Raw genomic sequence first — 115,343 nt, 5'->3', positions numbered from 1 at the left:
CCTTCCTGATTGGTTAATCGAATGACCACCTTTATTTAACCATTGAATCAATTTCCGTTTTGAACGTTTCTCTTAATATCTACTGAAGATTTCTTAAGAAAATAGAATTTTTCCGTTCTTTTTTTATTAATATGAAGAATTCTTAAGAAGAATTAGCTATTCGCTCCTACTCCTCTTTGCTATAATCAAGAAAGAATCAAGAACGAGTTAGAAAGGACTGTTTCATGCGTAGTAAATATTCTTCATTTGTCTTTTTTCTGGTTGGCTTCTTCTTATTGGTAGGAGCCTTATGGCTATTAAAGGAAACGAGACTCATTCAAATGGTGCTGGATAATTTTTTTTCAAACCTCGTTTTACAGGAGGTTGTGGAATCAAGTGATGGCGAAGGCGGGATGATCCTTGGTACATTTGTCGACTGGCGCCCTGTTAAACAATTGTTCTTGGCATTCTCCCTCTTTCTCGTTTTTGCCGTTACCTTGATTTGCTATTTTAGTTATCGTTATGTTTCAAGGAAAAAAATTGCAAGGATCGCCGAAGGAATTCAGCTCTTTTTTTCTCAATCGGAAGCAAGTTCGACGGGCAGCCTAGCGATCGATCATGAATTATTAAAAATAAAAGATACGATGAACCGCAATGAGGCTCTTTTAAAGGAAGAAACACAGCGCACCAAGGACTTGATCACCTATTTGGCGCATGACTTAAAGACTCCCTTAGCTTCAGTGATCGGCTATCTCAACCTATTGTTGGATACGAAAAACTTGACCAATGAACAAATGACGCAATCCTTGACGATTGCTTTAGAAAAGTCTGAGCGTTTGGAAACGCTGATGAATGAATTTTTCGACATCACCCGTTTTAATCTGCAAGACATCCAATTGTATCAAGGGGAACTTGATTTCGTCTTCTTACTGAAGCAAATCCAAGAAGAATTCTATCCGCTGCTGAAAGAAAAAGAACAAACCATCTGCTACTCTGGACCAGAGAGCTTGAAATTAAAAGCCGATAGTGAACAGTTGGCGCGAGTGTTAAACAATCTGTTAAAAAATGCCATTGCCTATGCGCCTGATCAAACCACGATCACAATGCAGCTAACCGTAGACGAACAAGCAGCAACTTTTATCCTAGCGAATCAAAGTGAACCGATCGAACAAGAACAATTGGAGGCATTATTTGAAAAATTTTATCGTCTGGATCAAGCTCGTTCAACCAAGACAGGTGGAGCAGGTCTCGGATTGGCGATCGCCAAAGAAATTATTTTGGCGCATCAGGGAACGATCCGAGCTGCTAGCAAGAACAATGAGATTCAAATGATCGTCACATTGCCTTTAGCGACAAATCAACATGAAAAAACGAGAAAGTCAGTTAACTGAAAAGGAAGGTCAATACGAGTGGAAAAGATACTTTTAGTTGAAGATGAAAAAGAAATTTCAGATTTGATTGCCTTTTATTTACGAAACGAAAATTTTTCTGTCATCACTTGTGCAGATGGGAATGAAGCTCAGGTACAGATCGAGCAAAACAGCTTTTCTTTGGCGATTCTTGATGTCATGCTGCCAGATATCACAGGCTTTGACCTGTGTAAAATCATCCGCAAAAAGCATCATTACCCAATTATTATGTTGACAGCTAAATCTGAGGAAATCGATAAGATCACTGGTTTGACAATTGGTGCCGATGATTACATCACCAAGCCCTTTCGTCCGTTGGAAGTGATCGCTCGGGTGAAAGCTCAGATACGCCGCTCGACTCAATACAACGGCTCAGATCAAAACAAATTGATCGTGAGGGAGTTGGAATTAGATGTCAATAAGCGAAAATGTTTCTTGCAAGAAGAAGAACTTTCCCTGACGCCCATCGAATTTTCCATTTTAAAATTATTGATGGAGCGAAAAGGCCAAGTGGTAAGCTCTGAGGAAATGTTTCAAGAGGTTTGGGGCGAAAAATATTACACGTCTTCCAATAATACCATCATGGTCCACGTTCGAAACCTTCGGGAAAAAATGCACGATACCCACAAGAAGTCCTCTTATATCAAAACCGTTTGGGGGATCGGCTATAAAATTTAACACCAAAAACCGTCCTTTCATTGTACGAAAAGGACGGTTTTCTTGGGACTGAACACAAGTAAATCGAGAAACATAGAAAAAAGGGGGCGTGACATAAGTTAACTAGTTACGCTCTCCAAAATATAAGGAGCACTCGAAAATCATGTGATTTTTCGAGTGCTCCTTGTTTTTTTATTCATTTTGGGTAGTTCAAGTACCTATTTTTGTCAATTTCATCATATTGATTGCCGTAATGAGTAAACCCGTCTGTTTTCTGACTTTTTCTAAGCCCCGAACCGTGTATCGAGTGAAACCCAAACAAGCCTTCATAAATCCGAAGACTGTTTCCACGTCGATCTTTCTCCGACCATATATTTTTTGAATTTCAGGCGTTGATAAACGCTCTTTTTGTTTTTCTTTATAGTACTCCCAAGATGGATTTACAGTGATTTTTCTTAGATTCCCCTTTGGGGTCAAGGCTTCAGGAATGAGCACTTGATTCACATCCGTTTTTTCTGCTTGGTATTCTTTAAAATCTCGGACAAAGCCATCCGCATCTGTTCGTTGACGGTAGGCATGAAAATTAAATCGTACCCCTTTGGGGTCGATGTAAAAGTCCTCCTTAGGCTCATAATCCCAATTCATTACTTTCCGGTCATCTGTCTGCCATTTCTTGCTTTGTTCTTTAAACATCGTTCCATAAGGAATCAGTGCAGTATGCTGGGGAAGTTCATCTTCTATATAGCGGTAATTGCTTTCTGAACCATAGCCTGCATCGGCGACCAAATAATGAGGGGACTTTTGTGCGATCTTCATTTTTTCCAGTAATGATTTCAGTGTCTTAGTGTCTGTTGGGTTTTGAAATACCTCATAACCGAGCACAAATTGATTACAAGTAGCGATCTGCAGGTTATACGCAGGCTTAAGTTGCCCATTTTTCATAGGGTCTTCTTTTACGCGCATGAATGTCGCATCATGATCAGTTTTTGAATAACTGTTTCTTGTCCCATAAGTAGAAAACTGCGTTTGATGTTCCAGAAGTTTTTCTCGTTTTGTATTTAATTTGCGTACTTGGCTTTTCAACGTTCGCCGTTGTTGTTTCGCTGGATTTGGCGAAAGACGTTTCGTTGCCTCAACTTCTTTTTCTAGTTCTTCCAGACGTAGTTCCATCCGTGTTAACAGTTCATCTATCATGTCTACTGTCAAGGACGTCCCTTCGGGAATCTGTTTCAGGGCATACGCTTCTCTTAGTTCCGTCATCATAGTAAGCAGTTTTTCGCGATTCATTTGATCGAATCGGATCGTGTTTTTCTTCCAGACAAAGCTGTACTTATTCGCATCTGCCAAGATTTTTGTACCGTCGATAAACAACGCATCATCAATCAGATTCCGTGCACGCAGATACTCTGTCAACTGATCTAAGCCTTTATTGGTCAACTCCTGCACATCGTTAGATACACAAAAACGGGCGATCGTTCGATAAGTTGGAACCCGTTCTTGCTTCAACCAGCGAGCATAGAGGTTTTCTTCAGCTAAGCGTTCAATCTTGCGACTTGTAAAGGTTTCTCGCGTATACGCAAAAAGAACCAACTTCAACATGGCACCTAAATCATATTCTCTTGGTCGACCAAAAAGATAGGGTTCATTAATCTGAAGCGCTTCGACCAGTTCATGGATAAAAACGGCGACATGATTTTCTTTTGGAGAAAATGAAGTAGATAGATCCAAAGTGAGTTGATTCATGTTATAATTAGTATACATTTTGTTTAGTCCTTTCAGGATTAAATGATGGGGCATTGGCGGCAACCGGTGCTCCTTTTTATTTTACCCAAAAAACCGCAAGAAATGAACGCTTTCTCGTCATTTTTTGCGGTTTTCTTCTATGGACTTATGTCACAGTCCCTTTTTTTATTTAGAAACGTGCAACTGCAAGCTTCTTTTATTTCGTAATCAAAGCATCTAAACTAGCCACTGCCAGACTCATCTTCGCGATTTTATCCAACAAGGCAAAACGGTTGCGGCGAATCTGTTCATCTTCCACCATGACCATTGTTTGATCAAAATAAGCTTCGATCAATGGGCGCAGTGCCACTAAGCTTTGGTAGTTTTCTTCCATCGTTTGATGTGGGAACTTGTCCTCTACTGTTAAGACCGCTTCATACAAGGCAGTTTCAGAGTCGTTTTCAAACAAGGCAGGATCAATTGCTGCTTGATCCAATTCGGCTTTTTTCGCTAAATTGATCACCCGTGTCAAAGCTTCCATCGAAGGTTTGAAGTCGGTGTCTTGCAGATGTTCTCTTAACATTTGAGCCGTTTCAAACAACGTACTGATGTCTGCTTGACGTGCGCCTAAGACAGCTTCGATGACATCATGACGCGTATTTTTGCTGAGTAAGAATTGACGCAGACGACCTTTCACAAAATCGGTCACTTGTTCTTGACCAGCGGCAAGTTGAATCCCAAAAACTTCTGGTTGAGCATTAATGGCTTCACGAATTTCTTCTTGCAACTGAGCAAATGGGAAGTACCAGCGCTTTTCAGCTAAGATGCGGATAATCCCGTAGGTTTGACGGCGTAAAGCATAAGGATCGTTTGAACCGCTTGGAACCATATCAACAGCGAAGAAAGCAAGTAAGCTGTCTAATTTATCCGCAATCGCTAAAACAGCCCCGATTTTTGATTGTGGCAGCTCGCCTTCTGCTGAGATCGGCATGTAGTGTTCACGAATCGCTTGGGCAACTGCTGGTTTCTCTCCTTGGATCAGGGCATATTTTTCCCCCATGATCCCTTGCAACTCAGGGAATTCGCCTACCATATTGGTCACTAAATCAAATTTATAGATTTGAGCTGCCCGTTGAAGGTCGGTCAGTTCTTCTTGTGTTAAACCAACGGTCTTCCCGATGATTTGCGCTGCTAGTCCGACACGTTGCATTTTTTCATATAAGCTGCCGATTTTTTCGTGGAAGGTGACTTGTTTAAGTTTTTCCACGCAATGGTCAATGGTCAGCTTTTTGTCTTCATTGTAGAAAAACTCAGCATCTTCTAGACGAGCGGTCAGGACTTTTTGGTTTCCTTTGATGACATTATCGATTTTCACAGCATCTCCGTTGCGGGCAGAGATGAAGTGCGGCAGCAATTCTCCGTCAAGGGTGCGGACATCAAAGTAACGTTGATGTTCTTTCATAGAAGTAACTAATACTTCTTCAGGGACAGAAAGATATTTTTCTTCAAAGTCCCCTACAAAGGCTGTTGGGTATTCAACTAGATTTGTCACTTCTTCTAGTAAGTCTTCATCTAAATCGATCCGCCAGTTGTTTTCCTGAGCGATCGCATTGATTTGTGCGGTGATCATTTGTTGACGTTCGCTTGGATCAGCGATGACAAATTGATGCTTCATTTTTTCCAAATAGTCGTCCGCATGATCAAACGTGACCGCCTCACCTAAGAAACGATGACCTTTTGACTCGCGACCGGTAACAATATCAAGGATTTGGAAAGGAATGACTTGCTCACCAAAGAGTGCTACGATCCAATGAATTGGTCGGATATATTCAAAATCGTAGTCTGCCCAGTGCATCGTTACTGGGAACGTCAAACTCGTGATTACTTCCTGCAATCCTTTCAATACCTCAACGGTTGGTTGACCTTGGGTATGTTTCGTTACATAGACATACTCAACACCTTTTAATTCACGGAAGGTGATGTCATCGGTTGTCAATCCTTGTCCACGAACAAATCCTTGAGCTGCTTTCGACCAATTGCCTGCATCATCTAATGCGATTTTTTTCGCTGGTCCTTTGACCTCTTCTTGCGTATCCGCTTGTTTTTCAGGAATACCGGTGACATAGACAGCCAAGCGGCGAGGTGTGGAATAGGCTTCGATCGTTGTATAAGGCAACGCATGAGCATCTAAGAAAGCTGCCGTTTTTTCTTGTAATTGTTTCATACTTGGGGTTACGACATGCGCAGGTAATTCCTCTAAGCCGATTTCTAATAATAGGTTTTGTGCCATCTTATTTTCCCTCCTCAATCAGTTTTTGCGCCACTTCTGGATCAAGCAATGGATAACCGAGGTTTTCCCGTTCTGCTACAAATAGTTTTGCTACTTGACGTGCCATGTTACGGATACGTGCGAGGTACCCAGCACGTTCAGTGACGGAGACTGCACCACGTGCATCCAACAAATTGAAGGTATGGCTGCATTTTAAGATATAGTCGTAAGCTGGATGAACTAAGCGTTCATCGATACAGCGTTTTGCTTCTTTTTCAAAACGATCGAAGTTCCCTAAAAGCAAGTCTTGGTCACTGACTTCAAAGGAATATTTTGAATGTTCATACTCAGGTTGGCGGAAAATCTCACCATATTTGACACCTGCAGACCATTCAAGATCGTAGACACTTTCAACTTCTTGAATATAAGATGCTAGACGTTCTAAGCCGTAAGTGATCTCTGATGTCACTGGCTTACATGCTAAGCCGCCGACTTGTTGGAAGTAAGTAAACTGAGTGATCTCCATTCCGTCTAACCAAACTTCCCAACCAAGACCTGCACAACCCATTGAGGGATTTTCCCAGTTATCTTCGACAAAACGAATATCATGTTCTAATGGATCGATCCCTAAAAGACGCAGGCTTTCTAAATAAAGCTCTTGGATATTTTCAGGAGAAGGCTTCATCACGACTTGGAACTGGTGGTGCTGATACAAACGATTTGGGTTTTCCCCGTAGCGGCCATCAGCTGGACGGCGAGAAGGTTCTACGTAAGCGGCATTCCATGGTTCTGGACCGATTGCACGTAAAAATGTATATGGGCTCATGGTTCCAGCCCCTTTTTCTGTATCATAGGCCTGCATCAGCATACAGCCGTTTTCAGACCAGAATTTTTGCAGGGTCAAAATCATCTCTTGCACAGTTAGTTTACTCATCTTTTTCTTCCTTTCTTATAACGCATTGACGACAGGATAAAATTCGACAACTGATCCAGGGATCAATTTCACTTCGACCACGACATCTGCTTCTAAAACATCCGATAAGTCGTAAAGCATTTGGTCTGGACTCGTTGTAAATTCATGTAAAAGCTGTTCATCCTTTAAAAGGCGAACTTGCAATGGAATACTTGCTAATACTTTGAGCTTTTTTTCGGTAAACGCACTTGCTGGAATCGTCATATCAAATAACATAAAAACCCTCCTTTGTTTTTGGCTATTCTTGGTGTGAAACATAAAAAAGTCCCTATATCTATACAAAGTGTATAGATATAGGGACGATAAATTCGCGGTTCCACCCTACTTCCGACAAGTCGGCAGCTTCATTGATCATGCTCACGGACGCCTGCGAAATAAGGTTCCAACTTGGCTTTCACTCTCCCAAGTTCGCTTCATGGAATGGTCTTCTTTCTTTCTTCCGATCATAGCACGGATTCGATTACCCTTATGATAGTAGTTGAAGCTAGGGTTTGTCAATGATTAATTTGAACTTTTATGCTTCTGGGCCTAAATCCGCCTGATCATGAAAGACGATCTCATCAGCGATTTTCCCATCACTTTCAAAAACGATGATCTCATTTATTCCGATTTTTAAAAACGGTGCTGGGACGTACAAGCGCTGCTGCGGTCCTTTTTCCCAGAAACGGCCGATCGTATGACCATTGACTTGGACAAACCCTTTACCCCAGCCTGGCAATTCGATAAAGGTATCTGCACATTCATCAAAAACACATTCAAAGCGTGAGAAACTTGGTTGTCCTTTTTGCCATTTTCCTTGGAAATCAATGGCATGCAAATTATCCATCGGTAAGGGATAGATTTCCCAGTTGCTTTGGAAGGCGCCATTGATGATCACACCGTCTTTGATGCCTTTGTGCTGATGGTTCATTTTTACAGAATAATTGACCCGCCCCATATTCTCCACCAAGATCCCCAACTCGTTTTCTGATTCTGATAAATCGAAACTGTAGGTTTGACCGATTTCTTGATCGTAATCGATGCGCAAAAGTTCCTGGTTGATAAACGTATGGGCACGATCCATCGTATTGATCAGACGGTAGTCGGCAATCTTCCGAGCAGGCCCAATCAGTGAGCGATAATAGATATAACCTGTCGCTTGATTGCAGGCTTCCATCGATAACGGGTAATTACTTATAATCGGTTGACTGATCGTGTCGATCGTCGAAAACAAGGAGACTCGTTCTTTCACTGAGAATGTTCCATAAGCTTTTCGCTCAATTTTCATACTCAAGGGAAACTCAGGAATTTCCGCATAGTCAGCGATCACTTTTTTGAAGGCTTGGTATTTGGCAGTAGGTTCTCCCCATTCTGTCAACAAGGCATCGTAATCATAGCTAGTGACATCCGGCGCTAAGCGTTCGTAATAGTTTGACCCGTTCATAAAGCCAAAGTTAGTCCCGCCATGAAACATATAGATATTGACAGAACCTAATGTTAAACAATCCTGCAATTCCTTTACTGCATCTTGTGTTGTGGTCGTATGGTGCTGGTCGTCACCCCAGGCATCAAACCAGCCGATCCAAAATTCCATGACCATCAGTGGCCGTTTTTCTCCGTAAAATTTTCGAAGTTTTTCAAAATTTTCCTTGATGTTGGAGCCGCAGTTGATCGTAGGCAATGCCAAGTCTTTGATACTGCCGTTTTCTAGCATATCGTGCCAAGGTCCGTCAGAGGTCACTAACGGCGTTTCTACACCATGCTGCCGCATCGCAGCCACCATTTTCCGCAAATACTCTTTATCATTGGCGTAGCTGCCGTATTCATTTTCTACTTGCATCATTATAATCGGACCGCCTTGGGTGATCTGCAGATCCCGCACTTGTGGAAACAAATGGGCGAAATAACGAGTGATTTTTTCCATAAATGGGGGATAATCAAACCGAAGCTTCATCATAGGGTCTTGCAATAGCCAATAAGGCAGTCCCCCAAATTCCCACTCCGCACAAATATAAGGTGCTGGTCGCAAAATGACATAAAGCCCTACTTCTTGTGCCGTTTGGATAAATCGCCGCAAATCAAGGATCCCATCAAATTGATAGACACCTTCCTGTGCTTCATGAAGATTCCAAGGAACATAGGTTTCGACGGTATTACAGCCCATCAAGCGTAGTTTCTCTAAGCGATCTTGCCAATATTCAGGAACGACACGAAAATAATGGATCGCTCCAGAGATCACTTTAAAAGGCTTGTTGTCTAAATAAAAGTCATCTTCAATAGCAAAAGTTCGCATCAGTTACGCCCCTCTTTGACGATATAGGTGGTGTATTGCGTCAGCATCATTTCTGAAGAAAGAACCTCGCCCGTCAGAAGATCCGTTTTTCCAACAAACATTTCTGGCAGCGGTTGTGCTTCTTCGTGGAAATTGATGATGACGAAAAATTTCGCCTCTGCATTTTCACGACAGGCAATTTCTAGTTTTGTTGCCTCCTCGATCACTGGGGTAATATCGGACTCTTCGACGATTGTTTTGAAAAGCTGATCTTGCAGCTGATCTTCCAACTGTCCACCAAAGTAATAGACGGTTCCATAGCCAAATGTATTTTTGGTCACTGCCGGCATTCCTGCATAGAAATTGCTCGTGTAATGCGCTAGCGCTTCGGCGTTTTCTAAATGGATCAAATCGCTGACTAAGTTACTTGTTCCTGAAAGATCTTCATTGACTAACGAAACCCCGTTTGATTGTTCTGGGGCTAATGCATCGATTTCTTCCACCCAGATGCCAGCTAACTCCCGCAAGGGGCCAGGATAACCGCCTAAGTGAACATTGTCTGATTGATCAACGATGCCGCTCATATAAGTCGTAAGTAAAGCACCACCTTGCTTAACGAAATCAGTTAGCCGCTCTTGCATCCCTTCTTTGATCATGTACAGAACCGGAGCTGCGACTAGCTTGTATTTTGATAAGTCAGCATCCACGGGAACCAAATCGACCGCAATATTTTGTTCGTAAAAATAGCGATAGTAGCGATGGATCTGTTCCACATATTTCAGGTCAACGGTTGGACCACTCGTATATTCTAAAGCCCAATAATTGTCCCAATCGAAAATCACAGCAACCTGTGCTTGGGTTTGCGTGCCAATGATGTCTGAAAGCTGCGCTAATTCAGCCCCAAGAGCTGCTGTTTCTCGGAAAACCCGCGTGTCTTCATGACCGACATGTTCGATGACGGCACCATGGAATTTCTCACAAGCACCAATGGAACGTCGCAATTGGAAGTATTGGATCGTATCTGCCCCATGAGCAATCGTTTGGTAGCTTTGCGCCCGCATCTGTCCTGGTTTTTTTAATGAATTATAAGGCTGCCAGTTTTGTTGGGAAGGTGTTTGTTCCATCAGCATAAAGGGTTGCTGTTTTAACCCGCGCATCAAATCATGGGTCATGGCTACTAAGCTCCATGGCGTATTGTACGATGGATAATTATCCCACGAAACAAGGTCCATTTCCTTTGCCCACTTAAAATAATCCAGTCCTTTAAAGGTTCCCATCAAATTCGTTGTAATCGGTGTTGTTGGATCGATTTTCCGAATAGCGTCCCGCTCCATCATGTAGTTTTTTAAAAGACTATCCGAGTTGAACCGTCGGTAGTCAATAGAAATTCCTGCAAATGCCGTCTTGTCATAGCCGATTCCTTCTGACAGCGCATTTGGCAGCACGATTTCATTCCATTCATACACGGTATGACCCCAAAATTCCATATTCCAGGCTTTATTCAGTGCTTCGATCGTATGATATTTATCCTTTAACCAGACACGAAACGCTTTTTCACAGTTGTCGCAATAACATTCGCCGCCGTATTCATTATTGATGTGCCAACAAGTCACTTGTGGATTTTCGCCGTAACGTTCGGCTAATTTCGTTGCCAAGCGTTCTGCGTATTTTTGATAAACCAAACTGTTGGGACAGGCATTGTGCCGTTGCCCAAACTTATGATGGCGTCCATCATAATCGGTGCGAGCGACTTCTGGATACTTCTTAAACATCCAAGCTGGCAAAGCAGCTGTGGAAGTGGCTAAGACGATGTCGAAACCTTCCGTACTTAATTTTTCGATGATTTGATCCAATTCCTCAAAATCATAACAATTTTCAGAGGGTTGGATCTTTGCCCATGAAAAAACATTGACGGTCGCGCTATTGATACTTGCTTTTTTAAAGATCCGAATGTCTTCTTCCCAAATCTCTTTCGGCCACTGATTTGGATTATAATCGCCGCCAAATAGAATTCTATCAAAAAATTTTGTCATGTAAGTGAACGCTCCTTTAAAATAAAATGATTTCTACTCTCTTATTGTAAGGCTTTTCATTCTGTTGTAGTATAATACATGAAACACTATTTTATAACATTTCGAAACACGGAGGTACACTATGCCTATCTACTTTTATCAAACCAATCAGCAGCTGCCTTTATCTCTGGAAAGCATCGGCAACGATTGGGCGCAAGATGACGTCGCTCGTCCTGATGGCTATCCCTACTTCCATTGGCTGCAAACCGAGCAAGGGGAAGGCCGAATCACATTTGGTCAGGAATCGTTTATCTTACGTCCGAATGAAGGCATTTTGATTTTTCCTTTTACGCCCCATCGCTATTATCCATTGACTAACTGGAAAACATCCTTCGCCACATTCCAAGGCCCTTTGGCAGCTGAGGTGTTAAAGCAGTACACGAATCAGCCCTATATACTAGCTGAAGAGTCAGAAACCTTTTCTTATGTCACCTGGATCAATCAACGGATCAAAGAAGACCAACAAATCAGTTGGGACCCGCTACGGGCTTCTAGCGAATGTTACCGCTTTTTATTGGCGATCATGCAAGAACGCTCAGGGAATCCGACAGAAAAACACCCGCTGTTCCAACAATATCTGGTTCCCGTTATACAAGAAATCGAAACGAATTACGATCAGGCGATCACGATCAAAGAACTAGCAGGGCTCGTCTATGTGTCACCACAGTATCTCTCACGTTTGTTCCAACGTTTTTTGGGGCAATCTACTGCACAATATTTATTGAACTACCGCATGACCCGAGCCAAAGAGCTTTTGGTGGCACAGCCAGATCTGCCCATTCAACAAGCTGCCTTCGCAGTGGGGTTTCAAGATGCAAGTCACTTTACAGCATTATTCAAAAAAAGAGTCGGCTTAACTCCATTAAAGTTTCGCCAACTCTATCATTGATTTTTCGGTTTTAAGACGTCTTGCCATTGCCCCATCTGATCGATAAACTTCTTACTTTTTAAATGAATGCCCACATATTCATCATATAATAAATCAATCACTCGCCGGATCGCGGCTTTCGTTTCTGGCTTTAATTTGATTGAAGCAATCTGCTCGTAGGATATTTGCGAAAATAAGCGAATAAAATGGATCGCCCGAGAATCAGCATGATAACGACGTTCGTCCATCCCCCAGTGCTGTTCACATAAAATACCGCTATATTTTGAGGAATAGTCAAACCGACCGTCGGTTTTTCCGCAGATCGCACAATGGGTCCAATTCGGGGTGATCCCGAAACGGTGCAAAATCTGGATCTCAAAAATATTAGTGATGATCTCTGCGTCGTTTTCTTGATCCATTAATTGCAAAGCCTCATGTAAAAATTGGTATAGATGTGGGTCATAGACTCGATCATCAATAGCAGAATCAGCCAAATTCAATAAGTAGGTTGCATAACCAGCAATAAAAATATCACTTTGGATCGTACGAAAAGGATGGATGTCTTTGGCATTGTTTAAAAAGGACAAGCCTTCCGTTTTGATGGTTCCCATGTAGGTGGCTTCAGTATAGGAGAGCAGCGCTGGTGCCAAGGGGTTGTTTTTCCGATGGGCACCCTTGACATAAAACATTTGCTTCCCAGCAGATTCCGTAAAGATTTTGACTAGCTTGTCTTTTTCTTTATGGTCTTTTGAAAAAAGTAAGATTCCTTTTGTTTCAACAAGATTCATCGTCGCACCCCATTTCTTTAAAAAAACTGATCCAGTTCGCTAACTGCATCAGTTTTTCTTCATTAAAACAGATCATGTTTGATCTGCATGTCATCAATACTCATCTTTGCGATAGCCATAATCTGTTAAGAATGTTTGCTTGTCGCGCCAATCTTTTTGAACTTTTACCCATAATTCCAAGAAGACTTTGTCATCTAACAAGTGTTCAATGTCTAAACGAGCTTTCGTACCGATCTGTTTCAGCATTTTTCCGCCTTTGCCGATGATAATGCCTTTTTGACTGTCACGTTCGACAATGATCGTCGCTTGAATATGCACCTTGTCATTGTGGTCTCGTTTCATGGAGTCAACCACGACCGCTACTGAGTGAGGTACTTCATCTCTGGTCAGTAGCAAGACTTTTTCCCGCACCAATTCGGAAACAATAAAGTATTCTGGATGATCCGTGATTTGATCCTCTGGGAAGTACTGAGGCCCTTCAGGCATTTCATCGATCAGTAGCTTCATTAACGTTTCGAAATTATTGCCTTCTGTTGCGGAAATCGGTACGATCTCAGCAAAGTCCATTTGTGAGGAGTAGTCTTCAATAATTGCCAATAAGGCATCTGGATGGACTTTATCAATTTTATTGATCACGAGGAAAACCGGTGTCTGACTTTGGCGCAATCGTTCGATAATAAAATCATCGCCCTTGCCACGCTTTTGGTCCGCACTGATCATAAATAGCGTCACGTCAACTTCTCGCAGAGCACTATAGGCGGTTTCAACCATAAAATCGCCTAAACGGTGTTTGGGTTTGTGGATCCCTGGTGTATCGATAAAGATCAGCTGTGCGTCATCCGTCGTGTAGACCCCTTGGATTTTGTTACGGGTCGTTTGCGCTTTGTCACTCATGATCGCGATTTTTTGTCCTACGACTCGATTTAGTAGTGTTGATTTCCCAACATTTGGCCGCCCGACGATCGCAACGAAGCCTGATTTGTGTGTTGTCATTGTTGTTCCCCTTTATCTTGTGGTTTTGGTGAGCATCAGAAGAGCTGCAGCAATTTTGGCAAGAAGATGATCGCTGCGACGACTAATGCAAAAACTGCAGTCATCAGCACGGCACCAGCAGCCATATCTTTGATTTTTTTTCCAATAGGATGGAAATGGAAATCTGTAAACATATCTACGACGTTTTCAAAGACGGTGTTGATGATCTCAACGATCCAGACTAAGAAAACAGCTAGCAGCAACCAGAGCCATTCCATTTGACTCAAACGGAAAATAAAGCCCGCAATGATCGCAACGATTCCTAGTGCAACATGTTTACGCATATTGCGTTCCTCTTTAAAGACGGTTTTTATACCAGTGAAAGCAAATTCGATCGACGAAATAAATTGTTTGTTTTTCCCAATATTCTTATCTTTTGAGTCCATAGGCATCCAGTATTTCCTTTTGCAATCCAAACATTTCCTTTTCATCTTCAGGTGTCATATGATCATAGCCATTGATATGCAAGAAACCATGTAACGCCAAGAAACCCAGCTCCCGATCATAGGTGTGCCCGTATTCAGCAGCTTGTTCTTTCGCTCGTCCAATGGAGATCATAATATCTCCAAGATCACGCGGCAGCTCTTCAAGGGCTTCGTCAAAAATGATCGACAGCTCTTCGTCTGTTTCTTCTTCAAAGGCAAAACTAATGACATCTGTTGGCATATCTTTACCGCGGTACTCCCGATTGATTTCTTGGATCGCCGCATTGTCCATAAATGTGACGGACATTTCTGTATCCTCTGGAAGTTCTAAATGTCCTGCAGCAAATTGCAGCAGTCCTTCGATCTCTTTGATCTTGGTTTCCCCCACTGAATTTGTCTCATCTAAAAAAGTAATCTCCATTAGCGCTCTCTTCTTTCTTGTTCTTCTTTCATTTTCTCTGCTTCCGACTTCATTTTTGGATATTTGATCCGTGAATGGAAGGTACTGCAAAGTCCGTTGACCAGTGATTTTTCAATCATTCGGATTTCTTTCAAAGTCAGGCCTGTTTCATCCAGTTGACCGTCTAAGATCCGATCATTGATGAGATTTGCAACAAATTCTTGAATCTTTTGATTTGTTGGATTTTCCATCGCTCGAACAGCTGCTTCACAACTATCCGCGATACTCACAACGCCAGCTTCTCGTGTTTGCGGTTTTGGACCAGGATAACGGAAATCTTCTTCCGTTACCTCGGGATTACGCTCTTTGGCTTTCACGTAGAAATACCGCATCAAGGTCGTGCCATGGTGTTGACGACAAATGTCGATCACCATGCGCGGCATTTTGGCTTCTTCGAGAATTTCCGCCCCATCGATCACGTGACCGAAGATGATTTGTTTGCTGTCTTCAGGCAACAAGAAATTATGCGGGTTTTCGGCACCAGCAGGTAAATTTTCTACGAAGAAATTGGCATGTTTGACCTTGCCGATATCATGGTAATAACAAGCCACACGAGTCAGTAAGCTTTGCCCGCCGATTTCGGCAACAGCATTGGCACTAAGATTGGCAACCATCATACTGTGATGATACGTTCCTGGCGCTTCTTCCAGCAACTGTTTTAACAATGGATGATTCGGGTTACTCAATTCATTTAACACGATCATACTCTCATCCGTCACCAACAATTCGATGTAAGGATGTAGTCCCATCGTTAGCAAATAGCTTAAGAGAGAGCCTGCTAAACCACAAATGATCGTGGTCCAAGTGTTCCCGCGAGCAAAATCCATTCCTTGGAAAATCACCAGCACAAAACTCAGTAAGAGCGGAAAGACGATCACCCACGCTACTGCCGTTTTCCCTTGACTAGCGATGCGGGCGCGCTTGATCATCGTTCCCATCAAGCCAGAGAACAAATAGGTGACTAAGACGGTCGTCAACAAGTTGGTTCCGCTAGAATCAAAGTAAATAAAGAGTGCACTGATTACTTGGAAAATCGCAGACAAAATCCCCAAACGACGGCTGGAGAAAATACTCAGGATCAACGGTGTAAACGCAGCTGGGAAAAACAGCGGGATAAAGGTCACTAATTCAGATTGGAAAAGTTGGAAAAACTTCATGATCAAAATACTGAATGCCATTGCCAAAATATAAAACGTGACCGCATTCATCCGTTTTTCCACGTCTTTCGTCTGTTTCGTGTAATAAAACACCATCAGCATCTGTAAGACTGTTGCTAACACTAAAGCGATCAATGGAAAAACAGAAAAGGTCTGATTAGTCATTCCTAAAAGCTGCAGCTTCTCTAGGGCATTGGCATCGATCTGCGAGCCCTCACGGACAATGATCTCTCCTTGATAAATCATCACTGGAGGAACAGCATCCATGGCGGTTTGCCGTGCTTCTTCTGTCCGTTTTTCATTTGGGATATCGTTCACGACGATTCCTTGATTGACTAAGAAACGTAAGACAGAAGCCATATCTGAGCTAACATCTAAGAACTGGATCTTATCTTCCGCCTCAGAACGGAACGTACTTAATTCCGTTTGGCGGATCTGTTTCGCCATTTGTTCATCTATTAATTGTAGCGCATAGGTACGAACTGTATTTAATTCATCATCCCTTAATGAGAACATCGTCGTCAAAAAATTATTGGTAAATGACTGATAAAAATCTAGTTCATCATCACTCATTTTTTCAAATTCTTGTTTTAAGGCTGCGATATATTCATCTGTACTAGGTTTAGGGATATTTTCATCCTCATCGGCTTCAGCCACTTTTTTTTCATGAGCTTCATCCACTGATTTTTTGACTGAAGCAACTAAGTCAAATAAATGATCGATACGATCATGCTGCGTTTGCGCCAGTGTATCCTGATACGTGTACTCTGGTGGTACAGCTTCGGCAGCCAGTTTACGTTTTTGTTCCGTCGCAGCGGTATTTTCGATCGTTTTATTGGCACGGATATTTTCTTCCGCCACTTGACCTTCGCTATAATCGACATTGTTTTGTTTGACGCTGGTGTACATGATACCAATCGAAAAAAGAAAGAAAAGGAACATCAAAACTGGTAGATAGAATTTCCCAAGTCTTTCTCTAAATTTCCGTAGTGGTTGAATGATCATAGTTCTCCTCCTAAAAGACGATCAGCGCTTGTCTTTAAGATCTGCTTCTTCATATGCGCGAATGATCTCGGCAACAACTGGATGCCGCACGACATCTCCTGCTTCAAAATTAGCAAAAGCAATTTTAGGGATCTCTTGTAACGTTCGTTCGGCGTGGATCAGGCCGCTTAAAGTCCCTTTTGGCAAATCGATCTGGCTGGTATCGCCATTGACGATCATTTTAGAGTTGAATCCTAAACGGGTCAAAAACATTTTCATTTGAGCGATCGTCGTATTTTGCGCTTCATCTAAAATGACAAAGGCATCTTCTAGCGTACGTCCACGCATATATGCCAATGGTGCGATCTCAATGACGCCTCGTTCCATGAGACGGTTCGTATGATCCATCCCAAAAATTTGATACAACGCATCATAAACGGGGCGTAAGTAAGGATCAACTTTTTCTTTCAAGTCTCCTGGTAGGAAACCAAGATTTTCTCCTGCTTCAACGGCGGGACGTGTCAAAATGATTTTTTGCACTTGGCCTTTCTTTAGAGCTGCAATTGCCATTACGACTGCTAAGAAGGTCTTTCCGGTTCCAGCGGGGCCGACACCAAACACTACATCATGTTTACGGACGGCTTCGATATATTTTTTTTGCCCAGCATTTTTCGCTCGGATCGGTTTGCCGTTACGGTCTTTGATGATCTCTTCTTCATACATATCTTTGAAATAATCAAGACTGCCCTTATTCACCATATTCAACGCAGTGATCACATCAGGGGTACTGATATTGATGCCTCGTTTGATCAACTCTTGCAAAGCCCGAATCACGGATTGTGCCTTTTCAGCGGCTTCAGTTTCTCCTACGATTTGGATCAGCTCACCACGAGTGTGAATGACCGTTCCTGTGGAGTCTTCAATAATTTTGATGTTCTTATCGTGGGCACCTAATAATAAACGAACGTCATCGTTTTCACTAAGTGTTATCTCGATCGTTATTGTTTTGTCTGTCAAATATGTTACAGCTCCTTTTTTGGCGTTCTTATTAATAATAACATAAGATGGAAAAAAGAAAAATTACTTATCAAGCACAACAGTCGTTTCCCCTTGTCCTTATGCTTTTTTTAAGTTTTCGAAATCAGAAAAAAAAGCCACAAGCATGTCATCCATACTTGCGGCGTGAGCTTACATTTGATCCAATAATTCTTTAACGATCGCATTGACTTGATTACCGTCTGCTTTGCCTTTAACTTGTGGCATTACAGCACCCATCACTTTTCCAAATTCTTTGGAAGAAGAAGCACCAGTCTTTTCAATCGCTCCAGCGACGATTTGGCGGATTTCCGCTTCATCGAGTTGTGCTGGCAAATATTTTTCAACAACTGCAATTTCAACTTTGACTTTCTCTGCTAGATCATTTCGGTCAGCTTTCTCAAACTCATTTAAAGAATCACGACGCTGTTTCATCTCACGAGACAAAACGGTCAACTCTTCTTCTTCATTCAAGTCAGAACCTTTTTTGATCTGCTCATTTTGAATTGATGCTTTCAACATGCGGATCACCTGCAAGGTTTCCTTGTCTTTGGCTTTCATCGCTGTCTTCATGTCATCATTCAGTGTACTTAGTAGTGTCACACTACCAGCTCCAATTCTCAAAACAGTAGAAAATTAGAATTTTTTGCGTTTTCTAGCTGCTTCAGATTTTTTCTTACGCTTTACGCTAGGTTTTTCGTAAAATTCACGTTTACGAGATTCCTGTAAAGTACCCGCTTTTGACACGGAACGTTTGAAGCGACGAAGAGCATCGTCAAGTGATTCGTTTTTGCGAACGACTGTTTTTGACATGTAAATTCCCTCCCTCCGAGCTTAAAAAGTAACCGTAGTTGTTATTGAAATAAAATCCCAAAAAACACGACTGTCCTTTAAAAATTATAGCTAACCCCTGAAAAAGTGTCAAGGCATTCTGTTAAAAAAGTCTTCGATCCCATCAAGTTTGTTTGGGTTTTCATTGACATTCTTCACAACGGCCCAAAATCTCGAAGCGATGTCCCTCGATCAAGCAGCCAGGAAGCTGTTCTTGGAAGAAGTCCATCGGGCAAATATGCAGTTCTTTTGTTTTACCACAAACCGTGCAAATAAAGTGATGGTGATGATGGTCCTCTAATTCTGCACAGCAGTTATAGCGAAACTTCATCTCCCCGTTCAGCTCTGTTTCTTCTAAAATACCGATCTCAGAAAAATCATGCAGATTACGGTAGATCGTATCATAGCTCAAGCCAGGATACTTTTCTGACATGTATTCATGAATTTCCTTGGCTGGCAAATAGCGATTGCGTTTCACTAAATAGGTGATGATCGCTTCTCTTTTTTTGGTGTATTTAAAGCCATTTTCTTTCAATGTAGTCATGGCATGCTCAATAAGTGTTTGATTTTTCATCGTAGGCCCTCCTGATAAATCAAAATCATTCCGATTCTATCGATCTTAAGTATGGTATAATGAAATCAATAAAAAAGCAAGAGAGGATTTTTCTTATGAAGCCAACTGAACCTGAACAACCAGACTTGCAAGAAAAATTGCAAACCAGTGCCGCAGTGACGATGTTCGTGTTGTCGGACTCTGCCGGCGAAACGGCATCGAAGCTTGCACAAGCAACAATGGCCCAATACCCCAGCGTCGAATTTAACCTTTTTAGACGCACGTTTATCCACACAAAAGAGCATTTGATCAAAGCTTTGTCTGATGCAAAAAAACACAACGCCATTATTCTTCATACCTTGATCAAAGAAGAACTTGTGGATTTGACGAATCATTTTTGTGAAGAAGCTGACCTTTACCATTTCGACGTATTGACCCCTCCAGTAAGTGAAGTAGAACGACGAACTGGCGTAGCACCTTCACGAGAGCCAGGGGCTTTGCACTACTTAAACGAAAATTATTTCAAGCGCATCAAAGCCATGGAATTTGCGGTTATGTACGATGATGGGAAAGACCCTCGTGGCTTCTTGGAAGCAGATGTCGTATTACTAGGGGTTTCTCGGACGTCAAAAACGCCTTTGAGTCTATTTCTAGCAAACAAAAATTTAAAAGTTGCTAACCTGCCTTTAGTACCGCAAGCCCACATACCAAAACAGCTCTGGGAAATCGATCCGAAAAAAATCGTCGGGCTAACAAACGATCCGAATGTGTTAAACAGTATTCGCAAAGAACGGATGCGCTCCTACGGCTTGAACCCAGATTCTGCGTATTCCGATATAGAAAAAATCAAAGCGGAGCTGACGTTTGCCAATGATCTGTATGAAAAACTAGGCTGTGTCGTGATCAATGTCGCTTCTCTTTCCATCGAAGAAACCGCCTCTATGATTTTAAATGCATTAAACTTAGAAGATCATAGCTATTACACGTCAGAAACGAAAGACTAACCTCGATGAAGCAATGAAAAATGGTGAGCAGAAAATCTTCTGCTCACCGTTTTTGGTCTGTGTCTCATTTATTATTCTCTTTTAGAACACTTGCAGCCCTTCACGATCGATTTGTAATTGTTCGATATACGCATTGCTCTCCAAGGCATGCAAAAGTTTTGAGATTCGTTCTGCCCGTTCCTCTGGGACGATCGCTAAGACCGTAGGACCTGCGCCGCTTAAGAAACAGCCATAGCCGCCTTCTTCTTCGCAGATTTGGCGAATGGTCGACAAGTGCGGCACAAGCTTTTCCCGATAGGCTTCATGAAAACGATCCTGCTGCATCAATTTTCCTGCAAGAGGCAGATTGCCATTGATGACCGCTGCGATCATCACGTTGGCGATCGCACTGGCTTCGACAGCTTGCTCGTGCGAAAGGGTCTGCGGCAAGACTTGACGACTTGCTTCAGTCAACAGTTCTTCATGAGGAATATAGGCAATGATCTCGCACTCCGGAAAATGATGCTTGACTAAATACGTATGCTTGTGCTGATGGTCGTAAGCAGCAACCGCAAAATCTCCATAAATCGCTGGTCCAACGTTGTCAGGATGCCCTTCGATGGCAGTTGCGATCTCAAGCTTTTGTGCTGCACTCAGATTCATGTGGGCCATGCGGTTGGCTAGTTCAATCCCGGCGACGATCACCGAGGAACTGCTGCCTAAGCCTCGTGCCAAAGGAATGTCCGAACTCATTCGGATTTTCAAAGGCTTCATGTTTGGTGCTAATTTCAATGCCACACGCAAAAGCAAGTTGGTTTCATCCGTTGGGATCTCTGAACCTAGCTCATGGATGATTTCCCACGTATCGTTTTCTTTTAAAACTTCAATGAACAAATACTTTGACAGGGCAATCCCGCAGGAATCAAAACCAGGCCCTAAGTTCGCACTGGTTGCAGGAACGCGGATCTTCATAGATTGGCAACTCCTTCACGAAGATGCTGACGCATTTCTTCTAAATCACTCATCTTATTGATGGTTACTTCTGTCGCTTTGATAGCTGTATCAGGATCCTTCAGACCATTTCCAGTAAAGACGGCAACGACAGTCTCACCTGGTTTGATTTTACCTGCTTTCACGTGCTGGATGACACCAGCCAGCGAGGCAGCTGAGCCTGGTTCAATAAACACACCATCTTGCGCAGCAATTTTACGGTAAGCATTCAAAATTTCCTCATCGGTTACTGCATCGATGTGTCCATTTGATTCATCACGAGCGGCTTCTGCCAACTGCCAGCTGGCTGGATTGCCGATCCGAATCGCTGTAGCGATCGTTTCTGGTTGTTCGATGACTTCACCACGGACGATCGCAGCAGCACCTTCAGCTTCAAACCCATGCATTCTTGGCAACGCGGTGCCTTTTTTCTCATGCCATTCTTTGAACCCTTTCCAATATGCCGAGATATTCCCTGCATTACCGACAGGAATCGCAAGAACATCCGGTGCTTGTCCTAATTGTTCGCATACTTCAAAGGCCGCTGTTTTTTGTCCTTCTAAACGATAAGGATTGACTGAGTTTACTAGCGCCACGGCTTCGGTTTCTGCAATATCTCGTACTGCTTTTAACGCTTCATCAAAGTTTCCTGGGATCGAAATGATGTCGGCTCCATAAACGATTGCTTGCGCCAATTTTCCCATAGCGATCTTGCCATCTGGAATAACAACATAGGCTTTGATCCCCGCTCTGGTCGCATAAGCTGCTGCTGCCGCACTGGTATTTCCTGTCGATGCACAGACGATTGCTTTGGCACCTTCTTCCACCGCTTTTGCCACCGCCATGACCATCCCTCGGTCTTTAAAAGAGCCTGTCGGATTCAGCCCTTCGTATTTTCCATACAATTGAATCCCTAATTCCTTGGAAAGGCTTGGTAAGGGAATCAACGGCGTGTTGCCTTCAGCCAGCGACAATGCTGGTGTATTTTCGTTGACTGGCAGATATTCCTTGTATTGATGCAATAATCCTTGATACATGTTTATTCCTCCATCACTTTCATTATTTGTATGTCTTGTGCATCGGTATAAGTTGCGAGTTTTTCTGTTAGCTCTTTTTCGCTCATTGGATTGGTGATTCCAGCTATTCGTTGGTCTGCTTCGTTGAACACCGTTTGCTCAAACGCAAACCATTCTGGAAGAGCGTTCCCTTTGATCTCTTGACTTGAAAAAGACACATAATGCCGGCTAGGAACTTCTTCTACAGATGCTAATGCTGTTTCTTTTTCAAAAGTTAGAAAAGGTTCAACGATCCCAAAGCTTTTATTTTTTGCTAAAACGGTCAAATCCGCTACCACGCTGGTGGCCGTCGGTCGTGATCCTGCTCCTGGTCCATAAACCATTGATTGATCTATGCCTTCACTCTCGATAAAAATGCCATTAAACTCGTTTTGGATCGTCGCTAACGCATGGTTTTTCGGCACTAATACAGGTCCAACTGACACAGTAAGGGAACCGTCAACTGTCTTTTGTGCTGCACCGATCAACTTCACTTCATAACCAAAGGCTTGTGCCTGCTTAATATCTGCCACAGCTAAGCCGCGGATGCCTTTTGTTGCCACATCAGCAACATGGATCGTTTTCCCAAAAGCAAATTTGGTCAGGATCACCATTTTATAGGCCGCATCGATACCGTCAACATCATTAGTAGGATCTGATTCGGCAAAACCTTTTGCTTGGGCTTGTGACAAAGCATCTTCATAGGTCATGCCATCTTCCGTCATTTTTGTCAGCATATAATTGGTCGTCCCATTGACGATACCAAAAATCCCTGTGATGGTATCAGGCAGATAGTGGGTGCTCAATGTACGCAAGATCGGAATGCCACCACCCACGCTGGCTTCATAATAAAGAGACACCCCGGCTTTTTCAGCGATTGCCAGCAGTTCAGGTCCATGGGTGGCAATCAAGTCTTTATTTGCCGTCACAACGTGCTTCTTATTTTCTAAAGCAGCTGAAATAAACGCTTTTGCCGGATCGATCTTCCCGATCAATTCCACAATTACGTCGATGGTCTCATCTTCAAACAACTCATTTGCCTCATTCGTCAACGCAAACCCGTACTTAGCCGCTAACGCAGACTTATCCTCATAAGGCGAAGCTAATGCTTTCGTGATTTGCACACTGACTCCTGTGCGTGCCAGAATGGCTTCTTTTTGCTCTGCCAACACTTGGCATACCCCGCTGCCGACAACACCCATTCCTAATAATCCAATGTTCAATTGCTTACCCATAATGCCCCCTAACTGAAAACGTTATTAAAAACCGTTCATCTAATTTTAATATTTCCACTAGCATACCAAAAACAATAAGAAAAAACTAGGACTTTTGAGAAATTCTCGCCCTAGTTTTAACGGTGATGGATATGTTCGAATGTTTTTTGCAAAATATCCACAACATGTTTGTCATCAAGACTATAAAGGATGGTTTTTCCTTGTCTTTCCGACTTTACGATCCGATTATCTTTCAAAAGTTTCAGCTGATGAGAAACTGCTGATTGTTCCATATGTACTTGTTCTGCAATCGAAGTGACATTGCGCTCTCCTTCTTGAAGAGACAACAAAATTTTTAGTCTAGTGGGATCACTAAGCATTTTAAAAATCTGTGTTACTTGCTGAATTTCTTCTAGTTTCGGCGTAGTCATCGCGCCACATCCTCTCTTATTTCCTTTTGCATTTTAGCCCTTGATAGACAGCTTGTCAATCAATGATCGACGATCAAGGAGAAGAAACGAGCTAAAAGACAAGAATAGATCCAAGCGTCAGAAAATTCCCTTTAGAAGCTTCGGTCCCTCAACACCTGTTTGCTGAGGGAAGCGAACGCTTCTTTTTCTACCACTCGGATCATTCAGTCAGTTGCAATTTTTTTGATTATGAAGACATCAGATGACTTTATTCACCTGTGATTTCTTCGATCGCTGCTTGCAGATCAGCAATTTTTTGTTCTGCTGCTTCTGCCGTTTCGCCTTTTACACCAATATAAAACTTGATTTTAGGTTCGGTCCCAGAAGGACGAACAGCAATCCAGCTTTCATCTTCCAAGGTGTATTTCAAAACATCAGAAGGCGGTGTGGTCATTTTTTGTTGGTGACCATCTAAGCCCACACGAGTCAACAATTTAAAGTCTTCTGTTTGCACGACAGGGGTTCCTGCGAAGACGGAAGGTGCTTTTTCACGGAAAGTCTTCATTAAGGCAGCAATCTTAGTTGCCCCTTCCATGCCGCTCATCGTTACAGAAATCGTTTTTTCTGCATAGTAGCCGTACTCTTCAAAAATATCTTGCAGACCATCATACAATGTTTTGTCTGATTGTTTGTAAAAAGCAGCCACTTCTGCTAATAAAACGAGCGCTTGGATCGCGTCCTTGTCCCGTACGAATGGTTTAACTAAGTAGCCATAGCTTTCTTCAAAGCCAAACATGAAAGTTTGAGAATGGTCTGTTTCAAATTGTTGGATTTTTTCGGCAATAAATTTAAAGCCAGTTAAAACATTGATCATATCAACATCGTAGGATTTAGCGATCGCTGTTGGCAATTCACTAGAAACGATCGATTTTAAGACTGCTGCATTTTCTGGCAATGTTCCAGCTGTTTTATGGGCTTCTAAAATGTAACGGATCATCAATGCACCTAACTGGTTACCTGTCAAGACTTGGTAGTTGCCATCTGGCATTCTTACTGCAGCCCCTAAGCGATCGGCATCTGGATCTGTTGCGATCAATAGATCAGCACCTTCTTTTTCTCCTAAAGCAATCGCATATTCAAAGGCAGAGTGCTCTTCTGGATTCGGTGATTTTACTGTACTGAAGTTTGGATCAGCAACCGCTTGAGAGGGTTCAATAATGAATTGTTGGAAACCAGCTTGTTTCAACGCTTTCTCGCCAAGCATCCGCCCTGTTCCGTGAAGTGGTGTATAGACAAGTTTCAAATCTTTGCCCACCGTATCGATCAATTCTTGATCGATCGTGACTTCTTTGATTTCTTTCAGATAGGCAGTATCGATTTCTTCGCCAATAATAGAGATCAAGCCGCTGTTTTTGGCTTCTTCTTCACTTAATACAGGGATCTCCAACGGATTTTCAATTTCCCGAACAAATTTTGTCAATGCATCCGCATCTGCTGGTGGCATTTGCCCACCATCTTCCCCATATACTTTGTAACCATTATATTCGGCTGGATTGTGAGAAGCAGTGATCATGATTCCAGTAAAGGTTTTTAAGTAACGCACAGCAAAAGATAATTCTGGCGTCGGACGTAAGCTTTCAAAGACGAAGGCTGGAATATCATGTTTTGCCAATGTTTTTGCTGCTTCCATCGCGAACTCAGGTGAAAAATGACGGGAATCATAGGCAATCGCTACGCCACGACGTCTTGTTTCGGGATCTTGTGTATCCATAAAGCGAGCCAAGCCTTCGGTTGCTTGACGAATCGTATAAATGTTCATCCGATTGATACCAGGTCCTAAAATCCCTCGCATGCCAGCAGTCCCAAATTCCAAAGGCATATAAAAAGCGTCTTCTAACATCGCAGGATCTGCTTCTAATGCGGTCAATTGTTCTTTTAATTGTGGATCTAAGTGTTCACTGTTTTTCCATTGATTAAATGTTTGTTCCCATGCCATAAAATAACCTCTCCTTTTTCCGTTAAAATGCTCTAAAATTAGTATAACACTACTTACAGATTTCTCAAAGAATAACCAAACGAAAAATAAAAAAAGCTGCTATCAAAAGTGATCGACACTTTAAAAATAACAGCTAATTCCATTAGATTATTTTGTTAATTGAGCATCCTTTTGTGTTTCAATAAAATCAAACACTTGTTGACCAGCAATACTGCCATCGCCGACTGCCGTCGTGATTTGACGCAAGCCTTTTTCACGAACATCGCCAACCGCGTAAACACCAGGAATTGAAGTTTCCATCTGATCATTTGTTAAGATCCAGCCAGCATCATTCGTGATACCGCTGGCTTTGAATGGTTCTGTCAACGGATCTAAACCAACATAGATAAAGACACCGCCAGCAGCTTCTTCTGTCACTTCATCCGTTTTTACGTTTCTGATTTGCACGCCAGTTACGACCATCTCATTGCCTTTGATTTCTTCCACAACAGAATCCCAAATAAAAGAGATTTTCTCGTTGGCAAATGCGCGGTCTTGGATGATTTTTTGTGCTCGTAATTCGTCACGACGGTGAACGATCGTTACTTCAGAAGCAAATTGCGTTAAGTAGATCGCTTCTTCGACTGCTGAGTCGCCTCCACCAACAACGATCAAGCGTTTGTTACGGAAAAAGGCACCGTCACAAACCGCACAGTATGAAACACCGCGTCCTGCGAATTCTTCTTCGCCTTTGACGCCTAACTTTCTATGTACACATCCTGTGGCAATGATGACTGTTTTCCCTTGATAGGTTTTGTCTTCGGTGGCAACTTCTTTGAACTCACCTTGATCCGTGATACTTTGAACGATCCCATAGGCATTTTCAACACCAAATTTAATGGCACCTTCATATATTTTAAATGCTAATTCAGGGCCTAAGATTGATTCGAAGCCAGGATAGTTTTCAACCTCAGCCGTATTGTTCATTTGTCCGCCAGGTGCTCCTCGTTCAATCATTAGTACTGATAAATTCGATCTTGACGCATAAAGCGCTGCTGTCATCCCCGCAGGGCCTGCGCCGATGATAATTACATCATACATATATTTCCCTCCAATTTGGACTACCCATACTTTACTTTCAAAAGCAAATTCTTTCAACTCATCTGCTTACAAAAAATAATAAGATATTCCTGCTTTTACTTTTGAAAATTACATTGACTTTCTTTTCAATTTTTGTAAAATTTTCACGATACGTCTATTATATAGAAAATAAGGAGTCCTTACAATTGAATAAGAAAAAACTTTTAGGAAAATCAGACCGTGAACTGATTTTTCTCAGTTGGCCGATTTTTGTTGAGCTATTTTTGCGGGTCGTTATTGGGAATGTCAACGTTTGGATGATTTCTCATTATTCCGAGCCAGCAGTAGCGGCCGTCAGTGCTGCCAATCAACTATTGAATTTAACGGTCTTTATTTACGGTTTCATCACCGTGGGTACTCAGATCATTATCGCACAATTGATTGGTGCGAAAAAACGCGACCAGATACCGAAAGTCATCAATACCGCTCTTTTTGGGTCATTGTTCATCGGGATTTTGATCAGCTTGATGTTCCTTTTCGGCTCAACCTACCTTTTGCGATTCATGGGCTTAGATGCTGAATTAGTTGCTTTAGGTCATGGATACTTACAAGTGTATGGCGGAAGTCTGTTCCTTTCATCGATCACGGCGGTCATAATTGCTGTCATGCGTAGCCACAGTTTCACAAAACCTGCGTTATTGGTACCGATGTTTGCTAGTATCCTAGCCGTCATTGGCAATTACTTTGTCTTATACAGCCCCTTTGGTTTACCGAATTTCGGTGTGACTGGATTGGCATTTTCTAGCGTCTTTGGTAATTCGATCGGTTTACTAATTGCCGCCATGTTGCTGAAGAAACATGTGAATTTTTCTGTTTTATCTGCCCGTTTCTCGAATGTCTCTTGGGGCGTGATGAAAAACATTTTGACTTACGGATTGCCTTCTTCTGGCGAGTCTCTTTCCTATCAAGGAGCGCAAGTCGTGGTGACGATGATCGTGGCTCAACTTGGCGCAAGTGTCTTGATTGCAAAATCTTACGTAACAGCTATCACCCAATTTGTTTATTTGATCGCCTCCGCATTGAGTCAAGGGAATCAAATCATGATTGGACGCAATGTCGGTGCGGGTGAATTCGATCGCGCGCATCAGCGAGGCATGCGCACGATGGTGATCGGGATCATCGCCTCGGTAACGATCTGCTTATTGACCTATCTATTTATTGAACCGATCATGGGGATCTTTACTTCCAATACCGAAGTAATCGAGATTGCTAAAGGTGTCTTTTTAGTAGAGATCGTCTTAGAAACAGCGCGTGCAGTCAATATGATCCTAGTTGGTTCATTAAATGCAAGTGGTGACGTGAAGTTCCCATTGATCTGCAGCCTAATTGTTCTATGGGTCATCAGCTTACCGTTTTCCTACTCACTGGCCATCGTCTTTAAATTTGGCTTGATCGGCGTTTGGATCGCTTATGCCATTGACGAAGCATTGCGCAGCGTCTTAATGATCTATCGCTGGCATTCTGGGGTATGGAAAACTAAATCTGTCGTTCATCCACAAGAAGCAGAACCAGAAGTCTTACCAGAAGCATAATAAGAGTCCAGTGGTCCCAACGGCCGCTGGATTTTTTGTTTTTTATAAGAAATAAAATGCGCCAAGAAGTTTGCTTGGTTTTTTTGAAGACTTTGCTCTATACTTATCTCAGAAACTATCGACTATGATTTACATTAAAAGGAGCGTTTGCTATGTCAATCTATGACTACCAAGCAACATTAGAAAACGGCGAAACTTATTCGCTAGCAAACTACGAAGGTCAACCGCTGGTGATCGTCAATACAGCTACAAAGTGCGGGTTGAGCCCGCAGTTCAAAGAATTACAAAGTCTTTATGAAACCTATAAAGACCAAGGGTTGGTCGTTCTAGGGTTTCCTTCTGACCAGTTCAAACAAGAAGTCGGCTCAGCCGAAGAAGCCGCAGCCGCTTGCCGAACCACTTATGGTGTTGATTTTCCGATGCACAAGTTAACGGTGATCAATGGCAAAGACGCAGATCCCTTGTTTCGCTATTTGGAAGCAGAAGCACCGAGTACATTAGGCAAAGCCATTAAATGGAATTTCACGAAATTCTTGGTGGACCGCCAAGGTAAAGTCGTGGAGCGTTTTGCTCCACAAACCAATCCTCAAAAAATGATTCCAGAGATTGAAAAAGTTCTTTAAAAAATGAATAAAGGCGACCTTAAGGACAAAACATGTCATGCTTAAGGTCGCCTTTTTTTGTAATTGCTGCAACGCAAGCCTTTTACAGCACTCTCATTGTCGGTTATCAATAATCTCTGAACAGCCATTTCTACTTATACAAATCATTCGTTTCAATAGTTTTTAAAAAGACTTTAAAAAAACTGCAGTCGATCTACTTAGATTTCTCTAAGGGATCAACTGCAGCTTCTTATAATTAGTTATTCGATAAATCTTCACCGTTTGAAGCAATCACTTGTTTGTACCAATCAAATGATTTTTTCTTTGTTCGTTTCAAGGTGCCGTTTCCTTCATTGTCACGGTCCACATAAATGAAACCATAGCGTTTTTTCATTTCACCTGTTCCAGCTGAAACTAAATCGATACAACCCCAAGTCGTGTAACCCAATAAGTCGACACCATCTTGTTCAACCGCATCTTTCATTGCTTGAATATGCTCTGCCAAGTATTGGATCCGGTAGTCATCTTCCACATAGCCATCTGCATCTGGTGTATCCACAGCTCCTAAGCCGTTTTCAACGATAAACAATGGTTTTTGGTAGCGATCATAAATGTCATTCATTGTGATGCGCAAACCAAGTGGATCAATCTGCCACCCCCACTCACTTGCTTCCAAGTATGGGTTTTTCACAGAGGCAAAAATATTGCCAGCCGTTTGTTCTAATAATTCAGCGTCCGTGGTTGATACGCGGGAAGAATAGTAAGAGAAGGAAATAAAGTCTACGGTGTGAGCTTTCAACAGCTCAAGGTCGCCTTCTTCCATTTTGATTTCGATCCCATTACGTTCCATTTCTTTCAGCGCATATTGTGGATATTCCCCACGTGATTGAACATCAATAAAGAAATAATTTTCGCGATCTGCTTTGCGTGATTCCCAGACATCTTCTGGTTTGCTTGTATATGGATAGTATGCGCCAGCAGCTAACATACAGCCTACTTTGTTCTCAGGATCGACTTCATGAGCGATTTTCGTTGCGATCGCAGAGGCCAATAGCTCATGGTGAGCCGCTTGGTATTTCACTTGCTCAACGTTATCGCCTTCTTCAAAGTAAAGACCTGCTCCCATAAATGGCGCATGGAGAATCATGTTGATTTCGTTGAAGGTCAACCAGTATTTTACTAATCCTTTGTAACGGTTGAAAATCACGTTACACAAGTTTTCATAGAATCCGACTAATTCACGAGAACGCCATGCCCCGTATTTTTCAACTAAATGCATTGGGCAATCAAAGTGAGTGATCGTTACTAATGGTTCGATCCCATATTTGTGGCATTCTTTGAAAAGATCTTCATAGAACTTCAAGCCGTCTTCATTTGGTTCTGTTTCATCCCCTTTAGGGAAAATCCGACTCCAAGCGATCGACAAACGGTAGGTTTTAAAGCCCATTTCGCCAAATAGCGCGATGTCTTCTTTGTAGCGATGATACATATCGATCGCTTCTTTTGCTGGGTAGAAATGTTCGTCATCAAAATCGAACATTTTCATTTGACCAGTAATGACTGGAAAACGATCTTTGCCGATCGGTACCACGTCAACGTTTGCCAAGCCGCGTCCGCCTTCTTGGTAGCCTCCTTCACATTGATTGGCAGCTGTTGCGCCGCCCCATAAAAAGTCTTTTCTAAATGCCATGTTTCTTTCCTACTTTCTCTTTATTTAACTAGTTCGCGATCAAGTTCGCGGGCTACTTCATCTTGTACTTCTACGCCTTCTTTTTCAAGACGTGCGATCGTTTCCTTAAATTTAGGCAAGTGATCTTTGTGGGCAATAAACAGTTCGTCCATGACACGTTTTGCCGTATCACCTGATGGAACCAATGGGTTGATGGTGAAGGCTTGTAATGCGATATTGTAATCCCCCGTCACAGCTGCTTCGATCGTTAATAATTCCATTGCTTTCATTACCTGTAACCAACCTTTTTCAGCTGTCGGTAACTCACCAAAGGCAACATTTCTAGCCCCTTGTCCGCCAACGTAAGCTGTTACTTCGACTACGCAATCGGCAGGAAGATCTGGAACGGCGCCTTCATTTTTGGTTGAAACGACGATTTGGGTATTTTTATTAGCATAAATGGAAGCAATCGTTTCACATGCTGCATCTGAGTAGTAAGCACCACCACGTTTTTGCAGCTGTTCTGGTTTATGATCCAATTCAGGATCTTTGTACAACTCAAACAATTCGGCTTCGGTTTGTTTCACTTGCTGTGCGCGTGTACCGACAGTCTTGTACTCTTCGATCGCATGATTCAACATTTCTTCTTGACGATAGTAATAACGGTGATACCCGCAAGGAATCATCTTCATTTGTTCCAGCTGTTCTTTGTAAAATGGTACATCAAAGATATTCTTCGGTAAGCCATTGTCTTCTTCATACATTTTATCAATAATGTCCATCGTAACGTCATTGCCGTGTGAGTCGGTAACTTTGTGCCAGTGGAAGTGGTTCAATCCTGCAAATTTGTAAATCAATTCGTCAGGTTCTTTGCCAAGCAACGCTGGTTCAACCATCGTTGCCATGACAGGCACGTTACACAACCCGATGACTTTGTCCCATTTTCCGTAACGCACGATTGCTTCAGTCACCATACCACTTGGATTCGCAAAGTTGATCAACCAGGCATCGGGACACAAGCGTTTCATGTCTTCAACGATTTCAAGAATGATTGGAACCGTACGAAACGCTTTGAACATACCACCAGGGCCGTTGGTTTCTTGACCAATCATGCCGTAATAGGCAGGAATTCGTTCATCTTTGATACGGGCATTCAGCAATCCTACTCGGAATTGTGTCGTAACGAAATCAGCATCTTTTAATGCTTCTTCTCGATCCAATGTCATGTGGATTTTTACATCGTAGGGTGACGCATCCCACATCCGTTGTGCCATCGCACCAACGATTGCTAATTTTTCTTTTCCTGCTTCGATATCTACTAGCCAAATCTCACGAATCGGCAATTCTTCATAGCGTTTGATAAAGCCTTCCATTAACTCCGGGGTATAGCTGCTGCCGCCACCAATGGTTGCAATTTTAATTCCTTTTGTCATTGTATTGCTCCTTTGCTATTTTATTTACATTCTTATTATCATTCATAAAAACATTTGATTCAATGTAAATAGCATATTTAGAAAAAGCGTTTGCAAATCTCGCTTCTTCTTGCAGATGTTTTGTAAAAAAGATTTACAAAGAGCATCAAATAAGGAATAATTAGGATGTAAACGATTCGCTAGGTACTAAATAAAAACGAATTTCTGTAAAAACCATTTACAAATAATCATAAAAAAATGTAAAAAGGAGCATATATACCATGTTGTTACAAGAAAAAATGCGCCAAATCAAACTAGCCCCCGCCGAACGATCGTTGATTGATTATTTATTAGCCAATCCGACCGCGATGGCGGATCAAACCATCAAGGAATTATCTGAAAAAACCTATGTTCATCCTTCTACTTTTATTCGGATCGCCAAAAAATTAGGCTTCAATGGTTGGCTCGACTTAAAAACGGCCTTTGTGGAAGAGCAAACTTATATGAGCAGCCATTTTATCGATGTGGATGCGAACTTTCCCTTCTCTTCCCATGACGGGATTATGACCATCGCCAAAAAGTTGGCAAAGCTTGAACAAACAACGATCGAAGATACGCTTTCCTTGATCCATCATGATGAATTACAAAAAGCGAAACAATCGTTGCTCAATGCCAACCATATCAGGATTTTCGCCAGCAATGCCAACACCTTGATTTCTCAAGACTTTGTTTTGAAGATGCGGCGTTTAGGAAAAAGTATCCACGTCTGCGATACCTTCGGCGAAAGTGCCTATGAGGCATCCAACTGTACCTCCGATACGACCGCGATCTTGATTTCTTACACAGGTGAAAACAAAATGGTTAAAGAAATCGGTAAGATCCTTGCCGAACGGCAAGTCTCCATCATTGGGATGACTAGTATTGGCGAGAATGCGTTAGCGAAATTAAGCGATTGTGTCTTAAATATCACAACAAGAGAAAGGCTTTATTCAAAGATTGCGAATTTTACGATCAATACCTCGGTTTGCTACTTGCTAGATTTGTTGTATGCAGTCGTCTTTTCGGAACATTATGAGAAAAATCTGCAGCATTTGATCGATATTGGGATGGCGTATGATAAGCGCCCCACTTCATCAACGATAATCGCTGAACCAACCTATGATAAAAACCTTCATTATAAAGACTCACTATTTCCCAATTAAATGACTGTCAAAAAGCGATCGCGCCTTCACGACCGATCGCTTTTATCCTTATATAGCTGTTTTTGCAGGAAAATGTTTCCTAAACTAAAGCCGTGATCAAGTCATCGGAACAACCAACTTCTCGTTTGTCAGACTCGATGATATCCAAATAATCCGCTGAGTTGGTCACTAGCACTGGGGTCTCAATATTGAATCCTGCTTTGATCAATGCATCTTTATCAAAGCTGATCAATTTTTGTCCACGAGTGACTTTATCGCCTTGCTTCACATGCGCTTCAAAGAACTCACCATTCAATTGAACAGTATCCAAACCAATATGGATCAAAAGTTCTAAACCATTCTCAGAAATCAACCCGATGGCATGTTTGGTTGGGAACAATGTCATCACAGTACCATCAAAAGGAGCCACAACTTCGCCTTTTGAAGGATGGATCAGGATGCCTTTTCCTAGCACTCCTTGAGCAAAGGCTTCATCTTTGGCACTGCTTAGTGGCGCGATCGTTCCTTCTACTGGAGAAGTGATCACTTCTTTTCGAACAGTCATCGCTGGTTGTCCTTCTGCGATTTCTTCTTCCACTGCATCATCTTTCCAGAAAGCCATGGTCAAACCAAAGCCAATCGCTGCAGCGATCAAGATTCCGAAGACAGAGAACCACATGCCACTAGCGTCGCCTTCTGGAGTGATATAGTTGAAAATGCCAAAGACCCCTAACCCACCAGAGGTGTAACTCGTTGTTCCATTGATCATCAAGAAGGCACCTGCGACCGCACCACCGATCATTGAGTAGAAGAACGGCATTTTTTTCGGTAACGTGATCCCATAAATCGCTGGCTCCGTTACACCGAAAAGCCCTGAGATAATAGCTGGTGGACATAGTGCTTTCAGTTTTTTATCTTTCAGTTTAAAGTACATCGCCATCACTACGGCTGTTTGAGCAAAGCTGGCACCAAACGTAGCTACCAAAATCTGACTATAACCAAGTTGCGTGATTTGCATAATGTGTAACGGTACGACTGACCAGTGAAGACCGAAAATAACCAGTACTTGCCAGAAGAAACCTAGCAACAAGCCATAGGCAACTGGTGAGAAGTCCATCAACGCTTCAAATCCTGAGCTCAAAAGATCCGTCAACATACTGATTACAGGTCCAATCACCAAAAACCCAATTGGCAATGCAATCAAGAGAACCAAGAACGGCACTAAGAACGTTTGGACAACAGAAGGAATGATTTTTTTCGCAAATTTTTGAACTTGCGCAGCAAAGGCAATGATAAAGATGACCGGCACCACACTGCTAGTATACGTTGCGCCAACCCACGGAATTCCTAAAAACGTTTCGTACGCAGGCAAGCCTAACAAGCTATACGGTGCAGCAGCTCCCTCGCCAGCGCCTGCAAGAAATGCGGCTTGCAAAGCAGATCCTTGAATTGTTGGGTAACAAAGCGCTGACCCGATCACGATTCCCACCATTGGATTTAAGCGAAACTTTTTCGCTGACGTATATCCTAAAATCACTGGCATAAACATGAAGATCGAATCGCCGATCGCATTAAACATCACATAGGTACCAGTCGTCGTTGTATAATCGATCAAGCCTGTTGTACCAATAAAAAGCAACAGTGCGTTTAGTCCTTTGATCATCCCCGCCGCACACAAAGCCCCTAAGAAGGGTTGGAAGCAGCCGCTCAAAATATCGATCAAACGATCAAACAAGTTGCCACCTGAAGCTGTTTCTTCAGCATCACCACTGATTCCTGCTACATCGATCACTTCTGCATAGACATCTGGCACATGGTTTCCGATAACCACCTGGTATTGACCGCCACTCTTCATGACCGTCACGACCCCATCCATGTTCTTTAAGACTTCATCATTTGCGACGCCTTCATCCTTTAATTTAAAACGCAGGCGTGTGATACAATGCGTCAAGCTATTGATGTTCTCTTTCCCACCGACATTTGCTACGATTTTTTCTGCTAATTCACGATATTTTCCCATTTTTGATTCCTCCAATTTTTTTGTATTGAAGGTTTAGCCAACTGAATGTCACTATCCAAAATGTTTTCTTTTTTTGATTTCTTGCTACATGGTCAGATGCCTTGAAGCTGACGTTTGATAAGAATCATTGCGAAGAAATTCTTCTTTTTCGACACCTTCTCATGAATCAAGAAATCCTTCTCCTTTCTTGTTTTTTTCAATCAACGATTCTTTTGCACAAGTCTGGCAATATGAATCGTTAAATACAAACTTTCGTCACTGGACATTTGATACTGATACTGATTTTCTAATAGCTCAGCGATTTTTTGTACGCATTGATACGCATTTCGATACTTCACTTTGACCATAGCCAAAAGATCTTCATCGGTTTCATCCACATGAGTACTATGGTTTTGCATTCTTGAGACAAAAAATTTCAAATGCGTAGTGAAGCGATAAAAATAAACGGACTCTTCATCAAAGGTTGTTTTGAAAAAATATTTAACAATGTTTATGATGTCTTGCATCGTTTGGGTTAGTTCAGCAATATTGCCTTGGTCACCATTCTCAGTTTGCGCATTGACGAGATGCAGAGCAATAAAGCCGGCTTCGTCATCTGGCAGCTGAATCCCGTAATGTTCTTTGATTTTCTCTACTGTTTTGCAGCCTATTTGGTACTCATCGGGGAAAAAACGCTTGATATCCCACAATAAGACATTTTTGACCGTCATTCCTTTTTTCGATCGTTCAATGGCACAGTGCATGTGATCCGTCAACGAGATGTAAATGGAATCATTGATTGGGGATGACAATTCTCGCCGAGCATACTCAATGATCTCATTGGATAATTCAAGATATTCCAGTGGTAAGTCAGCAAGCAGCTCTTGAAATTGAGATAAGATCGTCTGATTTTCTAAGCGATACACTTTATCGACCGTTTCTGAAGAAATTTCATCTCCCACTTTTTTCTTAAATGCAATCCCCCGCCCCATAACAATAATCTCGTTTTGACTTTGATCGGTAGTGATCACAACATTATTGTTTAACACTTTACTGATTTTCATGTCCTACCCCCACTTACTTTATCATTACGGATATGGTTCATTGCTTGTCTTTATTGCTGAGCCAACAGTCAACACAGAAAAAACCTCATGAAAGCAGCGCAAATACCGCAGCTTCATCAGGTTTAGCTTGTTAAAAATCAACAATCACTATCCATTAGAACCAGTTTTATTATCTTTATCATAGCAAAGGTAGAAAGCGCTGTCAATCGTTGTTCGTTATTTTTATATTCATCCCTTCTTTCTTTTTTCGTTCAAAAAAACCTTAAAAACGAAAGTCTTTAAGGTTAGCGTTACTATCAAAACTATTAAACTTCACTTGCCTGCAAACGGTACATATCGGCATACAACCCTTTTTGAGCCAAAAGTTCATCATGGGTGCCTCGTTCGACGATCGAGCCTTTATCAAGCACCAAAATCAACTCGGCATCGCGGATGGTAGACAATCGATGGGCGATCGCGATCGTGGTTCGCCCTTGACGCATATTTGCCAACCCTTCTTGGATCAGTCCTTCTGTTTCAGTATCGATATTGGCAGTCGCCTCATCCAAGACCAGCACTTTCGGATCGGTCACCATGGTGCGGGCAAAGGAAATCAATTGTCGCTGCCCACTTGAATAGCTGGCGCCCCGTTCAATCACTTTGGCGTGGTATTTACCAGGTAATTTTTGAATAAAGGCATCTGCTTGAACAAATTTTGCTGCTGCTTCGATCTGTTCCTCACGAATGTCCTGATTCAATAAGCGGATATTGTCAGCGATGTCCCCATAAAACATGAAGGCGTCTTGCAATACGAGTCCGACTTTTTTCCGAAGCTCTTCCATCGTGAAGTCGCGGATATCTTGATCATCGATCAAAATTTGCCCTTCCCCGAATTCGTAAAAACGCATCAACACATTGATGATCGAGCTCTTGCCACTTCCTGTGTGACCGACTAAAGCCACGGTCTCACCTGGATAGGCGATGAAAGAAATATGATTCAATACGTTGTTTTTACCATCATAGGAAAAACTGACATCGCGAAATTCGATTTTTCCTTTGGTGATGGTTTGACTAGCATCGGGGTTTTGCTGCGGCGTGTATTCTTCGTTATCCATAATCTTTAGAATACGGCTGCCGGCGACCATCCCATCAGTAAAGACGCTGAGAAAATCCATCATCTGTGTCATGGGATTAAAGAATCCTTGAATATAGGTCGTAAAGGCGAAAATCAACCCGACTTCAATGGGCGATTCTAAGGCATCAAACCCAAAGACCGTCAACGACAAGGCGATCGCTAAGGCATACAACAAACTAATGATTGGTGATAATAGCAGCGCATTCGTGCGGATCATAGCGTATCTAGTTTTCAAATAATCATCGTTGGTCGCTTCGAATTCTTCATTCAGCCGCGCCTCTTGACGGAATTGCTGAATGATTTGCATACCAGAAATCGATTCATTCAATTTCGTATTCAGCTGACTCAGTTTTTCCCGCATTTGACGATAGATACGAGAGCTGAATTTTTGATAATACCAGATGACTACCATTAGGATCGGCAGAAAAATCAAGTTCAGTAAGGCAATTTTGACGTTGATGCGGAACATGGCGGCAAAAGAAGAAACCACCGCAAAAATTCCTGTCAATACCATCAAGAAGACATACCAAAATTCATACAACGTTTCTGTGTCGTTGCTGACCCATGAAACGATCGAACCCGCTGGCGTCTGATCGAAATAGCGCATCCCAAGACTATGCAATTTTTCAAATAATTTTGCTCGAATATACTGATAGGTTTTTAAAGAACCCATCGAATAAAGGAACCATTGGAAAAACCAAATCACAGCTTTTACCAACACCCCAAAGAAATACAATGCAGCAAAGAAATAAATGACTTGCTGGGTCGCCGTTTGATTGGTCAAATAATTATCCATAAAGGTTTGAATGATCAAAGGCAACAGGATATTGACGATCGATAGCACAAAAGCAAAAAAGATCGCTGCATAGAAGGTTTTTCGAAATGGCTTGGCAAAAAGAAACATTCGTTTGATGATGTTTTTTTGCTCTTTAAAGGGAATCGATTTACTCCATTCTGATTCTTGCATTAGGCTTCACTCCCTTCGATTTTGGCTTCAAGTTGCTGTTTGTCCCACATTTTTTTATACCAGCCATTTGCAGCCAATAATTGTTCATGGGTCCCGCGTTCACTGATTTTCCCATTGTCGATCACGAGAATTTCTTCTGCGTGCTTGACACTGCTTAAGCGGTGGGCAGCAATGATCGTTGTTTTATTCTGACGGAACGTCCGCAACTGTTGTAAAATAGCTTCTTCTGTTTTGGCATCTACTGCTGAAAGGGCGTCATCTAAAATCAATAATTCTGGATCAGTGATCAAAGCACGGGCAATGGATAACCGCTGTTTTTGTCCGCCAGAAAGAGAAACACCACGTTCCCCCACCATCGTTTCGTACCCTTCAGGAAACTGACTGATATCCTCGTGGATCACTGCCAATCCAGCAGCCGCTTCCACTTCAGCTTGAGAAGCCCGTGGTTGCGCAAAGCGGATATTGTCTCGAATCGTCATGGAAAATAAGAAATGATCTTGCGGAACATAACCGATCGACCCCAAAAGAGCATTCAAGGAGTATTGCTTGCTATCGATGCCCCCGAAGGTGATCGCTCCATCAAATGAATCATACTCTCGCAACAAAAGCTTCATCAAAGAGGTTTTTCCAGCACCGGTTTTCCCGACGACACCAAGTGTTTGCCCGGCAGGCAAAGTAAAGTGGATGTCTTGCAGAGCAAAATCATCTCCTTGATAGTGAAAATCATTGATTTGAACGTCAACCGTTCCTTGGGCTGGGGCATCGACCGCATCTTTGGCTTCAATGATATGGGTCTTGGCCGCCAACAATTCGGCAACCCGATCATAACTAGCATTGCCTCGTTCCAGCACATTAAACAGACGTCCGATGGCAAACATCGGCCAAACTAACATGCCGATATAACTGATAAAAGATACCAATTGACCGATCGAGATGGTACCGTCCATGACATAATTGCCACCAACGATGATCGTCAGCACATAGGAGCTTCCGATGATGATCGTAATAAACGGATCAAACAAGGCATCCAGAAAATTGACTTTGCGGTTTTTGATGATGGCATGGTCGATTTTGGTTTGAAAATCAGCGATGTCCTCTTTTTCCTGTCCAAAGGTTTTGATGACTTTCATCCCAGTAATACTTTCTTGGGCTTTGTCGTTGATGGAAGAAAATGCTTCTTGCGAGTCACGAAACGCATCATGCAATTTGCTGCCAAGAACCCGTGCCATGACTGCTAAGAAAGGCAGCGGCAATAGAGCAATGATCGTTAACCGCCAGTCGATAAAGAGAACCATCGCAATGATGGTTGCCCCTCCCGAGATGAAGGAATCGGCAAAGGTCAAGATCCCTGCCCCTGCCACATTTTGGATGGCATTCAAGTCATTGGTGGCATGGGCCATCAAATCACCTGTCCGATGCTTTTGATAAAACAACTGATCCATCCTTGTAAAATGTGCAAATAGCTGTCTGCGTAACGTTTTTTCTAGCCGAGCGGCACTGCCCCAGATATGCGTTCGCCAGACAAAACGAAACACGTATTGAGCGATGGCTGAAGCAATCAAGATCATGACCCAAAAAAAGATCGTCTGCATCGAGATCTCTTTTTCCGCAATCTCATCGATGATGATCCCGATAACTTTGGGAGGTGCCAACTGTACCAAGGCGACCAAGACTAAAGAGCCTACGCCTAACAAATAATGTTTCTTTTCTTGTTTAAAAAACCAACCTAACTTCCTAAATATTGACATAACACTCTCCATTTCTTTATGACCTGTTGCCTTAATTTTGCGATTTTTCCGAATATTCATTGGATTCGGATTCGATAGCCCCGCTATTCACAGAACGTAAATAGCAAAAGCAGTCCGGGGACATTTTTATTAGTTTCTGCATTTTGCCGCAATAAAAAGCGAGCTGATAAAATCAGCCCGCTTTTTAGAAAAAAACCTACTTTTGGTTTTTCATTTGCTGCATCATCTGACGAATTTTTTTCTCAGAAGGTTTTTGACCCATTGACATCATCATCGAGCGAAGCATATCCTCATTAACGGGAGGATTTTTCTTTAGATAATCTTGCATATATTTACGCGCCAAAAAGAAGCCGCCGACAGCGCCTAGTAATGCTGCAACAACAGCGATCACGATTACGATTCCTACACTAACCATTCGAAAACTCTCCTTTCTCTTGTACTCTCAATGAATCATTTTACTAGAAAAAAACACAAAAAGAAAGAGTGAAAGCTGGATTTATCCAAAAACTTTCACTCGTTTCCTCAACTTAATGCGACATCTCTTTTGTTGAATAACCAATTTGTTAAAAGGTAGATTAAAACACTGTAAACAAGGATCCCGATCGCCATTTCCCAATAGCCCAATCCTGGATCAAAAGCAGTCATCTGCATGTCAGGACTATTTAATACACTCGGTATCTGCTCTTTGATATTCATAAAATTAAATGGATTCCACTTCAGCCATGGGTATTTTTCTTGCGCAAAAAGCATGATCGAGTTGATGATACTGCTTCCAAACAACATACCCAAGCCTAAGCCTACCGCCAGGCTTTGAGAGCGAATGACGGCTGAGATAAAGAGGGTCAATGCAATATAAAAGACGATCAATAGCAAGTTGGTTCCCGCAAAAACAAGGGCAACGAGAATCGCCGCTAGCCCGTTGTAACCAGTAGCAGCAAAAGGTGATTCAGCAGCTAAAAATAAATTGGCAGCTGCTAAACTACTGATCAGTAAAACAGCGGTCCCTAACAGCGCAAATAAAAACGTGTTGATGGCTTTTGCTGCCAAGATTTGACTTCTGGAAAAAGGCCGAATCAATAAGAACTTGATCGTTCCTCGACTAAACTCTTCCGCCACTGAAGAAGCTGCCACAATCACTACAAATAAGTTTAAGAACGACGTCATATCGCTTAAAGAAGCGAATAAATCATTGGCCCCAATTTCTGGACTACCTAAGCGTACAACATAGGTCAAGCCAAACGTCATTAAAACCAATAAAAGCAGCATGATCCAAGTAGAACGCTTTTTGGTTAATTTGATCCATTCATTTTTTATCAATGTCAGCATGCTTACAAACCTCCTTCTTCGGTCCAAGCCAAGAATGTATCTTCTAAAGAAGATTGCTTTGTCCGTAGTTCTTTTAAGCCGATACCCGCCGTCACGATCGCTGCAGCGATTTCAGAACGCTGATCTGTTTGCAACGTGACTTGCAATTCGTCTTCTACGTGCAAGACCTCGACGTCAAAGGAAGCTTTTAACAGTGCTTCTGTTTGCAAGTTATCATCGGTTTTGATGATCAACACATTTTTCTCTGCTTTCAACTCTGCCATTGCTACTTGATGGGTGACTTTTCCTTTTTGCACCACGATCAAATGATCCGCAATTTGCTCGATGTCGCTTAACTGATGACTGGAAACTAAAACAGAGACCCCTTTTGCTCGCAAAGAAAGAATCATTTCCCGGAACTCCCGCATGCCTTTAGGATCCAGCCCATTCATTGGCTCATCTAAAACTAATAGATCTGGTTGATGGACCAGCGCCTGGGCAACACCTAAACGCTGACGCATCCCTAGTGAATAGGTTTTGACTTTTTGATGGATATGTCCTTCTAAATGCACCTGACGGATCAGGGCTTCTAGCTCAGAGGCTGTGCCTTTTTTCTTCGCCATACGCTGGTACTGCATCAAATTCTCATAACCGGTCATATAATTATAAAACTCAGGATTCTCAACGATCGCTCCGACTGAGGCAATCGCTGTTTTAAAAGAAGAATCCAATAAATTTCCCATAATGGCAATCGATCCTGTGTTGTGCTTCATCAAGCCAACGATCATTCGGATGATCGTCGTCTTCCCAGCCCCATTGGGCCCTAATAAACCAACGACTTGTCCTTGGTCCACCACAAAGGAAACATCATCAATGATTCGTTTGGTTCCAATCAATTTGGAAACATTTTGCAGTGCTAATACTTCTGTCAAAGTTACCCCTTCTTCCTAACACCATTTCTGCAACGATTTTAAATAAAAAACGTTATGATAATATGTATACCATGCCATCTCTGTAAAAAAAAGTCAAGAAGCGAAAAAGGAACATCGATGCTTCTGTTTTTGCTTCTTGACAACTTCGTTTATCACTGTTGCTTTTCACGTTTGCCCTATTGCTGGTCAAACGCTTGGCAAAATTATAAGTTCTATTTGCTCGATCTTATAGCGGGCTCACTCCGTTTGGTTGAATGCCAGTTGGGCGAACGCTGCCTTGTTCTTGGCACTTCTGATCTGTTTGATCACTTGCTTGAGCTGTTTCCACTCCTTTGCGCTTGGGTGACCATTCCAATAAAAGAGGTAAGGCTGTTCTTCCTCGGAAAATTCCTGATGGATCGGATAATCGCTGATCACCAAATCTGGTTTTTGAGACAGCGAATAATGGGCCATCGCTCGATGCGTGGCATTCATCAAGCGGTTCTTGATCCAAAGCTCTTGCGTTTTTCCGTATTTCGAATGGATCGAGAACGTGACCGGCTGTTCATATTTGATAAAAATAACTCTCAGTAACATACAGTATTGGAAAATCAAACGATCATTCATTTGCAGTAATCTACGCAACGCTGGTAAAGAAACAGTCGCTTCCAAAAAAAACCGTTTCATGGTTGGATAGAGTACTGGAAAAGCGGCTTGCAGCTCTTGCTCGTCGGTTGTTTTGCCAAAACTATCGCTTTTTTGTCGCGTACCAAAACAGCCAGAGGCGGAATGGATCATGACCAGATTAACCAGTAAATAGTTTTTTTCGGCTTCTGTAAACGTCAACCGAAAATACACGGCTAGTTTTTCAACGAGCTGCGCTTCTTGCTGGTACTTTGGCTGATTCAGCCACGAGATATTAGCAGCATCGAGATCCTCCTCAAGATAGGTGTTCATTACCCCAAACATATAATACAAGAAGCTGCGTTCAACCTCCGAAATTTCAGAAAACGGCAGATGATTCCTGTGAAACAATGGGTTCAAAAAGACCTGATCAAACTGATTTTTTTCAATTAATGGGTGCTCAAACGTCAGTACTTCGTTGGGTAAAAACGAAAGCGGATGCTTTTGATGGATTCTTTGCACGGAGATAGCGAATAGATGAAGAAATTTATCGATATCGATTTTTCTCATATAAGAAGCATGGGTTTCAACCAACGCTTCAGCCTGCTCTTTCTCCTTGATCGATGCCAAGACTTGTGAGTCCTTCTCATCAAAAATTTGCCAATAGGTAAGATGATAAAAATAGCGGATCGCATATTCAGCACCTGCCAAAGGATCACCTTTTTTTAAACTATAGGACAAATGATAATTCGCCAAAACATGATTTAACTCCTGCAATTTTCGTTGAATCGTGCGGGGACTGCGAAAGGTTTTGTGGCTGAGTTGTTCAAGGGAATGATAATCCCCCTGAAAGAGTGCATCCAGCAAGATAAACCCAACGGTTCCCTGCAACAATACACTATAGGCTTGACTCAATAGGAATCGTGGAGAAAAAGCAATCGACACTTCTTTCTCCAGCCGATCATAGGTCAAAGTAAACTGAGGATAGCGTGCGCGAAACACCTCTACTTGCTGAACGATCGACTGCATTTTGGTGGTTTTCCTATCGAAAACACCTGAGAGCTCTTTAATTGTATAGTCTTCCTTGTTCGTTTCGTAACAATAACTTAGAAACGCATAAATTTGTTTTTCTGTCGCATCCAAAAGTGCGTGTAACATGAAATTTCCCTCGCTTGTATAATCAGCAAACGCTGTTTTTATCCTAAATTTGTCATCTTACAAAATTGTAAGCTGGCAGTGTTTGGTGATCGTACCACCGTGCGCTCTTTTCTGTCAAATCACTTTTAACAAATTTTCCTTTCGTTATCTGTATATTTTCATAAAAAAAGTCTGACGCCTCAAAACGATCGTCAGACTTTTTGTTAAAAACGGTAAAACAAAACGTGATTGTGCTTTCTGGGGAAGAAAATTCCAATCGTGGGTTATCAATTCTCTCATTATCCTCGACTTTTTTCTTTACTGCCTCTCATCAGAAAATAACTTTCGATTCAGCCAGTAAAGGAAGACAGTAAGGATAACCACGCCTAGACCAAAGAGTAAATAGCGAATACTCGTATTTTTGCTGCCGGTTTTCGGTAGTACGGCTCCGTTGATCTCCTTAGCACTGCTTGTCTCCGTACGTTGTTCCTGTTCCATTTTCACTGAAGACGATGCTTTAGCGAGTTGTTTGCCTGCGGGATCATTGGAGGAAACACTTCGCTTGCTTGACTGACTTTGGTTAGGCGCTAATTTGTTTGGTTTCGTTTCTGAATCTGAAAGATCCTCAGATGCCGTTTCACTAACGGTCGTTGTTCCTGTTGTTGTGGTGGTTTCTTGACTCCTAATTGTCTGACTCGATTCACTCTCGCTAACTGGTTGGGTGCTCGAATTTTCTGACTCACTTGCATTGTGACTACTTTCGATACTTTGAGAATCCTGCCTTGTGTTTTCCGTAGTAGATGTCCTTGGATCCGTCGATTGAGAGTCGCTAAATTTCGGTTCGATACTACTAAAGGAAGAGCCTGTTTCTTCAGACACCTTAGAGCTTGCGCTTATCTCAGAGTTCGTGCGCTCACTAGAGCTCGGGGGTGTTATTACCTGCCATTGACTAGGCTTCAAGTTTTCAGTAATCGTTGTTTCACCGTCATAAATCACAACTAAATCTACTTTATCCACACTTTTGATCTCATCGATGGCCATCTCAGCATAGATCCTTAAGTAGTTTTCAACACCTGAAAACCAATCGACATTTGTTAGATACGTTTCACCAATCACCTTTTCACTGTGTCCATTGCCATCCCAACCATAAGTTAAACGGATACAAACGTTTTGTGAAGTCAGCGTTTTGTTCGGCCGTACCGGGATCGTAATGACGTTCAAGGCTTCATCATAGATCACTCGGTTCGTTTGAACAGAAAACGATAAATTCCCTCCGGCTCGTTCTTTTGCTGAAGTATGATCGAAACCAAACACCAGCAGCAATAATCCCGTTAACAGCAAAACCACCACAATTCCAACCAGTTTTCTCATTTCCTCACTTCCTGAATGAATATTTCAAGATAACTTGATAAGAAAATTATAATAAATTTTCAGAGAAAACATGCGCCGAAAAAAAAAGGAAAGACCCAATAAAATGGCATCTTCCCTTTAAATAAGTCTTTATTAATTATTCTTCCAAGTAAAAAAACTGCCTCCAAAATATCAGTTTCTATCTACCTGATAAATTTACTCCAACTTAACTTCAATGCGCAGCCTGCTAAAACCATTCCTATTGCAATCCATAAATGATTAGACGATTCATTCGTTTGAGGAAACTGCTGTTTTTCTGATTGATTATGCAAATTATTTGATTGGGATACCTGCATGTTCCCAGGGGTTGAACTTTGATGTGTAATCGCTCCATTATTACTAGAACTACTCCCGTTATTTGATTCTGAACTACTAATCATACTGCTTTCGCTACTTGGTTCCGTGCTACTGCTGGTGCTACTTTCACTACTTGGTTCCGTACTGCTACTTGTACTACTTTCACTACTTGGTTCCGTGCTGCTGGACTCTCCTGGTTCACCGGTTCCGCCACCACCGCCACCATAGCGTGGCGTATAGCCAGTAATACTGCTTGTTCTTGGCACATCATTGACCAAAGCATCAAGGATGCCCCGATTGGTATATTGTTCCAATGAACCATCCGTTTCTGTTTTGTAGGTAATGTAGATCCGTTCCTCTGTATCCCGCAAAGGAATTTCAAAGGAGCCGTCACTATTTAAAACGATCGGTACTTGCTCGACATACGTTGGGTTGGAAACGCTGGGTCCATAGACCACTCGAGCACTCGTACTGACTAGTGTCTGATGAGGACCTAAAAAGTCAATAAACGTTCCATCTTTGATCGTCACTTGGTCCGTGTCAAACGTGTTGATATACACTCGCCAATCAATGATCCGTTTGGGTTCTTGCGTACCTAAATACAGTCCTTGTTTGGTGAGTAAGGCACCCTCCCCTGAATCATCCACTGCTTGAATAAAAATAGGCACCGATTGCGTCCCATTTGCCGTTTCAAAGTTGATGTTGTTGATCTGGTTTTCTATCACGTCATCACTGAACTTTGTCCAAAAATAAAAGTCCCCATGTACATTGGTATTTTGTTCGACAAATTCCGTGAAAACAAAGGTCAGCTGATTGCCAACTTGGATAACATTGACCACTAAGTTGTTATTTTCATCGTATAAAGCATACGTATTATTAACGCCTTCAATCTCAGCTGGCAAAGTGACGGTCGCTTTGTCACCTGCTTTTAAATCACCTAAGTCCTCCAAACTCCAGGTCATATCTATTTTAAAGGAATCATCCTTTTCAATACTTGTGATGACCTCGTTGTGGCTATTAACGATCGATACATTTGTGATCAGCTTGGCACCCACATCGGTTTCCCCATAAACAACCCGCATACCAGCAAAAACAGGAATCAACAGCAGCAAGACAGCAAATGCTTTTCCTAAATGTTTGATCATTGGTTTCCTCCCTTAAGTGAGCGCTTAGCTAAACCCATCGGTCACAGCAATTACTGTACTCGACATGAATATTTTCATTAACAGTTGTCTTTTCGTTTCACGGTGAGAAAAATAGACTTCCAGTTGCCACATTCTTGCCGCGTATCAGCGACTGCTTAATAGAATCAGTGTTAACTAATTTTATCTACTTTTCGGTGTTTTACACAATTAAAACGCTTCATTGGTGAAAGAAAATAACAATGCAGCAAGCAAAAAACCAAATCCCAATCTGTGTTGATTGAAAGGGATTTGGCTAAAAATTAAATCACTCTGTCGGATCGGCGATTCGATCAATTTGCTGGAAGTATCGATACTGACAAACAAAGTAAAAAACGATTTGGAAAATCAAAAAGAGGCTAACGATCACACCATAGTATTGCCAAACAGGCAATTCTACTAAAATACGCAAAGCGGTCATTGCCACCGCAAAATGAATCATTGCCACGACTGTTGGCAAGAAGTACATCACTTGCAGCTGGCGTCTCAGAACGTTGTGACGCTCCTTCGGCGACACACCTAAAATATGCAAGGAACGATGATACGCCCCATCTTTATCTAAATCTGCAAATAAACGGAAATAGATAATCGAAGCGGAGAAAATAAAGAAAACCGAACCTAGTAATACCGTGATCATTAAAATGATGCCATTTCCTTGACGATTTTCTTGGAAAACTTGGTATTTTGAGGTATAAAATGTGCGGACGGGTATGTCTTTTGTTGCTTCGGTCCACTCTTCATTGGTATAATCGCCCTTGGCTTCCAGCTCCTGACTAATTTCTTCGTATTGCTGATCGATCAAGGCATTTTCTTTATCTAATTTTCTATTAAATTCATAGACTAATTCAGGTGTTTCTGCCCATTCAGCGTAATCTAACCATGTAAATCCAGATTCATATCCGTCTCTCCATTCATTTAATTCAGCAATCCATTCATCATAAGATGCATCTGTCACTACGCCTAATCCATAATAATCAAGCGAAAGCATCGATGGACTATATACAAAGGTAACCTCTTTTTTTGTACCGATCTCCGCATTTAGCGAAATCGAATAATCTTTTTCCCGCTCACTCTTTGGGAGTGCCTGCAAAACTTTTCGACGAGAATAATTACTGCTGAGTATCATGACTTCTTCATCCGCAACTGTATCAGCTTCTTCTCCAATTTGAGTCATTAATTTTTGATAGTCACTTTCTCGCATGACTGGATAACTGTTGGTTGTGAAGTAAGGGTCATCTATCATTTCCGAATCATCTAAATCTACACTCACCCAAAGTACTGAAACGTTTTCCACGCGCGGGTGGTAGCCTTGATTTTCCAATTCTGTTTTTAGTTCTTCGATGATCTTATTTTCACTGCCTATTTCCGAATCGTACCACGGAAACACATAGGCTACACTGATTCCTTGGATCGAAGAAAAAGAAGAACTGCCGATCGCCAGCATCACGGAAATCCCAACGAATGCCACGGAGGTACTAATAGCGATCAGACTATACATCGCCGCATTGTCTCGCATGCGAAAGATCCATTCGCTGATAGGCAGCATCCGAGTCCCTCGTAAGAAGGTCGGGCGTTTTTTTAATCGTTTCAACAGAAATACGCTGAACTGATGGAATGACAAAATCGTACCTGCAACAGTCAACAAGACTCCTAGCATAAGTGGCAGCATTGAGTAGGTTTGGTAGCTAAAATAAAAGACCGATCCATAGCCAACTAGTAACAGCACAATTCCTGAAAATGCCAATGCCCAATGACTTTTTGGCTCAGGACGTGGTTTTTCATTTTCTTTGATCAATGAGATGATCTGTTCTCCTTGCAAGGCGCGAGTACTGAAAAAGGAGATCAAAAGAAAAATGAAGACATAGATCCCAAAGGTCAATCCTAAAGCTTCCAGAGGAACCATAAATTTCAGTCCTTCTGTTAAGTACATGACATTTTGCGCAATCAGCAGCAACAATTTCGTCACTAAAATCCCCAATCCAATACCAGATACTGTGGCACAGGTTCCTAAAAGGGCATTTTCGACAAACAAAATCTTTCGCAGATCTTTTTCTTCGATCCCCAAAATCAAGTAGATCGCCAGATCACGTTTGCGTCGTTTCAAAAAGACCACAAATGTATACCATAAAAATAACAGCGACAGTAAGGCGATCACCACGAGCGCGACGGATAGACCGACCTCAGCTAAGTTTGAAAGGGTACCGCTATTAGATAAGTTTTCTTCCAATTGCGGATGAAAGAGCAAAAGACTAAAGATATAAAACACCATCGCCGCAAAGGCGCTGCTGACGAAGTATGCTGCATAGGTTCGAAAATTTCCCCGCAGATTACGAATGATCAACTGTCTGAAATTCATGACGGCGACCTCCTAAATGTGCTAGGACTTCAAGAATTTTTTGATAAAATTGCTGTTGATCAGCACCACGATAGACTTCGTTATACAGCTTTCCGTCTTTGATGAAAACGACCCGATCAGAAAAGCTGGCGGAATACGGATCATGGGTGACCATCATAGTGGTGACTTTTCGCTGTTTGTTCATCTGACTTAGTATTTCCATGACATCTCGTGCTGCCTTGGAATCAAGATTACCCGTCGGTTCGTCTGCTAAAAGCAATTCTGGTTGATGGATCAAAGCTCTAGCAATCGCAACTCGCTGCTGCTCTCCACCGGAAAGCTGATAGATGCGTTTGTCTTTTTTCTCATAGATCCCAAGTTCACGTAATAGCTGCTCCGAACGTTCTTTCATCTCAGGAACTGCCACCCGATCCAATGTCAGTGGTAAAATCACATTCTCAAGCACGCTCAATGGCGAAAGTAAATTGTAGTTTTGAAAAACAAAGCCTAGTTGCCGACGACGAAACTCCGCGAGTTTTTGCTTAGATAATTCTAGTGGCTGCTCTCCCTTGAGAATCACCGAACCTGAAGTCGGTTTATCCAATGTTGCCACCAAATTCAGCATGGTGGTCTTGCCACTGCCAGATGGCCCCATAATGCTGATAAATTCTCCTTCTGGCACTTTGAGATCGATTTGTTGTAAAACCTCAACAGACACTTCCCCTGTATAGGTTTTCGATACATTTTTCAATTCTAGTAAAGCCATCATCTTCACTCCTTTGCTACCAGTTTAGCAGGCGGCACCGCAATCAGTTATCGATTTCATGATAGAAAGCTTACAAAATTGTAAGAAAGCCTTCACCTCCGAAATGTTAAGGTAACTGTCGTGCCTTGATTCTCCTTAGAGGCAAGCGACACATCGATATCTAATTGCGTACTGATCGTTTCAACTAAATAAAGACCGATCCCAGTTGCCTCTCCTGTTTGCCGCCCATTCTGACCTGTATAAAAGGGGCGAAAAACTCGCGGGAGATCCGCTGTTGCAATCCCGCAGCCTTCATCTGCGATCGTTAAGCTTCTAGAAAAAGGATCGATCTCAAAATAGACTTTACTGTCTGGCTTTGAGTACTTGATGGCGTTGCTGATGAGTTGAAAGAGCAAAATACCTAGCCATTTTTTGTCTGTTGTCACCGTGATATCTGCTTCACTCATCAGCTTCGGATAGACTTCACTGCGAATAAAATTTCGTTTCTGGTCACCGATACTGTGTTTTAACAATTCCAACAATGAGGCTGATTCGATAACGAAGTCCTCCGTGAAATCTTCCAAGCGTACAAAATTCAGCGCAGTCGCCAAGCCACTTTTTAAGCGATCTGTTTCAGCCAAAAGATCATAGCTATCGACTTCTTCACTTTCAGCCATTAGCGCCAAAACTGAGACAGGTGTTTTCATTTGATGAACCCAGATATTCATGAAACGAATATGATTTTGATGGTGCTGATCTAATTCTGTCAGCCGCTCTTGCTCTTGCTGTTCATGGGCATCGAACTGCTTGCGCCATTGCTTGGAAAGGTAGCCATTGCTTCGGTGTGTCGCTCTTCCATGCTTGATATACTGATAAAACGCAGTATTGGAAAGGTAATCTACCAAATAAACAAGAACAATGAACAGCCCAAATAGAAGCAGACCATAACCAATTACGAGGTAATTTCGATAGCCATCCAACCAAATCACTAAAACGAACAATGAAATGGCTACGAACGTAACGAGTAGTTTAGGTAAATGAACACTTGCATATGCTTTCATTCTTCCGTACCTATCACTGATAAAGCGTAGCCCTTTCCGCGAATCGTTTGGATCGGATCATTGATGCCCATTGCCGCCAGTTTTTTTCGCAAACGGCCGACATTGACAGAAAGCGTATTGTCATCAACGAAGCGCTCATCATCCCATAATAGATTTAAGATCCGTTCCGTTTGACCATCTCTGGGTGTGCCGACATTAACAGGGTCAATAATTCTCCTTCTCGAACAGTCAGCCATTCACTGGCTTCACGATAGACCATCTTCAATGCTTCGGGATAGTAGATCAATTCGCCGGCTTTCAAACTTCTCGCCCGATCAGACTGTGCATAATCCCCGTAGACTCTGCGAATGTGGCTTTTTACTTTTGCCAGCAGCAAGTCATAAGAAAAAGGTTTGACTAGATAATCATCCGCACCATATTCTAGAGCCATCACTTGGTCCATATTGCCGTCACGGGCGGAGATGAAGAGAATTGGAACCAACGAACGTTCCCTGATTTTTTGGCACCAATAAAACCCATCATAATAAGGTAGATTGACATCCAACAAAACCAAATCAGGTTGGATCATCAAGAATTCATCTAAAACCGCAGCGAAATTTTCTGGAACAAAGGTTTGATACGCATAGCGGGATAATTGATTTTCCATCATTTTGACTAACGATTTGTCATCTTCGACCACGAATATTTTCATAGAAATCCTCCTGTTTTCTCTAAAGTTTACCAAATCCGTGTGAAAAAAACTGCAAAATTCCAGCTTTTTTAAAAAAAGTGTACTTATTTATTGTAAGCAAAATTATTTTATAGTATACTACGTTTTGTGATTAAAACTTACTTAAAGTAAAGGTGGAAAAAAATGGAAAATATTTTAGTTGTTAAAGCCAATAATCGTCCTGATGGAGTATCTGCAAAAATGTTTGATACGTTCGTTGAAAATCTTGATACCAACAATGTGGACGTTGTAACCTTTGATGTGTACGCACAACCAATGCCTTATATCGGTCAAACGTTATTTGAAGCATTTGGCAAACTTTCACAAGAACAAGAATTAAACCAAGAAGAACAAGAATTGATGACTGTCCGTCAAGACGTGATGAACAAATTCGCAGCAGCGGATACCATCGTTTTCGCTTTCCCAATGTGGAACTTAACGATTCCTGCTGCCTTGCACACATTCATCGACTATATCTTCCAAGCTGGCTTTACTTTTTCTTATAACGAAGATGGTTCAATGAACCAATTATTGAAAGACAAAGAAATCGTTCTATTGAATGCCCGTGGTGGTGTTTACTCAGGCGAAATGAGTGCAATGGAAAACGCTGTAACCTTTATGGAAAAAGTTTTCGGTGGTATGTTCGGCATGAACATCACAGAAGAAGTAATCATTGAAGGCCACAATGCAGATCCTTCTAAAACAGAAGAAATCATTGCTGAAGGTTTAGAACGCGTAGCAGCTGCTGCGAAAAAATTCTAATCATTGCTATTGATCAACTCCTCAACAAAGCGCTATTGCTTGTTGAGGAGTTTTTTTATCCAAAAACGTAGCTCGTCTATGGATCGATAAAACAAAGAGTCCCCTTAGAACACAGCGGTCTAAGGGGACTCTTTTTATTTTGATGCTTTCCAATCAACAGGCAACAGCTCTTCTAGCGTCATGATTTTTCCTGCTGCGATCATGACCTGCGTGTTATGGTTGGCAGGATCCAGCTGGCTGATGAATTCACGGCAACGACCACAAGGTGGGATCGGCTCACCTGCCGAATTGATTGCAACCATCAGTAACACCCGCTGCTGACCATCGGTGATCATTTGCGCAGCCGCAGCCTGTTCGGCGCAAAAACCCATAGAACAGCTGGTATCGATACAGATCCCTGTATAAATCTGTCCATCTGCAGTAGCCAGAGCTGCCGCGACACTCCCTGCTTCTGCAAATTGAGAGAGCTGTCTGAATCCCAGTTTTTGTTTCGCGGCATCGATCAGCAACTGAAAATCCATTTTTCTTCCTCCAATAATAAGCTGGCTCATGGTTAAATGAACCGTTTAAGCACCCGCCATGATTTTCGTCAATAGCTCAGGATCAAATGTCTTTTCCCGCAGCATCGCGATTTCATAGCCATAAGGGGCTTTTTTATTCTTTTTGTCTTCGCCGACATAGGGTGTTTCCAAAATTTTCGGTAACGCTGATAATTGCTCATGATGAACGATCTTATTCAAGGCTTCAAAGCCGATCGTGCCAAAACCAATATTCGCATGTCGGTCTTTGTGGCTACCCTTTGGATTTTTTGAATCATTGACATGGATGACCTTCAAGCGATCCAACCCGATGATTTTGTCAAACTCGTTTAACACGCCGTCAAAGTCTTCTTTGACATTGTAGCCAGCATCGTTCGTGTGACAAGTATCTAGGGTAACGGATAATTTTTCATTTAAGGTGACACCATCGATAATTGCTGCCAATTCTTCAAAACTGCGACCAATCTCGGTGCCTTTACCTGCCATTGTTTCTAATGCGATCTGGGCAGTTTGATTTTTTTCAAGGACCTCGTTCAAGCCTTTAATGATCTGCTTGATCCCAGCTTCTGGTCCTGCACCAACATGGGCACCGGGGTGCAATGTGATTTGAGTTGCACCTAAAGCTTGGGCTCGTTGGATTTCTTCTTGTAAGAACGAAACAGCAAAGCCAAAGTTTTCTGGTTTGATGGTATTGCCTAAATTAATGATGTACGGGGCATGGACGACGATATTCGAAATTCCTTTTTCCGTCATAAAATCTTGTCCAGCTGCGATCTGCATCTCTTCGATCGGTTTGCGCCGCGTGTTTTGCGGAGCTCCGGTATAGATCATAAACGTAGTAGCTTGATAGCTAGCTGCCTCTTCTGCTGCTCCTAAAAGCATTTTTTTGCCGCTCATTGAAACGTGTGAACCAATCAACATTTTTCTTTCCCTCCTAAATCTAGTTTTCTCTATTATCGATAAAAGCGCCTTGTAAAGCGATTATTTTGCTCATTGCCGTATTTTTTTATCAAGCGAGTCCAAATAACATCAGAACACCCGTCATTAGCGGCATACTTATCAAAAAGCTAATGGAAGAAACGAACCCCACCGCTTCTTCCTCCATTCCAGCAATCACGGAATTAATGACACCGAATAAAGGAATTGGAGCAAACACTAACAAACAAAGAACTGGCTTTAATAAAACTGGGATTGGTAAAACATAGAAAGCTGCGAACAGCACGAATGCCAGTCCGTACCGCAAGCTTAAAATTTTGATCACGGTTTGGGTGGTGTGCTTCGGTAAGCGGAAATCCAAAAATAAGCCAATCATAAACATGGACAAAAAGGTATTTGCGATCCCGATTGGTTGGACAAGCGCCAATGCCGCTTCGGGAATCCTCCAATCCGCACTGCGGATAATCAGCATCACTAGATAAATAGTAAACGTTGGCGAACGCATGAGATTCAAAAAGATTTTCCCTGGTTCAAACGTCGTCCGCTTTCCAATCAAGAATTCGATGAAAATCGTCGTTCCCCCTGCCAACATGATACTGTTCCCCATATCAAACAGCGAAATCAGCGGAATCCCTAAAGGATAAAAGCTTTGGGCAAAAGGAATCGCAAAATTGCCGATATTAAAGCCTGAACCGCAGTACATTGCAAACTGCTGCAGCGTGTTCGATTCTTTTTTGGTCAAGAAAAATGCGAAGAGGATCTGGACGATCGTAATGATCAACGCGATTACAATCAAACTAAGCGCACTGACTTGTACTTGCATTGAAGCTAAATTCAAAATGATTGCTGCCGGTAACGTCACATTCAAAATAATTTTGGATAAGATCGAGCCATCCGCTTTTGAAAGGATATTTAGCCGCTTAAGAAAATACCCTAAGAAGATCATGGCAAATAAACCGGCGGCATTCAACACTATATTTCCCATTCCAACAAAAACCCTTCCTCTACAAAAATTTGAAAAAAGCGAACCAACAAGGCGGTTCGCTTTTTGCGATTAAAATGTTAATAAGAAATATTTTTTCTTGCCACGACGAATCACGACGTATTTTCCACCGATCCGATCACTTGCTTGGAGCTCGTACGTTAGGTCTTGGACGCGTTCCCCATTAATGTAAATGGCACCATTTTGAACGTCTTCTCTTGCTTGACGTTTTGATGGTTCGATTTTAGCAGTCGTCAACACTTCAACGATGTTCAAAGAATCATCTGCTGTTACCTGATGACTAGGAACCCCTTTAAAGCCTTGTTCGATCTCTTCAGCGTTCAATTCTTTGATATTGCCGCTGAATAAACTTGCTGAGATACGTACGGCTTGTTCATAAGCCTCTGCCCCATGAACCAAAGTAGTGACTTCTTTTGCCAAGGCTTTTTGTGCTGCTCGAGATTCTGGTGCAGCGTTAAATTCTGCTTCGATCGCAGCGATTTCTTCTAATGATAAGAAAGTGAAATATTTCAAGAATTTGACTGCATCACGATCATCCGTATTGATCCAGAATTGGTAGAACTCGTAAGGCGTTGTTTTCTTGGCATCTAGCCAAACCGCATTGCCTTCTGTTTTCCCAAATTTCGTTCCATCTGCTTTTGTGATCAATGGCATAGTCAAACCGAACCCTTGGACTTCACGCTCACGACGTAATAATTCGATCCCAGAGGTGATATTGCCCCATTGATCGCTACCGCCTAATTGCAATAAGCAACCGTGGTTGTCGTAAAGGTTTAAAAAATCATAGGCTTGTAAAAGCTGGTATGCAAATTCCGTGTAGGAGATCCCAGTTTCGATCCGACGTTTGACACTTTCTTTGCTCATCATGTAATTGATGGTAAAGTTTTTCCCAGTGTCACGCAAGAAATCAATCAGTTTCAATTCCCCTAGCCACTCGTAGTTATTGGCAATGATGGCAGGATTTTCTTGGTCATCAAAATCAATGAAGCGAGATAATTGGCTCTTAATACTTTGTGACCATTCTAAAACGGTATCTAGTGTGTTTAATTGACGTTCTTGATCTTTAAAGGATGGGTCACCGATCATTCCTGTACCGCCGCCTACTAATGCGATCGGCACATGTCCGTTTTGTTGGAAACGGCGCAACATCAAAATAGGCAATAAATGACCAATATGCAGGCTATCTGCGGTAGGATCAAAGCCGATATATAGTTTCACAGACTCTTCATTTAATTGTTTGGTCAAGGCTGCTTCGTCTGTGGTCTGATGAACTAATCCGCGTTGCTTTAGCTCTTCAAAAAAGTCTGTACTCATTCTTTCTCCTCCTAATAATTGCTTCATTGTTCATCTTAACTGAAAAAGAGGTCAATGAAAAGTCTTTCTCTCAAAGTCCTTTACCAAAAAAGAAACTTTTAGGCAAATCCGTTCATTTTCCTTTATTATCGCTGGTTCAATACAAACACCAACTAGCATTTTCTCCCACACTTCTTTCGATAACAGATAGGGTGCTACCCAAGCGCCTTGTTTTTTGCTATAATTACACGGAATCTATTCTAATTTATTGAGGTGACTCTTTTTGTCCCAGAAAACGAAAAATCAAAAGAATACAGAAAACAAAAATAGAGGCTGGTTCTATTTCAACATCAGTCTTAGGGTTTTACATGCCTTGTTCTTAGTTGCTATTTCTTTGCTGGTTCTAGGCGGTTCTTTAGCCTTAGGGATCGGTGCCGGCTACTTTGCTTTTCTTGTGGAAGATACCGCAGCTCCTTCTAAAGATGAGTTACAAAAAGAATTGACCGACATCACAGAGACTTCTCAACTCGCATACGCTGATGGCAGCAAAATCGCAACGATTCGCTCGGATCTAATGCGAACGTCGGTTAATTCCGATCAAATTTCAGATTATTTGAAAAAAGCGATCATTGCAACAGAGGACGAATATTTTAATATTCATAATGGGGTTGTACCAAAAGCAGTCGTGCGGGCATTATTATCAGAAGCGACAGGTTTTGGCGGCAGCGGGGGTTCCACTTTGACCCAGCAGCTGGTAAAACAACAAATCCTTTCCAGTGAAACGACCTTTAAACGCAAAGCCAATGAGATTTTATTAGCCATGGAAGTGGAGAAATTTTTCGATAAAGACGAGATCGTCACCATGTATTTAAACATCTCCCCTTTTGGTCGAAACAATAAAGGGCAAAATATCGCAGGTGTACAAGAAGCGGCGCAAGGAATTTTTGGCGTCAACGCAGCTGACCTGTCTTTACCGCAAGCAGCCTTTATTGCGGGTCTGCCACAAAGCCCGATCGTCTACAGCCCTTATACAAATACGGGTGAGATCAAGGAAAACTTGTCCGCTGGCTTAGAACGGAAAGACTTCGTGCTCTTCAGTATGTATCGTAACCACGATATCACGAAAGAAGAATACGAAGAGGCGCTTAATTATGACTTGAAGCAAGACTTCAAAAAACAAGAAGCCATTGAACAAACGGATCAAAGCTTCCTTTATTACACTGTGTTAAATGAAGCAAAAGACATTATTGCCAAACAGCTGGCAGATGAAGATGATGTCAGTGACGAAGAATACGCCAATGAGGAAACCTATCAAAAATACTTCGAATTGGCGCAGCAAAAACTTGTTAATGGCGGCTATACCGTCACATCAACGATCGATAAAGATATTTATAATGCGATGCAAGATGCCGTCGACAAATACGGCTATATGCTAGACAACTGGGGTGACTCCACCATCGAAGTCGGCAATGTCATGATGGACAACGCCACTGGGAAAGTACTAGGCTTTATTGGCGGTCGTAACTATGCTGACAATCAATTCAACCATGCCTTTGATGCCAAACGCCAAGCAGGTTCAAGTATCAAACCCATGCTGGTTTACGGACCGGCGATCGAAAGTGGCTTAATGGGCTCTGAATCGATGGTTTCTGACTATGCCGCAAAATGGCGGACAGGAGAAAACGCCGGTGAGCCGATCGTCAATGCCACAAACCGTGGAACCAATACTTTTATGTCGATTCGTGAATCATTGGAGGTTTCCAGTAATATCGCAGCGACAAATATTTTCCAAGATCTTTGGGAAAAAGAAGGCGATCATTTTTATGCCTACACAAATTATTTAAGCAAAATGGGCTATCCCGAAGATAATAGCTGGGCGTATGAATCAGCGCCATTAGGGGTTACAGATGTCACAGTCTTGAATCAAACGAATGGCTTCCAAACATTTGCCAATAATGGTGTTTATCAGCAAGGCTATATCATCGAATCAATCAAAGACAATGAAGGCGAAGTGCTTTACCAGCATGAAGCCAAACCTGTCCAAGTCTTTTCAGAAGCGACGGCTTCCATCATGACCGACATGATGCGTAGTGTCATCGATGAGCAAAAAACCAGTTCCTTTAAATCGGTTATCAGCGGATTGGATTGGAACCTCGGAAATGCCGATTGGGTCGGAAAAACTGGTTCCACCAACAACTGGTCGGACTCTTGGCTAGTCGTCTCCACCCCATCGATCACCATCAGCAGCTGGTCAGGTCGAGATGACAATAAAGGGACCGATAGCGCTGCAGGAACTCGGACAGCCAACTATATGGCTTACTTGATCAATCGTATTTATCAAACAAACCAAGAAGTCTTTGGTGTGAATCAGAAGTTTGAACTTTCTAGTGATGTCAAAAAAGCTCAAGTTTCCAAGTTTACTGGTACCCAACCAGGAGGAACCGTGCGAGTCGATAATCGAACCTATACCAATCCAAGCAGTACCGTTACTTCGTATTGGGCCACTGGCGGACCAGATACGGTCGATTTCAAATTTGGACTCGGTGGTTCAGATGCAAACTACGCTGACTATTGGAGAAAAGCATCTTCTAGCCGTTCAACAAATCGTTCGTCGAATACATCATCGAATAACGCATCCAACAATGTTACACCTACGGCAAATGATGAGGATGACGATGAGGAACAGCAAGACAATAATCAACAAAATACCAACAATAATGATGACTGATCAGCCTTGTGCTGATCAGTTTTTTTATGCAAAAAAAGTGTGAGGAGAAAATCCATAGATTTTCTCCCCACACGAACGATCGTTGAAGCAAAAAGTGGAACAACAAGGCGTTGTTCCACTGATCGTTTGATCAAATCGCTGCTTATTTCGTAGAGCTTTTTTCTGAAATACCGTAAGGCAAGACGATCGTTTTTTGTTCTACATCTTCTTTGTTCATCATTTTTGTCAATAGACGCATCGCAACGGCACCCATATCATACAATGGTTGCGTCACGCTTGATAAGCGTGGACGAGCTGCTTCAGCCAATAATGAATTGTTGCTGGTGATGATCTCGAAATCTTCAGGAACTTTAACACCTTTGTCTAACAAACCATCTAAGACACCGATGGCTAACTCATCGTCTGTGACATAAGCTGCTGTTGCACCACTGTTGATGATGCGATCAACTAAGGCTAAGCCTTCTTTAAAGCTGTATGGTGATTCAAAGATCAACCCTTCAGAATATTCAAGGTTGTTTTCTTTCAAGGCTTCTTTATAGCCTTTCAAGCGATTTTGGCCATTGATTGGATCGATCAAAGCACCGCTGACAAAAGCGATTTTTTGATTGTTTTTCGCCAATAATGAAACAGCATCTTTGGCAGCTGCTGTGTAATCGATATTGACGCTTCCTACTTGTTCATCAGGATCTATCGAACCAGCTAAAACGACTGGTGTTTTTGAGCGAGAGAATTCTCCGCGAATTTCATCCGTGATGCGATGACCCATGAAGATAACGCCGTCCACTTGTTTTGCTAACAAGTTGTTCAAAACGTTGACTTCTTTCATTGTATCGCCATCAGAGTTGGCTAAGATGATATTGTATTTATACATGGTCGCTACATCATCGATCCCACGAGCAAGTGATGAGAAGAACATATTGCTGACATCAGGAATGATGACACCAACAGTCGTGGTCTTTTTACTTGCTAACCCTCGAGCAACTGCGTTTGGACGATAATCCAAGCGGTCGATCACTTCCAGCACTTTCTTACGAGTTGCTGGTTTTACATTTGGATTTCCGTTGACTACCCGTGAAACAGTTGCCATCGATACATTCGCTTCCCGTGCAACATCATAAATCGTAATTGTTTGTTTTTCCATGATATATCTCCCTTATTCTATTTTCAGAAAATCTTATTTACATTTCTTTGTTAGAATAGCAAATTTTTTCCGTATTTGCAACCGTTTTAATTTTGTTTTCATGAAAACTTAGCAATTTCCTACTTTCCCCGCCCCTATTCTCTTCTAAAGCATGATAAAATAGAAAAAGAATACTTGAAAGAAGGTTTTTTCAAATGAATGATAAAAAAATCAATGAGTTAAACGGCTGGTTGAAAACCAATGGTGCAGATGTTGCCTATATTTCTAATCCAGCAACGATCGCTTATTTTTCAGGTTTTAAAAGTGAACCTCATGAACGGGTCCTTGCTTTGTTTGTCGCACCTGGAAAAGATCCCTTTCTTTTCACACCAGCTCTGGAAGTAGAAGAAGCAAAAAATAGCGGCTGGCCTTTTGACATTATCGGTTATCTCGATAGCGAAGACCCTTGGGCGAAAATCTGTCAGGAATTGACCTCTCGTTACCGAGTTTCTTCCTTGGCACTAGAAAAAAATGACCTTTCCGTCGAGCGCTATGAAGCATTAAAACGGTTTTTGCCACAGACCGATTTTTCTTTAGATGTGACTCCGGTCATTCAAAAAATGCAGTTAACCAAAACGGCTGCTGAAATTGACACCTTGCTAGGAGCTGGCAACTGGGCAGACGTTGCTTTTGAGATTGGGTTTGCTGCCATCAAAGAAGGCGTCAGCGAAATGGCAATCGTGGCGGAAATTGAGTACGAGTTGAAAAAGCGTGGGGTTTCCCATATGTCCTTCGATACGACGGTGTTAGCTGGTGCCAATGCAGCAAGTCCTCATGGCGTACCTGGTGACCGCAAAGTGACTGCCAATGAACTTGTCTTGTTTGACCTAGGGGTCGTTTGGAAAGGATATTGCAGTGATGCAACCAGAACGGTTGCCTATAAAGAACCGACTGCATTACAAAGAAAAATTTATGACATCGTTCTTGAAGCGGAACTAACAGCGCAAGCAGCGGTCAAACCTGGGATTACCGCTGGAGAATTAGACAAGATTGCTCGTGATGTGATTACTGGCTATGGCTACGGCGACTACTTCAACCATCGTCTAGGTCACGGCATCGGGACCACGGTTCATGAGTTCCCTTCTTTGATCACTGGCAATGATTTAGTGATCGAAGAAGGCATGTGCTTCTCTATCGAACCGGGCATTTATTTACCAGACCAGGTCGGTGTCCGCATTGAAGACTGTGTGTATGTCACAGCAGATGGCTGTGTACCTTTTACCAAGACAGCAAAAGAATTATTGATCTTATCTTGATTTTCCTAATGAAACGGCGCAACATGTTGGCATTACATGAAAAGGAGTGTTCTTATGAGTAAAAAAGTGTTGGTTTTAGGCGGCACGCGTTTTTTCGGTAAATATTTAGTCCAATCACTAATTGATCAAGGATTGGACGTGACGATCGCTACCCGAGGGAACACGAAAGATTCCTTTGGCGATCAAGTCAACAGAATCATCTTCGATCGCACGGAGGAAGAAAGTATCAAAACGGCATTAACAAAAGAAACCTATGAGGTCATTTACGACAATATTGCTTATACTTCCAACGACATTGAGATTCTACTGCGTCATGTCACACCGAAGCGCTACATCGTTACTAGCTCAATGTCTGCGTACCATGAATTACACTTCGATTTGATTGAAGCGGATTTTGACCCTGCTAAAGAACCCTTCAGACTGGTCAGCTCTGAGGAGGTCGATTATGCACAAGGCAAGCGAACCGTGGAAGAGATCCTGACCCAAAAATACAGTCAAATCCCGTCCGTTTTTGTCCGCTTTCCTTATGTGATCGGTGCAGATGATTACACAAAACGTTTTACCTTTTACATTGACCATCTGATAAAACAAAAGCCAATGGCTGTCGATAATCTAACGCATCAAATGGGCTTTGTGGATGCCCAAGAGGCTGGTAAATTTTTAGCGTTTCTAGGTACTAGCTCGTTCACAGGACCCATCAATGGTGCGTCAAAAGGTACAGTTTCCTTAGAAGAAGTGCTGCAATACGTGACGAAAAAAACTGGTCTTTCCCCGCTCTTTTCAGAAACAGGCGATCAAGGCCCTTATAATGGTACACCTGCTTATTCGATCAATGTTGGTCTCGCTGAGGAAATTGGCTTTCCATTCAGTCACCTGCAGGATTGGCTCTATCAACTTTGCGATTGGGAAATCACCCAAGCATCAAGCGAATAACTACTAAAATCACAAAAAAACGTTCGCCGATTTTACTGGCGAACGTTTTATCTTTTGAAATAATCAAATTTTTGTATCCTTGCTTATGCTTCAGGATTGTTTTTTTCTAATGTATCTTTTAATTCTTCTTTCGCATCTTCTAAGTCAGCTTTGGCATCTTTTGTTTCTGCTTTCGCTGTTTTTTTGGCATCATCTGCTGCTTTTCCAGCTTCTTTTTTCAAATCAGCTGCGGCTGCTTGACCGTCTTTTTTGGCTTCTTCAACGACAGGTTTTGCTTCTTGTGCCCCTTCTTTGACGGTTTGTTTCATATCCGCTGCAGAAGATTTTGCATCAATGATGATATCTTGCACCGTGTCATCAGCGTCTACTTTGGCATCTTTCGCTGATTCTTTGACCTCGTTCGCTGATTTTTTGAAGCGTTCTGATAGATCACCTGCTTGTTTCTTTAACTCTTCAACAGTTTCTTCTGATGAACCAGCTGCTGTTTCTTTTAAGTCATCGACTTTCGCAGTTAAAGAACCGGTAAAGTCAGATGCTTGCTCGCTTAGTTTTGCCGCTTTGTCTTTAGCGATATCGACAAGATCCGTACTTCTTTCTTTGGCTAAATCACCATAATCAGATGCTTTATCTAATAAATCGTCTGCTTGTTTTGCTAATTTATTTCTTAATGTTTTACCAGATTCTGGCGCCAACAAAAGTGCTGCTGCTGCTGCCGCTGTTCCTCCGATGATTGCTCCTAATAAAAATCCGCCTTTTTTACTCATTGAAAGTCCTCCTTTTATTTTTGGTTATTTTTGTCTTTGAAAAATTTCATGGCTGTTTGACCGACTTTTCCAGCTACCGTTGCTTTGGCAGTGGTCCGGCCAAGACTACCCACGCGCGTAATTAAATTTTTTCCAGAAACATTTAGTTCTGAAACACTGGTACTTAGATCTGCAACTGCTGTGAACAAAGGATCGATGGTTGCGACTTTTCCGTTCACATCTTGTAAAAGCTCATTCGTTTTTACCAAAAGACCTTCAACCTCTTTTGAAAGAATATCAACGTCTTTGGTAACGACACGGATGGTTGTGTTTGCCTCTTCGACCGTTTTGTCTACTTTGGTCATTGTCTTGCTGACTTGCATCAACAAACGAACGACGAAAATGACCAATACGACAAATGCGATCGCAGCAATCAATGCAGCTAGTTCTCCTCCTGACATAGAATGGCTCCTTTCCCCATTTACTTATATTAAGAATAGCATTTCACTGCACTTTCTACAAATAAAAGACTGCATTTTTAAGAAAATTATCCGCTTTCAACAGGAAATAATAAAAAAACAAAGCAATTTCATCAGAAATCGCCTTGTTTAGGAGTTTTTGTTATTTTTTTGACGCTTTCGGTGCTTCTTTGACTTCTTTTTGAGCCGGAGCTAGTTCTTTTCCTAACTCGATCAAATACTCTTTCAAGTTGTCTTTGACTTCAGGGTGCACTAGACCATACTCGATACTTGTTTTTAAGAAACCGAATTTGTCTCCGACATCGTAACGCTTGCCGGTAAATTGATGAGCAAACACGCGTTGGGTTTTGTTTAATGTGTCGATGGCATCCGTCAATTGGATCTCGCCGCCAGCACCTGGTTCTTGATTGGCTAAAATATCAAAAATTTCAGGGGTCAGCAAGTAGCGGCCAATAATTGCTAAATCACTTGGCGCATTTTCTGGCGCTGGTTTTTCAACAAAGTTTTTGACATTGAACAAGCCTTTTTCAACTTCCATACCAGGATCAATGATCCCGTATTTTGATGTATCTTCATGAGGAACATCCATGACAGCGATCGTTGATGCATGCGTTTTTTCATAATTATCGATCAGCTGTTTCGTCAATGGTACTTGATCTTCCATCAAGTCATCACCTAGCATAACTACAAACGGTTCGTTTCCGACAAATGCCCGAGCCTGTAATACGGCATGACCTAATCCTTTTGGATGAGATTGGCGAATGAAGTGAAGATTTACATCAGTTGTTTCTTCCACTAATTTCAAAAGCTCCGTCTTGCCTTTTTCTTTTAGATTCATCTCTAATTCTAAATTGGCATCGAAATGGTCTTCGATTGGACGCTTTGCTTTCCCTGTGACGATCAAAATATCTTCAATCCCCGATTGTAATGCTTCTTCCACGATAAACTGGATCGTTGGTTTGTCAACGATCGGCAACATTTCTTTTGCCATTGCCTTTGTAGCTGGTAAAAATCGGGTACCTAGACCAGCTGCTGGGATAACTGCTTTTTTAACATTCATGTGACTCGCTCCTTTAATCATAATGATTGATCTACCGTAAATTCATTTTCTTCTTTGCCGTCTCGCAGCATAATATCTTTCGCTGCTTGCTTGATGTCTTTGCCTTCATACAAGACCGAATAAATCGTTTCTGTGATTGGCATTTCCACCGACAAAGCTTCTGCTAATTCGCGGGCAGCTTTGGTGGTTGAAACTCCTTCAACGATCATCCCCATATTGTCTAACACTTCATCTAAGCTATGGCCTTTTCCTAATAGGTTTCCTGCACGCCAATTCCGTGAATGGACACTGGTACAAGTGACGATCAAATCGCCAACCCCACTCAATCCGATAAAGGTCAAAGGATTGGCTCCCATTGCCACACCAAGACGACTGATTTCTGCTAACCCACGGGTCATGATCGCTGCCTTCGCATCATCTCCAAAGCCAAGTCCTGCGATAGCACCGGCACCAATGGCGATGATGTTTTTCAAAGCGGCGCCAGTTTCGACACCGATCACATCGTTATTCGTGTAGATTCTAAAGTAATCATTCATAAATAGCTCTTGTACATACTTAGCAGCCGATTCATTTTCTGAAGCTGCCGTGATCGTGGTGATATCATGGACAGCGACTTCTTCCGCATGAGATGGTCCTGACAAAACAACGATTTCTTGCCGTTTATCAGCTGGGATCTCTTCGGCAAGTACTTCTGAGATTCGTTTATGACTGCCTTGTTCTAATCCTTTTGAGGCATGGATGATGACTGGCTTGCCGGTTGTTTTCTTAGTGAATTCTTGTGCCACGGCACGAATCGCTTTGGTTGGTACGACAAACAAGACGGCATCTGCCCCTTGGATCGCCTCTTCTAAATCTTTACAGCCTAGAATATTTTCAGGAAGCTTCAGATCTGGCAAATAATGCCGATTCGTATGATACGTATTGATTTCATCGATTTGGGCGGGATTGTTCCCCCAAATAGTCACTTCATGTCCATTTTCAGACAAGACTTGTGCCAAAGCAGTCCCCCATGATCCGGGACCTAAGACGGCGATTTTCTGTTTCACTATGGAAACCTCCTCTATCCTTTTCGCAAATTCATGCACTTCATCATTTTACCATAATTTCGATAAAATAACTGTTTAGATAATCGTTTGGTTGTTACCAAAGCTGCGGTTGTAATCCTTTAACGCTTGTTTTTTCCTGCGCCAGATCAGTAAAGCGATCGCTCCGAAGAACAATAAAGCGGAAAGTGCCTGTGACACGCGGATTCCACCAAATAAGTATAAACTATCGGTACGCATTCCTTCAATAAAGAAGCGCCCGAATCCATACCAAATCAAGTAGCTCAAGAAGACTTCGCCTTCTTTTAATAACCCAGTTTTCTTGCGCAAGAAAATCAAAACGATAAATCCAATCACGTTCCAAACCGATTCATAAAGAAAGGTCGGCTGCCGATACGCTTCATCGATATACATATTATCGATAATAAATTTCGGTATATACAAACTTTCTAAGAAGGAGCGGCTGACTTCAGCGCCAAAAGCTTCATGGTTCATAAAGTTGCCCCAACGCCCGATGCCTTGTGCCAATAAGACACTTGGTGCGGCGATGTCTAAGAAGGTCCAGGGAGAAATAAAATTTCGTTGGCAGAAAAAGTATAGCCAGATCCCCCCGGCGATCAGTGCGCCGTAGATGGCGATCCCACCAGATCGAATATTGAAAATTTGACTTGGGTCATCAATGTAATATTGCAAGTCAAACAGAATATAATAAAGCCGCGCACCAATGATCGCTACTGGCAATCCAATCAACATAAAGTCAGTCACATCATCTGGCTTGAGCCCGACACGAACCGCCTCTCTCGTGCTTAACCACATAGCAATGATCACGCCTGATACGATAATGATCGCATACCAATAAATCGGCAAACCAAATAGTTCAAATGCGACTCGATTTACTAAACCTAACATCTATCTTATCCTCTCTAGTTTCCAGAATTTTCTTCGATCAATTGCGTCAATCGATTTTCAAAGGTCTTCGTTGCATCGTACCCCATCGTTTTCGCTCGGAAATTCATGGCAGCGACTTCGATAATGATCGCAACATTTCGACCAGTTTTTACGGGGATCTTGATTTGTGGTACATCGACGCCACCAATTTCAACCGTCGTATCATCGGTTCCTAGTCGATCATACTTTTTGTCTTTCGCCCAAGCTTCTAAATACACCGCTACTTGAACCTGCATATACCCTCGTACGGCACTGGCACCAAAAAGATTCATGACATCGATGATCCCGATTCCGCGGATCTCGATCAAGTGCTGCAAGATTTTCGGCGGTTCCCCTACCAAAGTCAATTCATCTTGCTTATACACATCCACCCGATCGTCAGCGATCAACCGATGCCCACGTTTGATTAACTCTAAGGCTGTTTCGCTTTTCCCAATTCCGCTATCGCCTTGAATCAAAACACCTAGCCCATAGACATCCACTAATACCCCATGGACACTGGTTCTTGTGGCTAAGCGCCCATCGAGGAAACTAGAAAGCTCTCCTTGCAGACGTGAGGTTGAGATGGGCGAACGCAAAATTGTGATCTCATGTTCTTTGCAGGCTTGAATCATTTCTGCTGGTACTTCCAAGCCGCGAGAAACGATAAACCCTGGGGTATCCTCGGCACACATTTTGCGCATCACCATCAAGCGTTCTTCGGGCATCATTCGTTCCGCAAAGGTGATCTCTTTGCTGCCGAATAATTGCAGACGATCATGGGAATAGTAATTAAAATAACCCGTCAATTCCAAACCAGGTCGGGAAATATCGCCGGTAATGATTTCTCTTTCTAAACTGTTTTCAGTTCCTTCAACTATCTCTAAATTTAAAGCCTCCGCCAGCTCGCTGACTTTGACGGTTTCTGCCATAGGTTTTCCCTCTTTTCTCAATGATTCTTGCCGCTGTTTCTTGTAAACGACACTCTAGTTCTATTTTATCATTCTATCAGTAAAGTTACTACCTTCGCCAATAGAAGTCCTCATTCTTTTTCGTTTGTGTTATTATTTTACTAAGGAGGGATTTTTAATGAAATTTTCAGCATACAAGTATCAACGCCCTGATTTTACAGTTTATCAAGAAACATTCAAAAAAGCATTAGCAAACCTTCAGTCAGCCGATACCTTCTCGGAGGCGAAGCAAGCCCTTGATGCTTTGAACGAACTAAGAGGAACGATCGATACCGCAATGAACTTGGCTTCGATCCGCTATTCGATCGATACCAACGATGCCTTTTACGAAGCAGAAGACACTTTTTGGAATGAATACCAGCCTCATTTTGAAGCTCTGGATTTTCAATTCTATCAAGCACTCCTGGCTTCACCTGTCTTAGATGAATTAAAAGCCGAATATCCAGAAACACTTTTTTTATTTGCCGAAAGCCGTGTGAAGCTTTTTGATGAGGCCTTGATCGAATTATTTCAAAAAGAAAACCAATTGGCTTCTGATTACAGCAAATTGGTCGCTTCTGCCCAAATCGACTTCCAAGGAGAAACCTATACCCTCGCACAACTGCGACCATTTACCGAAAACAAAGATCGCGGTGTTCGAAAAGAAGCGTTTGAAAAACAAACGGCTTTCTTCACGGAAAATGAAGACCGTTTTGATCAAATTTATGACGAGATGGTCAAGGTTCGTACCGAGATCGCTCACAAGCTCGGCTTTGAAAATTATGTTGCCTTTGCGGATACCCAAATGAATCGTTGGGACTATGATCGTTCAATGATCGAAACCTATCGTCGGGAAATTTTAGAAAAAGTCGTCCCAATTACCCAAAAACTGTACCAAAGACAGGCGCAGCGTAATCAATTGACTCAGGCAACCTTTACCGACCTGCCGCTTGTTTATCCTAGTGGTAACGCAGAGCCTAAAGGAACTCCTGAAGAACTAGTAGAAAAAGCCCGTGTGATGTATCAGGAACTATCCCCTGAAACTGGCGAATTTTTTGATTTTATGGTCGAGCATGACCTACTTGATCTACTAAGCAAAAAAGGCAAACAATCTGGCGGCTATTGTACGTTTATCCAAGACTATCAATCGCCATTTATCTTTGCCAACTTTAACGGCACTTCTGGCGATGTCGATGTTTTGACCCACGAAGCTGGCCACGCGTTTCAAGCCTTTCGCTCTCGTTGGATCAAAGAACCGGAAATTCTCTTTCCCAATTATGAGTCTTGCGAGATCCATTCAATGTCGATGGAATTTATCGCCTGGCCATGGATGGATGCCTTTTTTGAAGAAGAAACAGAAAAATACAAATTTGCGCATCTTGCTAGCAGCCTGCAATTTTTGCCTTATGGCGTTTTAGTGGATCACTTCCAACAAGATGTTTATGAGCATCCTGAGTGGTCACCAGCACAGCGCAAAGCCCGTTGGCGGGAATTAGAGCGCCAGTATTGCCCAGAACGGGATTATTCAGAATATCCAGACCTTGATCGTGGCTTGTATTGGTTTAGACAAGGGCATATTTTTGAATCACCTTTCTATTATATCGATTATACATTGGCGCAAGTGTGTGCGTTCCAATTTTGGTATCGATTCATCGTGGCAAAAGACGAAACCGCTTGGCAAGATTATTTGGCCATCTGCGAAGTCGGCGGCACGAAAACATTCCTTGAGATCCTGTCTCTTGCTCATTTGCGTTCACCTTTTGAAAAAGGGGCGCTTGATGAGACGTTACAGGCAGTAGATACGTACCTTGCTGCTATCAAAGAAGAACAGTTAAACTAAAAAAAGACGTTTCCGTTTCTCCACTAGCTTCATAGCTAGTGGGAGAAAACGTGAAACGTCTTTTTAACGTGAATATTTTTCGATATGGTGTTCGGTCACGATCATATTGATCACTGACATGATCAGTGCCACTAATAGCGCTGCCCCAAACGAGGAGAAGCCAAAGTTGGCTGACCCAACAAAATACGAAGTCAAATTCAGCATGAGCGCATTGATTACAAAAGTGAAGAAACCAAGCGTCAGTAAAGTCAATGGAAATGAAATGACGATCAGAATTGGTTTAATCAAAGCATTCAGGATCGACAGTACGAAACTGGCGATCACTGCAGTCATAATGCTTTGAACATGGATCATATTTGGTAATAAAACCGCCAATGTGACAAACGTCAGTGTATTCATGATAAGCCGTTGAAAATAAGACACTAGAAGTCACTCCAGTCCTCATCCTCCACCTTTTCCGCTTCTTTACGGGGACGATTTGCTTCATTGTATTTGTTTTGTTTGTAGTAGTGATTGTCGTGGCCATATCCTGAGGTGCTCTTGCGTCCTGAAGGAATCAAGACCGCCATGATGATATATAAAGTGATTCCAGGGAACCCAGCAGTCACTAAAGATAGAAAGACATAGATCACGCGAACGATGGTTGGATCGATTCGCAAGTATTCTGCCAGACCCCCTAGAGTACCTGTAATGACAACGTTATTGGCTGATTTTGTTAATTTTTTGTTCATTTATCTACACCTTCCTTCTTTTCTTTAATGAGTGTAAACCCAGCGATTCTTATTTGTCTGTATCTTTGATAAAGACATTTCCTGTTGTTGTGGATAGATCGATTTGAGCGACTTTATCGGCAACCCGACGGAATTGCAATAGTTGGTTTAGGCGTTCTTTTTTCTCACGCACAACTTCCATCTCGCTTAAACGATTGTTGATGCTACCTAAACTTGTTTTTGCGATCCCTTCAAAACCGATTCCTGTCGGTAATGCTACTTTGACATTCCCATTTACAGAGCTGGCGTTTAATTTTTGGACCGTTTCTTCTTTGTAGGTCACACGGATGTTGCCGTTAACTAAAGAAATACCGGTATTTTGTGGCGTTGCTGTCAACGTAACGTCGCCGTTCACCGTTTCAATAATGGCATCTAAAATCTCACCCTCTTGAACAGTGATCGTTCCATTCACGCCTTCAATCTCTAACATCGATGCGTTTACTTTGCGGAAATCGATATTGCCGTTTGTTGATTTTGTATAGACATCTTTCGCATCCAATTCATTGAATGTAACATTGCCGTTCAGCAATTTCACTGCCACATGATCATAGGTACGTTTTGGCAAGTAGAAAACGAGATCGGCACGAATGCGTTTGTTGGGAATTTGGAAAGAGATGCGTTCATCATCGACATTGATTTGGCTTCTTGCTTCAAAAGCATCGAAAGGCTCCGCCGCATCCATTTTACCATATAGTTTGATTTTGGCATCTACTTTGACACCTGGTTCATCCCATAATTGGAAGGAAACATTGCCGTTTGCCAATTTCACATCGATCAATGTCGCTGCCGTTTCGTCATAACTGAATGTGTGCTCAAATTTTGTCGCTGCAACACCAGGAACTTTCAAGTTGATGTCTTTCCATTCCATGTTGTCATTGACTGACTCTGTCACTGCCCGAACTGTTTTCTTCAAGAAGTGTCCGAAGTGTGTGCTGGCATCGACCATTTTTTCACTTACTTGGTTAAAGGTGTCAGTCGCTTGCTCTTTCCAATCCTCTGGAATATCTAATTTTTGAGAAATTTTTTCTTTTGTTTGAGACCATTGGTCTTTGCGAATATTTTTTAATTTTGCTTCCAATTCTGCTTTTTCTTCAGATAAACCATCTAAGGTTTCTTCCAAGGCAGTAATGGTCGCTTCTGTTTCGTGACGCGTAGCCAATTCATCTTCTGACAATTGATCCAACTCTTCTTTGGTGTTCAATTGCATCAGTGTTTCTTGTGCTTCTTTTAATTCTTCTTTGACGCCAAGAATTTCAGCATTGATTTCGTCCAACTCAGCAGATGCTTGGTTGGCTTCCGTTGCTAAACCATCGAGAATCTTTTCAAGATTTTCTTTGTCTTGCGCTTCGTTTTGACGAAGTTTTTCTTCGCTGTCAAACCTGAACGTCTCATCGTCGTTTTCAGTATCATCAAATGGGCTTGTCGCATTCTTATCCGCGGTTACCTCAGCAGCAGCTTTGTTAATTTGTTTTTCGTCTTTGGCTTTTGCCATACCTTCTAGTAAATCCAAGGCTTCTTCTGTAGAAAGCACACCTTTTTTTACTAGATCCAATATACGTTCTCTTTCGTTCATGGAAATTGCCTCCTTCAGCAAATGTGTGATTGCAAGTTTAGCTTACGAACCTATTATGCCTTGTTTTTGCAAAAGTGTCATAGGTCTTAAGTACCAAGTTTTTCTCAATCTGCAGATTGGCAAGCAAAACCGACACTTTTTCTTCATTACACTAGGCTCAAAACGATCTTCTTATTATTAACAGTACCACGAAAAACCAATAGAAACAAAAGTTTCAGCTAGTAGAACTCTTAAGGAATAGGCCTGCTAGAGTAAATGAGTGATTGCTCCTTTCACTGCAGGTCGGCGACGAAAAGCATAGACGGCACAACTAGTAAATTTCAGGGACGATAGAATCGATTTCCATTGGCCATCTTTATGGAGGAGCCATTTTCTATTTTGCCTATCCTATTCACGTCATCGATTGAAGCGATTCTTTCAAATCAAAAAGACCGCCGAAAGAAGTTACTCCTTAAAGGACAACTGCTTTCGACGGTCCATCCCATCTCTTTTAAAAGAGATACATGATCAAGAACCCAAGCTGGTTTCTTAAATCATTTCCGTACGGTTTGTATTCAATTCACTGATTTTCCCAGTAGCAAGATACACGATCCATTCACAAATATTCGTTACGTAGTCACCGATTCGTTCCAAGTATTGAGCAACGGATAAATAATCGGTCCCACTGACAACTGTTTCTGGATTTTCTTTCATACTCTCGATCGTTTTGTAATAAATGTCTTTGTAATATTCATTGACCCGATCGTCCATTTGAGCGATCATGCGAGCATCATCTTGATCGGTTTTTACATACGCCACTAAGACATTATCAACCATTTTTTTGACGTAATCCGACATATCTGAGATTTCTTTTTCGATTTCGGCGATCCGCGTTTCGCCTTTGACCCGAATTGTTGACTTCGCGATGGATACCGCATGGTCCCCCATCCGCTCCAAGTCAGAGCTGGCTTTCATTACAGTAATGATCATTCGTAGATCGGTCGTTACTGGTTGTTGCAAAGCAATCATCTCAAAGCTCTTTTTTTCTAAACGAACTTCCATATTGTTGATCGCCAAATCATTTTCAATTACTTCCTGCGCAATTTCTTTGTCATGTCTGACATATGCTCGCACAGATTTATGAATGGCACTGCTGACTAGCATCCCCATTTCATAAAATTGATTGTGTAAATTTAATAATTCTTCTTCAAATTGTGTACGCAACATCCCTTTTCCTCCTAACCAAATCTTCCTGAGATATAATCTTCTGTTTCTTTTTTGCTTGGACTTAGGAACACTTTTTTCGTGTCATTGAACTCGATCAAGTTGCCGTCCAAAAAGAACGCGGTTTTATCTGAGATTCTTGAAGCTTGTGACATGTTGTGGGTCACGATGATCATGGTATAGCGTTCTTTCAGTGCTAGAAGGGTATTCTCGATTTTCCCTGATGAAATGGGGTCTAACGCACTGGTTGGTTCATCCAGCAAAATGATTTCTGGATCGACAGCCAATACCCGAGCGATACAAACCCGCTGCTGTTGTCCACCTGATAAAGAAAGCGCACTTTGGTGAAGTTTGTCTTTGACATCTTCCCAGACAGAAGCTGCTTTCAGGCTTTCTTCTACCGTCTTATCAAGAATCTCCTTGTCCGTGACTCCTTTTAATTTTAACCCATAAATCACATTTTCGTAAATTGAAAAGGGAAAAGGATTCGGTTGTTGAAAAACCATCCCGATTTCTTTGCGCAAATCAACGATGTCTTGCTTTGGACTATAAATGTCTTTCCCTTTATAGACAACACTTCCTGTAATTGTCACACCAGGGATCAAATCATTCATTCGATTAAGAGAACGCAAGTAGGTCGATTTCCCACATCCTGAAGGTCCGATCATTGCAGTGATCTCGCCTTTTTTGATGGAAAGGTCGATTCCTTTTAATGCTTCTTTTTTTCCGTAGTATAAATGCAGATCTTTCGATGTAATAATTTCTTCTGCCATTGTTTTGCCTCCGTTTACTGATCGAATCGGCTCAGCCAAAATGACCGGATACGTAATCTTCTGTTGCTTTAATTTTTGGACGAGTAAATATCTTACGGGTCTCATCGTACTCGATCGCATTTCCTAAGTAGAAAAAGGCAGTATAATCGCTGATCCGAGCAGCTTGCTGCATATTATGGGTCACGATGATGATTGAATAGTCGTTTTTCAAGTTGATAAGAGTTTCTTCCACTGTCCCGGTCGAGATTGGATCAAGGGCACTAGCTGGTTCATCTAGAAGCAAAATATCTGGTTTCATCGCAATTGCTCGTGCGATACACAGACGTTGCTGCTGTCCACCGGACAATGCCAAAGCACTTTTGTCTAAGCTGTCCTTTACTTGATCCCAAAGTGCGGCTTGTTTCAAGCTGGTTTCGACTGCTTCATCCAATTTCTTTTTGTTTCTTTCTCCATGACGTCGCAAAGCAAAGGCGATGTTGTCATAGATCGATTTACTGAAAGGGTTTGGTCGTTGGAAAACCATGCCGATACGCTTGCGCATTTCGAAGACATCGACTTCTTTTGTATTGACGTCGACTCCTTTATACATGATGTTTCCTGTGACTCTCGTGTTTGCGATCCCATCATTCATTCGATTCAAAGAACGCAGATACGTTGATTTACCGCAACCGGAAGGTCCGATCAATGCGGTGATTTTATTTTTTTCAAATTGTAGATCAATGCCTTTGATGGCTTCATTTGATCCATACCATACATGCAAGTCAGTGGTATAAAGCGCCACATCTTCTGGTTTATCGAAGGTAATGATATTTCGATCGTCCCAATTGTAATCGTTCATACTGTCATTCTCCTTATGCTGACGTCATTTTCTTGTACAACCGTTTGCCAGCTGCACGGGCGCCAAAGTTAAATAGCAAGACGGCAATGATCAATACCGCCGAAGCCCCGGCTGAAACTTGAGCGCCATCAGGCATCGTACCTTCTGTATTGATTTTCCAAATATGGACTGCCAGCGTCTCCGCTTGTCGGAAAAGACCGATCGGGCTGGAAACACTCAATGGATTCCAGTTTGTAAAATCAAGGGCCGGTGCACTTTGTCCTGCAGTGTAGATCAGCGCTGCCGCTTCACCAAAAATTCGACCAGAACTTAGAATGACCCCAGTCAAAATTCCTGGTGTTGCTTCTGGAACAATGATGCGTGTGACAGTTTCCCAACGGGATAAGCCTAAAGACAAGCCCGCTTCACGCTGCGTATAATGAATCGCTTGTAGAGATTCTTCCACATTTCTAGTCAATAGTGGCAAATTAAAGAAAGTCAATGCCAAGGCACCTGAAATGATCGAAAAGCCATAACCAAACTGGATAACAAAGACCAAGAAACCAAAAAGACCGACAACCACAGAAGGCAGTGAACTCAAGATTTCGATCGATGTCCGAATGATATCCGTCAACCAGTTTTTCTTCGCATATTCTGATAAGTAGATCCCCGCTCCTAGAGAAATCGGAAAACTAATGATCATTGTCACTAAAAGCAAGTATAGGGAATTGAACAATTGGATGCCGATCCCGCCACCTTCTTGATACGCTTTTGAAGAAGAAGTCAGAAACTCCCAATTGATATGGGGAATACCACGTACCAAAATGTACAATAGTAAGGAAGCCAAAATCAAAACAATGACTCCAGCAACAGCATACAAGACGCCGGTAGCAATTTTATCTGAACGTTTTGCATTCATTATTTCAATGCTCCTTTCTTCCCAATAAAGCGAATGACAATGTTAAATAGTAAGGACATCAATAAGAGAATCAAGGCTAATGACCATAGAACGTTGTTTTGGACTGTTCCCATGATCGTATTCCCAATACCCATGGTTAAGATCGATGTCAATGTTGATGCAGGTGTCACTAAGCTCGTCGGCATCAATGCCGCATTACCGATAACCATTTGGATCGCCAATGCTTCCCCAAATGCGCGAGCCATTCCGAAAACAACCGCCGTTAAAATCCCAGGGACAGCTGCTCGTAAAACAACTTTATAGATCGTTTGCCAGCGTGTTGCACCTAAAGCTAAGGATGCCTCACGGTAGTGCCGAGGGACTGCCCGTAACGCATCGACAGTCATCGTAGTCACTGTCGGCAAAATCATGATAAATAGGACAAAGGTCCCCGCCAAGATCCCAAACCCTGTACCGCCAAAAACAGAACGGACTGCTGGTACAATGACAGACAAACCGATAAAACCATAAACTACAGAAGGAATACCGACTAATAGTTCGATGACGGGCTGCAAAATCTTCTCTCCGTTACGAGGGGAGATCTCCACCATAAAGACTGCTGCACCGATCGCAAATGGTGTTGCGACGATCGCTGATAGGAAGGTTACGAAGAACGAACCAAGGATCATCGGTAAAGCACCTACTAATGGTTGGCCATCAGGACCAACAGCACTTGGATTCCATTGCGTACCAAACAAAAAGTCGAAAACATTGACTTTGTCTACAAAGAATGTCGCTAATCCACGGCTAGCAACGAAATAAAAAATGGAGATCACAACCAATACAATCAACGCAATACATAGAAAGCTAACCAGCTTTCCTCTTTGTTCCATTCTTGCGCGCTTGGATTTTCTTGTTAACACTTCTTTTACATTTTCCACGAGGGTTCCTCCTCAAAAATCAAACTAAACTCATAACCATTAGTTTATCGGTTCAACATCAATTTCTGTTAAAGCTTGTGTAAATTTTGTGTAAAGATTACTCGACGATGTTGCCTTCCCAATCTCTTTCCACCTGCATGATGGAAATTGGAATATAACCCAGATCCCCGACGATATGCTCTTGTACTTCATCAGAAAGCATATATTCGAGAAATTCAGCGGTCAATCCCGTTGGTTCTCCTTTTGTATACATATGCTCGTAAGCCCAAACTTTCCAATCATTGGTCGTTACATTTTCAATCGTTGGTTGAACCCCATCGATCGAAAGGACGTTGACTTCATCTGTCACATAAGAAAATGCAACATAACTGATGGCCCCTGGTGTATCTGAAACGATCGAACGGACCATCCCACTAGAATCTTGCTCTTGGGAAGGAATCGCTGTTTCGCCATCCATGATCCATTTTTCAAACGTACTTCTCGTGCCGCTTCCAGTCGCCCGATTCAACAAAACGATGGGCAGATCATTTCCGCCAACGTCACGCCAATTTGTAATATTTCCTAAGAAGATATTTTTTAAGTCCTCTGTTGAAATATCCGTGATCCCAACGCCTTTGTTGACGATCGGTGTGATACCCACCGTTGCCACTCGGTGGTCAACGAGTGCATCCGCATCGATCCCTGGCTTTTCTTCTGCAAACAAATCAGAATTCCCAATATCGACTGCGCCTGCTTGGACTTGACTTAACCCAGTGCCGCTCCCGCCTCCTTGGACATTGATAAATCGCCCAGGATTTGAGTTTTGAAATTCTTCCGCAACGGTTTCTACGAGTGGCTGCAAGGCAGAAGACCCGACTGCTGTGATCGATTCTCCTCGATCTGCCCAGCTTGCACATCCTGAGAGTAAAATAACCAATCCGATGATAGGACTTAGAAGTTTTAATTTTTTCATCATAACGCTCCTTGTACTTTCGAAAGTCATTGATTGTAAAAATCAATTATTTTCATTTTACCATTAGTTGAAATCAATGAAAATTATTATTTGCTTTTTTTTCTTAAGCTGAGTCTGTCCCTTTATTTAAAACACTTTTTTTCTTTTACAAAATAACTATTTTGTAAATAAAATGACAAGATTTCTTAATTAAATTACGTGCATACAGAAGGTATGCTGTGCTATACTGTGAGAGGAAACGTATTTTAAAAAGAACATAATTATTAATCTTGCTTCCCCAATCAAGTACAATATGTTGTTATGTTCAGCGTTTTCACGATTTCATCAACATTTCCCCAAAATGTCTGTTGAATCGAAACGGCAGAAAGAAGCATTCCTATGCATCTTCTGCCGTCTTTTTTTATTCTAATTCACTTAACCATGCCGCCATCTGCTCAATGATGGCTTCTTGCTGTGCTTCATTTGGTAGATCCGCTGCTGCTTCTCCTTTTTGTAACCCATAGGTACCAAAGCCAGCATGATTGCCGCCTTCGATCGTTTCAAACGTCGTAGTTTCTGGAAGGAGGCTGCGGGCAGCCTGCCAATTTTCTTGATTCACTACTTGGTCTTGACTGCCTGAGAGTGACAACACAGCAATCGATTGATCAGCTAAGGATCCTTTTTCATCTGGGTAACTAGCAAAGAAAAAGACGCCTTTTAACTCGTTGTCGTTTTCAGCCAACTGATTCGCTGCAAAACGGCTTGCCATGACGCCACCTAATGAATGACCGCCAATGACATAGGAGCTATGGGGAATTTCTTTCAAGACCTCTTCTGCACGATTGCCTGCTAAAACAGCCATGTTAAAGGGCATTTTAACGATCGCTACAGAATAGCCTTTTTCCGCTAAACCTGCTGCCCATACACTATAGCTTTCGGCATCGACAAGCGCACCAGGATAGAAAATAACCAAAGGCTTTTCTTCATCTCCAGCAAAATAGAGGACATTTCCCTCATCATCTGCCTCTTTCGCAGCTGTAACTGCAGCATCCACTGCTGGGTAATGCAGTTGTTGCCAACCGACCCAACCGGCAATAGTTAAAATAACAACGGTGATCAATACACCGATCAAGACTTTTGTTTTTTTTCTCATCATGTCCTCCTGCAAAAAAGAAGATCAGGAAAGGATGGCAGACGAAAGTTGCGGGTCCATCATCTCCTGAATCTTTCTATAAGTGTTTCCAATTTTTATCGGTGAGCCAGCGCCAATAGTTCTCGTGCATGTTCGATCGTTAAATCGGTGATTTCTGCACCTGAGAGCATACGGGCGATCTCAGCCACTCGTTCTTCTTCTGATAATTTACGGACATGGGTTTCTGTCCGACCTTCTTGTATTGCTTTTTCGATAAAATATTGATTGTCCGCCACAGCCGCTACTTGCGGCAAGTGGGTGATACACAAGACTTGCGAATTCGCAGCGATCTTGGCGATTTTTTCGGCGATCGCCTGAGCTACTCGGCCACTGACCCCAGTATCCACCTCATCAAAGACAATACTAGTGATTCCTTGCTTGCGGGAGAAAATCGATTTAAGCGCTAATAAGATCCGGGAAAGCTCTCCTCCAGAAGCAACTCGTACTAACGGTTTCATGCCTTCACCGGGGTTGGTTGTCAAATAAAACTCCACGGTATCAAAGCCGCTGCTGCTTAATTGTTTTGAGCCAGATGCAAACCGTACTTCAAATTGCGCGTGCTCCATATACAGCTCTTTTAACTCTTGAACGATTTCTTTTTCTAAACGATGAGCCAATTCACGTCGTTTGACGTGCAAGGCTTCCGCCAGCTGCCAAACTGCTTCAGCTTTTTGGGCAAGCTCTTCTTCTAATTGCTCCAACTGACCTTCCGTATAGGCTGATTCGCTGATTTCTTTGCTGATCTCGTCATAATAAGCAAGGATCACAGGAATTGACTCCCCGTATTTGCGCTTCAATTGACGAATCGTTTCCAGCCGTGAAATGACTTCTTCTAGTCGGCCTTCATCTAATTCAAGGTTGTCGACTTGCCGCGAAATATCAGTGGCTGCATCTTGCAACAAGTAATACGCACTTTGGATCGCTTCACTGATTTTTTCATACGCGGGATCAAGATGGGCGATCGACTGGATCTCTGATAATGCCACACTGACTCCATCTAGGCTATTAACTTCTTCGGCGGATAGAGCGCCATAGCTTTGCCCTAGAGCATCCACGATTTTTTGATAATTGGTCAGTTTTTCTCGTTCATCGATCAGCTGCTCTTCTTCATTTTCCATCAATTCCGCTTGGGCGATCTCTTCTTGTTGAAAACGCAGCATGTCCATTCGCTGCACATAGAGCTGCTCATTTTCTTGAATGGTCCGCACATGTTTTTCTAAGGAGCGATAGGCTTGATAGGCTTGACGGTAACTTGCAAGTTCTGCTTTAAAGTCATCATCTCCAAAACCATCCATCAACGCCAAATGTTTTTCTGGCTGCAGCAGCTCTTGATGCTCATTTTGTCCTTGAATATCAACTAAAAACAAGCCAATTTGGCGCAAAACCGACAAGGTAACGGTTCGACCATTTACACGACAAATAGTTTTACCCGATTGAGAGATATCCCGTTGTACGATCAGAACTTCCTCTTCATCAATACCCAGATCTGCGGTCAGCTCTTTGAACTCCTGCTGATTCGGCCATTCAAAAATCCCTTCCAAACGGCATTTTTCTGCGCCTTGACGCAAATAGTCACTGGATCCTCTGCCACCTGCTAGTAAGCCCATCGCATCGATAATGATTGATTTCCCAGCACCTGTTTCACCTGTTAGAGCCGTCATCCCCTCATGAAAAGACAGGTGCAGGTTGGAGATAATCGCAAAATTTTGGATCGACAATTCTAAAAGCATCCCTTGCCTCCTCTTTTATACGTAACGTTGGAAATCCTTGAATAGGTTCTCGGTATCTGCTTCTGTTCTGGTGATCATCAAGACGTTGTCATCATCGTTTAGCGTGCCAAATAATTCTTTGGCATAACGCTTATCGATCAAATTCGCCAAAGCCGAAGCATTGCCAGGCAGTGTGCGCAGGATCACAAATTTGTCCATTCGATCGACAGAAACAAACGCCGTTTTTAGGATTTTATCTAGTTTACCACTCACGTCTTCTGTTGTCTCTTGTGGAATACTATAGCGATAGCCGCCTTTTTGGGAAGGAACTTTCACTAACTTCAATTCCTTGATATCCCTTGATATGGTTGCTTGTGTGACTGAGACGCCGCGATCTTTTAACAACTCGACAAAATCTTCTTGTTTCTGAATATCTTGTTCACTTAACAATCGTGTAATCAAGCGATGCCGTTCTTTTTTTCTCATCTCTTGTTCCTCCTGAATGAATTCCTACTAATTTTATCCTATTTTGCGCAAGAAAGAAAGAGAGCCGACAAGTAAAATGTCCACTCTCTTCCATTCTTTATTTTGGTTGATGAAAGGTCTCATGTGCTGATGCAACAACTTTCGGGATGTCGATCCCTGCTGCGGTGCCTTCTTGCAGGCTTTTCTTTAAATGTACGATAAACTCGATATTCCCTTCGCCACCAGTGATTGGTGAAAAACTTAGGTTTAATACATCGAATTTTGTTTTCTTAGCGAATGCCAGTACTTCCTCCAACACTCGTTCATGGGTTTTGGGGTCACGAACGATCCCATTTTTTCCGACCGCTTCTTTGCCCGCTTCAAATTGTGGTTTGATCAGCGCCATCACTTCGCCATCCGCTACCAAAATATCGTAAAGGGGAGGTAAGATCAGTTTAAGTGAAATAAAAGAAACATCGATCGTAGCGGCTTCAGGAAGACCATCCAGGAAGTCTGTTGGTTTTGCATAACGGAAGTTGACCCGTTCCATTACAATCACTCGCTCATCTTGCCGCAGCTTCCATGCTAACTGATTGTAACCGACATCCAGTGCATAGCTTTTTTTGGCGCCATTTTGCAACGCCGCATCAGTAAAGCCACCGGTGGAAGCGCCGATATCTAACATGATTTTATCGGTTACGTCAAAATCAAAAACTTTGAGTGCTTTTTCTAACTTGAGACCACCACGAGAAACATAAGGCAGCTTCTTCCCTTTGATCTGCAGCAGTGTATCTGCGGCAATTTTTTCTCCAGGCTTATCTAAGCGCTCATTGTTTTTTTCTTTGTACACCAATCCAGCCATCACTCCTCGTTTGGCTTGCTCGCGGGTCTCAAAGAGGCCTTGCTGGACAGCTAAAACATCTACTCGTTCTTTCTTCATGCGTTCCCTCGAATCTCAAATCGTTCCACAAATGCCAATAAAACATCCTGCGTAAATTGACCGTATTGGCTTAATTGTGCCAGAATTTCTTTGGCTTTGCCCAATTCTTCAGTCAAGGCTTGCTGCGCGCCTGCTAAGCCAAGTAAAGCAGGATAGGTACTTTTCGCCAACTCGTCATCTCGGCGGACAACTTTGCCTAGCTCTTCGGTTGTACTAGTGGCATCTAACAGATCGTCGCGAATTTGAAAGGCTAACCCAATATGCTGGGCAAAGCGATCCAATTCATGCAGAACCTCTTCCGTCTGGTCGGCTAAGACACCACCAGCAATCACCGCAAAGCGGATCAATTCTCCAGTCTTTCGTTCATGGATTGACATCAGCTCCTCAAGACGAAGCGCTTGGTTCTCCCCTTGAATATCAGCTGCTTGGCCGGCAACCATCCCTTGCGTGCCCGCTGCTTTACTCAACTGCTGCAGCAGCAAGACTTTTTGATTGGCTTCGATTTCCGCCATAGCGACTAATTGAAACGCAGCCGTCAAAAGACCATCTCCAGCTAAAATCGCTAAAGCTTCACCAAAAACCTTATGGTTGGTTGGTTTGCCTCGACGCAGATCATCGTTGTCCATTGCTGGCAGATCATCATGGATCAGCGAATACGTATGCACCATTTCTAGGGCTGCTGCACACTGGTACACCGCGGTATTGATGGGTTTGTGAAAAGCGGCGACTGTTGCTGCCAATAAAAGCGGGCGAATGCGTTTGCCGCCAGCTTGGATCGAATACTGCATGCTTTCAAATAGTCGTTGATCAGAAGTGTGTTCTTTGACAAAACGTTCCATAACTTCTTCGATCAATGGGGCGTGTTCTTTCGTAAATTCCTTCAAAGCACTCATTGGCTTTCCTCTTCAAAGGGGACTTCTTCATTGGATTCAGTCATCATTTTTGTTAAGGATTTTTCCGCTTTACTCAAGGTGTCCTTGCATTGCTTGCTCAAAACCATGCCTTTTTGAAAAGCATCTAACGCTTCTTCCAATGGAACATCGCCTTGTTCCAAACGGGTTACGATTTGTTCTAATTCTTGTAATGATTCTTCAAATGTTGGATTTGCCATGATTAACTCCTTCTGTACTAATAACTTCGACCAGTGCTTGGCCATCTTGGTAATGGATCGTCAGCTGATCTTCTGGCTCGATCGCATCAATCGATTTGATCACCTGCTCATTTTTCGTGGTATAGCTGTAGCCGCGTCCCATGATTTTTAGCGGGCTTAACAAATCAAGGGATTGGACTGCATTTGCAAATTGATTTTCTTTTGCCGCATAAATATCTTTCGTGGCTTTCGTTAAGCGTTGAGAAAGATAGCTGACCTCTTGATTGCTGGCTTGTAATCGCGCTTTTGGTTGTTGCTGGGCCAACCGTGAAATCAATTGCTGTGCCTGGCGATCCTTGTCATAAAGCAAGGTTTGCAAGCCTTGCTGCATCCGCTGCTGCAACTGATCGAGTTTGATGGACTGTGCCTCATACAAGCGCTCTGGTTGTCGAAAAACATACGATCCAATCACTCGCTGATAGCGTTCTTGTTTGTACTGGATCTGGTGCATAAATGCTTGCTCTAATCGGGCTTGTCTTTCTTCGATCCGCAAAATCTCCTCCGACAGCACTGGCACCGCTAATTCGGCAGCGGCGGTCGGAGTTGCCGCCCGTACATCCGCCACTAAATCGGCAATCGTCGTATCGGTTTCATGCCCCACTGAAGAAATAATGGGGGTTTTTGCATCAAAAATGGCTCTTGCCACTCGTTCTTCATTGAAAGGCCAGAGGTCCTCGATCGATCCACCCCCACGTCCGATGATCATAGTATCAAAGGTCCCATCGGCTTCGACTCGTTGGATATTTTTCACCACATCATCCGCAGCTTTATTGCCTTGTACCACGGTTGGATACAAAACGATCTGAGCAATGGGGTAACGCCGCTGTGTCGTCGTGATGATATCTCTGATCACCGCCCCACTAGGACTGGTCAAAACTGCGATGCGTTTCGGGTATTTCGGCAAGGACTGCTTCGGTGCAGAAAATAAACCTTCTGCTGCCAATTTCTGCTTTAATTGTTCATAGGCTTGATAAAGAGCGCCGACACCGTCTGGTTCCATATGATCGATCACCATCTGGTAATTTCCGCTTGCCTCATACAGAGTGATACGACCAACCGCCATGACTTTCATGCCCTCTTCTGGTTGAAAGCGCAACTTGTCAAAAGCGCCTTTGAACATGACGGTCGAAATTTTTGCACCATCATCCTTCAAACTAAAATATTGGTGATTGGGGCGACGACGAAAATTGGAGATCTCCCCCGTCAAATAAACCCGCTCTAGATACGGATCGACGTCAAACTTACGCTTGATATATTTTGTTAATGCGGTTACCGTTAAATATTCTTGCGCCATTTAGTTTTTCATTGTCTCCTTTGCTGCCTCGATCGTTTGGGCCATCAACATCGTGATCGTCATTGGACCTACACCTCTAGGTACCGGTGTGATATAGCTAGCGATCGGTTCGACTTCATCAAATTTCACATCGCCGATCAACTTGCCGTTGGCATCACGATTCATCCCAACATCGATCACCACAGCCCCTTCTTTTACGAAGTCTTTTGTGACAAAATGACCGCGGCCGATCGCCACGACTAAAATGTCCGCTTGTTTTGCCAACTCGGGCAGATTTTTGGTTTTTGAATGAGCAATAGTCACGGTGGCATTTGCCCCCAAGAGTAAGTGCGCCATTGGTTTTCCGACAATGTTGCTGCGACCGATCACTAAGGCATTTTTTCCTTCCAATTCGATCCTATACGCAGCAAACATTTTCATGATGCCATAAGGGGTACAAGGAATTCGGTCAGGTACACCTGCGAATAATTTTCCTAAATTGATTGGATGAAAGCCGTCGACATCTTTTTCTGGTTTGATGGCTAACAGTACTTTTTCTTCATTGATATGTTTTGGCAAAGGAAGTTGAACCAAAATTCCATGAAAGGCATCATCGTTATTGAACTGTTCGATTTCTGCTAATAATTCTGCCTCAGTAATGGATTCAGGGTAGCGGGCAACACGGGAATTGATACCGATTTTCGCCGCAGCTAGTTCTTTATTTTTCACATAAGTCTGACTTGCTTTGTCTTCTCCAACAAGCAAAACAACTAATCCCGGTGTCACACCCTGCTCTTTTAGTGTTGCTGTCTCTGAAAGAAACGCTGCTTGCATTTTTTCAGCCAATTCTTTTCCATTGATTAATGTACCCATTCTGACAACTCCTCCAACCTGATTATACTGACTTATTTTGTAAAAAGAAACGCACCAATCGTTTGTCGATATGCTTCTTCATGTTTTCTATCATAGCATTTTCTGAAAAGAAAAACACCGTCTAAGGCTCCCTTTTTTCGGAAAAAACGAGAGTAAACCGACAAAGTGCGTGCAAAAAAACCGAACGATCAAGCAGGACCGTCAAAACAATGCGGTTGCTCATAAATCGTTCGGTTTCTGACTCGATCGAAAAAAGCTGATCTCTTTTGATCGATCGTGTTAGGGCTGAAAATTACTCACTTACTTGGTTGGTTTTTGTTTCTAGCTCTTGATTGACTGTCGATAAAATACCGTTGACAAACTTTCTGGACTGATCGTCACTAAAGGTTTTCGCTAATTCGATCGCTTCATTCAAAGCCACACGATTCGGCACATTATCCACATAGATCATTTCATACAAAGCAATTCGTAAAATCGTCACGTCCATTTTTGATAAACGCTGGATTTTCCAACCAGCCTTTAAATGACTTTGAATGACCTCATCCAAGGCTTCTTTGTAATGACAGACACCTGCCACTAATTGATCTAAATAAACAGGCACAAAATGCTCTTGTTCTTCATCGATCAATTCATGGTGTTCCAACTCGATGGCATGCATGATGGCATCTTGTTTCGTTAAATCTTTATTAAAGTCTAGTGGAAATAAAGCTTGTAACGCCATTTTCCGTATTTCATGCCGTGATAATTCTTTACTCATTTTCTTCCTCGTCGTTTCCAAATAATTCTTCGATGTCTGGTAAATCTACTTTTTCTGGCACGACTGCCACAACATGAACATTTACTTCAGCCAGTTGTACATCTGTCATAAATAAGACTTGCTGTTTGACCCGTTCTTGGATCTCCATTGCCACTTTAGGCACTGACATCCCATAAGTGATATAGCAGTAGATGTCCACTTTGATCCCTGTTTCATCGATCGTTAAGTAGACCCCTTTGCCATGAGCTGCGCGACCTAATAATTCAGTGACACTGTTTGCCAGTGTTCCTCGCATCCCATAGACACCTTCCACTTTAGAAGCAGCGATCCCAATAATGATCTCGATCACTTCTGGTGCGATGACGATCTCGCCTAATTCAGGACTTGCATTTAATACAAGGTTTTTATCTTCATTCATACGTTTTTGCCTCCATTCTAAACAGCTGTACCGTATTGTTTGTAAAAAAATCGCTCGCTTTTTCCGTTTGAAGCAAACCAACGCTTGATTCAATCAATAACATCCATGGCACAGTGTTTCTTCTCGCTCTAAGTTTATCATTTTCTGCACTGAGAATCTATAATAACCCACTATTCTCAATGAATTTTCTGAAAAACAAGGTCGATGAATCAGAGAATGATCAATTCTTTAGGTGAATGTGTCAACACTTTATTACCAGTTTCGGTGATCAAAAGATCATCTTCGATACGAACGCCGCCAATTCCTGGAAGATAGATCCCTGGTTCATCTGTAATGACGTTTCCGACAACAAATGCTTTATCAGCGCGGAAGGATACATTTGGTCCTTCGTGGATCTCTAAACCAATCCCATGACCTGTTGAATGACCAAAGGCATCCCCGTAGCCAAAGGAAGCAATGTGATCCCGAGCGATCGCATCTAGTTCAATTCCGGTCATTCCAGGTTTTGCTGCGGCCAAGACTTTTTCTTGCGCTTCAAGTACGATTTGATAGATTTCCTTCAATTTATCGCCAGGATCTCCTACTGCAAAGGTTCTAGTCATATCAGACACATAGCCTTGATAGTAACAGCCAAAGTCTAACGTGATCAGATCGCCTTGTTCGATCACTTTTTCACTGGCAACCCCATGGGGCATTGCTGAACGCAGCCCACTAGCAACGATCGTTTCAAAAGATACGCTTGTGGCACCTAATGAACGCATAAAGAAATCTAACTGATTCGCCACTTCGATTTCTGTCATTCCTGGGCGGACCATTTTCAAAATATGTTCGAATCCTTGATCAGCGATATGGCAGGCTTGTTGAATCAATGCGATCTCTTCCTCATCTTTGACTTCCCGCAAAGCCTCGATCATACCCGATACAGGGGCAAGGGATGATTCCTCGATCAAGTCTTCTAAGACGGAGTATTCGGCAAAGCTGACGAAACTTTCTTCAAAAGCTAAGACATTGATTTCTTCCTTTTGGCAGATGGTTGCAACTTCTTCGAAAATCGGTCCGCTATTTTTTACGATCTCAAAACCTTGAGCTTGGGCAGCTGCTTGCTCTGTATATCGGAAATCTGTTACAAAAAAAGCTTTGTCCAACGTAATGACTGCTAAACCAGTTGTCCCAGTAAAGTTTGTCAAGTAACGCAAATTGTATGGGCTGGTGATCAAGAACCCATCAATCGAATCTTTTCTCATTGCTTCACGTAATTTTTCAACTCTTAACATGTATCGTTCCCTACTTTCTTGTTCTATACGATAGTATTATAACAAACTTCCAGAAAAAGCGGAAAGCAAGCGAAAAGTTTTCTAAAAAATCAAACAATATGTATAAACGATAGAGCACTTTAAAAAGACTGCCGTGTGATCTTTCGTTGTTCTCTTCTAAATGATGGCTTCCGTGCACAAAAAAAGGGGGCGTGACATAAGTTAACTAGTTACGCTCTCCAAAATATAAGGAGCACTCGAAAATCATGTGATTTTTCGAGTGCTCCTTGTTTTTTTTATTCATTTTGGGTAGTTCAAGTACCTATTTTTGTCAATTTCATCATATTGATTGCCGTAATGAGTAAACCCGTCTGTTTTCTGACTTTTTCTAAGCCCCGAACCGTGTATCGAGTGAAACCCAAATAAGCCTTCATAAATCCGAAGACTGTTTCCACGTCGATCTTTCTCCGACCATATATTTTTTGAATTTCAGGCGTTAATAAGCGCTCTTTTTGTTTTTCTTTATGGTATTCCCAAGACGGATTTACAGTGATTTTTCTGCGATTCCCCTTTGGGGTTAAGGCTTCAGGAATGAGCGCTTGGTTCGCATCCGTTTTTTCTGCTTGGTATTCTTTAAAATCTCGGACAAAGCCATCCGCATCTGTTCGTTGACGGTAATCATGAAAATTGAATCGTACCCCTTTGGGGTCGATGTAAAAGTCCTCCTTAGGCTCATAATCCCAATTCATTACTTTCCGATCATCTGTCTGCCATTTCTTGCTTTGTTCTTTAAACATCGTTCCATAAGGAATCAGTGCAGTATGCTGGGGAAGTTTATCTTCTATATAGCGGTAATTGCTTTCTGAACCATAGCCTGCATCGGCGACCAAATAATGAGGGGACTTTTGTGCAATCTTCATCTTTTCCAGTAATGGTTTCAGTGTCTTAGTGTCTGTTGGGTTTTGAAAGACATCGTAGCCGAGTACAAATTGATTACAAGTAGCGATCTGCAGGTTATACGCAGGCTTAAGTTGGCCATTTTTCATAGGGTCTTCTTTTACGCGCATGAATGTCGCATCATGATCAGTTTTTGAATAACTGTTTCTTGTCCCATAAGTAGAAAACTGCGTTTGATGTTCCAGAAGTTTTTCTCGTTTTGTATTTAATTTGCGTACTTGGCTTTTCAACGTTCGCCGTTGTTGTTTCGCTGGATTTGGCGAAAGACGTTTCGTTGCCTCAACTTCTTTTTCTAGTTCTTCCAGACGTAGTTCCATCCGTGTTAACAGTTCATCTATCATGTCTACTGTCAAGGACGTCCCTTCGGGAATCTGTTTCAGGGCATACGCTTCTCTTAGTTCCGTCATCATAGTAAGCAGTTTTTCGCGATTCATTTGATCGAATCGGATCGTGTTTTTCTTCCAGACAAAGCTGTACTTATTCGCATCTGCCAAGATTTTTGTACCGTCGATAAACAACGCATCATCAATCAGATTCCGTGCACGCAGATACTCTGTCAACTGATCTAAGCCTTTATTGGTCAACTCCTGCACATCGTTAGATACACAAAAACGGGCGATCGTTCGATAAGTTGGAACCCGTTCTTGCTTCAACCAGCGAGCATAGAGGTTTTCTTCAGCTAAGCGTTCAATCTTGCGACTTGTAAAGGTTTCTCGCGTATACGCAAAAAGAACCAACTTCAACATGGCACCTAAATCATATTCTCTTGGTCGACCAAAAAGATAGGGTTCATTAATCTGAAGCGCTTCGACCAGTTCATGGATAAAAACGGCGACATGATTTTCTTTTGGAGAAAATGAAGTAGATAGATCCAAAGTGAGTTGATTCATGTTATAATTAGTATACATTTTGTTTAGTCCTTTCAGGATTAAATGATGGGGCATTGGCGGCAACCGGTGCTCCTTTTTATTTTACCCAAAAAACCGCAAGAAATGAACGATTTCTCGTCATTTCTTGCGGTTTTCTTCTATGGACTTATGTCACAGTCCCTTTTTGATAATTATCTTTTACGTCCCAAAAAGAACGATACGACTGCCACGAAAATGACCGCACCGATAATCGCTGGCACGATGGCCATTCCTGCTACTTGCGGTCCCCAAGTGCCAAAAAGGCCTTGACCAATCGATGCGCCTACAAGTCCCGCAACGATATCAAAAATACAACCGCGTTTTTCGCCTGCAATGGCACCACCGATTGAACCGATGACCGCTCCAACGATCAATGTCCATAAAAAGTGCATACTAACCCCTCCTAAACTTTCTTATAAAAAGGGTACCATATTGAGAATCAATTGGAAAAATATATGCTCTCTTGTTATTTTCTGCGAGTGAAGGCTCGTTTCAATACATCGAAAAAGCCTAATGAATGCACCATATGGTCTGGATCGACGTATTCACGAATCGCTCGCAAGACTTTTTTTGGTTCTTTTGAGGAGAAGGTATACGTGCCATTCTTTTTGGTGCGGATCGCATAGCGTGGTATCCATCGGCCTTTGAACATGACCGAAGCGATCACATAGTCGACATCTTCCCATGGGATCTGAATAAACTTACGTTTGTCACGGTCATTGTAAAACTCAAAGGCTTTATCGCCGATCATGATTTTGCCGTACTCATTGATCCCTAAAAAAGACGTAGCATCGATCGTCAAATCCACTTTTGTATTAAGAGATTGTACCATTTGCGCTTACTCCATTCTATATCGTCTTATTATCTTATTATACGTGTTTGCAGCAGGTTTGGCGAATAAATAAAAAGGTACTTGGGTTGCCCCAAGCACCTTTCATTGAAAAGATTATAACAATCCGATCAAGTGTCCACCGATACCGACTAAGAATAGACCGATAATAATGATGATTGGAGAAACTTTTTTCTTCAATAACCACATACATAATAAAGTAAGCAATAGTGCAGCTAGACCAGGAATCAATTGATCCAAGTTGTTTTGCAATGTTGTTACTTTTGTATCAGTCAACGCACGGCCTTCAGCAACTTGTTGGAAGGCTTGTTGCAAACCAGCAGAGCCAGAAGGCAAGTTCGCCCAATCGACATAAGCACCTTCATCAAGCGGTACGCTTGAGACAACTGGCGCAAATGAGATCGATACCCAACGCTGAACGAGTGACCCTAATACGAACATCCCTAAAATTGAAGCACCTTTTGTTACATCTTGCAACAATCCGCCTGAAAGGTCATCAGTGATTTTTGAACCAGCACGATAGCCGAATTCTTGTGTGTACCACATAAATGCCCAACGGATGATGTTCCATGCAACGAAGAAGATGATTGGACCTAAGATGTTTCCAGCTAAAGCAAGAGAAGCACCTAGAGCACCTAACATCGGACGTACAGTAAACCAGAACACAGGGTCACCGACACCGGCTAAAGGACCCATCATCCCAACTTTTACCCCTTGGATCGCTACGTCATCGACAGGCGCGCCATTGGCACGTTCTTCTTCTAAGGCTAATGTTACCCCTAAGATTGGCGATGCGATATATGGGTGAGTGTTAAAGAATTCTAAGTGACGCTTCAATGCAGCGGCACGGTCTTCTTTTGTTTTGTATAATTTTTTGATTGCTGGAATCATTGAGAATGCCCAACCACCATTTTGCATACGTTCATAGTTCCATGAACCTTGAATGAAGGTAGAGCGCCATGCTACGGCTAAACGATCTTTTTTATTTAATTGAATTTTTTCTGCCATTTTTTTCTCCTCCTTCGATTCTAATAGTCATTCAAGATATCGCCTAGAGGGTCGCCAGTGTTGCTGCCGCCGCCTCCATTTGATGATCCGCCCATTTTAGTTAGGTTCAAGTAGATCAATGCGATTGCTACTGCCAAAGCACCGATAGCGATCAATGTCAATTGAGAAATAGCTGCGATAACGAAACCGATAATGAAGAATGGCCATACTTCACGAGTTGCCATCATGTTGATAACCATTGCATAACCAACGGCAACAACCATACCACCACCGATAGCCATACCATCAGTTAACCATGCAGGCATTGATTCTAAGAAGTTTTGAACAGTTGCAGCAGGAATTGCCAACAATGCAGCTGCAGGAATCGCAATACGAACCCCTTGCATACATACAGCGATCACATGCCACATTTCGATTTTACGAATGTTGCCTTCTTCAGCAGCAGCATCCATAAAGTGAACGATTGGCACAGCTAATGTACGAACGATCATTGTCAAGAACAAACCAGCAACAGCTAGAGGGATCGCAACGGCAATCGCTGTATCAACACCAGCAGTTCCTTGTCCACCTAAAACTAAAATAATTGCAGATGCAACAGACGCCAATGCAGCATCAGGTGCAACAGCGGCACCGATATTTGCCCATCCAAGTGCGATCATTTGTAATGATCCGCCCAAAATGATACATGCTTCCAAATTACCGGTCACTAAACCGATCAAAGTACACGCGACTAGCGGTTGATGGAATTGGAATTCATCCAAGATTCCTTCCATACCAGCTAAAAAGGCAACGAGTACTACTAATACCATAGATATAATAGTCATGATAGACCTCCTATTTAGTTGAATACGTTTCTATTTATTCGCCAATTCATTTTTGGCTTTGCGTAAGATTTCGTCCATGTTGTCTCGAGAGTCATTTGGCACTTTACGTACATCAAATTTGATGCCGCGTCCTTTTAGATCTTCAAATGTCTTCACATCGTCCGTACCCATCGACAATACTTTACTTACAACAACTTTCCCAACAGAGTGAGCCATTGAACCAACGTTCACTTCAGTGATGTCAACGCCGCCTTCAACTGCACGCAATACATCTTGTGGGTTTTCAAATAATAGTAAAGCTTTCGTATTCCCGAAACGAGGGTCTTTAGAAACTTCGATCATTTTGTCCACTGGAATGACGTTCGCTTTTACTCCAGGAGGAGCTGCTTGTTCGATCAGTTTTTTACGCAAATCATCTTTTGCAACTGCATCAGAAACAACGATGATCCGAGATGGATTAACTGATTTTGTCCAAGCTGTAGCGACTTGACCATGTAGCAAACGAGAATCCACACGCGCAAGCACGATTTTGATTTTGCCATCGCCTAGAACAGTTCCCGGAGGAAGTGATCCTTTAGGTTGATCGTCTTGCACAGCTTTTGGTGCTGTCGCTTCTTCTGGTTCAAGCTCTTCTGGTTTGACCTTAACCCCTTCTTTAGCTGTTTCAACGATGTGCGCAGCGATTTCATGCGCAGTGTTCATTGAAAAACGTGAAGCATAGGCTTCGATCACCATTGGTAAATTCATACCAGCAACGATTGCCCATTTGTCTTTGTGATCTTCAAACAAGCTGTTTGCTTGGTTGAAAGGAGTACCACCCCAAAGATCAACTAAGAATAATACTTCTTCTTGATCGTCAAATGTAGCAATTGCTTCTTGCATTTTTGCCTTGATGTCATCTGGACCTTCACTTGGCATCAATGTAACAGCTTTAACATTTTCTTGTTCGCCGAAGATCATTGAACCAGATTGCAAAATGCCGTTAGCAAATTCTCCATGACTTGCTAGGATAATTCCTACCATCTTTTTACCTCCTATATCAAAATTGAAAAATGTGACACGAATACGAAAGAAAAAACAACATCGAAAAAATTAAGGGTGACTACCTTCTTTTTCCAAAATATCCTTCAAAAAGATTTTACGATCAGCTGGAACTTTGCGTATCTCTACTTCTATGCCTTGATTTTGCAAATAAAGCAGCGAAGCAAGATCTTGATCATTGACTGACACGAAATTAGTGATCATCCGTTTTCCCATTGAAAAGCTCATGCCGCCGATATTGACGGAACGAATGTCAATGCCTCCTTTGACCAGAGTCACGACATCTTGAGGGTTGGTAAATAATAACATGACTTTTTGCGTATTAAATAATGTGTTATGCGCCACCTCAAGCATTTTTGCTACTGTCACCACATTGGATTTGATTCCTGGTGGAGCAGCTTCTTTCAAGAGAAACTTCCGTAATTGGTCATTTGCGACCTCATCACTGACCACGATGATTCGATTGATACCAGTCATTTTCGACCAAGCTGTGGCGACCTGACCATGAATCAACCGATCGTCGATTCGGGCAAGACGTATATCCATTCCCATTGTGCAAGCCTCCTACATCCATCGATCCGCTTTTCATATTGAGGATCTGTTCTTTTTTCAATCACCTCCTGTATCCACTTATATAGAAGCAAGAAGCGTGCCAAGTTTTTTCGATACACTATTCTTGAAAAAACCTTAAGAATCAGCATTCGGACAATACACTAAAAAAGATACACTAAAAAACACTGTATCTTTTTTAGTGTATCTGTATTATTTTCAGGATTTAAAAATACATTTCTTTTTCGTGATGGTTTTTGATCAGCTCCAGCAGGTAATACTCTTCTGTCTTAGGCACTTCGATATTCATCAAGCGCGAAAATGATTGGACATGCACATGCAATTGGCCGTAAAGAGGATTCTCCTCCATCGCTGCTAAATCAATTTCAGAAACAGTCAATGGTTGACGCAACAAGATCCGCTCCAGCATACCTGCGCCATGCATCACAAAATTGATCTGAAAGCCTTGCTGCGCCCCTACCAAATCCAAATCGTGAATGATCTCTTCGCCAAATTTCCACAACGGCTCTACCACTTTTTTCGCATTGATATAGGTAAAGTTTTCCTCTAAATACCGAACACAGATTTCCTTTGCCTGCCGATCATCTAGCTGCACTTCATCTTCAAAACTCAAATCGTTTTCCAATAGGATATCATCCAACAAAAGATCAACATCTTGGTCGATAAAACGTTCTAATGAAATAAACGGTGCATCGATATGCGGATCAATGATCCCCGTTGCGGCAATCAGCCGGTAGCGCTGTTGAATCTGATCCAAGTCCGTTCTCAGATCCGCCACCGATAAGGTCACTACGTCAACATTTTGATTTTGGCGTTTCGACAATGAGCTTTGGATCAATTCTTTGATGCGCTGCGCTGTCCCTTTTCCCGAAGCGCAGACCGCTAGAATCGCTTTAGGGTGGTGGTTTTGCGTCACTGGTTCTTCCACAGTGACCGCTCCGTATCCGCGGAACTTCCGTAATGAATCATAGAGCTGATCGAGGTCCGTGCCGATCACTGATGCTTTACGGACCGTCTCAAGGACGATGGAGGTAGTCACCATATCGACTGTTCGAACAGCCACACCCGTTTCTCGCTGGATTTCATTATTAAAGGTCGCTAAGGACCCCATATCGACTAAGAGGATCACCCCACTGCCGTCATTGACTGCTCGTACACTATCCACGATTTTTTTCAACGCCACAGCCGGTGGCATATCTAATGGCATGTCCACCGCTGTCACTTGATCGACTTCCAACAGCTGCTTGACTACTTGTACCATACTACTAGCCGTACTGTTGCCGTGAGCTGCCACAACGACACCAATTTTCCCAGAGGAATGTGTCGTACGCAGTGAAACCAATAGAACTGCCAAGTAATAGGATTCACTTTCAGGAATCGCCACGTGAAAGCTGTCGCCGATGAAGTCGCGGACTTCTTTGGCAACTTCGAATTCTTGGGGGTAATCCGCCACCATTTGACGAATGTTGTCGTTGGTTTGCCGTTCTTCTCCCAGATGGATCTTTTTCAAAAAAGAACTGATGTGCAGACTCATCGCGTAAATAAAGTTTTGCTGGAAATCGTAATTTAAGCGTTTCCGAACCATCTCATAAATTTGATTTGTTACACTGATCACTTTCTGATCGACAAATTCACTTAGTTTATTGACAGAATTAAAAGAGAAGCCGTGATCTTTATAAAAAGATTTCAAATGAACATTGATATCGGTTGAGATAAAATGATTGATTGCTTCTTGATCCAAACCATCTGCTTTTAATAAGGCTGCTTTATCCCCGATGATATCGTAGAGATTGTAAGGCAATTCATAGGAATCTGATTGAATATTGTTTAAGTTTTGATTCGGTTGAATGCTGATCTTCGGTTCAAGGATTTTAGAAAGCTCCGCCAGCTCATTGCGGCGATTCCCCAAAACGATCAATCCTGAACGAATTCCTTCTGGCAAATCGATCAAATCGATCTCAATCTCATCTTGTTGCATATGATTCAGAAAGCCCCGGGCACAGACGAGCTGGACATTGGATTTCAATTGACCGATATTCCCAAAACTGACACTGCCGATCAACGCTTTGACTACATCTTCTGTCAAGGTGATCGTCCGCTGAATACGGGACGCCTCTTGCCCGACTAACACCCGAACGAGATCGACTTTTTCTGATGCGGGTCGTTTCTCAAAGAAGGGCAGTTGAATATTGATAGGAATGCGTCGGGTAAAGGTATCTAATAGCGTTGAGTTGGGGTCTTCGGTAGTCGCTCCAACGATTCGGACATTCGCTTGATGATTTTTGCCCGTCTCCCCTAAACGACTAAACGTTCCATGGTCCATAAAGTAAAAAATCATTTCTTGACCTTCTGGCGGTAATCGATGGATCTCATCGAGAAACAACATACTCTCATCCGCTTGATCAATAATACCGATCTTCTCTTGATCGGCACCCGTAAATGCCCCCCGTACATAACCAAACAAATGGCTCATCAAAAGCTCTGGGTTATTTGCATAGTCGGCACAGTTAAAGACGATCAATTCTTTGTCATCGGCAATTACTTGATTGCTTTTGGCAAACTGGAACATCGCATGGGCAAAGTAGGTTTTCCCAGAGCCAGTAGGCCCTGTGATCAAGCAGTTTAGCCCTTTTGGCGGATACAAGATCGCTGCTTTCGCCTGCTCAACGGCATTTTTCATACTTCCGTTGGCACCGATGATCGTCGCAAAAATATCTCGGTCAGAGGGTTTTCCTTGTACCCGTTGAGGGAAGGCTTTTTCTCTTTGCGGGCGACTTTCTTTGTAGCTTGGCACATACTTTTCCCTACTGCTGGGATCGACCCCTGCCGCCCAGTAGCGAACAGGCCGCGAGTCGCTTTTTTCGACGCGCCCTTCTTTGACAAGCTTATTTAAATCCTTACTGGCATTACTGCGCTGAATGGCTAAATGATCGGCAACTTCTGAAGTAGACAACCCTTTCTTTTCCCCTAAGCCGCTCATCGTATTTTCGACGATATATTGATAAATCCGTTCGATTCGCTTGCCCAACAGCTTCGCCTCCTTGTTTTTTCCACTTGAATACTTTACTCATTTTTCTATAAAAAATCAACTTTTTTCCTGCACAGAAAAAGCAAAATACTTTGTTCGAAAGAGCAATAGAACGTCCTATCACATGCTACTCTCAGCATAAAGCATTTTGCCAAAAAAAGATATTCAAAAGTCAGGATGCGTTAGGCTTTTTCATTGGGAATGAACGCTGGTACCTTCTCAGGAAACCATTGCAGTTCTTTTTGCATCCAAATCACATCGTGCCATTGATTGAACTTATAGCCGACATGCGCAAAATCAGCAACTTTCCGATACCCAAGTTTCTCATGAAAAGCCTCGCTTTGTTGATTGCCTCCTGTAATGCAGGCAGTCAGATTGACCACGTTTTGCGCTTTCAATTTTTCTTCAAGCGCTTGATAAAGAGCGGTGCCGAGCCCTTTTGCCTTGGCATCCGGCGCTAAATAAACGGTTACTTCAACGGTCCAATCGTACGCAGCCCGTTCTTTATAGGCTGACGCATAGGCATAACCGACGATTTCACCAGCCTCTTCTGCAACGAGATACGGGTAGCGTTTCAAGGTCTTGGCGATGCGTTCCGCGAATTCTTGAACCGATGGCACCTCCGTTTCAAAGGTAATCGGTGTATTTTCTACATAATAAGCATAGATTGCTGTCAAGGCTTGGGCATCTGCAATCGTGACAGAACGTATCGTCATAGAATCCCTTCTTTCAGTAAATTTTTTCCCAGTATACTCTTTCTGAACAAAAAAAACAATCCGCTTTTGACGGATCGTTTCCTAGTGATAAATGATTTAGCGGGCTTTTTCAGCTCCGCAATACACGGTAAGATGCTGCGGCAGTACCGCTACTGTGATTGGCAATTCAGGTCCTGGATCACCATCGACATTTGTTTCGATCGTTGCCCCATCCGTCAAACGAATCGCAGCTTTATCAAAGGTTTGATAGCCAAGAACATCATTTGATTCTGTCACCCCTTTGAGAAGCTCTGGGACACTTTTGACGGTCTCCCAAAGATTCGTATCCTTCAAGTAGATCAGATGCAATTTGCCGTCATCGGTACTCGCTTTAGGCAAAAGAGATTCGAAACCGCCGATCGTATTGGATGACCCAACGATCATCGTACTGCTTTCCACAGCGATCGTCTTTTTTTCGCCATTATTTTCGGCGGTCACTTCAAACGGATGACTTTCATTTTTCCGCACTTCCCGCAGACCAGAAACAAAATAGGCCATTTTTCCCAGCTTGGTTTTTTCTTCGACCTCTACGTTGTTGATCGCTGCTGGAATCATACCGATCGCCACCACATTAGTAAAATAGTCTTGATTGACCTGACCAATATCGATTTTGCGGGTGTGATCCACTGCAAATGATTCGATGGCTTCCTTAGGATCTAGTGGAATCGCTAATGCTCTGGCTAAATCATTTACTGTTCCCAGCGGGAAGAAACCAAAATTTGGTCGTTTGTCATGAGGGGCTAAGCCATTGACCGCTTCATTGACGGTACCATCACCGCCCATTGCAAAGACACTGTCAAATTCTGCTGCCGCTTCAGAGGCAAAACGTGTGGCATCTCCTTCTTTTTCGGTATGTTTGACCACGACTTCTGAAAAAGCTTCCCGCAACTTTTCTTCTGCCAGCTGCTCATATTCTTGGGCCTGTTCCCCACCAGAGCTTGGATTGACGATCAATAATGCTTTCATAAAACAGCCTCCTTGTTTGGGTTCATTTTCTATGAATCCAGTATAACAAGTTTCACGAAACCTGTCTTAAACGACCTCCGCCTATCCCCTACAAAAAAACACAGCCTAATCAGACTGTGTTTTTTCGAGTACTCACTTCATTTTATTAAACCAATCGTTTACGCAAACGCCCAGAAATAAAATCAATGATCGTGACTGTCACCACGATCCCTAATAAAATGATTCCTACACGGCTCCATGAACGCGCATTGATGGCAAAGATCATCGGTGTACCGATCCCACCTGCCCCTACGATCCCTAAGATCGAAGCTGAACGGACAGCCAGTTCAAATCGATACAAGGTAAAAGAAAGAAATTCTGGGATCAGTTGCGGCAATGTCGCAAAGCCTAATACATCCCAGCGGCTTCCTCCCGCACTAATGACGGATTCCGAGGGACCATGGTCCATGTTTTCGATCGCTTCGCTGTAAAGCTTTGCTAGCATCCCAATGGAATGGACACTGACCGCCAAGACGCCAGCAAAGGAGCCCGGACCTACCGTTTTGATAAACATGATGGCTAAGACGATTTCTGGAAACGTTCGAATCGCCGTCAGCACGATTTTCCCAAATCCCGATAACCAGCGAGGGCTGTTTTTGCTGCGCGCCGCCCAAAAGGCAAAAGGAATACTTAAAATCGATGACAAAAAGGTCCCAACAAAGGCAATCGCGACGGTTTCGATCATCAGACTGATCAAATCTTCGCCATCACCGGTATAAACATAGCCCCAATCAGGATGGATCAGGCCATAAAAGATCGAGCCGACAATTTGACCGACATTTTCTTTAACACGAGCAAAGGGCACGCCAGCAAAAGCCCAGATATAAAGGAGGATAACGACTACAGCGATCAGCCAATTCCGTATTTTTTTCTTTTTCGGTTCTGCTGGCAACATCATAATAATCGCTCCCTTAATCTATTACTAATGGTATCAATCACCAAAACAACTGCAAAAATCACTAAGACGATGATCGACGTCTGGTCATATCGAAATTGGCTTAAAGATCGTTGTAAGAAAACACCGATTCCGCCTGCGCCGATATACCCAAGAATCGTCGATGCCCGCACATTGATCTCAAAGGCATAAAGCAAGTAACTAAGAAAATGACTCATGACTTGCGGTACGACTGCATAGCGGATGATATCAAACTTCGATCCTCCAGAAGCCGTGATCGCTTCGATCGGACCTTCATCAATCGTTTCAATCGATTCATAAAACAATTTGGTGATCATCCCAAAAGAAAACACAGAGATGGAGATCACCCCTGCAACCGGACCAATTCCGACAATGGCGACAAATAAAGCCGCCAGCATCAAATCAGGTACCGTCCGAATGATATTCAAAACAAAACGGAAACAACCACTGATCCAATGATTGGTCATGATATTTCGTGCTGCTAAAAGTGAAAACGGAAAGGCCGCCAGTGCACCAAAGGTTGTGCCGATGATCGCCATTTGGATCGTTTGCAAAATCGGCTCAACAATGATTTTGGCATACGCCCAATCAGGATGAGCCATCTTTTGTAAGATGACATTCATTTGACTGCTATTGCTAAAGAACCGTGCCAAATCAACACCTGAAATAGAGCCGCTAACGAACAATACCACTAAAAAAATGACGAGCCAAAGAACATTTTTCCATAGTCCGCTGCGTTTCGGCAACGTATTTGTCGTCATTGTCCCGCCCCTTCCTGCTCTTCCATGATCTCGCTGCCATAAATCTGTTTCAATCGCTGATCGGTCGCTTCACTGACAGGGCCATCAAAAACCAAGCCTCCGTCTCGCAACCCGATGATCCGCGTGCCGTATTCTCTAGCTAATTGGACAGAATGTAAATTGACTACGATGGTGATCCCCAGATCTTGATTGATCCGTTTTAAGTCATTCATGACTTTTTCAGTGGTTAACGGATCCAATGAAGCAACTGGTTCATCCGCTAAAATAATCTTCGGCTCTTGCGTCAACGCCCGGGCAATCGAAACCCGCTGCTGCTGACCGCCAGACAATTCATCGGCTCGGGTATAGACTTTTTCTGCTAAATTGACCCGCTGCAGTGATTGATACGCCAACTCTTTGTCCGCTTGCGGAAACAGACCCAGCAGCATTTTGATCGTGGGATGATAAGCCACCCGCCCCGTTAAGACGTTTCGCAAGACACTCGAACGTTTCACCAAATTGAAGCTTTGGAAAATCATGCCAATGTCTCGACGAATCAAGCGCAGCTCTCTTCCTTTTGCTTTTGTGATCGACTTGTTATCGATTAAAATCTCGCCGCTTGTGATCTCGTGCAGTCGATTGATGGAGCGCAGCATCGTCGATTTACCTGCACCGGATAAGCCCACTACGATGACAAATTCCCCTTTTTTGATATCGATGTTCAAGTCCTTCAACCCCAACACCCCATTTGGGTATTGCTTGGTCACATTCTGAAATGAAATAATCGTTTCGTTCTCTAGAGCCATGATTCTCCTACTTTCTTTCCATTAGGTAAAAATTGCTGTCCATTCGAAAAGGGTACCTCAACTACCGGTACCCTCCCGATCTATTCATCTATTAATTATTGTCCGACTTGTTCCGCATACTCTCTTACGATGTCGAAATTGCTGTCTTGTGAAACAACGTATCCTTCATGAGAGTAAATATCAGAGATGATTTGTTTTCCTTCTTCATCTTTTCCGATCGCGATAAAGGCATCTTGGATTTTTTTGTCCCACTCTTCACTCATATCGCTGCGAACACTGATCGTATCGTTCGGAATCGGTTCGGTAAAGTACATTGGTTCTACCTCATCCATGATTTCTGGGTAATCATTTTTGACCGTGTTACGGGCATCTTCAAAAACGAACGCCGCATCAACGTCGCCATTCAAGACTGATAAGACCGCTTGGTCATGGCCTTTGACTTGAACAGTCGTCACATCCGTATTGATATCGATGCCTGCTTTTTTCATTTCTGCTACTGGCCAAACATAACCGGCAGAAGAAGTAACATCTTGCGTGGCAATCGTTTTGCCTTTTAAATCTTCCAACTCTTTGATGTCGCTGCCGCTTTTTACGACGATCATTGAACGATAGCTATCAACCAATTCATCCGTTGATTCGCCACCAGGCTGCTTGATGCCATAACGCTGTGCTTGCAATAACACCTTTACATTGCTTTGCTCATTTGCTAAAACATAGGCATTCGGCGGTAAAAAGCCGACATCTACTTGTTTCGAAGCCATTGCTTCGACGATTGTATTGTAGTCAGTGGAAACACTCACTGTAACTGGAATCCCCAATTCATCACTTAACAATTGCTCAAGTGGTTTTGCTTTTGCTTCTAATGTTTCTGCTGCTTGTGATGGGACAAATTGAACGGTCAACTTTTCTGGTACATATCCTGCGTCCTCAGCCGCCGAGTCAGTACTTGCTCCACCTGAGCCACATGCCGCCAGCGTAACTGCTGCCACCAAACCTAAACCAAACATTGCCGTTTTCTTCCAAACTTTCATCACTTTTTCTCCTTTTCATTAAAAAAATCGAACTCATGGAATTCCGAACTTTCCTTTTTGATTATAAAAAACCAACGAATTAAAAACAATCTTTTTCGAATTACGAACGTTTTCTTTTTTGATAATGTTCGTGTTTTGACCGAAATCATTCGTGAGCACATTCTCAATAATCAACGTTTTTCGAAAGTTTCTTTCCATTTGTTCTACTTCCTCAGAGTATCAAATGAATATAAGGTTTGTGTTGTCAACGTGTAAAGATTCTGTTAACAGCAAAAGGAACTTTGTGAACAACAAAGCATGGACATACTCGTCATTCTTACCCCAAGTGCACAAAATTTCTTGAAACGTCTAACCAGAAGATGACCGCACACTTTTTTTACGAAACAATACAAAAAAAGCAGAGGATTCCCTTAAGAACCTCTGCTTTTGACCTCATTCTCTTACTGTAGAAAGAGTCATTTACCCTTGGTCCGTTGGCAGCTGCAACAAGAGTACATGCTCGTTCTCAATCATTTCACCCGTCAAAACAAAGCCATTGCGTTCGTAAAGCTTCGTTGCGATCTCGTTGCCATCCACAGCGGAGATCCTTAATTCTTGCGCTTGGATATGGGTTTTGAACCAATCTAACCCAGCAAGAAACGCCTGAGTGCCTAACCCTTGATTTTGGAATTTTTCTGCGATCATAAACCGCTCGATCCACCACGAAGCTTTTGGATAATCCTCATCCGCCTCGTAAAAACTAAATAGCATAAAGCCGACCATTTCCTCACCATAGTATAGGGCAAATGCCTGACGAGGTTCCTCATAGATCGCCTCTAACATTGAGTACCAATTGGGCGCAACAAAGTCTTCTTGCTCCTTCGTTGTCTTCAAATTCATGCACGCACGATAGTTTTCCTTCGTGATTTCTTTCAACTGAATCATTGCTTCGCTCCTTATCTAAGCCATTATAAATAACTATTTCGTTAAAACGGTTTCATTGGTGTATAAAAAAACACCCAGGTTACTTTTACGTAATCTGGATGTCATTTTCTTATGCTTCTTGCGCTACTGGATACACAGATACTTGTTTTTTGTCGCGGCCTTTACGTTCGAAACGAACAACGCCATCAACTTTTGCAAACAATGTATCATCTCCACCGATACCTACGTTTACCCCTGGGTAAATTTTAGTACCGCGTTGGCGATAAAGGATTGAACCGCCTGAAACGGTTTGACCGTCAGCACGTTTCGCACCTAAACGTTTTGATTGAGAGTCACGTCCGTTAGAAGTAGAACCCCCACCTTTTTTGTGAGCGAAGAATTGCAAATTCATTTTCATCAACATGAGATGCACCTCCTAGTTTTCTTTAGTAGTTTTGATTTGGATATAATCGTTGTACTCTTCTTGAACTGATTGCAAGCCGATCAACAAATTTTCTAAAAGAATTTGTGCGATATTCGACTGCTCTTGGGTCAAACGAGAAGGCAGTGTGACTAATAAGTACCCACCATTTTCGTTATCTGCTTCAACTTTTGGCGCAACGCCAGCCAAAGCATCGATCCCATTGACTGCACTGATCGCTAAAGCGGATGCTGCAGCACAGACGATGTCTTTGCCGTATTCTCCTGCTTGTGCGTGTCCAGCTAGTTCAAAAGAAACAATCCGACCAGAGTCATTTCGTTTGAATGTCCCTTTGATCATATTCGTTACCCTGCTTTTCGTAAGAATTAAGCGTTGATCGCGTCAATAACAACTTTTGTGTAAGGTTGACGGTGACCTTGTTTACGGTGTGAATGTTTTTTAGGTTTGTATTTGAAAGTTACGACTTTCTTTTGTTTGCCGTGTTTTTCAACAGTCCCTTCAACAGTTGCTCCTGCAACGATTGGGGCACCCACTTTTGTTGATTCGCCACCTACTAAGATAACTTCATCAAAAGTAACCTTTTGTCCAGCTTCAACGTCTAATTTTTCAACGTAGATTGCTTGACCCACTTCAACTTTTACTTGTTTCCCACCAGTTTTGATAATTGCGTACATGCTCTACAGCACCTCCTTATAATATACTTAGACTCGCCATCCCAAGTGACTTTCGTACTTACTACTTGTTCTGTGCGGTTGTAGCTGTGGAGTCCACAATTACAACAGATTAACTTTATCAAAATGTTTTCCTAAAGTCAATCACTAATTAAGGAAAAGACAGAATTCTTTTGCTACTAGTCATTTCCTTTTGTGCATTTTTTATTTTCTATTACTATAGAAGAAAGAGCACAAGTGAAACAGAATTGGAGGAGTTTTCATGCAATACCCCAAAGAATTAGCCACTGCCGTTCAACAGGCGTCCCGCAGTTATCCGTTGGAAGGATTTGTTCCCGGTCAAGGACCGCTGCAGCCCAAATTGATGATCGTTGGGGAAGCCCCTGGTCGAACCGAAATCGAGAATTTTATTCCTTTTAGCGGACAAGCAGGAAAAGAATTGATGAAATCGTTGGCTTTAGCCGGTTTGACCCGTGAGGATGTCTACATCACCAGTGCTGTCCGCAGCCGCCCATATTCCGTCAAAGAACGGATCAACAAACGCAGCGGTGCCCATGAGATCGTCCATCCCAATCGGACACCTACCAAAAAAGAAGTCTTGCTACACGCACCGCTGCTTGACTACGAGTTGTCCGTTGTAGATCCGCCTGTCATTGCAACTGTTGGCAATATCGGACTGCAGCGATTATTAGGCAACGCCTATTATATCAAAGATCACCATGGCGAAGTGATCCGTTCCAAAATACAAGAAAGCAATCCAACAAAAGATGGCTATCAATGGTCGGAAAAAGAATATTTGATCGTGCCGATGTATCATCCCGCTGCGATCTTTTACAATCGAACGTTGACTCCGCAAATCGAAGCCGATTGGCGAGGTTTAAGAAACATTCTCACACAAATACCAGCCGACGAATAACGTCCAGTCCCCTAGCCCTACTGCCAATACGCTGGAATCGTCTGCTCATAGGCGGTGATTTTCGCCTCTTCCTGCAACGTGATACTGATCTCATCGAGACCGTGGATCAATTTGTGTTTCCAGGTAGCATCGATTGCAAAGAAATGCTCCTCCCCAGCAACGATCACACATTGCCTTGGCAAGTCAATGCTGATTTTTTCTGAAGCAGGCAGCGAAGCGATCCTTTGGCGAACATCCAATGGCAGCTCGATGGGCAGCAGCCCGTTTTTGGTGGCATTCATATAGAAAATATCACCGAAGCTGCCAGCAATCACGGCTTTAAAGCCGTAATCCAACAGCGCCCATGCCGCGTGCTCTCGAGAAGAGCCAGAACCAAAATTATCACCAGTGACGAGGACTTGAGCGGTCTGATATGCTGGATCATTCAAGATAAATGCTGGATTAGGCTTGCGTTGCGGCAAATAGCGCCAATCATCAAATAAAAATTCGCCAAAGCCCGTTTTTTCAACGCGCTTCAAATAATTTTTCGGTAGGATTTGATCGGTATCGATATTGTCATTCATCAAAGGCAGCGTCGTACCTTCAAATTGCGTAAAAGCTTCCATTAACCAACACCTCCAACCACTTCTCGTACATCGACAAAGCGCCCATGAATCGCAGCTGCTGCCGCCATCGCTGGACTACAGAGGTGCGTCCGCGCGTTTTTCCCTTGCCGTCCAACAAAATTGCGGTTTGATGTGGAGGCACAGTGGACGCCTTCTGGTACTTTATCAGGATTCATTCCTAAGCACATGGAACAGCCAGGCTCCCGCCATTCAAAACCAGCGTCAATAAAGACTTTGTCTAAATCGATCGCTTCCGCTGCTTTACGAACAGGGCGTGAACCAGGAACGATAATACCAGTGACCCCTTCTTTGATGGTTTGACCTTTCAAAATCGCCGCTGCCTCTTGCAGATCAGACAAACGACCATTGGTACACGATCCAATAAAAATGTATTCAATGGGGATATCAGCAGCTGTCTGTCCAGGTTGCAGCGCCATATATTCATAGGCTTGCTGATCATTGTGATCCCGCACTTCAGGAAACGCTTCGCTGACTGGTACCCCCATTTCTGGATTGGTTCCCCAAGTGATATAGGGTTCTAAGGTTGTTGCGTCTAGGGTGATCAGGGCATCATAGCTGGCATCTTCATCGGTATAAAGGCTTTGCCAATCAGCCACCGCACTGGCAAACGCTTGTGGCGCAAAGCGTCGATCCTGCACATAAGCAAAGGTCGTTTCATCAGGTGCGATCAAGCCCATTTTCGCCCCACCTTCGATCGACATATTGCAAATGGTCATGCGTTCATCCATCGTCAGGCTACGGATCGTTTCGCCAAAGAATTCTACGGCATAGCCACCACCAAAATCAGTGCCATGCGTCGCGATCAATGCCAAAATAATATCTTTGGCGTACACTCCCGGCTGCAGGTGACCGGTAATCTCAACTCCCATGCGTTTCGGTTTTGTCTGCCAAATCGTCTGTGTCGCAAAGACATGCTCCACTTCACTCGTACCGATCCCAAACGCGATCGCACCGAAAGCACCATGGGTGGCAGTGTGGGAATCCCCACAAACGATCGTTTTCCCTGGTTGGGTCAAGCCAACTTCTGGGCCAACCATGTGGACGATTCCTTGGTTGGCAGAGCCATTGTCACACAATTCGATCCCAAAATCACGACAGTTTTTACGTAACGTGTCCATTTGCTTTTTTGCAACCAGATCAGTGATGGTAAAAATATCTTTGGTAGGCACGTTGTGATCCATCGTTGCGAAGGTTTTTTCGGGACAACGGACGGTCCGTCCCGCTTGCCGTAATCCTTCGAAGGCTTGCGGTGTCGTCACTTCATGGATCATATGCAGATCGACATAAAGCAACTGCGCTTGTCCTTCTTCTCCTGTGATCACATGCCGATCCCATAGTTTATCAAACAGCGTTTTCCCCATAATTGCTCACTCCTAACTGTGCAATAACCGCTTCTGTAAAGGCAGTTGTCGTTGCTGTACCACCTAGATCACGGGTCAAGATCCCCGCATTCATTACCTCGTAACAAGCATTTTCGATGGTATCCGCCAGCTCTTCCTCTTGAAAGGACTCTCTTAGCATCATGACGACAGATAAAATCATGGAAACCGGATTGGCGCAATTTTGCCCAGCGATATCAGGTGCAGAGCCATGAATCGGTTCATATAAAGAAACCCCTTCTGCGCCATGACTTGCGCTGGGCAGCACCCCTAATGACCCTGGCAAAACCGAGGCTTCATCACTTAAAATGTCGCCAAAGAGATTTTCTGTCACGATTACATCAAAGTCTTTGGGATTTTGGATGATTTTCATAGCGGCGGAATCAACATATTGATGAGTCAACTGACAATCTGGGAATTCCTGTGCCGTTTCTTCCGCTAATCGGCGCCAAAGTCGGCTAGTCGCCAACACATTTGCTTTATCGACAGAGAGAACCCGCTTCTTCCGCGTGCGGGCGATCTCAAAAGCTTTACGCAAAATCCGTCGAATCTCTGCTTGATGATAATGATTGATATCGTAGGCTTCTTCAGGTTTTTCTGCTTTTTCGCCAAAATAAATACCGCCAGTCAACTCACGAACGATGACAAAATCTGTCCCCCGAAGGATCGCTTCTTTAATGGGAGACAAAGCAATCACCGCATCAACTACTTTGATAGGTCGAATATTGGCGTATAGCCCTAACGCTTGACGCAAATTCAAAAGTCCTTTCTCGGGTGTTATCGGTGCGTTTTCCCAAACTGGATCACCAATGGCTCCTAAAAGGATCGCATCCGCCTGCTGGCAAGCTTGTAGTGTTTCTTGCGGCAATGGCTCTCCAGTAAGTGCCAGCGCCGCACCACCAAATGGCCGCTGGTCAAAATGAAAGCGTTGAAGATGGTCTGGACAAGCCGCTTTCAATACCGCAAGCGCACTGGCCATAATTTCTGGTCCGATGCCATCTCCTGCTAAAACCACGATCTTTTTCAAACAAGGACACCTCGATTCTTTAGAGCTGCGCTAGCCTGTACATAGGCTTTGGCTGACGCCTGCAAGACATCAAAGTCTAAGCCGATCCCGCTGATTTTTTCATTGGTTTCCTGACATTCAATAACCACGTGCACTTCCGCTTGCGCATCTTCCCCACTGGTCAAGGCAGTGATCTCATAGTTCAACAACTTCGGCTGCTGCTGGAAAATCTGATCGATCGAGTTGTAGATAGCTTGGATACTGCCGGCACCGATGGCTGATGCCACTTGTTTTTCCTCGTCTTTGATGATAGAAACCACCGCTCCTTGATGGCCATTGGACACGTATTGCAGCTGAACTGACTCCAACTCGCAACCATCTTCTTGGCTGCGGCCCTGGTCAGCCACCAACGCTGACAAATCTTGTTCGGTCACTTGCTTTTTCTTATCTGCCAACTCTTTGAAACGTTTAAACAATTCGTTGGTTTCTTCTTGGTCAAACTGGTACCCCAGCTGCTGCATTTTATCGACAAACGCATGGCGGCCAGAAAGTTTGCCTAGAGGCAGTGAGTTGGTTTGTACGCCTACCAGTTGCGGGGTAATGATTTCGTAAGTTTCAGGATTTTTCAAGACGCCATCTTGATGAATCCCAGATTCATGAGCATAGGCATTGCCGCCGACGATCGCTTTGTTTTTCGGTACCGTGATCCCAGACAAACGTGCTACCAGATCACTGGTGCGTTTTGTTTCGTTTAACTTGATGTTGGAGGTAGCCTGATAGAAATCATTGCGAATATGCAACGCCAGCGCCACTTCTTCTAATGCGGTATTGCCCGCTCGTTCGCCGATCCCGTTGATCGTTCCTTCCACCCGATCAGCACCATTTTCGATAGCTGCCAGCGCATTGGCTGTCGCCATTCCCAAGTCATCATGACAATGGGAAGAAAAAATGATCGGCTGCTCACTCTTGATATTGGCGATCAAATAGGCAAAAAGCGCACCATATTCCGTAGGATTAGTAAACCCTACTGTATCGGGCACATTGATGATCGTCGCGCCGGCATCAATCGCTGTTTGAACCGCCTCAAGCAAGAAGGCCTTATCGGTGCGGGTGGCATCTTCTGGTGAAAATTGAACTTTTTCAAAGCGTTCACGGGCATAAGCCACATGTTCTTTGATGGAAGCAAGTACTTCTGCTTTCGTCATATTCAGCTTGTACTGGCGATGCACCTCACTCGTTGCTAGAAAGACATGGATCTGGGGATCGACGGCTTGATGAAGAGCTTCATAGGCACGATCAATGTCTTTTTTCTGACAACGGGCAAGTCCTGCAACGGTCATTTTCGTCACCGCCCCAGCAATCGCTTGGACTGCTTGAAAATCTCCTTCTGATGCAAGCGGAAAGCCTGCTTCGATCGTATCGATCCCCCATTTTTCTAATTGCAGCGCCAGTTGAACCTTCTCTTTCGTATTGAAGTTGACTCCCGGCGTCTGTTCACCGTCTCTCAATGTGGTGTCAAAAAACTGGATTTTTCTCATCACTATTTCCTCCTTGGCAGTGGTAGGGGCACGCTTGGCGCGACCTCATTCAAACAAATTGAAAAAATGGTATAAAAAAAGCACTCCATAAAGGGTTTCCTTCATGCAATGCGAATAGGACTCTTCAAATGATGCCTTAAAAAGGCGGGTCATAGAAAAAGAGTCCTTACGATAATAATAATAAAAATGCAGCTGTTTGTTTCAATCGTTTATCCATCGTCGTCACCTATCACTTTTTTTATCTTGTTATGAAGATACCAAACAGCAGGTTCCTCTGTCAACACTTTTCCCTGAATTTTCTGAATATTTCGATAAAAAGTTTGTTTTCGCCCTGATGATGGGTTGCTTTTCTTCCTTGATGAAAATTTAAGCAGAACCTGACGAGATCTTCACAGGATTTTAACCAAACCTCCACATAACACCGTTATGATAGAAATATCCCAAAAATATTTTTCACCCCTTTATCCTGCCAGTCGTATGACTGGTTTTTTTGTTGTTCCAAAGACTCGAAAAGATTGAACTTAAGGTGAGTTATTCGTATAATAAGGGGCAGCGATAAATGAGGAGGATGAAGATGCGCAACGAAATGATGCATCGTCCAGTAGTCAAACCAGAACTAGTGGCGTTTATGCGTGAAAAACAAAAACAATTACCCGGCGAACTTGGTGAAATCGAGCAAGCCGCTCATGAAAAAGAAGTGCCAATCATCCCACATGAAACTGTGGTCTTTTTGCAGTTTTTATTGGGACAGCTTCAGCCAAAAGAAATCCTTGAGATCGGCACAGCGATCGGTTTTTCTTCAAGCTTGATGGCGCAATGTGTGAAAGAGGGGCATGTCACAACGATCGATCGCTTTGACGTCATGATCCGCAAAGCCAAAGAAACCTATGCTCGCTTAGGAAATGAAGACAAAATCACGCTTTTAGAAGGACAAGCGGCAGATGTCCTGCCTACATTGAGTGGGCCTTATGATTTTATCTTCATGGACAGTGCCAAATCGAAATACATTGAATTTTTGCCAGAATGTCTGCGTCTGTTACGCAAAGGTGGCGTGTTGATGGTGGATGACGTGTTCCAAGCTGGAACGATTCTACAACCCATCGAAGACATCCCTCGCAACCAGCGAGCGATCCATCGCAAGTTGAATCTTTTCTTGGATACCGTGATGAACCATCCTCAGCTGACCTCCACCCTCGTCCCTTTAGGAGATGGTGTGATTCTCATTACGAAAGAAGCAGATAGCGTAATCCTTGAGGAACCTGAGAAAGGTTGAGGGCAGCTGCGCTTCCTTTTTTCAAAGAAAAAATAAGAAAAGGGCGAAAAGAGATTGACATTGCTGCGCCCTTTTTCTATAATGTTATTTGTTGCTGATTGATTTCAACAGCTTAGGCGAAGTGAGCATTCGCTGAAATTTATTTGTTCCAGTAGCTCAGCCGGATAGAGCATTCGCCTTCTAAGCGAACGGTCGGGGGTTCGAATCCCTCCTGGAACGTTATTTAACCGTCGAGAACCCTTGTTCTTGGCGGTTTTTGTTTGTTCTTGTGCCAAATTGATTTAGATTTTTGCCATAGCAATTTGGTGAATAATCAGCAGCCTGTTCCCTGCCTCATCAAAAGCAATAAAACGATCGCTTCCCATCCGCTTCAATCTTCAGCAAATTTCTTTCATTGGCATCATCGTTTCCGTATTTATTCTTATTGTCAGCTGTTTGACATCAATGAAGAATCTGCCACAGGTACTTCCAATGCCGCTTTGGCTTGCTTCTTGCATCAAAAGTGTTCCTTTGAAAAAGAAGTGTATCGCTTTGAACAAGGCAGTAATTTAGGTGAACCTTCTGAAATCTTTGTCAAATTAGTTACGACTTCGCGAAAGGAAATCCAACGTGTTTATGTTGGGGGTAGAGGGCATTTTTGCGAGACAGTCACCATCGACACCGATACACTGGCATAATCACAACAATTTAGGCTGATTTTCCATCAGCCTTTTTTTCCTCTTCACACAGCGTGTTCTTTTTCCATAGCAGCCCATCAGTATCTCGAATACTAGTTTTCTCATAAAAAAAAGAACCCAACTCGGGTTCTTTCCTTCACATTGATTTTCTATGAAATACCAACAAGTTCTGCTAACAGCTCACTGACTTTAGGCAGTGGCTCGTTCTGTAAGGCTGCTACGATTTTTGAACCGATCACTACCCCATCGCACACTCGGGCAAAGCGCTGCACGTCTGCGTGGGTCGAGACCCCGAAACCAGCTAGTACTGGAATCGGACTTTTTTCCGAAATGGCTTGCAAATGCTGATCCAGCTGTTCGTTGTATTGACGATCTTCTCCAGTGACACCGTTCACTGTCACAGCATAAACGAATCCTTCCGCTACTTCGATCAGCGTCTGAATTCTGTCTGGAGGACTGGTCAAAGAGACCAGTGTGAGCAGCGCGAGATCCGCCGCATCAAACGTAGGCGTTACTAGCGATCGATGTTCAAAAGGCAAATCTGGAATAATCAACCCTTTCACATTTGTCGTTTTCAACTCATTTGCTAACTGTTCAATCCCATAATGAAAGAATGAATTGGCATACCCCATCAATACCAGTGGAACCTCAGAATGGATCGTTTGCAGCGCAGCAATGATCTTTTTTAAAGTGGTGCCATTGGCTAATGCCTGCATTCCAGCTGCTTGGATGACCGCTCCATCTGCGACTGGGTCTGAAAAGGGCACGCCGATTTCAATGGCGGCTGCGCCATGTGTCGTCAACAGTTCGATTTCTGCTGGCAGGCGTTCCAGTCCGTTGGCACCCGCCATGATATAAGGTACAAACAAAGGCTTGCCTTGTTTTTGGCGCTCTTTTAGTTTCATCGTCAATGTTTTGCTGGTCATTTCGCTGCTCCTTTCCGATCTTTGATTTGTTGAACATCTTTGTCCCCTCGCCCAGACAAACAGATCACTAAGCGTTCTTCTGCTGTCATCGTTGGCGCTAACTTTAAAGCATAGGCAACGGCATGAGCACTTTCCAAAGCGGGAATAATGCCTTCGATTTGAGACAAGAGATAAAAGGCGTCAACAGCTTCTTCATCAGTGACCGCGAAATACTCCGCACGTGCAATTTCCTTCAAATAAGAATGCTCGGGACCGACCCCTGGATAATCCAAACCAGCTGAAATCGAATAGGGTTCAATCACTTGCCCATCATCGTCTTGCAGCAAATGCATTTTGGTACCATGTAAAATACCGATACTGCCTTTCGTTAAAGTCGCCGCATGCTCGGTAGTATCCACGCCTTTTCCAGCTGCTTCAACGCCAATCAAACGAACGGTTTGATCGTTGATGAAAGGGTAAAACATTCCCATCGCATTGCTGCCGCCGCCAACACACGCAACGACTGTCGTTGGCAGTTGTCCTTCTTTTTCTAATAGTTGCCGCCGTGTCTCACTGCCAATCACACTTTGAAAATCTCGAACGATCTCTGGAAAAGGATGCGGACCGAGTACCGAACCCATCACGTAATGAGTGTCCTCGACGGTTGCGACCCAGTAGCGCAGCGCTTCATTGACAGCATCTTTCAATGTCTGATTGCCTGATGTGACTGAAACCACTTTTGCTCCCAACAATTCCATTCGAAAGACGTTTAGTGCTTGCCGCTGAACATCTACCGCGCCCATAAAAATCGTGCATTCCATACCGAACAACGCGGCCGCAGTTGCTGTGGCGACGCCATGCTGCCCAGCACCGGTCTCTGCTACCACTTTCTTTTTCCCCATCCGTTTTGCTAATAAGACTTGGCCAAGTGCATTATTGATTTTATGGGCACCCGTATGATTCAAATCTTCTCGCTTCAGATAAATTTTGGCACCGCCTAAGTGTTGTGACAAGCGCTGGGCATGATAAAGGGGGGTCTCTCTTCCTACATACTCTTGTAAATATTCCTGTAATTCAGCTTGAAAACTTGCGTCCGTTTGTGCTTCACGATAGACAGTTTCCAATTGCTTGACTGCATACATCAATGTCTCTGGCACAAACTGTCCGCCAAAAGAACCATAAAATCCTGTTTTTGTGGGATACTGAGTCATCTTTTTTTCTCCTTTACTAAATGAATAAATTGTTCGATTTTCCGACTGTCTTTCTTGCCCTGGGTTTCAACGCCTGAAGAAACATCGACAGCATAAGGCCTAAAAAGTTGGATCGCCTCTTCTACATTTTCCGCGTGCAACCCGCCAGCAATAAAAAATCGCTCAGACAACGGCAACGGTTCTCTCGCCGCTTTTTGCCAATCAAAGGACTGGCCGTTGCCGCCAGCATAAGGGTGATCTCTTACTGGAGCGTCCAATAAACCAAAATCTGCATCGCAGCTCAGGAAATCTTGCTTTAAAGTTTCTGATTCTCCATCAAAGGCTTGGATCACTGCAATCTTTTGATGAGCAAAAACGCCCTTCTGAATGGCTGTTTGCAAAGATGGCAGAACCTTTCCATGGAGCTGAATCGCTGTCAGTTGGGCGGCTTGAATTGCCGCTTGCACTTCTTCAACACTTGGAGAAACGAAAACCCCGACTTTCCCTACATTTTCGGGTACTTGCTCCGTTATCTTGCGGACTTGGGTCGGATCGATTCTCCGACGGCTTTCGGCAAAAACAAAGCCAAGGTAATCTGCTCCTGCATTGATGGCAGTTTCGACATGCAGGCGTTCGGTGAGTCCGCAAATTTTCACTTTGGTCATCGGCGGCTCACCTGCAAATCTGCCGCTGTTTCAGCAATTCGATGGCTTCTCATCAACGTTTCTCCAACGAGGACTCCATGATAAAATGGTGCAAGCTGCAGCACATCTGCGGCCGTTCGAATACCAGATTCACTGATATAAACCGCCTCTGATGGCTGAGGTGCTAAAGCAACACTGACATCCAAGGAAACGTCAAAAGTTTTTAGGTCACGATTGTTGACGCCGATGATTTTGGCACCTAATGCTTGGGCTTGTTGAAATTCAGCCGCATTATGAGTCTCAACGAGTACTTCCAACCCTAGTGCTTCGGCTTCTTGATCCAGCGCGATGAAACGGGCTGGCTCTAACGCAGCCACGATCAATAAAACGATACTGGCACCCGCATTCTTGGCGCGAATCAATTGTTTTTTGTCGATAATGAAGTCTTTGCATAGTATAGGCACCGAAACAGCCTTACTGACTGCTTCAAGATCTGCCAGCGAGCCTTTGAAAAACTGCTGGTCGGTCAAAACGGAAATTCCGCTGACACCCGCGGCTTCATAAGCTTGCGCTTGCGTGACTGGGTCGATCGCTTGGTTAATATCTCCTTTTGAGGGTGAAGCACGCTTGATTTCAGCAATGAGGTGCATCTTTTGTGGTCGGTCCTTGACTTGCTGATAAAATGATGGACGTTTCGCTACGACCTTTTCGATTTCTTGTGGCATCGCGGCAACTTCTTCAACTTTTTTCTGGATGATCGTTTCTAAAAAATCCATGATTCTCCTCCTTACAGCTTTCGTAGTTATTGGCTATTTGACTGGCGGATCAACTCCTGCAGTTTGTCATAGGCGGCACCCGAAGCGATACACGCCCGTGCCATCGCAAACCCTT

At 42.8% G+C, this 115,343-nt stretch carries 109 protein-coding genes, 1 tRNA gene, 1 pseudogene and 1 other annotated feature (1 of these 112 running past the window's edge); of the genes and pseudogenes, 16 read left to right on the top strand and 95 right to left on the bottom strand.

Annotation, left to right across the window (positions count from 1 at the left end; genetic code table 11):
• Positions 1-224 precede the first annotated feature (224 nt).
• Both QN079_RS06640 and QN079_RS06635 read left to right on the top strand, forming a co-directional pair.
• Positions 225-1,370 carry a sensor histidine kinase gene (locus QN079_RS06640; protein ID WP_289230552.1) on the top strand — a complete coding sequence of 382 codons (1,146 nt, stop codon included), beginning with the start codon at positions 225-227 and terminating at the stop codon, positions 1,368-1,370.
• Positions 1,371-1,388: 18 nt separating this feature from the next.
• Positions 1,389-2,066 (top strand): response regulator transcription factor, encoded by a 678-nt coding sequence (locus tag QN079_RS06635; RefSeq protein WP_016610236.1) that lies wholly within the window; start codon positions 1,389-1,391, stop codon positions 2,064-2,066.
• A gap of 189 nt (positions 2,067-2,255) precedes the next feature.
• On the opposite strand, the gene QN079_RS06630 is transcribed toward QN079_RS06635, so the two are convergent.
• The 6 genes from QN079_RS06630 to QN079_RS06605 all read right to left on the bottom strand — a co-directional run bounded on the left by QN079_RS06630 (position 2,256) and on the right by QN079_RS06605 (position 11,293).
• Positions 2,256-3,806 (bottom strand): IS1182 family transposase, encoded by a 1,551-nt coding sequence (locus QN079_RS06630; protein ID WP_289230551.1) that lies wholly within the window; start codon positions 3,804-3,806, stop codon positions 2,256-2,258.
• Between the two features lie 178 nt (positions 3,807-3,984).
• Positions 3,985-6,057 (bottom strand): glycine--tRNA ligase subunit beta, encoded by a 2,073-nt coding sequence (glyS, locus tag QN079_RS06625; RefSeq protein WP_034868511.1) that lies wholly within the window; start codon positions 6,055-6,057, stop codon positions 3,985-3,987.
• A 1-nt stretch (position 6,058) separates the two neighbouring features.
• Positions 6,059-6,970, bottom strand: coding sequence for a glycine--tRNA ligase subunit alpha (gene glyQ / locus QN079_RS06620; RefSeq protein WP_005225852.1), 912 nt, complete (start codon positions 6,968-6,970; stop codon positions 6,059-6,061).
• Between the two features lie 15 nt (positions 6,971-6,985).
• On the bottom strand, positions 6,986-7,225 hold the full coding sequence (locus tag QN079_RS06615; protein WP_015509542.1) for a hypothetical protein: 240 nt from the start codon (positions 7,223-7,225) through the stop codon (positions 6,986-6,988).
• Positions 7,226-7,523: 298 nt separating this feature from the next.
• On the bottom strand, positions 7,524-9,281 hold the full coding sequence (locus tag QN079_RS06610; RefSeq protein WP_289230550.1) for a glycoside hydrolase family 35 protein: 1,758 nt from the start codon (positions 9,279-9,281) through the stop codon (positions 7,524-7,526).
• Complete coding sequence (locus QN079_RS06605) at positions 9,281-11,293, bottom strand: beta-galactosidase (RefSeq protein WP_289230549.1); 2,013 nt, start codon at positions 11,291-11,293, stop codon at positions 9,281-9,283. The genes QN079_RS06610 and QN079_RS06605 overlap by 1 nt, the downstream gene beginning before the upstream one ends.
• A gap of 121 nt (positions 11,294-11,414) precedes the next feature.
• Here QN079_RS06605 and QN079_RS06600 point away from each other — a divergent pair, with 121 nt between their 5' ends.
• Complete coding sequence (locus tag QN079_RS06600) at positions 11,415-12,221, top strand: AraC family transcriptional regulator (RefSeq protein ID WP_005225848.1); 807 nt, start codon at positions 11,415-11,417, stop codon at positions 12,219-12,221.
• Here QN079_RS06600 and recO read toward each other — a convergent pair.
• From recO to QN079_RS06555, 9 genes are all read right to left on the bottom strand, one after another.
• Positions 12,215-12,988: a DNA repair protein RecO gene (gene recO / locus QN079_RS06595; RefSeq protein ID WP_005225847.1), complete on the bottom strand. Its 774-nt coding sequence runs from the start codon at positions 12,986-12,988 to the stop codon at positions 12,215-12,217. The genes QN079_RS06600 and recO overlap by 7 nt on opposite strands.
• 93 nt (positions 12,989-13,081) lie before the next feature.
• Entirely contained in the window at positions 13,082-13,981 is a 900-nt protein-coding gene (gene era, locus QN079_RS06590) for a GTPase Era (protein WP_005225846.1), read from the bottom strand.
• Positions 13,982-14,016: 35 nt separating this feature from the next.
• Positions 14,017-14,406 carry a diacylglycerol kinase family protein gene (locus QN079_RS06585; protein WP_016610244.1) on the bottom strand — a complete coding sequence of 130 codons (390 nt, stop codon included), beginning with the start codon at positions 14,404-14,406 and terminating at the stop codon, positions 14,017-14,019.
• Positions 14,390-14,866: an rRNA maturation RNase YbeY gene (ybeY, locus tag QN079_RS06580; protein WP_289230548.1), complete on the bottom strand. Its 477-nt coding sequence runs from the start codon at positions 14,864-14,866 to the stop codon at positions 14,390-14,392. The genes QN079_RS06585 and ybeY overlap by 17 nt, the downstream gene beginning before the upstream one ends.
• The gene (locus tag QN079_RS06575; RefSeq protein WP_289230547.1) at positions 14,866-17,067 is read right to left on the bottom strand and encodes an HD family phosphohydrolase; all 2,202 of its coding nucleotides are present in this window, start codon (positions 17,065-17,067) and stop codon (positions 14,866-14,868) included. The genes ybeY and QN079_RS06575 overlap by 1 nt, the downstream gene beginning before the upstream one ends.
• Positions 17,068-17,088: 21 nt before the next feature.
• Complete coding sequence (locus QN079_RS06570; RefSeq protein ID WP_005225842.1) at positions 17,089-18,063, bottom strand: PhoH family protein; 975 nt, start codon at positions 18,061-18,063, stop codon at positions 17,089-17,091.
• A 171-nt stretch (positions 18,064-18,234) separates the two neighbouring features.
• Positions 18,235-18,684 (bottom strand): GatB/YqeY domain-containing protein, encoded by a 450-nt coding sequence (locus QN079_RS06565; RefSeq protein ID WP_005225841.1) that lies wholly within the window; start codon positions 18,682-18,684, stop codon positions 18,235-18,237.
• Between the two features lie 33 nt (positions 18,685-18,717).
• Positions 18,718-18,894, bottom strand: a complete 177-nt coding sequence (gene rpsU / locus QN079_RS06560) for a 30S ribosomal protein S21 (protein WP_002356740.1) — start codon at positions 18,892-18,894, stop codon at positions 18,718-18,720.
• A gap of 160 nt (positions 18,895-19,054) precedes the next feature.
• Entirely contained in the window at positions 19,055-19,486 is a 432-nt protein-coding gene (locus tag QN079_RS06555; RefSeq protein ID WP_005225833.1) for a Fur family transcriptional regulator, read from the bottom strand.
• A 95-nt stretch (positions 19,487-19,581) separates the two neighbouring features.
• Between QN079_RS06555 and QN079_RS06550 the strand changes: the two genes are divergently transcribed.
• On the top strand, positions 19,582-20,469 hold the full coding sequence (locus QN079_RS06550) for a pyruvate, water dikinase regulatory protein (RefSeq protein ID WP_289230546.1): 888 nt from the start codon (positions 19,582-19,584) through the stop codon (positions 20,467-20,469).
• A gap of 81 nt (positions 20,470-20,550) precedes the next feature.
• On the opposite strand, the gene thrB is transcribed toward QN079_RS06550, so the two are convergent.
• The 6 genes from thrB to trxB all read right to left on the bottom strand — a co-directional run bounded on the left by thrB (position 20,551) and on the right by trxB (position 27,193).
• Positions 20,551-21,420, bottom strand: a complete 870-nt coding sequence (gene thrB / locus QN079_RS06545; RefSeq protein ID WP_005225831.1) for a homoserine kinase — start codon at positions 21,418-21,420, stop codon at positions 20,551-20,553.
• Positions 21,417-22,475 carry a threonine synthase gene (gene thrC, locus QN079_RS06540; protein ID WP_005225830.1) on the bottom strand — a complete coding sequence of 353 codons (1,059 nt, stop codon included), beginning with the start codon at positions 22,473-22,475 and terminating at the stop codon, positions 21,417-21,419. The genes thrB and thrC overlap by 4 nt, the downstream gene beginning before the upstream one ends.
• A gap of 2 nt (positions 22,476-22,477) precedes the next feature.
• On the bottom strand, positions 22,478-23,728 hold the full coding sequence (locus QN079_RS06535) for a homoserine dehydrogenase (protein ID WP_121261624.1): 1,251 nt from the start codon (positions 23,726-23,728) through the stop codon (positions 22,478-22,480).
• Between the two features lie 116 nt (positions 23,729-23,844).
• Positions 23,845-24,138, bottom strand: a complete 294-nt coding sequence (locus tag QN079_RS06530; protein ID WP_005225828.1) for an ArsR/SmtB family transcription factor — start codon at positions 24,136-24,138, stop codon at positions 23,845-23,847.
• Positions 24,139-24,385: 247 nt separating this feature from the next.
• Complete coding sequence (locus QN079_RS06525) at positions 24,386-26,113, bottom strand: phospho-sugar mutase (RefSeq protein ID WP_121261626.1); 1,728 nt, start codon at positions 26,111-26,113, stop codon at positions 24,386-24,388.
• Positions 26,114-26,260: 147 nt separating this feature from the next.
• Positions 26,261-27,193, bottom strand: coding sequence for a thioredoxin-disulfide reductase (gene trxB / locus QN079_RS06520; RefSeq protein ID WP_289230545.1), 933 nt, complete (start codon positions 27,191-27,193; stop codon positions 26,261-26,263).
• A 185-nt stretch (positions 27,194-27,378) separates the two neighbouring features.
• On the opposite strand from trxB, the gene QN079_RS06515 reads away from it, so the two are divergent.
• Both QN079_RS06515 and QN079_RS06510 read left to right on the top strand, forming a co-directional pair.
• Positions 27,379-28,764 (top strand): MATE family efflux transporter, encoded by a 1,386-nt coding sequence (locus tag QN079_RS06515; RefSeq protein ID WP_010748039.1) that lies wholly within the window; start codon positions 27,379-27,381, stop codon positions 28,762-28,764.
• Positions 28,765-28,916: 152 nt separating this feature from the next.
• Complete coding sequence (locus QN079_RS06510) at positions 28,917-29,387, top strand: glutathione peroxidase (RefSeq protein WP_289230544.1); 471 nt, start codon at positions 28,917-28,919, stop codon at positions 29,385-29,387.
• A gap of 235 nt (positions 29,388-29,622) precedes the next feature.
• On the opposite strand, the gene QN079_RS06505 is transcribed toward QN079_RS06510, so the two are convergent.
• Positions 29,623-31,056 (bottom strand): 6-phospho-beta-glucosidase, encoded by a 1,434-nt coding sequence (locus QN079_RS06505; protein WP_008378424.1) that lies wholly within the window; start codon positions 31,054-31,056, stop codon positions 29,623-29,625.
• Between the two features lie 20 nt (positions 31,057-31,076).
• A complete protein-coding gene (locus QN079_RS06500) occupies positions 31,077-32,468 on the bottom strand; it encodes a 6-phospho-beta-glucosidase (RefSeq protein ID WP_005225822.1) in 1,392 nt (463 codons plus the stop codon).
• A gap of 260 nt (positions 32,469-32,728) precedes the next feature.
• Here QN079_RS06500 and QN079_RS06495 point away from each other — a divergent pair, with 260 nt between their 5' ends.
• Positions 32,729-33,649: a MurR/RpiR family transcriptional regulator gene (locus QN079_RS06495; protein WP_289230543.1), complete on the top strand. Its 921-nt coding sequence runs from the start codon at positions 32,729-32,731 to the stop codon at positions 33,647-33,649.
• Positions 33,650-33,728: 79 nt separating this feature from the next.
• Here the strand turns inward: QN079_RS06495 and QN079_RS06490 are convergent, their stop codons facing one another.
• The 14 genes and pseudogenes from QN079_RS06490 to QN079_RS06420 form a co-directional block, all read right to left on the bottom strand.
• Complete coding sequence (locus QN079_RS06490) at positions 33,729-35,648, bottom strand: beta-glucoside-specific PTS transporter subunit IIABC (protein ID WP_074535726.1); 1,920 nt, start codon at positions 35,646-35,648, stop codon at positions 33,729-33,731.
• A gap of 200 nt (positions 35,649-35,848) precedes the next feature.
• Positions 35,849-36,691, bottom strand: coding sequence for a BglG family transcription antiterminator LicT (gene licT, locus QN079_RS06485; RefSeq protein ID WP_270787854.1), 843 nt, complete (start codon positions 36,689-36,691; stop codon positions 35,849-35,851).
• A gap of 305 nt (positions 36,692-36,996) precedes the next feature.
• On the bottom strand, positions 36,997-38,772 hold the full coding sequence (locus tag QN079_RS06480; protein ID WP_289230542.1) for an ABC transporter ATP-binding protein: 1,776 nt from the start codon (positions 38,770-38,772) through the stop codon (positions 36,997-36,999).
• Positions 38,772-40,520 (bottom strand): ABC transporter ATP-binding protein, encoded by a 1,749-nt coding sequence (locus QN079_RS06475; protein ID WP_213357082.1) that lies wholly within the window; start codon positions 40,518-40,520, stop codon positions 38,772-38,774. Before QN079_RS06475 ends, QN079_RS06480 begins: the two co-directional genes overlap by 1 nt.
• 196 nt (positions 40,521-40,716) lie before the next feature.
• A complete protein-coding gene (locus tag QN079_RS06470) occupies positions 40,717-40,935 on the bottom strand; it encodes a YneF family protein (RefSeq protein ID WP_005235432.1) in 219 nt (72 codons plus the stop codon).
• 107 nt (positions 40,936-41,042) lie between these two features.
• Positions 41,043-41,846, bottom strand: coding sequence for an ABC transporter permease (locus QN079_RS06465; RefSeq protein ID WP_167822441.1), 804 nt, complete (start codon positions 41,844-41,846; stop codon positions 41,043-41,045).
• A 2-nt stretch (positions 41,847-41,848) separates the two neighbouring features.
• The gene (locus tag QN079_RS06460; protein WP_271292618.1) at positions 41,849-42,757 is read right to left on the bottom strand and encodes an ABC transporter ATP-binding protein; all 909 of its coding nucleotides are present in this window, start codon (positions 42,755-42,757) and stop codon (positions 41,849-41,851) included.
• A 237-nt stretch (positions 42,758-42,994) separates the two neighbouring features.
• Positions 42,995-44,518: a helix-turn-helix domain-containing protein gene (locus QN079_RS06455; protein WP_289230541.1), complete on the bottom strand. Its 1,524-nt coding sequence runs from the start codon at positions 44,516-44,518 to the stop codon at positions 42,995-42,997.
• Between the two features lie 297 nt (positions 44,519-44,815).
• A complete protein-coding gene (locus QN079_RS06450; RefSeq protein ID WP_289230540.1) occupies positions 44,816-45,868 on the bottom strand; it encodes an LPXTG cell wall anchor domain-containing protein in 1,053 nt (350 codons plus the stop codon).
• Between the two features lie 182 nt (positions 45,869-46,050).
• On the bottom strand, positions 46,051-47,349 hold the full coding sequence (locus QN079_RS06445; protein WP_271292615.1) for an Ig-like domain-containing protein: 1,299 nt from the start codon (positions 47,347-47,349) through the stop codon (positions 46,051-46,053).
• A 304-nt stretch (positions 47,350-47,653) separates the two neighbouring features.
• Entirely contained in the window at positions 47,654-49,741 is a 2,088-nt protein-coding gene (locus QN079_RS06440) for an ABC transporter permease (protein ID WP_289230539.1), read from the bottom strand.
• On the bottom strand, positions 49,713-50,489 hold the full coding sequence (locus QN079_RS06435; protein ID WP_016610278.1) for an ABC transporter ATP-binding protein: 777 nt from the start codon (positions 50,487-50,489) through the stop codon (positions 49,713-49,715). The genes QN079_RS06440 and QN079_RS06435 overlap by 29 nt, the downstream gene beginning before the upstream one ends.
• A gap of 89 nt (positions 50,490-50,578) precedes the next feature.
• A complete protein-coding gene (locus QN079_RS06430; RefSeq protein WP_271292613.1) occupies positions 50,579-51,526 on the bottom strand; it encodes a sensor histidine kinase in 948 nt (315 codons plus the stop codon).
• Positions 51,523-52,217: pseudogene (locus tag QN079_RS06420) on the bottom strand (response regulator transcription factor). Before QN079_RS06420 ends, QN079_RS06430 begins: the two are co-directional and overlap by 4 nt.
• A gap of 162 nt (positions 52,218-52,379) precedes the next feature.
• Between QN079_RS06420 and QN079_RS06415 the strand changes: the two are divergent.
• Entirely contained in the window at positions 52,380-52,997 is a 618-nt protein-coding gene (locus QN079_RS06415) for an FMN-dependent NADH-azoreductase (RefSeq protein WP_271292612.1), read from the top strand.
• A 134-nt stretch (positions 52,998-53,131) separates the two neighbouring features.
• Here QN079_RS06415 and QN079_RS06410 read toward each other — a convergent pair whose 3' ends face one another.
• From QN079_RS06410 to tyrS, 4 genes are all read right to left on the bottom strand, one after another.
• A complete protein-coding gene (locus tag QN079_RS06410; RefSeq protein WP_151195320.1) occupies positions 53,132-53,518 on the bottom strand; it encodes a cytidine deaminase family protein in 387 nt (128 codons plus the stop codon).
• Positions 53,519-53,563: 45 nt separating this feature from the next.
• The gene (locus QN079_RS06405; protein WP_289230536.1) at positions 53,564-54,457 is read right to left on the bottom strand and encodes a deoxyribonuclease IV; all 894 of its coding nucleotides are present in this window, start codon (positions 54,455-54,457) and stop codon (positions 53,564-53,566) included.
• Between the two features lie 88 nt (positions 54,458-54,545).
• Entirely contained in the window at positions 54,546-55,457 is a 912-nt protein-coding gene (locus QN079_RS06400; RefSeq protein ID WP_289230535.1) for an AEC family transporter, read from the bottom strand.
• Positions 55,458-55,526: 69 nt separating this feature from the next.
• Complete coding sequence (tyrS, locus tag QN079_RS06395; RefSeq protein WP_010748012.1) at positions 55,527-56,789, bottom strand: tyrosine--tRNA ligase; 1,263 nt, start codon at positions 56,787-56,789, stop codon at positions 55,527-55,529.
• A gap of 262 nt (positions 56,790-57,051) precedes the next feature.
• Here tyrS and QN079_RS06390 point away from each other — a divergent pair, with 262 nt between their 5' ends.
• Positions 57,052-59,496, top strand: coding sequence for a transglycosylase domain-containing protein (locus tag QN079_RS06390; protein WP_289230534.1), 2,445 nt, complete (start codon positions 57,052-57,054; stop codon positions 59,494-59,496).
• Between the two features lie 142 nt (positions 59,497-59,638).
• Here QN079_RS06390 and ccpA read toward each other — a convergent pair whose 3' ends face one another.
• Positions 59,639-60,637, bottom strand: a complete 999-nt coding sequence (gene ccpA / locus QN079_RS06385; RefSeq protein ID WP_005225798.1) for a catabolite control protein A — start codon at positions 60,635-60,637, stop codon at positions 59,639-59,641.
• Between the two features lie 194 nt (positions 60,638-60,831).
• On the opposite strand from ccpA, the gene QN079_RS06380 reads away from it, so the two are divergent.
• Together QN079_RS06380 and QN079_RS06375 are read left to right on the top strand one after the other, a co-directional pair.
• On the top strand, positions 60,832-61,932 hold the full coding sequence (locus QN079_RS06380; protein WP_289230533.1) for an aminopeptidase P family protein: 1,101 nt from the start codon (positions 60,832-60,834) through the stop codon (positions 61,930-61,932).
• A gap of 54 nt (positions 61,933-61,986) precedes the next feature.
• On the top strand, positions 61,987-62,865 hold the full coding sequence (locus QN079_RS06375) for an NAD-dependent epimerase/dehydratase family protein (protein ID WP_289230532.1): 879 nt from the start codon (positions 61,987-61,989) through the stop codon (positions 62,863-62,865).
• 83 nt (positions 62,866-62,948) lie between these two features.
• On the opposite strand, the gene QN079_RS06370 is transcribed toward QN079_RS06375, so the two are convergent.
• From QN079_RS06370 to hprK, 6 genes are all read right to left on the bottom strand, one after another.
• The gene (locus QN079_RS06370; RefSeq protein WP_016610287.1) at positions 62,949-63,629 is read right to left on the bottom strand and encodes a YtxH domain-containing protein; all 681 of its coding nucleotides are present in this window, start codon (positions 63,627-63,629) and stop codon (positions 62,949-62,951) included.
• A 14-nt stretch (positions 63,630-63,643) separates the two neighbouring features.
• Positions 63,644-64,069, bottom strand: a complete 426-nt coding sequence (locus QN079_RS06365; protein ID WP_289230531.1) for a DUF948 domain-containing protein — start codon at positions 64,067-64,069, stop codon at positions 63,644-63,646.
• Between the two features lie 160 nt (positions 64,070-64,229).
• Complete coding sequence (gene galU, locus QN079_RS06360) at positions 64,230-65,147, bottom strand: UTP--glucose-1-phosphate uridylyltransferase GalU (RefSeq protein ID WP_074931604.1); 918 nt, start codon at positions 65,145-65,147, stop codon at positions 64,230-64,232.
• Positions 65,148-65,164: 17 nt separating this feature from the next.
• Positions 65,165-66,193, bottom strand: coding sequence for an NAD(P)H-dependent glycerol-3-phosphate dehydrogenase (locus QN079_RS06355; RefSeq protein ID WP_289230530.1), 1,029 nt, complete (start codon positions 66,191-66,193; stop codon positions 65,165-65,167).
• A 75-nt stretch (positions 66,194-66,268) separates the two neighbouring features.
• Positions 66,269-67,099, bottom strand: a complete 831-nt coding sequence (gene lgt / locus QN079_RS06350) for a prolipoprotein diacylglyceryl transferase (RefSeq protein ID WP_289230529.1) — start codon at positions 67,097-67,099, stop codon at positions 66,269-66,271.
• 14 nt (positions 67,100-67,113) lie between these two features.
• A complete protein-coding gene (gene hprK, locus QN079_RS06345) occupies positions 67,114-68,049 on the bottom strand; it encodes an HPr(Ser) kinase/phosphatase (RefSeq protein WP_005225790.1) in 936 nt (311 codons plus the stop codon).
• 157 nt (positions 68,050-68,206) lie between these two features.
• Between hprK and QN079_RS06340 the strand changes: the two genes are divergently transcribed.
• Entirely contained in the window at positions 68,207-69,907 is a 1,701-nt protein-coding gene (locus QN079_RS06340; RefSeq protein ID WP_289230528.1) for a M3 family oligoendopeptidase, read from the top strand.
• Positions 69,908-69,970: 63 nt separating this feature from the next.
• Here QN079_RS06340 and QN079_RS06335 read toward each other — a convergent pair whose 3' ends face one another.
• The 38 genes from QN079_RS06335 to rplU all read right to left on the bottom strand — a co-directional run bounded on the left by QN079_RS06335 (position 69,971) and on the right by rplU (position 104,301).
• Positions 69,971-70,330, bottom strand: coding sequence for a phage holin family protein (locus QN079_RS06335; protein ID WP_005225788.1), 360 nt, complete (start codon positions 70,328-70,330; stop codon positions 69,971-69,973).
• Positions 70,330-70,638 carry a PspC domain-containing protein gene (locus QN079_RS06330; RefSeq protein ID WP_005225787.1) on the bottom strand — a complete coding sequence of 103 codons (309 nt, stop codon included), beginning with the start codon at positions 70,636-70,638 and terminating at the stop codon, positions 70,330-70,332. The genes QN079_RS06335 and QN079_RS06330 overlap by 1 nt, the downstream gene beginning before the upstream one ends.
• Before the next feature lie 49 nt (positions 70,639-70,687).
• Positions 70,688-72,250: a daptomycin-sensing surface protein LiaX gene (liaX, locus tag QN079_RS06325; protein WP_270288342.1), complete on the bottom strand. Its 1,563-nt coding sequence runs from the start codon at positions 72,248-72,250 to the stop codon at positions 70,688-70,690.
• A gap of 528 nt (positions 72,251-72,778) precedes the next feature.
• Positions 72,779-73,456, bottom strand: coding sequence for a phosphate signaling complex protein PhoU (gene phoU, locus QN079_RS06320; protein ID WP_005225785.1), 678 nt, complete (start codon positions 73,454-73,456; stop codon positions 72,779-72,781).
• Between the two features lie 11 nt (positions 73,457-73,467).
• A complete protein-coding gene (pstB, locus tag QN079_RS06315; RefSeq protein WP_005225784.1) occupies positions 73,468-74,226 on the bottom strand; it encodes a phosphate ABC transporter ATP-binding protein PstB in 759 nt (252 codons plus the stop codon).
• Between the two features lie 31 nt (positions 74,227-74,257).
• Complete coding sequence (gene pstB / locus QN079_RS06310; RefSeq protein ID WP_005225783.1) at positions 74,258-75,064, bottom strand: phosphate ABC transporter ATP-binding protein PstB; 807 nt, start codon at positions 75,062-75,064, stop codon at positions 74,258-74,260.
• Between the two features lie 13 nt (positions 75,065-75,077).
• Positions 75,078-75,962 carry a phosphate ABC transporter permease PstA gene (gene pstA, locus QN079_RS06305; protein WP_005225782.1) on the bottom strand — a complete coding sequence of 295 codons (885 nt, stop codon included), beginning with the start codon at positions 75,960-75,962 and terminating at the stop codon, positions 75,078-75,080.
• A complete protein-coding gene (gene pstC, locus QN079_RS06300) occupies positions 75,962-76,882 on the bottom strand; it encodes a phosphate ABC transporter permease subunit PstC (protein WP_270274025.1) in 921 nt (306 codons plus the stop codon). Before pstC ends, pstA begins: the two co-directional genes overlap by 1 nt.
• 97 nt (positions 76,883-76,979) lie before the next feature.
• Positions 76,980-77,834, bottom strand: coding sequence for a phosphate ABC transporter substrate-binding protein PstS (locus QN079_RS06295; RefSeq protein WP_034868500.1), 855 nt, complete (start codon positions 77,832-77,834; stop codon positions 76,980-76,982).
• Positions 77,835-78,234: 400 nt separating this feature from the next.
• Positions 78,235-78,966 (bottom strand): alpha/beta family hydrolase, encoded by a 732-nt coding sequence (locus QN079_RS06290; protein WP_289230527.1) that lies wholly within the window; start codon positions 78,964-78,966, stop codon positions 78,235-78,237.
• Positions 78,967-79,061: 95 nt separating this feature from the next.
• Entirely contained in the window at positions 79,062-80,735 is a 1,674-nt protein-coding gene (gene recN / locus QN079_RS06285; RefSeq protein ID WP_270274023.1) for a DNA repair protein RecN, read from the bottom strand.
• 15 nt (positions 80,736-80,750) lie between these two features.
• Positions 80,751-81,200 carry an arginine repressor gene (gene argR / locus QN079_RS06280; protein ID WP_005225777.1) on the bottom strand — a complete coding sequence of 150 codons (450 nt, stop codon included), beginning with the start codon at positions 81,198-81,200 and terminating at the stop codon, positions 80,751-80,753.
• Positions 81,201-81,297: 97 nt separating this feature from the next.
• Positions 81,298-82,119: a TlyA family RNA methyltransferase gene (locus QN079_RS06275; protein WP_005225776.1), complete on the bottom strand. Its 822-nt coding sequence runs from the start codon at positions 82,117-82,119 to the stop codon at positions 81,298-81,300.
• A complete protein-coding gene (locus QN079_RS06270) occupies positions 82,116-83,012 on the bottom strand; it encodes a polyprenyl synthetase family protein (protein WP_081116532.1) in 897 nt (298 codons plus the stop codon). The genes QN079_RS06275 and QN079_RS06270 overlap by 4 nt, the downstream gene beginning before the upstream one ends.
• Positions 83,009-83,230, bottom strand: coding sequence for an exodeoxyribonuclease VII small subunit (locus tag QN079_RS06265; protein ID WP_005225774.1), 222 nt, complete (start codon positions 83,228-83,230; stop codon positions 83,009-83,011). Before QN079_RS06265 ends, QN079_RS06270 begins: the two co-directional genes overlap by 4 nt.
• Positions 83,211-84,563, bottom strand: a complete 1,353-nt coding sequence (gene xseA, locus QN079_RS06260) for an exodeoxyribonuclease VII large subunit (protein ID WP_270274022.1) — start codon at positions 84,561-84,563, stop codon at positions 83,211-83,213. Before xseA ends, QN079_RS06265 begins: the two co-directional genes overlap by 20 nt.
• The gene (locus QN079_RS06255) at positions 84,564-85,415 is read right to left on the bottom strand and encodes a bifunctional methylenetetrahydrofolate dehydrogenase/methenyltetrahydrofolate cyclohydrolase (RefSeq protein ID WP_270274021.1); all 852 of its coding nucleotides are present in this window, start codon (positions 85,413-85,415) and stop codon (positions 84,564-84,566) included. It abuts the gene before it with no gap.
• A 292-nt stretch (positions 85,416-85,707) separates the two neighbouring features.
• Entirely contained in the window at positions 85,708-86,172 is a 465-nt protein-coding gene (gene nusB, locus QN079_RS06250; RefSeq protein ID WP_081116530.1) for a transcription antitermination factor NusB, read from the bottom strand.
• Entirely contained in the window at positions 86,165-86,590 is a 426-nt protein-coding gene (locus tag QN079_RS06245) for an Asp23/Gls24 family envelope stress response protein (RefSeq protein ID WP_005225770.1), read from the bottom strand. Before QN079_RS06245 ends, nusB begins: the two co-directional genes overlap by 8 nt.
• A 209-nt stretch (positions 86,591-86,799) precedes the next feature.
• Positions 86,800-87,864 (bottom strand): M24 family metallopeptidase, encoded by a 1,065-nt coding sequence (locus QN079_RS06240; RefSeq protein ID WP_005225769.1) that lies wholly within the window; start codon positions 87,862-87,864, stop codon positions 86,800-86,802.
• A 293-nt stretch (positions 87,865-88,157) separates the two neighbouring features.
• Positions 88,158-89,708 (bottom strand): IS1182 family transposase, encoded by a 1,551-nt coding sequence (locus tag QN079_RS06235; RefSeq protein WP_289230526.1) that lies wholly within the window; start codon positions 89,706-89,708, stop codon positions 88,158-88,160.
• A 152-nt stretch (positions 89,709-89,860) separates the two neighbouring features.
• Positions 89,861-90,100 (bottom strand): GlsB/YeaQ/YmgE family stress response membrane protein, encoded by a 240-nt coding sequence (locus QN079_RS06230; RefSeq protein WP_005225767.1) that lies wholly within the window; start codon positions 90,098-90,100, stop codon positions 89,861-89,863.
• A 74-nt stretch (positions 90,101-90,174) separates the two neighbouring features.
• Positions 90,175-90,540: a DUF956 family protein gene (locus tag QN079_RS06225; protein ID WP_005225766.1), complete on the bottom strand. Its 366-nt coding sequence runs from the start codon at positions 90,538-90,540 to the stop codon at positions 90,175-90,177.
• 114 nt (positions 90,541-90,654) lie between these two features.
• Positions 90,655-91,566 (bottom strand): PTS system mannose/fructose/sorbose family transporter subunit IID, encoded by a 912-nt coding sequence (locus QN079_RS06220; protein ID WP_005225765.1) that lies wholly within the window; start codon positions 91,564-91,566, stop codon positions 90,655-90,657.
• Positions 91,567-91,586: 20 nt separating this feature from the next.
• Entirely contained in the window at positions 91,587-92,390 is an 804-nt protein-coding gene (locus QN079_RS06215) for a PTS mannose/fructose/sorbose transporter subunit IIC (protein ID WP_005225764.1), read from the bottom strand.
• A gap of 30 nt (positions 92,391-92,420) precedes the next feature.
• Positions 92,421-93,413 (bottom strand): mannose/fructose/sorbose PTS transporter subunit IIA, encoded by a 993-nt coding sequence (locus QN079_RS06210; RefSeq protein WP_005225763.1) that lies wholly within the window; start codon positions 93,411-93,413, stop codon positions 92,421-92,423.
• A 69-nt stretch (positions 93,414-93,482) separates the two neighbouring features.
• Positions 93,483-93,977, bottom strand: coding sequence for a PTS sugar transporter subunit IIB (locus QN079_RS06205; RefSeq protein ID WP_026008065.1), 495 nt, complete (start codon positions 93,975-93,977; stop codon positions 93,483-93,485).
• Between the two features lie 229 nt (positions 93,978-94,206).
• Entirely contained in the window at positions 94,207-97,029 is a 2,823-nt protein-coding gene (locus tag QN079_RS06200) for a sigma-54-dependent transcriptional regulator (RefSeq protein WP_445971401.1), read from the bottom strand.
• A 182-nt stretch (positions 97,030-97,211) separates the two neighbouring features.
• A complete protein-coding gene (locus QN079_RS06195; protein WP_270274019.1) occupies positions 97,212-97,745 on the bottom strand; it encodes a GNAT family N-acetyltransferase in 534 nt (177 codons plus the stop codon).
• 96 nt (positions 97,746-97,841) lie between these two features.
• Positions 97,842-98,750, bottom strand: coding sequence for a diacylglycerol/lipid kinase family protein (locus tag QN079_RS06190; RefSeq protein ID WP_270274018.1), 909 nt, complete (start codon positions 98,748-98,750; stop codon positions 97,842-97,844).
• 145 nt (positions 98,751-98,895) lie between these two features.
• Positions 98,896-99,687, bottom strand: a complete 792-nt coding sequence (phnE, locus tag QN079_RS06185; RefSeq protein WP_270274017.1) for a phosphonate ABC transporter, permease protein PhnE — start codon at positions 99,685-99,687, stop codon at positions 98,896-98,898.
• Positions 99,684-100,466, bottom strand: a complete 783-nt coding sequence (phnE, locus tag QN079_RS06180) for a phosphonate ABC transporter, permease protein PhnE (RefSeq protein ID WP_005235330.1) — start codon at positions 100,464-100,466, stop codon at positions 99,684-99,686. Before phnE (QN079_RS06180) ends, phnE (QN079_RS06185) begins: the two co-directional genes overlap by 4 nt.
• Complete coding sequence (phnC, locus tag QN079_RS06175; RefSeq protein WP_016610305.1) at positions 100,463-101,251, bottom strand: phosphonate ABC transporter ATP-binding protein; 789 nt, start codon at positions 101,249-101,251, stop codon at positions 100,463-100,465. The genes phnE (QN079_RS06180) and phnC overlap by 4 nt, the downstream gene beginning before the upstream one ends.
• A 95-nt stretch (positions 101,252-101,346) precedes the next feature.
• A complete protein-coding gene (locus QN079_RS06170) occupies positions 101,347-102,282 on the bottom strand; it encodes a phosphate/phosphite/phosphonate ABC transporter substrate-binding protein (RefSeq protein WP_015509497.1) in 936 nt (311 codons plus the stop codon).
• Positions 102,283-102,741: 459 nt separating this feature from the next.
• Complete coding sequence (locus QN079_RS06165) at positions 102,742-103,206, bottom strand: GNAT family N-acetyltransferase (protein WP_015509496.1); 465 nt, start codon at positions 103,204-103,206, stop codon at positions 102,742-102,744.
• 109 nt (positions 103,207-103,315) lie between these two features.
• Positions 103,316-103,609: a 50S ribosomal protein L27 gene (gene rpmA / locus QN079_RS06160; protein WP_003126181.1), complete on the bottom strand. Its 294-nt coding sequence runs from the start codon at positions 103,607-103,609 to the stop codon at positions 103,316-103,318.
• A gap of 12 nt (positions 103,610-103,621) precedes the next feature.
• Positions 103,622-103,966: a ribosomal-processing cysteine protease Prp gene (locus QN079_RS06155; protein WP_005225752.1), complete on the bottom strand. Its 345-nt coding sequence runs from the start codon at positions 103,964-103,966 to the stop codon at positions 103,622-103,624.
• 26 nt (positions 103,967-103,992) lie between these two features.
• A complete protein-coding gene (gene rplU / locus QN079_RS06150; RefSeq protein ID WP_005225751.1) occupies positions 103,993-104,301 on the bottom strand; it encodes a 50S ribosomal protein L21 in 309 nt (102 codons plus the stop codon).
• A 19-nt stretch (positions 104,302-104,320) separates the two neighbouring features.
• Positions 104,321-104,391 (bottom strand) — a sequence feature (ribosomal protein L21 leader region).
• 169 nt (positions 104,392-104,560) lie between these two features.
• Between rplU and QN079_RS06145 the strand changes: the two genes are divergently transcribed.
• Positions 104,561-105,214, top strand: coding sequence for a uracil-DNA glycosylase (locus QN079_RS06145; RefSeq protein WP_270274015.1), 654 nt, complete (start codon positions 104,561-104,563; stop codon positions 105,212-105,214).
• A gap of 17 nt (positions 105,215-105,231) precedes the next feature.
• Here QN079_RS06145 and leuD read toward each other — a convergent pair whose 3' ends face one another.
• Genes leuD through QN079_RS06125 form a run of 4 tightly spaced genes read right to left on the bottom strand, consistent with a single transcriptional unit; the run spans position 105,232 to position 109,763 of the window.
• A complete protein-coding gene (gene leuD, locus QN079_RS06140) occupies positions 105,232-105,819 on the bottom strand; it encodes a 3-isopropylmalate dehydratase small subunit (RefSeq protein WP_016610311.1) in 588 nt (195 codons plus the stop codon).
• Positions 105,819-107,201 (bottom strand): 3-isopropylmalate dehydratase large subunit, encoded by a 1,383-nt coding sequence (gene leuC / locus QN079_RS06135; RefSeq protein WP_270274014.1) that lies wholly within the window; start codon positions 107,199-107,201, stop codon positions 105,819-105,821. Before leuC ends, leuD begins: the two co-directional genes overlap by 1 nt.
• A complete protein-coding gene (leuB, locus tag QN079_RS06130; protein WP_081116522.1) occupies positions 107,182-108,246 on the bottom strand; it encodes a 3-isopropylmalate dehydrogenase in 1,065 nt (354 codons plus the stop codon). Before leuB ends, leuC begins: the two co-directional genes overlap by 20 nt.
• Positions 108,243-109,763 (bottom strand): 2-isopropylmalate synthase, encoded by a 1,521-nt coding sequence (locus QN079_RS06125; protein ID WP_289230525.1) that lies wholly within the window; start codon positions 109,761-109,763, stop codon positions 108,243-108,245. Before QN079_RS06125 ends, leuB begins: the two co-directional genes overlap by 4 nt.
• A gap of 574 nt (positions 109,764-110,337) precedes the next feature.
• Between QN079_RS06125 and QN079_RS06120 the strand changes: the two genes are divergently transcribed.
• The 3 genes from QN079_RS06120 (at position 110,338) to QN079_RS06110 (ending at position 111,713) form a co-directional block, all read left to right on the top strand.
• On the top strand, positions 110,338-111,036 hold the full coding sequence (locus tag QN079_RS06120) for an O-methyltransferase (RefSeq protein WP_005225745.1): 699 nt from the start codon (positions 110,338-110,340) through the stop codon (positions 111,034-111,036).
• A gap of 145 nt (positions 111,037-111,181) precedes the next feature.
• Positions 111,182-111,255 (top strand) — tRNA-Arg (locus QN079_RS06115).
• Positions 111,256-111,341: 86 nt separating this feature from the next.
• A complete protein-coding gene (locus tag QN079_RS06110) occupies positions 111,342-111,713 on the top strand; it encodes a PhzF family phenazine biosynthesis protein (RefSeq protein WP_241508340.1) in 372 nt (123 codons plus the stop codon).
• A 149-nt stretch (positions 111,714-111,862) separates the two neighbouring features.
• Here the strand turns inward: QN079_RS06110 and trpA are convergent, their stop codons facing one another.
• The 5 genes in view from trpA to trpD are tightly spaced (at most 26 nt apart) and all read right to left on the bottom strand, a layout consistent with a single transcriptional unit that may run on beyond the window.
• Positions 111,863-112,639, bottom strand: a complete 777-nt coding sequence (trpA, locus tag QN079_RS06105) for a tryptophan synthase subunit alpha (RefSeq protein ID WP_081116520.1) — start codon at positions 112,637-112,639, stop codon at positions 111,863-111,865.
• Positions 112,636-113,829 carry a tryptophan synthase subunit beta gene (trpB, locus tag QN079_RS06100; RefSeq protein WP_081116519.1) on the bottom strand — a complete coding sequence of 398 codons (1,194 nt, stop codon included), beginning with the start codon at positions 113,827-113,829 and terminating at the stop codon, positions 112,636-112,638. Before trpB ends, trpA begins: the two co-directional genes overlap by 4 nt.
• On the bottom strand, positions 113,826-114,473 hold the full coding sequence (locus QN079_RS06095) for a phosphoribosylanthranilate isomerase (protein WP_081116518.1): 648 nt from the start codon (positions 114,471-114,473) through the stop codon (positions 113,826-113,828). Before QN079_RS06095 ends, trpB begins: the two co-directional genes overlap by 4 nt.
• Entirely contained in the window at positions 114,470-115,228 is a 759-nt protein-coding gene (gene trpC / locus QN079_RS06090) for an indole-3-glycerol phosphate synthase TrpC (protein WP_262119230.1), read from the bottom strand. The genes QN079_RS06095 and trpC overlap by 4 nt, the downstream gene beginning before the upstream one ends.
• A 26-nt stretch (positions 115,229-115,254) precedes the next feature.
• Positions 115,255-115,343, bottom strand: the end of a protein-coding gene (gene trpD / locus QN079_RS06085) for an anthranilate phosphoribosyltransferase (protein ID WP_270274012.1). The gene runs 946 nt beyond the window's last position; the window shows 89 of its 1,035 coding nt (coding positions 947-1,035); its start codon lies off the right edge, out of view — the gene reads right to left on this strand; the stop codon is at positions 115,255-115,257.

This window comes from Enterococcus sp. FZMF (genome assembly GCF_030263915.1).
Classification (GTDB): domain Bacteria; phylum Bacillota; class Bacilli; order Lactobacillales; family Enterococcaceae; genus Enterococcus_D; species Enterococcus_D casseliflavus.
Note: the sequence above shows the minus strand (reverse complement) of the source record. Positions and strands in the feature narration are given on the sequence as shown.

What these genes read in the sequence shown, in the direction of transcription:
- QN079_RS06440 (WP_289230539.1), bottom strand. Translation starts at nt 49,741, where the DNA reads ATGAATTTCAGACAGTTGATCATTCGTAATCTGCGGGGAAATTTTCGA.
- trpA (WP_081116520.1), bottom strand. Translation starts at nt 112,639, where the DNA reads ATGACCAGCAAAACATTGACGATGAAACTAAAAGAGCGCCAAAAACAA.
- QN079_RS06205 (WP_026008065.1), bottom strand. Translation starts at nt 93,977, where the DNA reads ATGGATATACGTCTTGCCCGAATCGACGATCGGTTGATTCATGGTCAG.
- QN079_RS06155 (WP_005225752.1), bottom strand. Translation starts at nt 103,966, where the DNA reads ATGATCAAAGGGACATTCAAACGAAATGACTCTGGTCGGATTGTTTCT.
- QN079_RS06290 (WP_289230527.1), bottom strand. Translation starts at nt 78,966, where the DNA reads ATGAGAAAAAAAACAAAAGTCTTGATCGGTGTATTGATCACCGTTGTT.
- pstB (WP_005225784.1), bottom strand. Translation starts at nt 74,226, where the DNA reads ATGGCAGAAGAAATTATTACATCGAAAGATCTGCATTTATACTACGGA.
- trxB (WP_289230545.1), bottom strand. Translation starts at nt 27,193, where the DNA reads ATGTATGATGTAATTATCATCGGCGCAGGCCCTGCGGGGATGACAGCA.
- QN079_RS06435 (WP_016610278.1), bottom strand. Translation starts at nt 50,489, where the DNA reads ATGATGGCTTTACTAGAATTGAAAAATGTATCGAAAACCTATACAGGG.
- QN079_RS06470 (WP_005235432.1), bottom strand. Translation starts at nt 40,935, where the DNA reads ATGGTTAGTGTAGGAATCGTAATCGTGATCGCTGTTGTTGCAGCATTA.
- xseA (WP_270274022.1), bottom strand. Translation starts at nt 84,563, where the DNA reads ATGGCGCAAGAATATTTAACGGTAACCGCATTAACAAAATATATCAAG.
- QN079_RS06535 (WP_121261624.1), bottom strand. Translation starts at nt 23,728, where the DNA reads ATGGGTAAGCAATTGAACATTGGATTATTAGGAATGGGTGTTGTCGGC.
- QN079_RS06295 (WP_034868500.1), bottom strand. Translation starts at nt 77,834, where the DNA reads ATGAAAAAATTAAAACTTCTAAGTCCTATCATCGGATTGGTTATTTTA.
- QN079_RS06375 (WP_289230532.1), top strand. Translation starts at nt 61,987, where the DNA reads ATGAGTAAAAAAGTGTTGGTTTTAGGCGGCACGCGTTTTTTCGGTAAA.
- QN079_RS06340 (WP_289230528.1), top strand. Translation starts at nt 68,207, where the DNA reads ATGAAATTTTCAGCATACAAGTATCAACGCCCTGATTTTACAGTTTAT.
- leuC (WP_270274014.1), bottom strand. Translation starts at nt 107,201, where the DNA reads ATGGGGAAAACGCTGTTTGATAAACTATGGGATCGGCATGTGATCACA.
- QN079_RS06430 (WP_271292613.1), bottom strand. Translation starts at nt 51,526, where the DNA reads ATGAAAGCATATGCAAGTGTTCATTTACCTAAACTACTCGTTACGTTC.
- tyrS (WP_010748012.1), bottom strand. Translation starts at nt 56,789, where the DNA reads ATGAGTACAGACTTTTTTGAAGAGCTAAAGCAACGCGGATTAGTTCAT.
- QN079_RS06270 (WP_081116532.1), bottom strand. Translation starts at nt 83,012, where the DNA reads ATGAGTGCTTTGAAGGAATTTACGAAAGAACACGCCCCATTGATCGAA.
- lgt (WP_289230529.1), bottom strand. Translation starts at nt 67,099, where the DNA reads ATGTTAGGTTTAGTAAATCGAGTCGCATTTGAACTATTTGGTTTGCCG.
- recO (WP_005225847.1), bottom strand. Translation starts at nt 12,988, where the DNA reads ATGAATCTTGTTGAAACAAAAGGAATCTTACTTTTTTCAAAAGACCAT.
- QN079_RS06550 (WP_289230546.1), top strand. Translation starts at nt 19,582, where the DNA reads ATGAAGCCAACTGAACCTGAACAACCAGACTTGCAAGAAAAATTGCAA.
- licT (WP_270787854.1), bottom strand. Translation starts at nt 36,691, where the DNA reads ATGAAAATCAGTAAAGTGTTAAACAATAATGTTGTGATCACTACCGAT.
- thrB (WP_005225831.1), bottom strand. Translation starts at nt 21,420, where the DNA reads ATGAAGATCCGCGTTCCTGCAACCAGTGCGAACTTAGGGCCTGGTTTT.
- pstA (WP_005225782.1), bottom strand. Translation starts at nt 75,962, where the DNA reads ATGAATGCAAAACGTTCAGATAAAATTGCTACCGGCGTCTTGTATGCT.
- QN079_RS06165 (WP_015509496.1), bottom strand. Translation starts at nt 103,206, where the DNA reads ATGATTCAGTTGAAAGAAATCACGAAGGAAAACTATCGTGCGTGCATG.
- QN079_RS06575 (WP_289230547.1), bottom strand. Translation starts at nt 17,067, where the DNA reads ATGATCATTCAACCACTACGGAAATTTAGAGAAAGACTTGGGAAATTC.
- argR (WP_005225777.1), bottom strand. Translation starts at nt 81,200, where the DNA reads ATGAGAAAAAAAGAACGGCATCGCTTGATTACACGATTGTTAAGTGAA.
- QN079_RS06235 (WP_289230526.1), bottom strand. Translation starts at nt 89,708, where the DNA reads ATGTATACTAATTATAACATGAATCAACTCACTTTGGATCTATCTACT.
- QN079_RS06380 (WP_289230533.1), top strand. Translation starts at nt 60,832, where the DNA reads ATGAATGATAAAAAAATCAATGAGTTAAACGGCTGGTTGAAAACCAAT.
- QN079_RS06125 (WP_289230525.1), bottom strand. Translation starts at nt 109,763, where the DNA reads ATGAGAAAAATCCAGTTTTTTGACACCACATTGAGAGACGGTGAACAG.
- rpmA (WP_003126181.1), bottom strand. Translation starts at nt 103,609, where the DNA reads ATGTTGATGAAAATGAATTTGCAATTCTTCGCTCACAAAAAAGGTGGG.
- QN079_RS06465 (WP_167822441.1), bottom strand. Translation starts at nt 41,846, where the DNA reads ATGCTGACATTGATAAAAAATGAATGGATCAAATTAACCAAAAAGCGT.
- rpsU (WP_002356740.1), bottom strand. Translation starts at nt 18,894, where the DNA reads ATGTCAAAAACAGTCGTTCGCAAAAACGAATCACTTGACGATGCTCTT.
- QN079_RS06410 (WP_151195320.1), bottom strand. Translation starts at nt 53,518, where the DNA reads ATGGATTTTCAGTTGCTGATCGATGCCGCGAAACAAAAACTGGGATTC.
- QN079_RS06405 (WP_289230536.1), bottom strand. Translation starts at nt 54,457, where the DNA reads ATGTTGATTGGTTCACACGTTTCAATGAGCGGCAAAAAAATGCTTTTA.
- galU (WP_074931604.1), bottom strand. Translation starts at nt 65,147, where the DNA reads ATGAATGTTAAAAAAGCAGTTATCCCAGCAGCTGGTCTAGGTACCCGA.
- QN079_RS06220 (WP_005225765.1), bottom strand. Translation starts at nt 91,566, where the DNA reads ATGGCAGAAAAAATTCAATTAAATAAAAAAGATCGTTTAGCCGTAGCA.
- QN079_RS06480 (WP_289230542.1), bottom strand. Translation starts at nt 38,772, where the DNA reads ATGCAAGAATCAGAATGGAGTAAATCGATTCCCTTTAAAGAGCAAAAA.
- rplU (WP_005225751.1), bottom strand. Translation starts at nt 104,301, where the DNA reads ATGTACGCAATTATCAAAACTGGTGGGAAACAAGTAAAAGTTGAAGTG.
- QN079_RS06255 (WP_270274021.1), bottom strand. Translation starts at nt 85,415, where the DNA reads ATGGGTACATTAATCAATGGAAAAGAATTGGCTGAAAAAATGCAAGCA.
- QN079_RS06275 (WP_005225776.1), bottom strand. Translation starts at nt 82,119, where the DNA reads ATGAAGAAAGAACGAGTAGATGTTTTAGCTGTCCAGCAAGGCCTCTTT.
- QN079_RS06615 (WP_015509542.1), bottom strand. Translation starts at nt 7,225, where the DNA reads ATGTTATTTGATATGACGATTCCAGCAAGTGCGTTTACCGAAAAAAAG.
- QN079_RS06240 (WP_005225769.1), bottom strand. Translation starts at nt 87,864, where the DNA reads ATGTTAAGAGTTGAAAAATTACGTGAAGCAATGAGAAAAGATTCGATT.
- phnE (WP_005235330.1), bottom strand. Translation starts at nt 100,466, where the DNA reads ATGACGACAAATACGTTGCCGAAACGCAGCGGACTATGGAAAAATGTT.
- QN079_RS06120 (WP_005225745.1), top strand. Translation starts at nt 110,338, where the DNA reads ATGCGCAACGAAATGATGCATCGTCCAGTAGTCAAACCAGAACTAGTG.
- QN079_RS06170 (WP_015509497.1), bottom strand. Translation starts at nt 102,282, where the DNA reads ATGAAAGTTTGGAAGAAAACGGCAATGTTTGGTTTAGGTTTGGTGGCA.
- ybeY (WP_289230548.1), bottom strand. Translation starts at nt 14,866, where the DNA reads ATGGAGATTACTTTTTTAGATGAGACAAATTCAGTGGGGGAAACCAAG.
- QN079_RS06195 (WP_270274019.1), bottom strand. Translation starts at nt 97,745, where the DNA reads ATGACGATACGTTCTGTCACGATTGCAGATGCCCAAGCCTTGACAGCA.
- era (WP_005225846.1), bottom strand. Translation starts at nt 13,981, where the DNA reads ATGACAACACACAAATCAGGCTTCGTTGCGATCGTCGGGCGGCCAAAT.
- QN079_RS06505 (WP_008378424.1), bottom strand. Translation starts at nt 31,056, where the DNA reads ATGGCATTTAGAAAAGACTTTTTATGGGGCGGCGCAACAGCTGCCAAT.
- QN079_RS06630 (WP_289230551.1), bottom strand. Translation starts at nt 3,806, where the DNA reads ATGTATACTAATTATAACATGAATCAACTCACTTTGGATCTATCTACT.
- QN079_RS06450 (WP_289230540.1), bottom strand. Translation starts at nt 45,868, where the DNA reads ATGAGAAAACTGGTTGGAATTGTGGTGGTTTTGCTGTTAACGGGATTA.
- QN079_RS06210 (WP_005225763.1), bottom strand. Translation starts at nt 93,413, where the DNA reads ATGGTAGGAATTATCCTAGCAAGTCATGGAGAATTTGCTAACGGCATT.
- nusB (WP_081116530.1), bottom strand. Translation starts at nt 86,172, where the DNA reads ATGAGTAAAGAATTATCACGGCATGAAATACGGAAAATGGCGTTACAA.
- QN079_RS06445 (WP_271292615.1), bottom strand. Translation starts at nt 47,349, where the DNA reads ATGATCAAACATTTAGGAAAAGCATTTGCTGTCTTGCTGCTGTTGATT.
- QN079_RS06145 (WP_270274015.1), top strand. Translation starts at nt 104,561, where the DNA reads ATGCAATACCCCAAAGAATTAGCCACTGCCGTTCAACAGGCGTCCCGC.
- QN079_RS06095 (WP_081116518.1), bottom strand. Translation starts at nt 114,473, where the DNA reads ATGACCAAAGTGAAAATTTGCGGACTCACCGAACGCCTGCATGTCGAA.
- QN079_RS06330 (WP_005225787.1), bottom strand. Translation starts at nt 70,638, where the DNA reads ATGAACAAAAAATTAACAAAATCAGCCAATAACGTTGTCATTACAGGT.
- QN079_RS06415 (WP_271292612.1), top strand. Translation starts at nt 52,380, where the DNA reads ATGGAAAATATTTTAGTTGTTAAAGCCAATAATCGTCCTGATGGAGTA.
- phoU (WP_005225785.1), bottom strand. Translation starts at nt 73,456, where the DNA reads ATGTTGCGTACACAATTTGAAGAAGAATTATTAAATTTACACAATCAA.
- QN079_RS06605 (WP_289230549.1), bottom strand. Translation starts at nt 11,293, where the DNA reads ATGACAAAATTTTTTGATAGAATTCTATTTGGCGGCGATTATAATCCA.
- recN (WP_270274023.1), bottom strand. Translation starts at nt 80,735, where the DNA reads ATGCTTTTAGAATTGTCGATCCAAAATTTTGCGATTATCTCCAACCTG.
- QN079_RS06500 (WP_005225822.1), bottom strand. Translation starts at nt 32,468, where the DNA reads ATGACAAAAGGAATTAAAATTGCAACCATTGGTGGCGGCAGCAGCTAT.
- QN079_RS06265 (WP_005225774.1), bottom strand. Translation starts at nt 83,230, where the DNA reads ATGGCAAATCCAACATTTGAAGAATCATTACAAGAATTAGAACAAATC.
- pstB (WP_005225783.1), bottom strand. Translation starts at nt 75,064, where the DNA reads ATGAACGATTACAATTGGGACGATCGAAATATCATTACCTTCGATAAA.
- QN079_RS06225 (WP_005225766.1), bottom strand. Translation starts at nt 90,540, where the DNA reads ATGGTACAATCTCTTAATACAAAAGTGGATTTGACGATCGATGCTACG.
- QN079_RS06230 (WP_005225767.1), bottom strand. Translation starts at nt 90,100, where the DNA reads ATGCACTTTTTATGGACATTGATCGTTGGAGCGGTCATCGGTTCAATC.
- trpB (WP_081116519.1), bottom strand. Translation starts at nt 113,829, where the DNA reads ATGACTCAGTATCCCACAAAAACAGGATTTTATGGTTCTTTTGGCGGA.
- phnC (WP_016610305.1), bottom strand. Translation starts at nt 101,251, where the DNA reads ATGGCTCTAGAGAACGAAACGATTATTTCATTTCAGAATGTGACCAAG.
- QN079_RS06555 (WP_005225833.1), bottom strand. Translation starts at nt 19,486, where the DNA reads ATGAAAAATCAAACACTTATTGAGCATGCCATGACTACATTGAAAGAA.
- ccpA (WP_005225798.1), bottom strand. Translation starts at nt 60,637, where the DNA reads ATGGAAAAACAAACAATTACGATTTATGATGTTGCACGGGAAGCGAAT.
- thrC (WP_005225830.1), bottom strand. Translation starts at nt 22,475, where the DNA reads ATGTATCAAGGATTATTGCATCAATACAAGGAATATCTGCCAGTCAAC.
- hprK (WP_005225790.1), bottom strand. Translation starts at nt 68,049, where the DNA reads ATGGCAGAAACCGTCAAAGTCAGCGAGCTGGCGGAGGCTTTAAATTTA.
- QN079_RS06475 (WP_213357082.1), bottom strand. Translation starts at nt 40,520, where the DNA reads ATGTCAATATTTAGGAAGTTAGGTTGGTTTTTTAAACAAGAAAAGAAA.
- phnE (WP_270274017.1), bottom strand. Translation starts at nt 99,687, where the DNA reads ATGATGTTGCCAGCAGAACCGAAAAAGAAAAAAATACGGAATTGGCTG.
- QN079_RS06455 (WP_289230541.1), bottom strand. Translation starts at nt 44,518, where the DNA reads ATGTTACACGCACTTTTGGATGCGACAGAAAAACAAATTTATGCGTTT.
- QN079_RS06365 (WP_289230531.1), bottom strand. Translation starts at nt 64,069, where the DNA reads ATGTCAGGAGGAGAACTAGCTGCATTGATTGCTGCGATCGCATTTGTC.
- QN079_RS06585 (WP_016610244.1), bottom strand. Translation starts at nt 14,406, where the DNA reads ATGGACTCAAAAGATAAGAATATTGGGAAAAACAAACAATTTATTTCG.
- QN079_RS06190 (WP_270274018.1), bottom strand. Translation starts at nt 98,750, where the DNA reads ATGAAAGCATTATTGATCGTCAATCCAAGCTCTGGTGGGGAACAGGCC.
- glyQ (WP_005225852.1), bottom strand. Translation starts at nt 6,970, where the DNA reads ATGAGTAAACTAACTGTGCAAGAGATGATTTTGACCCTGCAAAAATTC.
- QN079_RS06215 (WP_005225764.1), bottom strand. Translation starts at nt 92,390, where the DNA reads ATGACTATTATATCTATGGTATTAGTAGTACTCGTTGCCTTTTTAGCT.
- QN079_RS06510 (WP_289230544.1), top strand. Translation starts at nt 28,917, where the DNA reads ATGTCAATCTATGACTACCAAGCAACATTAGAAAACGGCGAAACTTAT.
- QN079_RS06400 (WP_289230535.1), bottom strand. Translation starts at nt 55,457, where the DNA reads ATGGGAAATATAGTGTTGAATGCCGCCGGTTTATTTGCCATGATCTTC.
- QN079_RS06525 (WP_121261626.1), bottom strand. Translation starts at nt 26,113, where the DNA reads ATGGCATGGGAACAAACATTTAATCAATGGAAAAACAGTGAACACTTA.
- QN079_RS06370 (WP_016610287.1), bottom strand. Translation starts at nt 63,629, where the DNA reads ATGAGTAAAAAAGGCGGATTTTTATTAGGAGCAATCATCGGAGGAACA.
- QN079_RS06245 (WP_005225770.1), bottom strand. Translation starts at nt 86,590, where the DNA reads ATGAATGAAGATAAAAACCTTGTATTAAATGCAAGTCCTGAATTAGGC.
- QN079_RS06490 (WP_074535726.1), bottom strand. Translation starts at nt 35,648, where the DNA reads ATGGGAAAATATCGTGAATTAGCAGAAAAAATCGTAGCAAATGTCGGT.
- glyS (WP_034868511.1), bottom strand. Translation starts at nt 6,057, where the DNA reads ATGGCACAAAACCTATTATTAGAAATCGGCTTAGAGGAATTACCTGCG.
- liaX (WP_270288342.1), bottom strand. Translation starts at nt 72,250, where the DNA reads ATGAACGAAAGAGAACGTATATTGGATCTAGTAAAAAAAGGTGTGCTT.
- QN079_RS06530 (WP_005225828.1), bottom strand. Translation starts at nt 24,138, where the DNA reads ATGACTACGCCGAAACTAGAAGAAATTCAGCAAGTAACACAGATTTTT.
- trpC (WP_262119230.1), bottom strand. Translation starts at nt 115,228, where the DNA reads ATGGATTTTTTAGAAACGATCATCCAGAAAAAAGTTGAAGAAGTTGCC.
- QN079_RS06600 (WP_005225848.1), top strand. Translation starts at nt 11,415, where the DNA reads ATGCCTATCTACTTTTATCAAACCAATCAGCAGCTGCCTTTATCTCTG.
- QN079_RS06640 (WP_289230552.1), top strand. Translation starts at nt 225, where the DNA reads ATGCGTAGTAAATATTCTTCATTTGTCTTTTTTCTGGTTGGCTTCTTC.
- QN079_RS06610 (WP_289230550.1), bottom strand. Translation starts at nt 9,281, where the DNA reads ATGCGAACTTTTGCTATTGAAGATGACTTTTATTTAGACAACAAGCCT.
- leuD (WP_016610311.1), bottom strand. Translation starts at nt 105,819, where the DNA reads ATGGAAGCTTTTACGCAATTTGAAGGTACGACGCTGCCTTTGATGAAT.
- QN079_RS06495 (WP_289230543.1), top strand. Translation starts at nt 32,729, where the DNA reads ATGTTGTTACAAGAAAAAATGCGCCAAATCAAACTAGCCCCCGCCGAA.